Origin of the sequence: Streptomyces sp. NBRC 110028 (genome assembly GCF_001417735.1) — a bacterium.
GTDB lineage: Bacteria > Actinomycetota > Actinomycetes > Streptomycetales > Streptomycetaceae > Streptomyces.
Map to the genome: position 1 here is coordinate 284,001 of NZ_BBUZ01000026.1, position 114,065 is coordinate 398,065.

A 114,065-nucleotide genomic window follows, 5' to 3' on the forward strand; every position below is an offset into this window, starting at 1 on the left:
AGCCGAACAGCCCGTTCTCCCCGGCGTGCGGATTGATGCCGCACACTCCGATCACCGGCTGCGGGGTACCGGCGCGGACCATCGCGTCGTGGCCGCGGCGCACGGTGCGTTCGACCAGACCCGGCTCGATCTTGTTGACGGCGTCGATGAGCCCGATGTGGGTGGTGACGTGGATGACCTTCACCGTCGGGGTGGCCAGCATCATCGACACCTCCTCGACACCGGTGAGATGGGCCAGCAGCTCGGTGTGGCCGGGGAAGACGTGCCCGCCCGCGTGCAGGGCCTCCTTGTTCAGCGGCGCCGTGCAGATGCCCTGCACCTCGCCGTCCATGGCGAGCCGGGCGGCCGCCCGTACGTACTGGTACGCGGCGTCCCCGGCGACCGGGGACAGCTCGCCCCAGGGAAGGTCGGCGGGGAGCAGCCCGAGGTCGATGACGTTGAGCCGGTCCGGGGTGAACTCGGCCTCGGCGGGCGCGCCGACGGTGACGATCTCGCACGCGATGCCGCGCAGCCGGGCCGCCTGCCGCAGCCGCTCCGCGTCCCCGATGACCACCGGGCGGCAGCGCCGCAGGGTCTCCGGGGCGAGCAGGGCGGGGACGATCACCTCGGGCCCGATGCCCGCGCCGTCGCCCATGGTCACCGCGATGAGCGGGAGCGGGCCGGCGGCGTCGAGGTTGGTGGGTGCGTTCATGAGGTGACCTTCCGTTCGGTCGAGTGGGGGCGCAGCGCCCGGACGATGTGACGCAGGGAATCGGGATCGCCGAAGCTGCCCGGGCGGGTCACGACGGATCGCCCGTCGGGAGTGCGGAGGTGTACGGCGCCGTGATGCACCTGCCCGACGGGGTCGAGCCGGGTGACCGCGAGCGCGTCCAGGACCCGGCGTGCGGTCTCCCCGCCGGTCAGGACGAGATCGACGGCGCCGCCGTGGGTGGTGAGAGTGCCGGCGACGGTGCGGGCCAGCCCGCGCACCAGATGCCGGGCGGGTACGGGGGTGGTGTCGATGACCTCCGCCGCGACGGCCGTCGCGGGGTCTACCGCGCCGCGTGGCGGACCGGCGGCCGGGGCGATGGTGACGACCGTGACGGGGGCCGTCAGCGGGGGCAGTGCGGCCGCGGGCGGCACCGACAGCAGGCCGACCAGGTCGAGCGCGACATGTACGGCCCCGTCGGCGACCAGGCGGCGCACCTGCTCGACGGCGCCCGGCTCGGCCGTACCGACGACGACCAGCACGGGCCGGTCGGCGGCCTCCGTGGCTTCGGCCCGCAGCGCGGTTGCCGCGCGCGGCGCCGCGTTCGCCGTCCCGGGGCGCGCCGCGATGTCCGGCCGCGCCGCGGTATCGGCCCGCGCCGGGCGCGCGTCACCGCCCGCCGTGGAGGGCAGGCCCGCCAGGTGGCGGCCGAGGGCCGTCGCCAGCCCGCCGGTGCCGGCCAGGTGCGGCCGCGGGTGCTCGGCGAGGGAGGCCTCGACGATCGCGTCCAGGTCGGCGTCCGTCTCGGCGTCGCAGACCGCGATCCGTCCCGCCGCCACCGCGGCTCGCAGGGCGGTCGCCAGGGTGTGGCGCGAGGCACGTACGGTCGCGAGGGGGACGAGCGCGGTGGGCAGTCCGCCCAGCGCGTCGGCCACCGAGGACGGCGGGGCCGTGGCCTCGGCGCGCCAGGCCGCGCTCTCGTGCAGCGGCACCCCGCCGATGTGCACCACGCCCGCGCGCACCACGCGCCCGGCGACCGGCAGGGCGGGGGCGACGACCACGCCCGCCCCGTCCCCGGCCAGCGCGGCGACCTCGGCGGCGACATTGCCGCGCAGCAGTGAGTCGATCTTCTTCAGGACCAGGGTGCCGCCCGCGGCCGTCCCTTCCAGCGCGCCGCGGACCGCGGCGGCCGCGTCCTCGGCCGGGCAGTGCCGCGAGTCGAGGTCCAGCACGGTCACGGTGTGCGCGTCCGCCGCGGATATCTGCTCGGGACGCGTGCCATCGGGCCCAAGAAGCAGCACCCGACTGCGCGTTGTGCGCGAATTCAGCCCGGCGGCCGTCTCGGCGGCACCGGACAGGTCGTCCGCGACGGCCAGCACGCTCCGGACGGGCGGCAACTCCACCAGTACCTCCTTGAATGGCCATGACAGGGGGAGTGATCAGACGTGATCGGATGTGATCAGGCGACGGACACGCTGTCTCCGTGGTCTCGATGATGACACACGTTGCGCGAACCGCGCGAGAGGTATTGCGTAAAGCGCGCAGTCATGTCACGGTGACCGCCGCGACACCTTGACCCGTCAGGACCTCGGTCCGAGCGGGTCGAGCGAGCCGGTCGCTCGCCTCAGAACCGCCGAGAGGTCACCGATGACCCGTATCCCCCAAGACCCGGCCAGCAGTGGTCCGGACGTCCGCGGTCCGGACATCAGCCGCCGGGCCATGCTCCGCCTCGGAGCGGGCGCCTCCGCAGGTCTCGCCCTCGCCCCGCTCGCCGGGTGCGCGGGCCCCACCGGTGGCCCCGGCCCCGGTGCGATCAGCCTGGGGCTGAACCGTTCCCTGGTCAGCCTCGACAACAAGCTCAACCAATTCGACGCCGCCGTCACGGTGCAGCGCGCGGTCCGCCAGGGCCTGACCCGGATGGGCAAGGGGCTCCTGCCGGAGCTGGTGCTCGCCGACCGGTTCGAGATGACCGAGCCCACCCGCTGGACCGTGCGGCTGCGGGACGGGGTGCGCTACTCCGACGGCAGCCCGGTCACCGTCAAGGACGTGGCGACCGCGCTGAAGATGTACTGGGGCGTCAACGGCTCGTTCATCATCGGGCTCTTCCCCGAGCGGCCCGCCCTCGAACCGGTGGACGAGCGCACCTTCTACCTGCACACCAAGCGCCCGGTCCCCATCCTCGACCAGCTGATGGCCAACATCCTCATCAGCCCGGCCGCCAAGAACCGGCCCGAGGAGCTGTCCGGCGGCGCCGGCTCCGGCCCGTACGTGGTCACCTCGGCGAACTCCGGCACCGGCGAATACGCGCTCGCCGTCAACCACCGCTACTGGGGGCGCCGCCCCGCCACCCCACAGGTGCGGGTCCGCTTCGTCCCCGAGGAGTCCAGCCGCGTGGTGGCCCTGCGCAGCGGCGAGCTGGACGTCATCGACACCATCACCCCCGACTCGGCCGAGCAGCTGCGCGGACTGCCCGGGGTGCGTCTGGACCGCACCACCGGCACCCGCGTCAACCAGCTGTTCTTCAACTTCCGCAAGCCGCGCGGCCATCCGCTCGCCGATCCGCGGGTGCGCGAGGCGCTGAGCTACGCCATCGACGGCACATCCCTGGTCGACGACGTGCTCACCGGCTCCGCCCAGCAGGCCGAGGGCGTGGTCCCGCTCGCGCTCAAGGGCGCGATACGCACCGGCCGCTACGTCCACGATCCCGGCAAGGCGCGCAAACAACTCGCCGCGCTCGGCCACCGCGACCTCAAGGTGAAGATCATCTGGGAGTCCGGGGAGTTCCCCGGCGACACCTCGGTGATGGAAGCCGTCCTGGAGATGCTGCGCTCCGTCGGAGTCCGCGCGACCCTCCAGCAGTTCGAGCCCGGCGGCGACATCCAGCAGTGGCGGCAGGGCCGCCGCGGCGACTGGGACGTCCTCGGCAACGGCTTCTCCGTCCCCACCGGGCACGCCAGCACCAGCCTCCAGGGCATGTACGGCGGCACCCCGGAGAAGGAGAAGACCCGCGACACCTACCAGGGCTACGTCTTCCCGGAGATCGCCGGCCGGCTGGCCGACGCCTCCGCCGAAACCGATGAGAAGACCCGGAACGCCAAGCTCGCCGCCGTCCAGAAGGAGATCTGGAACACCCGCCCCTGCCTGTGGGCCTTCGTCCCCGATGTGGTGCTGGCCCGCCGCTCCCGGGTCCGGGACGTGAGGCTGCTGCAGCTCAACTCCTACGACCTCGCCGCCGTGCGCCTGGAGGGCTGAGCCGTGCCGCGCTATCTGATACGCCGCCTTGGCCAGAGCGTCCTGACCATCTTCCTGACCCTCTCCACCGTCTTCGTCCTGGTGCGCATGGCACCCGGCGACCCGGCCGCCGCCCTGGCCGGGCCCAATCCCAGCAGTGCGGACCTCGCCCGGATCCGTGAACAGTTCGGGCTGGATAAGAGCCTGCTCACCCAGTACGGCGTCTTCCTGCGCGATCTGTTCACCGGCGACCTCGGGACCAGTTACTCCTTCCACGCCCCCGCCTTCGACGTGGTGTTCGACCGGGTCCCGTACACCATCACCCTCGCCCTCTCCGCGATCCTGCTCACCACCGTGGTCGCCGTGCCGCTGGGCGTGTGGATGGCCCGCCGCGCCGACACCAAGCGCGAGATCGGCGCCAATGTGCTGACCATCGCCGGACAGTCCATGCCGGACTTCTGGATCGGGGTCATGCTGCTGACCGTCTTCGCCGTGGTGATGCCGGTGATGCCCGCCTCCGGCTTCACCACCTGGAGCGGCCTGGTGCTGCCCACGGTCACCGTGGCCACCCTGCAGATGGCGCTCATCTCCCGGCTGGTGCGGCGCGAGATGGTCGCGGCCCTCGGCTCGCCGTACGTCACCACCGCCCGCTCCCGCGGTGTCTCCGAGCGCGCCCTGACCTGGCGTTACGCCATGGGCAACTCCGCCATCCCGGTGCTCACCGCGCTCGGCACCCGGTTCGCCGCGATGCTCAACGGCGTCGTGGTGGTCGAGGTGGTCTTCGGCTGGCCCGGCGTCGGCTCGCTGGTCGTCCGCGCCCTGGAGACCCGCGACTACCCGCTGATCCAGGCGACCGTGCTGGTCACCGCCGCGCTGGCGGTCCTCGTCCAACTCCTCATCGACCTGGCCTACCCGCTGCTCGATCCGCGGGTACGCCTGGGAAAGGCGGCCTGAGAGATGAAAGGCGCTCTCGAACCCCCGGCCCCCACCGGCTCCCCGGCCCCCGCCGAGGCCCCGCCCGCGCCCCGCCCCAGCCGGGTCACCGCCCGCGACCTGTCCCGCGCGGCCGCCACCCGGCGCCACCGCGGCGCGAGCCTCAAGCTCTGGGCGGGCGCGGTGTGCACCCTGCTGGTGGTGGTGCCCGTCGCCCTCGCGCAGGTGCTGCCGCTGTCCGGCGCGAACGACCAGGACCTGTCCCGGCGCCGGCTCCCCCCGCTGACCGACGGCCATCTCTTCGGCACCGACCAGCTCGGCCGCGACCTGCTCTCCCGGGTGCTGCACGGCGGCCAGGTGTCCCTGTCGATCGGTGTGCTCGCCGTCCTCGTCTCCGGTCTCATCGGCATCGTCGCGGGCGCGGCCGCCGGATACTTCGGCCGCTGGGTGGACGCCATCGTCTCCCGGCTGCTGGAGGCGCAGATGTCGCTGCCACTGCTGATGATGCTGCTGCTCGTCGTCGCCCTGTTCGGCCCGTCCGTCACCGTCATCACCTGCGTGATCGCCATCGCCCAGTGGCCCGAGGTGGCCCGGCTGACCCGCTCGCTGGTGCTGGTCGAACGCGAGAAACCGTACGTGGCCGCCGCCCGGGTGCTGGGGCTGCGCCAGATCGCCATCCTGGCCCGCCACATCATCCCCAACATCGTGCGCCAGGCGTCCCTCGTCGTCCTGCTGCTGCTCGCCCAGGCCGTCCTGCTGGAGAGCGCGCTCAGCTACCTCGGCGCCGGACCCCAGCGGCCGTTCGCCACCTGGGGACGCATCATCTCCGACGGCCAGGACTACATCACCACCTCCTGGTGGCTGGTGACCCTGCCCGGCCTCGTCATCGCCCTGCTGGTGGTCGGGGTCAACCTGCTGGGCGACGGGCTGCGCGACCGTACCCGCCGACGTACGACGGAGGGCTCCTGATGAGCGACCGACAAGCCCCGCTGCTGGAGGTCGAGGACCTGCAGATCGAGCTGATCACCGACGGCGGCGTGGTCCGCGCGGTCGACGGCGTCGGTTTCACCCTCGCCGCGGGCGAGACCGTGACCCTCATCGGCGAGTCCGGCTCCGGCAAGTCCACCACCGCGATGGGCCTGCTGCGGCTGCTGCCCGAGGGGCTGGCCGTGCTCTCCGGCACCGCCCGCGTCCGGGGCGTCGACGTCATCGCCGACCCCCGGGCGGCCCGCCGGATCCGCGGCCGCGGCGTCTCCCTCATCCCGCAGGACCCGATGACCGCGCTCAGCCCGGTGCACACGATCGGCCGCCAGCTCGGCGAGGCGCTGCGGATCCGCCACCCGGAGCTGTCCCGCGCCGATGCCCGCGCCAAGGGCATCGAACTGCTCGGCCGGGTACGGATCCCCCGCCCCGAGACCCGGTGGGGCGCCTACCCCCACCAGTTCTCCGGCGGCATGCTGCAGCGCGTCCTCATCGCCATCGCGCTCGCTGCCGAACCCGAGCTGCTGGTCGCCGACGAGCCGACCTCGGCGCTCGACGTCACCGTCCAGGCCGGCGTCCTCGACCTCCTGATGGAGCTCCAGGAACGCACCGGCATCGGCATCCTCATGATCACCCACGACCTGGGCGTCGCCCGGCTGGTCTCCGACCGCATCCACGTCATGCGCGGCGGCCGGTTCGTGGAATCCGGCCCCGTCGAACAGATCGTGGAACACCCCGCCGAGCAGTACACCCGCGATCTGCTCGCCGCCGTCCCCACCCTCGGCCCCTGGGACGAGACCCCCGCCCTCCCCGCCGCCGTCCCCGAGGAGGCGCTGTGACCACACCCCTGCTGGCCGTCGAGGACCTGGTGGTCGAATACCCGGTCCCGGGCGGCGTGTTCCGCGCCGTGGACGGCGTCGGCTTCACCGTCGCGCCCGGCGGCGCGCTCGCCATCGTCGGCGAGTCCGGCTGCGGCAAGTCCACCATCGCCCGCTCCCTGGTCCGGCTGCTGCGCCCCACCGAGGGACGCATCCTGCTCGACGGCACCGACATCGCGTCGCTGCCCGAGCGGCGGCTGCGGCCGCTGCGGCGCCGGGTGCAGATGGTCTTCCAGGACCCGTACGGCTCACTGGACCCCCATCTGACCGCCGAGGAGATCGTGGCCGAGCCGCTGCGGCTGGCGGGCACGCGGTCCGCCGCCGAGCGCGGCCGCCGGGCCGCCCAGCTGATCGACCAGGTGGGCCTGCCCTCCAGCGCCCTCCAGCGGCGCCCCGCCGAGTTCTCCGGCGGCCAGCGCCAGCGGATCGGCATCGCCCGCGCCCTGGCCAGCGGGCCCGAGCTGCTGGTCTGCGACGAGGCCACGTCCGCGCTGGACGTCTCCGTACAGGCCCAGGTGCTCCAGCTGCTGCGCGAACTCCAGGCCGAACAGAACCTCGCCTACATCGTCATCTCCCACAACCTCGGAGTGGTCCGCGAGATCAGCTCCGAGGTGGTGGTGATGCGCGGCGGGCGGATCGTCGAATCGGGACCGACCGCGGACGTGCTCGCCGCGCCCGCCCAGCCGTACACCAGGGCGCTGCGGCGCGCCGCGCTCGACCCGGCGACGATGCGGGGGCGCAAACCGCGGGCCCTGGTGTCCGCGATCGCCACCGACCGTGATCATGATCGTGACCAGGACTCCCACCAGGAATCAGGAGCACCGCAGTGAACGCGCACGCGCAGACCGACACCACCTCCCAGGCGTCGCCCCGCGGGGTGACCCTGCCCGGGTCCCCCGTGCCGCTGTCCCGGCTGGTGCTGGGCACCATGACCTTCGGTGACACGGTGGACCGGGAGGGTGCCGCGGCGATGCTGGACGCCGCGCTCGACGCCGGGGTGACGGGCGTGGACACCGCCAACGCCTATGTCGGGGGCGTCACCGAGACCATCCTCGCCGAGCTGCTGCCCGGCCGCCGCGACCGGATCGTCCTCGCCACCAAGGCCGGGATGCCGCACGCCGACGCCGGTGAGCACTCCCCGCTGTCCGCGCGCGGCATGCGCGCGGCCCTCGAGGGCAGCCTCCGCCGCCTCGGCACCGACCACGTCGACCTGTTCTACCTCCACCAGCCCGACCGCGCGGCGCCGCTGGAGGAGACGCTGAGCACCGTCGCCGAGTTCGTCGCCGAGGGCAAGATCCGCGCACTCGGCGTCTCCAACTACGCTGCCTGGCAGATCGCCGAGCTGACCCACACCGCCGACCGGGTCGGCGCCCCGCGCCCGGTGGTGGCGCAGCAGCTGTACAACCTGCTGGCCCGGCGCATCGAGGAGGAGTACCGGGAGTACGCGGCCACCAGCGGTCTGCGCACGATGGTCTACAACCCGCTCGGCGGCGGCCTGCTGACGGGGCGTCACGTCTTTGAGGAGACCCCCGAGTCCGGCCGCTTCGGCGACTCCAAGCTCGCCGCGATGTACCGGCAGCGCTACTGGGACCCCCGGCTCTTCGAGGCCGTCCGTGACCTGGGGCGCATCGCGGATGAGGCGTCCCTCCCGCTGACGGACCTGTCGCTGCGCTGGCTGCTGGGCCGCGACGGGGTGGACGCCCTGCTGCTGGGCGGCTCCCGGATCGAGCACCTGCGGGCCAACCTGGCGGCCGCGGCCGAGGGGCCGTTGCCGGCGGACGTGGTGGCGGCGTGCGACGAGGTGGGCGCCCGGCTGAGGGGCCCGATGCCCCCGTACAACCGCTGACCACCGCCAACCGCTGACCACCGCGTTCGAGCCGAAGACCCGCGTACCCACCGCACACCCCGAGGAGCCCGGCGCCATGACCGCCGACCATGACACCGCGATACCGCTTTACGACGGGAGACTCCGGCCGCGGCCGGGCGACCCGGCGCGCCAGGAGGCGTTCCTGCCCGCACCGGCCGTCCAGAACCACGCCGCCAACCTGACCGTGCTGCCCGGCGGTGACCTCGGCTGCGTATGGTTCGGCGGCACCCAGGAGGGCGTGCCGGACATCTCCGTGTGGTTCTCCCGGCTGGCGCCCGGCTCCGGCACCTGGTCGGAGCCGGTCCGGCTCTCCGACGACCCGGAGCGCTCCGAGCAGAACCCGCTGCTGTTCCCCACCCCGGCCGGTGACCTGTGGCTGCTCTACACCGCCCAGCGGGCGGGCAACCAGGACACCGCGGAGGTCCGGGTGCGGGTGTCGGACGACAACGGGCACACCTGGGGCGCGCCGCGCACCCTCTTTCCGGCCACCGCCGGGGGCGGGGTGTTCATCCGCCAGCCGATCGCGGTCCTGGACGACGGGCGGTGGCTGCTGCCGGTGTTCCACTGCGTGTCCACGCCCGGCGCCAGATGGGTGGGCGACCATGACACCAGCGCGGTGATGATCAGCGACGATCAGGGCCGCACCTGGCGGGAGCGGCCGGTGCCGGGCTCCACGGGGTGTGTGCACATGAACGTCCACCCGCTGTCCGACGGCACCCTGCTGGCGCTGTTCCGCAGCCGCTGGGCCGACGCGGTGTACCGCTCGCACAGCACGGACGGCGGGGAGAGCTGGAGCGAGCCGGAGCCGACCGAGCTGCCCAACAACAACTCCTCCGTCCAGTACGTCCCGCTCGGCGACGGACGGCTGGCGCTGGTGTACAACCACAGCAGCCGCGCGGACGCCACGGCCCGCCGGGTGTCGCTGTACGACGAGATCGACGACGACGGGCAGGCGGGCGGCTCCCCGGCCGCCGCGCCCTCGCCGCCCGCCCAGCAGGAGGACGCCCCCGGCGCCTTCTGGGGTGCGCCCCGGGCGCCGATGACCCTCGCGCTGTCCGCCGACGGCGGACGCACCTGGCCCGTACGGCGCGATCTGGACGTCGGCGACGGACACTGCCTGACCAACAACTCACGCGACCGGCTCAACCGGGAGCTGTCGTACCCCACCATCCGGCAGACCCCGGACGGCACGCTGCACATCGCGTACACCTACCACCGCCAGGCCATCAAGTACGTCCGGGTCAGCCCGGACTGGGCCGCGGATGGCTGAGCCCCGCCACCGCCACGCGGTGGTCACCGGTGTCAGCTCCGGTATCGGCGCCGCCATCGCCGCCCGGCTGCTGGACGAGGGGTGGCGGATCACCGGGATCAGCCGTACGGCGCCGTCCCACGGGCACGAGCGGCTGCGCTGGCTGCCGGCCGACCTGGCCCGGCCGGAGGAGCTGCCGGCGGCGCTCACCCCGATGGCCGAGGACGGCCCGCTGGACGCGCTCGTGCACGCGGCGGGCGTCCAGCGTTCCGCCCGGCTGGGCGAGCTGCGGCCCGAGGACGGGTCCCTCATGTGGCGTATCCACGTCCAGGCGGCCACCGTCCTGGCGGACGCCCTGGTGGACCGGGTCCGGGACGGCGGCCGGCTGGTGCTGGTGGGGAGCCGGACCATGACGGGTGTGCCGGGCAAGAGCCAGTACGCGGCCACCAAGGCGGCGCTGGCGGGTCTGGCCCGGTCGTGGGCGGCCGAACTGGCGCCGCGTGGGGTCACCGTGAACGTGGTGGCGCCGGGGCCGACGGACACCCCGATGCTGCGGGATCCGGGCCGCAGCCGCACCCCGCCCGTCGTTCCGCCGCTCGGCCGGCTCGTCAGGCCCGAGGAGGTGGCCGGGCTGACGTCGTTCCTGCTGGGCCCGGAGGGCGGTTCGGTGACCGGCCAGACGCTGGTGATGTGCGGGGGCGCCTCGCTGTGACGACCGTGGTCAGGGACCTGGCGTGGTCATGGCCCTGACACGGAATCTCTTCGCGATGTTCACCATTGGACGATCCTGTGTCTGACACCCTTTCGGGGATCGAACAACGGTCGTAAATCGGGGAGAGGACACCACACATGACCCGTGTGACCCGTGTGACCCGCTGGAAATCCCTGGTGCTGCTGGCCGGCGTCGTGACGGTCGCCGTCACGGCGCAGACCCCGGCCACCGCGACACCCGCCGCCACCGCGTACGACGACACGTACTACGAGGACGCGATGGGCAAGACGGGGGAGCCGCTGAAGGATGCCCTGCACCAGATCATCAGCAGGGACGTCAGCAAGCTGTCCTACGACGAGGTCTGGGACGCCCTCAAGAAGACCGACGAGGACCCGGACAACTCCGCCGACGTCATCCTGCTCTACACCGGCCGCTCCCAGAGCAAGGACTCGAACGGCGGAAACGCCGACGACTGGAACCGCGAACACGTCTGGGCGAAGTCGCACGGCGACTTCGGCACCGCCACCGGCCCCGGCACGGACATCCACCATCTGCGCCCGGCCGATGTCTCGGTCAACAGCACCCGTGGCAACAAGGACTTCGACGAGGGAGGCTCGGAGGTGGGGGAGGCGCCGGGCAACCGCACCGACGACGACTCCTTCGAGCCCCGTGACCAGGTCAAGGGCGATGTGGCCCGGATGATCCTGTACATGTCGGTCCGCTACGAGGGCGGCGAGGGCTTCCCCGACCTGGAGCCCAACGACAAGGTCGACAACGGCAGCCGGCCCTTCATGGGACGGCTCTCCGTGCTGAAGAAGTGGAACGAGACGGACCCGCCGGACGCCTTCGAGAAGAAGCGCAACCAGGTCATCTACGACGACTTCCAGCACAACCGCAACCCGTTCATCGACCATCCGGAGTGGGTGGCCGAGATCTGGAAGTAGCCCGGTCCGGGCGCTCCGCGCGCCGGTCAGGCGCCCCGGGCCGCCGCCAGCAGTTCGGCGGTGGGGCCGGGGTGTCCGGGGCGGGCCTGCAACGAGGGCAGCAGCAGGGTCCACAATTCGGCCAGATGGTCCTCGACGAGCCGCCGCCCGTCGAGGGCCTCGGAGACCGTGTGCAGGCCGAAGAAGGCACACACGATGGTCCGGGCGGCGGGCAGCGGCTCGACATGGGCGGCCAGCTCGCCCTCGCCGTGGGCCCGTTCCAGCATGGCACCGACGGCGTCGATCCAGCCGATGAACGGGGGCGGGAAGGGCGCCGCGATCAGGGAGCGCTCGGTCCACAGCCGGGCCCCGGCCCGTACCACGATGTCATCGCGGAAGGCGCGGGCCACCGCGAAGCTGAGCCGGACGAGCTGCTCCAGGGCGGGCACTCGCAGCCCGGTGTGCCGCTGGATCAGGGGTGGCCAGGTGGCGAAGTGTTCCTGCACCACGGCGAGCGCGAGTCTTTCCTTGCTGGTGTAGTGGAAGTAGATGGCGCCGCTGGTGTGACCCGACCGGGCGGTGATGTCGCTGATGCTCGTTCCGGCGTATCCGCGTTCGTCGAAAAGGGATGCGGCCGCTTCCAGAAGAGACCGGCGTGTTTGTTCGGCCCGCTCTTGCACGTGTTCGTCATCCTATCGATCAGCCCGGTCCGGTGTGACGGAGTGAACTTAGCGGACTTTCGGCCGCGGATGGTGATGAGGACAGACAGGTCAAACATTATTAGTATTTTATGGTGATCGTTCGTGAGGCTCGCGGCCTTTCGGAGCCGACCGGTCCCACCGGTCGGCCGCTCAGTTGGTCCCGCACCGTGGCGCGTGAGGCCGTGCACCGGGTGTCGGTGGCCGAGGTGCTGCTCACCGACGTCCGTACGCTGGGTGACGGCCGGTTCGAGGCGGCCGCCCAGTGGCCCCGGTCCCATCCGACGTTCCCGCACGGCGGGGACGGCCGCCACCATCCGCTGATGATCGCCGAAACCCTGCGCGAACTGGGGATCTACATCCCGACCCGGTACTACGCCGTGCCCGCGGGCGCGCACTTCCTGATCCGGGACCTGTTCTTCCGGCTCGACCCGGAGGCCGAGCCCCGCGCCCCCTACGGGGCGACCGACATCACCTGCCGGATCGCGGTGACGGACGTCCGCACCGCGGCACCCTCCGGGCGGTTCGTGTCCGGGATGCGGCTCGACGTCGGTCTGTGGGCGGGTGGCCGGATCTTCGCGCGGGCCGGGGGCACCGCCCGCTTCCTCGACGGCACGGCGTACGCGCAGACCCGCGCCGCCCGCTCGGGCCAGACCGCCCGGCGCCGGCTGCGTGCCGCCGTACGGCCCTCACCAGGGCAGTTGGGCGTCACCGCGCCCCGGGACGTGCTGGTGGTACGGGACGGGGGAGTGGTGTACCTGGACCCCGCGGACACCCGCCACCCGTTCTTCTTCGACCACTGGAGCGACCATGTGCCGGGGCTGGTGCTGCTGGAGGGCGCCCGGCAGGCCGCGGCGCTGGCCAGCGGGGGCCTGCTGATCCGCCCCCTCGCCTGCCGGATGAAGGCGATCCGCTTCACCGAGTCCCATCCGCCCGCCGTCGTCGAGTGCGTCTCCCACGGCAGAACGTGTGTCTTCCGGCTGCGCCAGGCGGACATCTGCACGGCGGTCGGTGTGCTCCAGTACGGCTGACCGCACACCAGAACGACGAACACTCTGAACGACGAACACTCCGAGCTGCGAACACGCTGAGCGACGAACAAATCGCCGACGCTGAGTGACCCCTTGCCTACTCCGAGTTATCTCTCTAACGTAGTGATCGTTATGTTTCGGGCAGGCAATTCTCCGCCTGTACGGCGTTCATCAGCGCATTCCGCGTGCGGCGCCGCAAGCGAATTCACCGCGCTGCTCTCGAAGGTCACAGGCACGCCCTGCGCCGATTCCCTCCATCTCTCCTGGAACGGCAGGCAGATGACAGCAGAAACCCTTCTCGCATGGACCCCCGCCGCCATCGTCTTCGACTGTGACGGCACGCTGATGGACTCCGAACGGCACTGGGAAAAGGCCCGCGAAGTGGTACTCGCGGACTACGGGGCCGTCACCGACGAGGAGTTCGCGCGGCGCACCAAGGGACTCCACTACACCGAATGCGGCCGCATGCTGGCCGAATACGCCGGACTTCCCGACCTCGCCGACGAAATGACCCGGCAACTGCTCGGCGCCTTCCGCAGACTGGTGGCGGACGACCCGGTCACCATGCCCGGCGCGGCCGAACTGGTCCACAAGGCGGCGGCGTTCGCGCCGCTGGCCGTGGCGAGCAACTGCCCGCGCGACGTCGTCGAGGACGGGCTGTCCAAGGCCGGGCTGCTGCGCTACTTCGGCCATGTGCTGGTCCCCGGAGGGGAAGTGCGCCCCAAACCGTATCCCGATGTGTATCTGGCGGCCGCCCGCCTGTGCGGTGCGGCCCCCGGCGACGCGCTCGCGGTGGAGGACTCCCACTGCGGCTTCCTGTCCGCCTCCCGGGCCGGGCTGAGGGTGCTCGGCGTGGGACCCCGCAAACCGGTCGACGAGCGTCCGCCGGTGGATCTGTGGGTCTCCACGCTCGCCGATCCCGACCTGCTCAAGTGGGCTGATTCCTGCGCCGCTTGAGGGCCGTGGCGTGGCACCGGTCAGTCCATCTTCATCCCGTCGTGGGACTGCGACTTCTCATGGGCCCCGCCCTGGGACGCCGACCCACCGTGGTGCATCATCGAGCCCTGCTCGATGTCCCCGCCGAGCTTCGCGCGCAGCGGCTCCAGGGATCCCGAGGACTGACCGGTGACCGACCAGCGGGCGCCGACCAGATACATGCCCCCGTAGTCCTTCGAGGTGTTCAGCCAGTCCTTCTGGCCCTTCTCGGTCGCGAAGGTGACCATGGTGTACCGGTCGCCCTTGCCGGACTCGCAGGCGCCCTGGCGCAGCTCGTCCGCCTCGGTGACGATGGTCGCCTTGCAGCCGATGGCGTCGGCGATCCGCGTCAGGGCCGCCGGCTTCCCGGGCTTCCCCAGCTCCTTGGCGGCGGGCGCCTTCTCCTTCTCCGGCTTCTTCACATGGGCCTGGCCGCTCCCGCCGCAGCCGCTCACCACGCCGCTCACGAACAGCAGCGCCGCGCAGAGCGCGGTGGCACGAAGTGCGCGTGACACATCAACCTCCTGTCGACATCCGGCGGGTGGCCCGGAGCGCACGCTCCGGGGCCCCGCCGAGGTGGACCATCCTGCCGTCTTACTGGCCCGCCTTCTTGCCCTTGTCGGTCACCGCGAACCAGGTGCCCTTCACACCCTGGCCGTTGGTGTCCCCGGGCTTCTTGTCACCGACGAAGGTGTACAGCAGCCAGCAGTCGAACGCGGCCTGCTTGGAGCCGTCGGGGCGCTTGAAGGAGGTGACCTTCGAGGCGTCCACACCGGCGACCTTGGTGGTGTCGACGGCCTTGACCGGCTTCCACTTGTCCAGGCACGCGGCGTCGACACAGGCCGTCTTCATCGGCCAGGCGCTGTCCTTGTCGAACCGGTAGACGGTCATGCCCTTGCCGTCCACCATGATCTTGCCGAGGTCGGCGTTGTTGCTGACCATCAGTTGCAGGGCGCCGCCCGCGGCCTTCTTGCCGGCCGGCTTTCCGTCCGGGGCCAGCGCGTTCCAGGTGCCGCCCACGCCCTGGCCCTTGGTGTCGCCCGCCTTGGTGTCGCCCGCGTAGCGGTAGACCGGCCAGCCCTCCAGGGTCAGCTGCTCGGTGCCGTCGGCGCGCTTGACCTTGCCCAGCTTGCTGGAGTCGATGCCCGCGCCGGCGAGGGCATCGTCCGCGGGCACCGGCGGCCACTTGGTGGCGCACGCGTCGTTGCAGTTGGACTTGGCCGGCTTGGGGGTGTCCTCGTCGAACCGGTAGAGGGTCATCCCGGCGCTGTCGGCGACGAACTTGCCCAGCTTGGCGTCGGTCTTGACCGCGAGCTGCTGCGCGGCGCCCGTCTTGCTGCCACCGCTGCCCGCCGCGTCACTGCCCGCCGCGCTGCCGTACCCACCGGTCGCGCCGGCCCCCGCGGCCGCCGCACCCGCACCCGCCGACGCCGAAGCACCCACGCCCGCACTCGCCGTCTGGCTGCTGCCGCCCACGGGCTGGACGTTCGCGCTGCCCGCGGAGGTGTCATTGCTGCCACACGCCGCCGTCAGCATGACCATTGCCACGGACACTCCCGCGAATGCGATCTGACGCCGCTTCTCCATGACCACTCCCTGCGAAAAATCCTTATCGGTGTCCGGCGGTGTAGGCGCCGACACCATGCCCATACGGAGCCCGTGCCGAGCGACGTTCAGCCGGTTGAAAATTTGTCACCAGACGCACAAAACGCTGGATACGCGAGCGCACAGCAAGCGACGGCCGTTGGTTCAACGGCCGTCGTGACAGGAGGACGTGGGGCGGGGCTACTCCTCGATGCGCAGCGCGAGCGCGGGGCAGCGGCGCACCGCGCGCACCGCCTGGCCGCGCAGCTGGCGGGGCACGTCCATCCGGGCGGAGGACGGATAGCCGTCGATGCCCAGCGTCAGCACCTCGGGCGGCAGGATGTCCGCGCACAGCCCGTGGCCCTGGCACAGCGACCAGTCCACCAGGAGCTTCTCCGTCGGGCCCCGCTGCTGGCGCTCCGCGCGCGGTGGCGCGGACGCCGGACCGGGCGGCAGGGCCAGCGGCTGGGTCTCCTCGGGCATCGGCAGGACGCCGATCGTCGGCCGCCCGCAGCCGGCGCCGAGCGCATGGGACTCGAACTCCTCGGGAAACGCGTCCAGCGCGGTGGTCACGAAACCGGCCGTGCCATCGGGATGGCTGCACGCGCCCCGTTTGCGCACCGAATTGATGTACGCGCGCACATTGTCGATGGCCGACTGGCCGCCGCCACGCTCCACCTGGCCGATGGCGTCCGCGAGCGCGGGCAGCCCGATGAAGCAGGGGCCGCACTGACCGGCCGTCTCGGCGGCCAGCCAGCGGGCCACCCGCGCGGTCTCGCCGAGCGGGCAGGTGTCCTCGGGGATGGGCAGCACCGCGCCCGCGCCCAGCCGCGCGCCGTACTTCTTCATGGACTCGCGCGAGATGGTGGTGGCGTTGATGCTCTTCGGGTCCAGCCACTTGCCGTGGTAGCCGCCCACCAGCACACCCTGGCCGGGGCTGAGCCCGCACAGCTCCAGGATGTACGTGAGCGGGACCCCGGTCGGCGTCTCCATCACGTACTTGCCGCCGACCGTCAGCAGCGTCGTGCCCGGTTCGGTGGGCAGCCCCACCGAGCGGTACGGCAGGGCGCCCATCCGCGCCGCGATGGCGAGCTGGGCGTAGGTCTCGGTGTTGGACAGCAGGGTCGGCAGCCCGCCGAGACCGTTCTCGCTGGACCGGATCTTCCGGCCGTTGGGGATGGCCGGGGCGCCGCTGATGCCGTTGATGACGGCGCCGCCCTCACCGGCCACGAACCGGTCGGGCGTCACGCTCACTTCCACCGGGACACCGCTGGGGCCGCGCTCGGCGATGGCGGCGTTCAGCGACTCCTCCACATCCGGCCGGTGGCAGGCGATGACGACCTCCTCGGCGCCGATCGCCTCGGCGGCCAGGGTGGCGCCGTCGATGACCAGATGCGGGGTGTGGAGCAGCAGGGCGGTGTCCTTCAGGCAACTGGGCTCGCCCTCACTGCCGTTGACCACCACGTTGCAGCGGCCACCCGCGCGGCCCGCCGCCTCGACCACCGCGGTCACCTTCTTGGCGAAGGGGAAACCGGCCCCGCCGCGCCCGCGGAGATCGATGTTCTCCGCGAGCGCGACGAGTTCGTCGGCCCGCAGGGCGGGCATCGTGCCGTGCACCGTCAGGTGGCCGACTCGGTCGAGCCGGTACGCCTCGTCCAGCCCGGCGAGCAGCCGGGGCGGATCGACACAGGCCAGCCTGGGTTTTGTCTTGATCACCGGTCCCACCCACGGGAGGCACCGAGCCGTTCACCGTCCCGCCGGCCCGAGTCGGCCGAACGGGGCCTCGGTACGGTGGGCGCGGCGCGCCGCGTGCGGCCTTCCTGCAGGCTGCGGGCAGGCGGATTCCTCACCGAGATGCCGTCCCCTCGATCGTCGTCCTGGCTGCGCCGGGCTGCGAGCCGCATCCACAGCGCGATGGCCACTCCGGCCAGGGCCGCGATGTAGCCGTATGTCGCCCAGATCTTGGCCGCACGACCGGCCTTCAGGCCGTGGATCAGCGCGAGACCCCAGGCGGGGTAGGCGCCCACGTGGAGCGCCCGCCACCACCGGTACCGCCAGCGGGAGTTGCCCGCCGCGGCGAACGAGCTGCGGACCGCTCCGGTCACCGCCGCGATGACGAAGAGGTAACCGGCAATGGTGCCCAGCCCGATCAGTACCGGCTGCTTTGCGTCAGCGAACGGTAGCACGATCGAAGCCGTGTTCGTGTGGCTCTCGGCGACCTTCACCCAGATGTGAATACCGAGGAAGATGAGGCCCGCGACCGCAGCCGCCCGGTGGATGCCCTGGGCGATCAGACGGTGGTTGGAGTGCAGGATGAGCTGGTCGGTCGCGGCGAGCCCCCACATCACCGCTGAGCTGAGGCAGACCAGGGCGAGGACCCCGGCGCCGAAGTCGAGGAACGCGAAAGTCTGGCTGAAAGCGCCGGCGTTGTACGTCACGATGAGGGACAGCACGACGGTCGCGACGATAGCGTAGACGCGGATGTTCCGGGACCACCCGATTCCGGGCTGGTCCCGCCGAGTCCGGCGAGCGGCTCGTCGTCCTCCAGGTGCTTGTCGTCCCCCGTGGCGCCCCTGTGAGGGAGAAGGCGTTTGGGACATGGACATTGGAGCCTCCCGATCGCGCGTGTTCCGCGCGGATGACGAGATACGTCAAAGTCGTCTTGGGGGCAGCAGCTTCTCGGAACTACACGTGATCTCCATAAGATTTGTCGTAACGTGACAACTTCTCGTGTATGAACACTGCCCAGACCGTCTACGGCTGATCCACTGTCATCCCGATGGCAAAGACCCGGCAAAGCGCCGGGATCGGTAGGGGCGAGGGTCCTCTATGAGATGCGGAGGACCCTCGACTCCCTTCCCGGACCGGACGAGCCGGAGACGGAGGCAACCTCCACGGGTCCGACCGACCCCCCAACGGTCGGACCTCCCCCCGGCAAGAACGAGGTAATGATGGGCGAACTGGTGAACCGCATCTGGTCCCGCCCCCGTGGCGAGTGGACCCGCGTGCTGCGCAATGAGCTCCCGACCCTGGCCGACGAGGTGATCGAGAACCTCCGGCACAGAATCCCGGGATTCGCCGACCTTCTGGAGGACACTGAGCGCGACAAGGTCCGCTGGGATGTCGAGCAGGCACTCCTGGCGGCGCTCGGCTACCGGAAGCCGGGCGAGGAGGGCGCCGGGACACCGGCCCTCTCCGAGGCCGCCCACGGCGAGGAGCCGCCCACCGACATTCCGCCCGAGCGGGCCCGGCGCGACCTGTTCGAGGCCCTGATCGGCGAAGTCTCGGTGTCCGAGCGGACCCTGGCCGAGCTGTCCCGGGCGGCCCGCTGGCCGCTGCCGGAGACCGTCCAGGCCATCGCCCTGCCCACCCCGGGCGAGGCGCCGCCACTGGCCGCCGTGCTGGGAGACACCCTCATCGGCGCCGTCGGCGACGAGTTGTGCCTGCTGATCCCCGACCCGGACGCGGACCCCGGCCCCGCCCCCGACCAGGGCGCGGAGCGGCTTCAGGACGGCGAGCGGGACCCGGACCGGGACGCGCCCGCGGACCCCGGCACCCGTGGCGCGCTGGAAACCGCGCTGCGCGGCAGGACCGCCGCGGTCGGCCATGTGGTGCCGCTCAACGACGCGGCCTCCTCGGTGCGTTGGGCCCGGCGCCTGCTGACCATGGCCCCCGGCCGTGGCGGCCCCGACCCCCGGGTGCACTTCGTCGACGACCATCTGTCGATGCTGCTGCTGCTCCAGGACGAGTCCCTGGTCCGGGCGCTGGCCGCGCGCTGGCTCAAGCCGCTGGTCGGGCTGACCCCCCGGCAGAGCGAACGGCTGCAGATGACCCTGCTGGCCTGGCTGGAGGGCGGTGGCGCCCCCGAGGCGGCCAAGGCGCTGAAGGTGCATCCGCAGACCGTGCGGTACCGGCTGCGCCAGATCGAGAAGCTCTTCGGCCCGGGCCTGCGCGACCCGCGAATACGGTTCGAGCTGGAGATGGCGTTGCGCGGCCGCAGGCTGATGGCGCAGATGGACCGCATCCGGCGCCATGCGTCGCGGGTGAGCCGACGACCCCGCACCGGCGCTGCCCCAGGCGTCCGTCCGCTGGGTATCGCGCGGGAGGCGCGCGTCAACGGACTCTGACCACACGGATATCGGCCCACACGGATATCAGCAGGGACTGCCGGCCGCGGTTGCGCGGTCGGCAGTCCGGCGTGTGGTCAGCGCATCGACCGCGCCGCCGGGGGGTTCGCCGTGCGCATCGCGGCGTTGAGACCCAGCAATTCCTTGTACGCGTGGGCACAGAAGGCGCACTCGGCCAGATGGCGCGCGAGCGCGTGGCCCCGCACTCCGCCGCGCCGCACCGAGGCCCCCAGCATGGCGCTGAAGTGGCGGCAGCGGTCGTTCGCCGCGGACTCCAGATGGGACTGCAGATACGACTCGCGCAGCCCCTCCCGGGCGCGGAAGGCCAGCGATGTGACCCCGCTGGGGGAGATGCCCAATAAGGCCGCCACGCGGTGCGGGGGTTCCTCCTCGACCAGGGTGTGCCACAACACCGTCCGCCACCGCTCCGGAAGCCTGCGGAAACTGCGGACGAGCAGCTGACGGTCCTCGCGCGCCACCAGGTGCCACTGGGGGTCGGCCGTGGGCGCGTACTGCCGCCAGGACTCGAAGTCCGCGGTCAGCAGGACCTGGCGCTCGCCCTCGCTCCATTCCAGCGCCGTGTGGCGCACGACGGTCAGCAGATACGGCCGCCACGGGCCCCGTGGACCGCCGCCCGCCCGGACGGCCTGGAACGTGCGGATGAACGCCTCGGAGGCCAGGTCCTCGGCGTCATGCAGCGCCCGGCAGCAGGTGCGGGCGTAACGGAGCGTCGCCTGGTGGTGGCGGCGGTACAGGATGTCGCCCGAGGCCGGGCTGGTGGCGCCCGAGGCGTACTCCTCCCGGAGCCGGCCGGTCAGCTCCTGGTCGGAGGGCGCACCGGCGCCGGTGGCGGCCAGCCCCCGCACACACGGACCGCCCGGCTCCCACGTGGCGGGGAGGACCGGACGGTCGGGGTGGTCGGGGTGGCCGGGGTGGCCGGGATGGTCCCCGGCGGGATCGTCGGCGGCCGCGTCACCTCCGGCACGAGGGTGGGACGCGGCGCGGCGCGCGCCGGCCTTGCGGCCGGCGCGCGCCTGGTGTTCGCCACCCATCAGGTGCACTGCTGGCCGCTGTTGATGCAGTCCACGGCCTTCTTCATGAGGTTGTCCGACATCACGTTGATGAAATCGTCGTGATCGGTGATGGGCTTGTGCAACTGCTCGGGGAAGCCGTCCACGGCGAACGGGGTGTTCCCCGGGTTCTCGTAGCTGATGGTGTTCACCAGCTGCGGGATGGCCTTGAAGCCCTGCGGGCAGGAGCCGTCGTCGTTGGCGTTGGCCACGTGGTCACGGTGGTTGGCGCTGTCGATGTTCTTGCCGTCCCAGCAACTCTGGAAGTCGAAGGTGCGCAGCAGATCACTGCCCTGGGGGCAGATCGGGTACTTGTCCGTCAGCTGACGGTCCTCGAAGCCGCTGCAGCTCCAGGAGGCGTTGGCGTTGGCATCGCCGTTGGTGAAGGCCTTGGCGTCACCGGTGATGATCCGGAGGAACTTCGGCATGGCCGTGACCTTGCTCTGGGCGTTGCCCTTGAACTCGATCTTGGATGCCTTGGGGGTCAGGATGGTGCCGACGTTGCCCTCCTTGCCACCGCCGAGCTCGTTGGCGTCGGCCTCGGCCTTGCCGTCCTGGAGGCGGACCACCGGCCAGTAGTAGGTGGACTTGTCCTCCTTGTTGGCGCAGGAGGTGCTGGCCTGCTCGAAGGTCTGGTTGTTGGCGAAGGCGTCGTTGGCGTCGTTGCCGACGTAGTCGTGCGTGTGGTGGGCTCCGTTGCCCACACCGGGGGCGACGATGACGTTGTCGCTGTTGCGGAGTTTCGGGTCGCCGACGCCGCACTCCGAACTGAAGGTGCCGGTCGAGCCGTTGTCACCCGCCTGCGGCGCCTTCTGGGCGTTCGGCTGCACCTTGGTGATGTCGACGAAGTCGTTCTGCGCGGGGCCGTTGCCCGCCTGGCCGCCGGCGTTGCCGGGCACGTCGTTGGCGCCCTCGCCACCCTGCTGCTGGCCGCCCTGGTCACCGCCCTGCTGCTGGTCGCCACCTTGCTGCTGGCCACCTTGCTGGTCCTGCTGCTGACCACCCTGCTGATCCTGCTGCTGGCCACCTTGCTGGCCCTGCTGCTGGCCGTCCTGCTGACCAGCCTGCGCGACCTGCTGCATCTTGCATTCGCTCATGCCCTGCAGCTGGGCGTTCTGCCCGCCGCCCTGGCCCATCGCCTGGCCCATCTGGCTGAGCGTCTGCCGGCGCTGGTCGTTGAGCTTGCTCAGCACTTCGTCGCCCGAGGCCTGGCCCTTGTTCATCTGCTGGTAGGCGGTGGCCACCTGGTTGTCCAGCTCACCGAGGCCCTTGGCGACCTGGGACCGGGAACCCTTCGGCACATCGCCGCTCAGCTTCTGGCTCACATCGGGGCAGCTGATCGTGCCACCGGCGGATTTCGCCGAAACCGCGCCACCTTGGGCGGAAGCGTTCTTGTCACCGCTTGCGGACGCGTTGGCGGTGATGATCGCGGCCCCGCCGCCGCCGAGTGCCAGTGCGGCGACGATGGCGACCGTTTTGTTCTTGAACCGCCCGCGCTTGTGGGTCTGTTGCCTCATGAGATCACTTCACTTAGTCGTTAGAGGGCGTCGTAGTCGACAAGCCCGGTGTCCTCGAGAGCCGTGATGTGGTCGAGAACGATGGTGTTGGCCCTGGTGGCCAGAGACCTGACCATGGAGTTCTTGCTCTGGGCACGTACCTGCGCCACCAGATTGAACACCTTCCCGTGTGCACTGCGCAGGAATTGAGCGAACAAGCGCTCGAATTCCGCGCTGCTGGGGGCCTGGGTCATCTCGTTCAGCCAGCCCTGCTGCTGGTCGTTGGGCTGCGTGGGCAGGGCGATACCCAGGGCCTGGGCGACTTCGTCCGTACGGCGGTTGAGTTCGGTGTGGCCGTCGATGAGGTGCTGAGCCGCGCTCTTGACCGCCTCCGTGGTGCCGCGCTCCTTGCCCATGCGTCCAGAGGGGAGTTCCCAGAGCCCGGCGAGCTTGACCTTGCGTACGAAGTCCCGATCGGTCGGCGTGAGTGGTCCGTACTGGGTGCTGACCGTCCCCCCGCCGTCGTCCGAGACGCCGTTGGGCAGTACCGCGGCGCTGCTCGAACTGAACAGGCTCACGGGAATGAGGATTGCCGCGAGCGTAACGGCGAGCGCACCAATGATGAGCCCGCTGCCGATCGTGCGGCTGGATGCGATGGATCTGCTCAGGATTGCTGATCGCACAGCGCCCTCCTTGCTTCGGAGTGACACCGGACGCTAGTGCCTGGTGTGGCACGGTCGTGGAGACCTCATCACTAGTGAATAAAGCCGGGACAGCGATCGCCGCTCGTTGCTATCCTCCGCGCCCGCGCGTTGGGGCCGTCAAGTTCGCCCTGATTCGATGAGAGTTGGCCCTTGTGTCCCACCGCTCGGAAATTTTCTTCCTCGGCGTTGAGCACAGCGGCGCGGCCGTACGTACGACAGGGAGAACCCCTCGCCATCACCACGACCGGAAGGGCCCAAGCCGTGCGAGCGACCGCGATGAACCCGACGTCGGTGACCAGCGTTTCGCGGACCGTCCCGGGAAACCGTCCCGCGTGGAAACCGCCGGTTCCGATGGCGGAGCCGGTGCCGATGGCGGAGCCGGTTCCGACGGTGACGCCGGTGCCGTCAGGCGTGCCGTTGCGGGCGCTGCCATCGGTGTGGGATCTGGTTCCCGCGCCCCCCGGGCCCGCGCCCCGTGAGCCCGCCGAGGCGGGGACGGGCGCAGCGGTGGTCCGACTGCTCCCGGGGGGCCGGGGTCTCCCACCGGACGGTGATGTCGCGGCGGTTCCCGCCCCCGGCCGTCCCTCCCCCTCATCTCGTGCGGCCCGCCCCTTCGTTCCTGTCCTCTATATAGGGGAGAGCCGTTATAGGGGACAGGGCCGGAGCGGGCGGCCGCCCGGCGGGCCCGAGGCGGCGTAGCTCCAGGGGCCGCCGACCGGCCGTCATCGTCGGTTTCCCGACGTATGGCGCTATGCCGGAGCGCGGTTTCCGATCACCTCTGACCTTGCCGGTACGGCCCATCCGCGGCGCAGGTAGCGTGTGCCCGGTCAGCCGGTCGGCAGGGTGCAACAAGAGGTGGGACGTGGCCGCGGTACGAGGGACGTTGTCGAAGCGGATGGCCCAGGCGCGCCATGAGTTGCCCGGCCACTATGCCCATCTCTTCGACGGGCGGCCCGAGGTGGACATCTGCACCACCGAACTCCGCCCCGAGCAGGCGGTCCAGCTGGCCACCGCGTACGGCTACCGCCACCTGCGCACCCGGGGTTCGAAGTCGGTCCGCTACCGCGTCTTCGTACCGGACCAGGACGCCGGAGCGCGGCGGGAGGCGGTCCCGCCCGGTACGCCCTTCGAGGTGGCCGCCCGGCATCCGGCCTTCCACGGCCGCAGCGCCCGGGCCGCCCGGAACCACGCCGAGATGATCGAGCGGGAGCGCAGCCTCGTCAAGCTGGTCCCGGCCATGGTGCTGGTGCTGTTCGGCGCCATCGGGCTGGTGGTGGAGCTGATCCGGACCGGCAAGCCGGTGCTGCTGGTGCCGGTGGTCTTCTTCGTCCTCCTGGAGGCGGCCCTGGCGCTGATGCTGCGCGCCGGCCGCCGCAAGCAACGTGTGCTGGAGGTGCAGGCCGAGTGGCTGATGCGCCGCTACCCCCCTGACGGCTTCCCGGACGGCTTTCCGCCCGGTGTGTGACGACGCCCCCGCTGCCGCTGATCGAATGATCGCTACTATGGCGGTGTTCAGCGGATAACGAAAGCCGATCGCGTCGACGCACAGTCCGGCCGCACGCGTCCGGCGAGACGGGCGGTAGGACATGCGGGAGTCGGCGCGGAAGCGGCAGGCGCGGATCGCGGGTTTGGTGGAGTCCCGGGGCCTCGCGCGGATCACCGATCTCGCGGATGAGCTGGGGGTTTCCGTCGTCACCGTACGGCGGGACGTCGAGGAGCTGGCCCGCCGCGGTGAGGTGCGCCGCGGTCACGGGGTGGCCCGTTCGCTGCGGCCGATGGCCGAGGAGTCCGCCGCCACCGGCGACACCGTCGGCATGGTGATCCCCGAGCGCAACACCTATCTGACCCAGGCCGTGCAGGCGGCCCGGGAGGCCGCCGAGAAGGCGGGGCTGCGGCTCGCGCTGCACATCGCGGCCGACGAGGACGACGCCGAGCGCACCGCGGTGCGCTCGGCGCTGGAGGCCGGGGCGCGCGGGCTGCTGCTCTCGCCGCACTGGCGCACGGCCGCCGAGGCGGCGCGGGATCACTCCTGGCTGCGCGCGCTGGACGTGCCCGTGGTGCTGCTGGAGCGCCGCCCGGAGCGCGGCAGCTCCCTGTACGAGCTGGACTGTGTGCGCTCGGACCACGCGTACGGGGTGCATCTGGCGCTGGGGCATCTGATGTCCCTCGGCCATCGGCGCGTCGTGCTGGCCGCGCGCGACGACAGCCCGACCGCCAGGGTGATCCGGTCGGAGTTCGCCGAGCAGACAAAGGCCCGTGGCATCGCCGAGGGCTGTACGGCCATCCTCAGCTCGCGCACCGCGGGCCCCGACCCGCGCGCCGCCGATCCACGGGCGGTCGACCTGGTGGAGACGCTGCGCCGGACCCGGGCGACGGCGGCGCTGATCCACGGCGACATGGACGCGCTGGTGCTGGTCCAGCGGCTGCGGGAGGCCGGTGTCGAGGTGCCGCGGGACTGTTCGGTGGTCGCGTACAACGATGTGGTGGCCGACATGGGCCAGATCGCGCTGACGGCCGTCGCCCCGCCCAAGGCCGAGGTCGGCAGGGCCGCCCTCGGGCTGCTGCTCCGGCAGCTCGACCACGCCCGGGAGGGCCGGTGGCCGGGGGCCGCCCGCCACCTGGAGCTGTTGCCCGGTCTGGTGGTCCGGGATTCGACCGCCCCGCTCGTCTGATCGTTTGACCGGTTTGGTTCCTTCTGTTCGATCTATTGACGGTATTTCCGTCAAGCGATCAGGATTCCCCCTGACTCCACCGCGAACAGGGGAGGGTCCATGCCTGGCCACAGACGCCCAGGACGCGCGGCCACCGGACGCCGGGCGACAGCCGTCACAACGGCACTGCTCACACTGCTCGCCCTCCTGCTGACCGGCTGTTCCGGCGGCGGAGCGAACATCGCCAAGAACGGCCCCGTCCGCCTCACCTTCTGGTCCGCGCTGCGCGGCAGCCAGGAGGTCGTGGACGAGTTCAACCGCACCCACACCGACGTCAAGGTCGACTACGCCCAGGTCCCCTCGGGGGAACAGGGCGGCTGGGCCAAGCTCAGCAACGCCGCACGCGCGGGCAACGCCCCCGATGTGGCCACCATCGAGTACCCCCAGCTGCCCGGCTTCACGATCGACGGCGTGCCCCGGGACATCAGCGAGCTGCTGCCCGGCTCGGTGCGCCGCAAGATCCTTCCGCAGGCGCTGGACCTCACCACCTTCGACGGGCGCACCTACGCCGTACCGGTGGACATCGAGCCGATGGTCTTCCTGTACCGCAAGGACATCTTCACCAAGAACCGCATCCCGGTCCCCAAGACCTGGGCGGAGTTCGAGCGTTCGGCCCGCAAGCTCAAGAAGGCCGAGCCCCGTTCCCGTATCGCCAGCCTCTTCACCACCGGCGGCACGCTCTACCTGGCCGCGTACGCCTGGCAGGCCGGGGGCCAGTGGTACGACACCTCCGCCGACACCTGGCGCGTGTCCATGGACGACGCCCCCACCCGCAAGGTCGCCCGGTACTGGCAGGGCCTGAAGGACGACGACCTGGTGCGCGTGGAGCCCGGGTCCAGCCAGCAGTGGCGGGCCCATCTGCGCAGCGGTGAGACGGCCGGCTATCTGGCGGGCGCCTGGGCCGCGGGCTCGATGATGGCGTCCACCCCCGACGGCAAGGGCAAATGGGCCATCGCCCCGGTGCCGCAGTGGGACGCGGCCAAGCCGAAGGTGAGCACCCAGGGCGGGTCGACCTTCATGGTCACCAAGGACAGCGACCATCCCGAGGAGGCCATGGAGTTCATCTCCTGGATGGTCACCAGCCCCGACGCCCTGCGCGCCAAGCTCTCCAGCGGTGTCAGCAGCGCCTTCCCGTCGGTGCCCGCCCTGGTCCCGGTCGCCCGCAAGGAGATGGACACCAGCTACTTCTCCGGCCAGGACATCTTCGGCCTCTTCGATGAGCAGGCCAAGCTGATCGACCCCTCCTGGAAGTGGGGGCCGCGGATGGTGTCGACGACCACCTCCGGTGACGACGGGCTCGCCAAGGCCGGTGCCGGGAGCGGCAGCGTGCTGGAGGCCCTGCGCGATGCCCAGAGCCGGACGATGCCCGATCTCAAGAGCCTCGGCCTGTCGGTCACCACCCGCTGAACCCCGCCATCCGCGCTGTGTCTCCCCTGAGCCGGTTTCCCTCTTCACCGTGAGCCGAGGTATCCCGTGAGTACCGTCATCTCCTCGAAACCGACGGCGCGGCCACCGGCGGCCGCCGCCGATCCGCCCTCCGGAACCGGGCGGCGCCAGCAGCGGATCGCCGCCGCCGTGCTGCTGACGCCTTTCACGGCGCTGCTCATCGCCGTGTTCCTGGTCCCCGTCGGCTACGCCGTCTACCTGAGCTTCTTCTCCGAGGACCACGAAGGGCTCGGCTTCGGTGGCGGGCGTACCGTCTTCACCGGACTGCGCAGCTACCTCGCGGTGCTGCAGGACCCGAGCTTCCTCACCGGGTTCGGCACCATCGCCCTGTACTGCGTCATCTTCGTCCCCCTGGTGGTCCTCGGCGCCCTGGTCATCGCCCTGATGCTGGACTCGGGCCTGGTCCGGCTGCGGCGGACCGCGCAGCTGCTGCTGTACTTGCCGCACGCCGTGCCGGGCATCATCGCGGCCGTCATCTGGCTGTACCTCTACACCCCCGGGCTCAGCCCGATCATCAAGGTGTTCGCGCAAGGCCACATCACCATCGACTTCCTCGGCCTGCACACCGTGCTGCCGTCGATCGTCAACATCGCCCTGTGGAGCGGACTCGGCTACAACATGATCATCTTCTATGCCGCGCTCCAGGCGCTGCCGCGCGAGGTGATCGAGGCGGCGACCATCGACGGCGCGGGCGGCATCCGCACCGCGCTCCAGGTCAAGGTGCCCATCATCCGGGGCTCCCTGGTGATGGTGTGCATGTTCTCCCTGATCGGCGCGCTGCAGCTGTTCACCGAGCCCATGCTGATGAACCAGGCCACCCCGATGGTCAACTCCCGCTTCACCCCGAACATGTACATCTATGACGCGGCCTTCCGCCGCAACAACTACGGACTCGCCTCCGCGGCCTCGGTCATCCTCCTCGTCGTCACCTGCGCCCTGTCGTACGCCGTGACGCGCTGGTCGGGCCGCCGGGAACGGAGCGCGCGATGACCACGACCACCCCGACCAGCACCCTGCGCACCCCAAGAGCCGGCGGCCGGTCCCGGCTGACCAGCCGCGGCGTGGCCAACGCCGTCGTCCTGCTCGCGGCCCTGTACACCATGCTGCCCGCCCTGTGGCTGCTGCTGGCGTCCACCAAGAACGCCGACGCCCTCTTCGGCAGCGACATCCTCTCCTTCGGCGACTTCTCCTTCGCGAGCAACCTCTCCGACCTGTTCTCCATGGACGGCGGGCTCTACGGCGAGTGGTACGTCAACAGCCTGCTGTACGCGGTTGTCGGCGCCCTGACCGGATCGCTGATCAGCGTCGCCGCGGGCTACGCGTTCGACAAGTACGAGTTCCGGCACAAGGAGAAGCTGTTCGCCCTCGTGCTCACGGGCGTCATGGTGCCGCCCACCGTCCTCGCCCTGCCGCTGTACCTGGTGGCCTCCGGCACCGGGATGGTGAACACCTTCTGGGCGGTCTTCATCCCCGTCCTCTTCAACCCCTTCGGCGTCTACCTCGCCCGCCTGCTCAGCAGCGGCTACGTGCCGAACGAGGTGCTGGAGGCGTCCCGGGTCGACGGCGCGGGCGAACTGCAGACCTATGTGCGGGTCAGCCTGCGCATGCTCGGCCCCGGCTTCGTGACCGTCTTCCTGTTCCAGCTCACGGCCATCTGGAACAACTTCTTCCTTCCCATGGTGATGGTGTCCGACCAGCACCTGTATCCGCTCAGCCTCGGCCTCTACACCTGGAACAGCTCCGCCACCGTCTCGCCCGAGTACTACCCGCTGGTCGTCATCGGCTCGCTGCTCGCCGTCGTACCGCTGATCGTGGCGTTCGTGATGCTGCAGCGCTACTGGAAGTCCGGACTGACCGCAGGGAGTGTCAAGTGACCGCCTCGCAACCGCCGCAACCGCAGCCGCCGTCTCCGCCTCGCCCGCGCGCCGCCCTGGCCATGGCGGCGCGCACCGCCCGCCAGGTGCTGGGCTCCGGCGCGCTGGACCGGCTCACCGCGCTCCTCGACCTCGACCCGGCCCTCGTCCTCGACGACTTCACCACCCCCGCCGCGCGCCACGCCCTCGCCGACACCGAACTGCTGGTCACCGGCTGGGGCTGCCCGCCACTGGACCGCCGTGCGCTGGACGCGGCGCCCCGGCTCCGCGCCGTCGTCCACACCGCCGGGACGGTACGCCACCACATCACCGACGCCTGCTGGGAGCGCGGCATCACGGTCTCCTCGGCGGCCGCGGCCAACGCCGTGCCCGTCGCCGAGTACACCCTCGCGATGATCCTTCTCTCCAACAAGCGCGTGCTGGAGATGGCCCGCGACTACCGCGCCGAACGGCGCGCCGCCGACTGGAGCGCACGCTATCCGGAGGCGGGCAACTACCGCCGGACGGTCGGCATCCTCAGCGCCTCGGAAATCGGCCGCCGGGTGATCGCCCTGCTGGAGCCGTACGACCTCGACATCCAGCTGTACGACCCGTATGTGACGGCCCGGGACGCCCAGGAACTGGGCGTCGGACAGGTGGGGCTGCGGGAGCTGTTCGCCACCAGCGACATCGTCAGCGTGCACACCCCGCTGCTGCCCGCCACCCGTGGCCTGGTCGGCCGGGAGCTGCTGGCCGCCATGCCGGACGGCGCCACCCTCATCAACACCGCGCGGGGGGCGGTGCTGGACCAGGCGGCGCTGACGGACGAGGTGGTGGCCGGGCGCATCCACGCGGTCCTCGACGTCACCGTGCCGGAGGTCCTGTCGGCCGAGTCACCGCTGTACACCTGCGACAACGTACTCCTCACCCCGCACATCGCCGGGTCGAAGAGCGGTGAGCTGCGGCGCCTGGCCGACCTCGCGATCGGCGAGGTCGAGAACTATGTGGCCGGCCGGGGCTTCGCGCATCCCGTACGCCACGAACGGCTGGACCGCTCCGCGTAGAACCGCCCCTCAGGCACGGGCCCCCGCAGGCGCGGCCCCGCACCACGGCCGCGCCGGACAAGGAGACACACCCCCACATGTTCCGACTCGACCTCCCCGAAGACGACCGCTCCCTGAGCCCGCACACCGGATACACCCGCGCCCACTGGGAAGCCGCCGCAGACGGACTGCTGCGGGCCGCGCTCCGCTTCGCCACCCCCCGCCACGCGCTGCTCGACCTGCCGGGGCCGCCGTCCCGGTCCGGTGTGCGCTCCGACGGGCTCGAAGGGTTCGCCCGCACCTTCCTCCTCGCCGCGCTGCGCGGAGCCGGATCGTACGGCAAGGACCCCCACGGCTTCCTGGAGCGCTACACCGAGGGAATCGACCACGGCACCCGCACCCCCGGCCGGGACGACGCCGAGTCCTGGCCGCTCATCGGACACCACGGGGTGCAGGGACAGCCCATGGTGGAGTCCGCATCCGTCGCGCTCGGGCTGCGCCTGACCGCGCCCTGGACCTGGGACGCCCTGACCCCCGGCGCCCGGGACCGCACCGAGGAGTGGCTGCGCGGCGCGCTGCGCCACCAGCCCGCTCCCAACAACTGGTACCTCTTCCAGCTCACCGTCGCCGGTTTCCTCGAATCCGCGGGCCGGGGCGACGCCGAAACGGCCCGCGCCACCGACCGCGCGCTCGGCCTGCTCGACGGCTGGTACCAGGGGCAGGGCTGGTACTCCGACGGCGACGGACGCGCCTTCGACCACTACAACGGCTGGGCGCTGCACATGTATCCGCTGCTCCACGCCCACCTCGCCGGGGACCGGGCCCTGCTGGACCGTCTCGGCCCCCGCCTGGCGGAGTTCCTCGAAGGCTTCGCGCTGCTCTTCGACGCCAGTGGCGCCCCCATCCACCACGGCCGCTCGCTCACCTACCGGTTCGCCGCCGGAGCCGCCGTGGCGCTCGGCGCGCTCACCGGCCACACCCCGCTCGCGCCCGGCACCACCCGCCGCCTCCTCAGCGGCGCGCTCCGCCACTTCCTCGACCGCGGCGCGCTCACCGCCGACGGCATCCTCGGCCTCGGCTGGTACGGGCCGCACGCCCCGACCGTGCAGCGCTACTCCGGACCCGCCTCGCCGTACTGGGCGTCGAAGGGCTTCCTCGGCCTGCTGCTTCCGCCCGACCACCCCGTATGGACCGCCCCCGAGGAGGCCGCCCCGGCCGAGGGGCCCGACCGGGCACTCGCGCTGTCCGCCCCCGGGCTGCTCGTCCAGACCACCGCGAGCGACGGCCTGGTACGACTGCACAACCACGGCAGCTGCAAGGTGCGCCCCTGGGAGGCGGAACGGCCACCCGCCGAACCCCTCTACGGGCGGCTCGCCTACTCCACCCGCACCGGCCCCACCAGCGCCGACAACATCCCCGACAACCACCTCGCCCTCCAGGTGCGCGGGGTGCGCAGCGACCGGCTGCGCATCCAGCCGCTCGCCGCGGGACCCGACTGGCTGGCCTCCTCCCACACCCCGCTCTTCCCGCCCGGCGGACCCGTCCTGCCCGCGGCGCGCCTCGACAGTCTGACCCTGGTGCGCGGCAGGCTCGAACTGCGCGTCCACCGCACCGTGAACATCCCCGCCGGGACGGTGGTCCACCACACCGGCTGGGCCATCGCGCTGCCCCCGGGCACGGCCACCGAGACCGGGGCGACCGACGGGGCCCCGGAGGTGTCCCTCACCGGGGCGGAGGTCACCGGCCAGCTCCTCGGCCTGCACGGCTGGGACACCTCCCGTACGGTACGGGCGCCCCGGGGCACCGCGTACGGAAGCTGGGCCCTGGTGCCCGAGCTGACCGGCGCCGTCGGCGAGGACCCGGCCGGCACCCTCTTCGTGGCGCTCGCCTCGCTCACCGGCGACCCCGGGCCGGACCCGCTCACCGGGCTCGCCGCCGCCGAGGTCGGCGGGTGTACCGTCACCGTGCGCTGGCCGGACGGCGCCCGTACCGTCGTGGACTTCGGCGACGGGAGCGCGCACACCGTCCCCACCGTGAGGGAGGAGACCGCGTGAGCCGGCTGGGCATCTGCTCGGTCACCCTCCGCCACCTCGACCCGGCCCGGGTGATCTCCGCCGTCGCCGGCGCGGGCCTGGAGTGCGTCGAATGGGGCGGTGACGTCCATGTGCCGCCGGGCGAGGAGGCCGTCGCCCGGGCGGTGCGCGAGGCCACGCTGGACGCGGGGCTCGCCGTCGCCTCGTACGGCTCGTACTACCGCGCCGGGCACACCGACCCGGGGGAGTTCGACGCCGTGCTGCGCTCGGCGATGGCCCTCGGGGCGCCCCGGGTGCGGATCTGGGCGGGTGCCACGGGCACCGACGCGACGCCGCCCGAACAGCGCCGGGCGGTGGTCGAGGACACCCGGCGCGCCGCGGCGCTCGCGGCGGACGCGGGCGTGGAACTCGCCTACGAGTTCCATCGCGACACCCTCACCGACGGCGCCGCCCATACCCTCCGCCTGCTCGAGGAGGTGGACCGCGCCGAGGTGCGCACCTACTGGCAGCCGCCGGTCGACCTGCCCGACGCGGAGGCGCTGACCGGTCTGGAGACGCTCGGCGGCCGGGTCGCCGCCGTGCACGCCTTCTCCTGGTGGCCGGGCACCACCCGGCTGCCGCTGACCGCGCGCGCCCCGCTGTGGCGCCGCGCGTTCGAGCGGCTGAGCACCCAGCCGGCCGCACCCCTGGACGTGCTGCTGGAGTTCGTCCCCGGGGACGACGAGCGGCTGCTGCCGCGGGAGGCGGCGACGCTCCGGGCGCTCGCCGCCATATGAGCGGTCCGCGACGACCCGTCCGGCCGGGTGCGGGCGAATCAGCCCGCGCCCGGCGAGGACGCCGCGCCCGGCGAGGAGCCGAACGCGCCGTTCTCCTCGATGGTGCCGCCGAACTCGCCCCGCAGCGTTTCCATGTTCTTCTTCGGTGACGACGACAGCGCCCAGCGGTTGCCGACCAGATAGACCCCGCCGTACATCTGCGCGGTCTCCAGCCAGTCGGATTGCGCCTTCATGCTGATGAAGTCGAGGAAGAGGAACTTCCCCTTGGAGTTGTGGCAGATCGCCTGCCGGTAGTCGTCCACCTTGGTGGTGAACTCCGGTTTGCAGCCGACGTACTTCGCCAGTTGTTCCACCCGCGCGGGTTCGGCGGACGGGCTCGCGTCGCCGCCCGGCCGCGCCGTCTCACCCTTGCCGTCCGTCCTGCCGCCTGTGTTGGCGTCCGCGGAACCACTGCCGCCGCCGCAGCCGGCGGCCAGCAGCACGCTCGCCACCGCCAGCACCGGCGCGATGCGCCGGCCGGGGCGGCGCCGCGTTCTGACCGGGTGGGGTGAAGCTTCCATCAGGCTCCCTCTCGTTCTGGTTCGGCCGGTGCGTGCGCACACCGGTGCGTACCTCACGTCCTGGGATACGGACGAGTGGAATCGGTTGTTCAGCGCTGCCCCCGGCCGCCGCCCGGTCGATTCGACCCGTGCCGAACCCATTGACACCTGGCTCCCAGCAGGTAGGTTCTGGCCATCGAAAAACAAACTCCGCAATACGGAAGATAGCTCCCGGTGTCGCGTGCGCTACGCCGAGGTGATCCCCGCGACCCGGACCCGCAATATCCCCGTAATCGGGTCCCTCCACCCTCGGTGAACCGCCCTACGAAGAACTCCCGCTCGTCCCCCTCGGAGCGCCCGATGACCTCACCGACGCAAGGACCCGCCCAGCCCGATCCCCGCCTCTACAACGCCGACCTCGCGCCCGCGGCAGAGCGTAAATGGGGCACGTACAGCATCTTCGCCCTGTGGATGTCCGACACCCACGCGATCAGCAACTACGCCTTCGCCGCCAGTCTCTTCGTCCTCGGCCTGCCCACCTGGCAGGTCTTCCTCTCCCTGCTGGCCGGCATCACGATCGTCCACTGGTTCATGAACCGCATGGGCCACGCGGGCCACCGCACCGGAGTCCCCTTCCCTGTGCTGGCCCGGGCGAGCTGGGGCGTGTACGGCGCGAACATCCCCGCGCTGATACGGGCGGTCATGGCCGTCGCCTGGTACGGCATCCAGACCTGGCTGGCCTCCGAGGCCGTCGTGCTGCTCGGCATCCAGGTCGCGCCCGGCCTCGCCGCGTACGACCACGATTCCGTGCTCGGTCTCTCCACCCTCGGCTGGATCGCCTTCCTCCTGATGTGGGCGCTTCAAGCGGTGCTGCTCACGCGCGGTATGGAATTCATCCGCAAGGTGCAGGACTTCGCGACCGGCCCGGTCGTATGGCTGGTCATGCTGGTGCTCGCCCTGTGGCTGGTGGTCAAGGCGGGGGGCGACATCTCGCTCACCGCGAGCCTCACCGGCCTCAGCGGGGGCGAGCAGCTGCACCAGAGCCTGATCGCGGTCAGCCTGACCGTGGCCACCTTCCTCACCCTGGTGCTGAACTACGCCGACTTCGCCCGCTTCACCCCGGACCACCGCTCCTACCGGCGCGGCAACCTGCTGGGGCTGCCGGTGAACTTCACCGCCTTCGCCGTCGTCTCGGTCCTCATGACGGCGGGCACCATCTCCGTGTTCGGGGAGGCGATCTCCGACCCGGTCCATGTCATCGCGAAGATCGACAACCCTGTGGTCACGATCGTCGGCGCGATCTCCTTCGTGATCGCCACCGTGGGCATCAACGTCGTCGCCAACTTCGTGTCCCCCGCGTACGACTTCGCCAACCTCGCCCCCAAGCACCTGAACTTCAAGCGCGGAGGCATGCTCACGGCGGTCCTCGCGATCGTCGTCATGCCGTGGAAGCTCTACTCCAACCCCGTCGTCATCCAGTACTTCCTGGGCGCCCTCGGTGCCTTCCTCGGTCCGCTGGTCGCGATCCTGCTCGTCGACTACTACTTCGTGCGGCGCGGACATATCGACATCGACGCGCTCTTCTCCGCCGACGCGTCGGGGGAGTACTACTACCGCAAGGGCTTCAACCCGGAGGCGATCATCGCCTTCGTGCCCGCGGCGGCCATCGCCGCGGTCCTCGCCCTGATGAAGGGGTTCGCGGACGTCGCCCCCTTCTCCTGGGTCTTCGGCCTGGCGGTGGCCGGGACGATCTACTACCTGCGCACCGCGAAGGCCCGCAAGGGCGGTGGCGAGCCGATGGAGGACGGGCCGATCCTGTCCCACTCCCTGAAGAGCGCGGCCTGACCGATCGCACGGCATTCGGCGTGCCTGCACGGAGGGGGGCGAGCGCGTCGGACGTACGGTGTCCGGAGAACGCCGGACACCGTACGTCATCTGTCAGCTGTTATCCGTTACCCGCTATCCGTTACCTGTCGGCTGTTACGTGTCGCCTGCCGGCCGTCATCCGTCAGTCGTGAACCGACAGCCGCGCACCGCACACGGTCGCCTGCGCGCGGGCGGCCAGGGTGCGGCGATCGGCGGTCCCGCGCGCGGGCGGCAGCGGACGGTGCGTACGCACCCGCACCGTGAGCCCGGTGGCACTGGCCACCCGGCGCAGCGAGGTGCCGAAGTCGTCCTCGCCGACGAAGGCGGCCACCGTGGTCGGTGCGCCGTGCTGCACGTAGTCCAGCGACACCGGCCGCACCGGGGCGCCCGCGTCGAGTGCGGCCTGGAAGGTGGCCCGGCGGAAGCTGCCGCCCGTCCCGGCGCACCAGGTGACGCCCTGCGGGAAGACCATCACCGACTGGCCGGAACGCAGCCGCTCCGCCATCTCCCGTACGCTGCCCGGCAGTTGGCGCAGCGAGCCGCGGTCGATGAACATGGTGCCCGCCCGCTTCGCCAGCGGACCGACCACCGGCCAGGCGCCCACCTCCCGCTTGGCCAGCATGACCACCGGCTCGACGGCGAGCAGCGCGACGATGTCGAGCCAGGAGATGTGGTTCGCCACCACCAGGGTGCCGGTGCCGCCCGGTGCGCTGAGCGTGCGGTCGCCCGCCACCTCCAGCCGGATGTCCAGTGCGTCCAGCATCGCCGCGGCGTGCGAGCGCAGCGTCTCCGGGTCGGCGATGCGCTCGCCCCGCATCAGTGCGCTCATGATCGCCCGGCTGAACGCCGCGTACCGGCGGGCGATCCGGGTGGCGGGCAGCCGGGCCGCGGCGTGTGACACACAGCTGGGGGAGCAGGGCGACCAGGCCGCCCACGCGTGCGCCGGAAGGTTCGCGTTGACGCTCACCGGCTCGGTCACCGGGCCTCGCCGAGGAAGTAGCGGCGGTAGCGGTCGTTCATCCGCTCCGTGTCCAGCAGGACGAAGAAGTCGGCGTCGTCGAAGCTCCGGTCGTGCTGGGGGGAGCCGCACATCCAGGCGCCGACCCGCAGATAGCCGCGGAGCAGCGGCGGCAGTTCGGCGTAGCTGGGCCGGGCGTCCGGTGTCTGCGTCGGGACCCACGGGTCGAGCGGGTGGACCCGCAGCTCGGGCGGGGCCGCGTGCTTGGTGGTGCCCAGCAGCCAGGCGTTCGCCGCGGCCTGCTCGCCGCCGCCGAGCGGGACCGAGGCGCAGCCCGCGAGGTAGCGGTGGCCGGACAGCAGGATGTAGCGGGCGAGACCGGCCCACATCAGGTTGATCACGGCGCCGGAGCGGTGGTCGGGGTGCACACAGGCCCGGCCCGCCTCGACCATCGAGGAGCGCACGTCCTCGGGGAGCCCCCGTAGATCGAATTCGGTGTCCGAATACAGTCGCTCGCTGCGGCCCGGGGGCAGCAGCCGGTAGGTGCCGACCACGGTGTCCGTCGCGGTGTCCGTGACGATCAGGTGGTCCATGACCTCGTCGAATTCGTCCACGTCACGGCCTGGGCAGAGCGAGTTCAGCACCCCTCCGCGTTCTTCGCCGAACACCTGGTAGCGCAGTCGCTGCGCGGCGTGGATCTGCTCCTCGGTATGGGCGATGGAGGTGACGTACGAGCTCGTGGAGGCCGCAGCCGGGGACGTCGTGAGCACGGACATTCCTGTTCTCCGTTCAGGGGACCGTCAGGAGCGGTGAGGACACCACTGTTGCTCCGGCTCCGAACGGCACAGTGTCCGCGTGGTGATTCGACGACTGCCAGCCGATGACGAAAACATGCCACAGGCCGGACGGTGAGGTGTTAGGGGGCGTCGTGGCGGTCCTGGCCGCCCTGAGGTCCGTGTTCTCCCGGGAGCGGGAAGCCGAGCGCCCGGGCCGCGGCGGCCGGGGTGGGCTGTGACCAGTGGTCGGCGACGGCCTGCGCGGACGAGAGGGATCGGGTTTCGGCCAGATCCAGATAGAGCACGCCATCCAGATGATCCGTCTCATGCTGGACGATGCGGGCGGGCCAGCCCGTGAACTCCTCGTCCAGCTCGCGCCCCGTCTCGTCCTGCCCGCGCAGCCGGATCCGCTCGGGCCGGTGGACCACGGCCTGCCAGCCGGGAACGCTCAGGCACCCCTCGAAGAACGCGGCCCGGGCGTCGCCGAGCGGTTCGTACGACGGATTCACCAGCACCCGGTACGGCTGCGGCACCCGGCCGCGCGCCTCGCGCACCTCGGCCGCCACCTCGGCCGGGTCCTCGATCACCGCGAGCCGCAGCGGAACGCCGATCTGCGGGGCGGCCAGCCCCACGCCGGGCGCGTTGTGCATCGTCTCGCGCATCGCCCGCAGCAGCCGCTCCAGCCGGCCGCCGGACAGCTGGCCTTCGTAGGGGAGGGCCGGTTGCCGTAGCACGGCGGCTCCGGCGGAGACGATGGGGAGCGGACGGCAGCGATCGAGCAGTTCATCGACCAGCTCGGGCAGGGGCGCGGTGGGCATGGGGACAGCCTGGCAAGGAGGCCGGGCGGGGGCAATCCGTCGGCGGTCGGTGGTCCGGTGGAATGGGGCGCCCCGGCCCGATGCTCACGATCGGACAAACGGTGAACCCGGTACGGACGCGCTCCGTACCCGTCCATGAGCCGCCGGGGAATCCCACGTCCGCGCGGCTCATCCGGGTCCTCCCGAGACCCGGTTGACCGCCGCTCCGCGGTGTCTGTCCCCGTTTGTGCACGGCGGAGCGGCGGCCCCCGGCCGGCTCCCGGCCGGAGGCGGACCACCGGCGGCCGCGGAGGCCCTGACGCCCCGCGGCCGCCGGTGTGTCGCCCCCGTGCTCAGCCGCCCGCACCGCCGCCCTCCGCGCGCCCGGCTCCCGCGCTCCCCGCGTCTCCGGCCCTCGCCTCTCCCGCGTCTCCCGCGGCCCCGGCCCGGACGGCCCGGGCCTCGGGCAGCTGCGCCGCCAGATGGCCGGCCCGCCCGGGATCCGCTCGGCATGATCAAGCACTCCCCGGGGATCGGGCGCCCGCCCACCCGCTTGGCGCGGCAACCCGCGCGTTCCGGCGCACACTGGCACTGTGACGGGAAAGCGCAGCGCCGGGATCCTGCTCCACCGGGGGACGGGTCCGGCCACCGAGGTTCTGCTCGGCCATATGGGCGGGCCGTTCTGGGCCGCCAAGGACGAGCGCGCGTGGTCCGTGCCCAAGGGCGAGTACGCGGGCGACGAGCTTCCCGAGGCCGCCGCGCGGCGCGAGTTCCAGGAAGAGCTGGGGCTGCCGCCGCCCGCGGGTGAGCTCCGCCCCCTGGGCACCGTACGGCAGACCGGCGGCAAGCTGGTCACGGTCTGGGCCCTGGCGGGCGACCTCGACCCGGAGCGGATCACGCCCGGCACGTTCGCCATGGAATGGCCGCGCGGGTCGGGCCGCACGCGGGAGTTCCCTGAGATCGACCGGGTCGCCTGGCTGGACCTCGACCGGGCCCGCACGAGAATCGTCGCCAAGCAGCAGATCTTCCTCGACCGGCTCGGCGAACTGCTGGCCGGGGCGGCCGGGACGGCCTGACGGGAAACACGGTGGTGGGCATGGAGAACGCGAGGAGTTCCGAATACCTGCCCCGGCTGCGCCTGGACGAGCTGCTGGAAGAGCTGCAGCTGCGCATCGACGCCCTGCGCGGCACCCAGGACCGGCTGCACAACCTGCTGGAAGCGGTCCTCTCGGTTGGCCGCGAGCTGGATCTGCGCCAGGTGCTGCGGCGGATCGTCGAGGCCGCGGTGGTGCTGGTGGACGCCGAGTACGGGGCCCTGGGCGTGATCGGCGACGGGCAGCGGCTGGCCGAGTTCCTGCCGGTGGGCGTCAGCCAGGAGCAGAGCGAGGTGATCGGTGCGCTGCCGGCCGGGCACGGCATCCTCGGTGAGCTGATCCGCCACCCCGAGCCGCTGCGGCTGGCCGAACTGTCCGAGCACCCCGCCTCGTACGGCTTCCCGCCCGGCCATCCGCCGATGCGCTCCTTCCTGGGCGTGCCCATCCGGGTGCGGGACGAGGTGTTCGGGAACCTCTATCTCACCCAGAAGCGCGGCGGGAAGGAGTTCGACGGCGAGGACGAGACGGTGCTGTCCACCCTCGCCGTGGCCGCCGGGGTCGCCATCGAGAACGCCCGGCTGTACGAGGAGGCCCGGCACCGCCAGCACTGGCTGGAGGCGAACGCCGAGGTCACCAACCACCTGCTGTCCGGCGTGGACGAGACCGGAGTGCTGGAGCTGATCGTCGACCACGCCCGCCGGATCCTCTCCGCCGACCTGGGTGTGCTGATGCTGCCCGTCCCCGGCTCCGACTCCCTCCAGGTCGCGCTGGCGTCGGGCACCGACGCCGAGGCGCACCGGGGTCTGGTGCTGTCCCGCGAGGGCACCTTCGCGGGCGCCGCTTTCACCGCGTCCGAGCCGGTCACCAGCACCGATGTCGCGCACGACCCCCGGATCACGACCGGCCCGCAGCGCTGGGACGGCCTCGGCCCGGCCGTCGCGGTCCCGATGCGCACCAGCGACGGGGTCGGCGGCGTCCTCTCCCTCGCCCGTACGGAACGCAGCCCCGCCTTCACCCAGATCGAGACGGACACCCTGCTCGGCTTCGCGGGCCAGGCGGCCATCGCCATGAAGCTGGCCGAGCGGCGGCGCGACGCCGAGCAGCTCGCCCTGCTGGAGGACCGCGACCGGATCGCCCGCGACCTGCACGACCTGGCGATTCAGCGGCTGTTCGCGGCCGGCATGACGCTCCAGAGCACCCTGCGCTTCGTCCAGCACCCGGAGGGCTCCGAACGGCTGCTGCGGGTGGTGGACGACCTCGACGACACCATCAAGATCATCCGTTCCACGATCTTCGGACTGCGCTCCCACGAGTCGGGCCCCGCGGTGCAGGGGCTGCGGGTCCGTACCGCCAAGACCATCGAGGAGGCCGTGCCCGCGCTCGGCTTCACCCCCGCGCTGCGCACCGAGGGGCTGGTCGACACCGATGTGCCGCGGCCGGTCGCGGACGACATGATCGCGGTGCTCGCCGAGGCGCTGTCCAACGTGGCCCGGCACGCCCGGGCGCACGCCGCCGAGGTTTCGCTGATCGTGCGCGGCGGACGGCTGACGCTGACTGTCACGGACGACGGCATCGGCCTGCCGGACGGCGGCCGCCGCAGCGGGCTGCGCAACCTCGCGGAGCGCGCCGAGAAGCTGGGCGGCGCACTGGACCTCACCAGGCCGCCGGACGGTGGCACCCGGCTGGTGTGGGCCGTCCCCCTCCCGGATCGCTGACGCCCGGCCCCAGCCGGATCAGCATCTGGACATGGCCCGGCGCGCGCCGCCCGTCGCTCAGCGCCCAGCGCAGATCGGGCCACTCCAGCGCCTGGTGCAGCAGTGTCGCCCGGACGCCGTGCGCCGTCGCCAGCAGCAGGACGTGTTCCAGCGCCTGACCGGCCCGCAGCCAGTCGGCGCGCCGGTCGTGGGTGGTGGTGAGCACGGCGATCGTCGCCCGGCTCTCCGAGACCGCGGCCGGCGGGCGGCCGTCCACCGGGGCGTCGCGCCGCTCGGCCTCCGCGGTCAGCCGCAGCAGCCGCGCGGTCTCCTCCGGGCCCGCCGGATACAGCGCCGCCCCGTCCCCGCGCGCCGCCTCGGCGAACACGCCCAGCTCCCGGGGCGGCAGCCCGTGCCCCGGGAACGGGTACCGTCTGCCGGGCCGCCGCCAGATCATGTCGTACAGACCGTCGCGGCTCGCGGCGGCGGCGCCTCGCGGTGACACGGTCAGCCGTACGGTGGCCAGCAGGTCCGGCTGGGAGCGGTGCGGCAGCAGCCGCACCACCGGCTCCCAGCCGAAGTGGGCCACGGCCACGCGCAGATTGCACACCGCGGCCCCGGCGGAGACGCACAGCGCCCGGCCCATGGGGTCGGCCTGCCGCGGCCCGCGCTCCGGGGCGGCCCGGACCTCCAGGGTGACGGTGTCCGGGTTCAGCCGGTACCGCCACGGCTGGGCGTGGAGCATCGACGGAGCGGCGACGGCGGCGGAGATCAGCTTCTCCAGCGTCGCCGCGTCCAGCGCTGCGGGCTCCATGGTCTTCTCCTCGCCGGGCAGGCCGGTCACATGATCACGGTCGGTGGCATCGGTGGCATCGGGGGCCACCGGTCAGCGGGGCGGCGCAGGACGGGCGTCGGGGGCCCGCTCCGGGGACGGGTGGCTGGCCAGGACGGCGGCCTGGACGCGACGTTCGACGCCCAGCTTGGCCAGCAGCCGTGAGATGTGGTTCTTGACCGTCTTCTCGGACAGGAAGAGCCGCTTGCCGATCTGCCGGTTGGTCAGCCCCTCGCCGATCAGCGCCAGGATCTCCCGCTCCCGCGGCGACAGCCCGGCCAGCGCCTCGTCCCGGGGCTCCTGCGGGGTGGTGTCGCCGCGCAGGGTGCTCATCAGCCGGGCGGTGGTGGCCGGGTCCAGCATCGACTGCCCGGACGCGACGGTCCGTACGGCGGACACCAGATCGGAGCCCTTGATCTGCTTGAGCACATAGCCCGCGGCCCCGGCCATGATCGCGTCCAGCAGCGCGTCGTCGTCGTCGAACGACGTCAGCATCAGACAGGCCAGCCCGGGCATGCGGGAGCGCAGTTCACGGCAGACCGTGATGCCGTCCCCGTCCGGCAGCCGGACGTCCAGGATCGCCACGTCGGGCCGCAGCGCCGGGCCACGGGCCAGCGCGTGGTCCACCGTTCCCGCGTCGCCGACCACCTCGATGTCCGGTTCGGCGTCCAGCAGATCGTGCAGCCCGCGCCGTACCACCTCGTGGTCGTCGAGCAGGAACACCCTGATGGGCGCCGGTGGTATCACCCCGGCCCAGGTCTCGGTCATGGCGCCCTCGCACCGCTCGTCCGCTCGTCCGCTGGTCGTCCCCCGGCCTCCGATAGACGAGCGTGGCGCATCCGCCGGGCGCCGCACCAGGGCCGAACGGGCCCCCGCGCGGCCGCGACGGGACCGAAAGACCCCCGGCGGAGAGGGCTGCACGGCCCTCGTATCCTCTCCGCGCGCGTGGGACGGTCTGAATCATGGGCACGAACGTGCGGGGGCGGTGGTTGTGGCGATGGCGGGGCAATCCCCTCAAACGCCGCTCGGACGTGGTGGAAGCCTGGGTGGTCCTGGTGACCGGCCTGGTGATGGTGGTCGGCGGCCCGGTGGCGGGCGTCGCGACCGGCGACGCGGTGGCGGCCGGTCTGCGGCAGGAGCGCGCGGAGCGGCACCAGGTGCCCGCGCGGCTGGTCGAGAACGCGCCCGCCGCGCTGCCCGCCGCCGACGGTACGGACACCGCGCGGGTGCGTGCCCTGGTGCGGTGGACGGCGCCCGACGGCACCGTGCACACCGGTACGGCGCGGGTGGACGAGGGCAGGCGCGCCGGTACCGCCACCACCATCTGGACCGACGACCGCGGCCGTCTCGTCCCCGATCCGCCCTCCGAGCGGCAGGCGGCGACCCGGGCCACGCTGGCCGGCGCGTCGGCGTCGGCGGGGGTGTGCCTGGTGTCGCTGGCGGGTCGCGGGGTGGTGCGGTGGCGGCTGGACCGCGGCCGGCAGCGTGAGTGGGAGCGTGACTGGGCCGAGGTCGGCCCCCGCTGGACACGCCGTCACACATGACGCCACGCCTCTCGGGGCCGCCTGGCGCTCGGGCCGTGTGCCGGTCAGGCCGGTGGCCCCGTCAGATGCGCGGTGGTCAGCTGGTTGTCGAAGTCCACGACGCCCTCGACCGCCCGGATCAGCCGGGCCGCGGCCGGGATCAGCACGGCGTCCCGGACATGTCCGGAGAGGGTGACCACGCCCTCGCTCACCCGCACCTCGACCGCCTGCCCGGGCGCCGGGAAGAGGTGGGCCACCACCTCGCGGCGCACCTCCTCCTCGATCTCCTCATCCGGCCGCAGGAACACCTTCAGCAGGTCGGCGCGGCTGACGATGCCCTCCAGGCGGCCCTCGTCGTCGACCACCGGAAGCCGCTTGACCCGCTTGTGGGTCATGATCCGGGCCGCCTCGGCGAGCGTCGCGTTCGCGTGCACCGTGATGGCCGGGGTCGTCATCAGCTCATCCGCGCTCACCGCCCCCGCCTTGGCGATACCGGGCAGATCGCGCAGCTGGGCCAGCCGCGCCGGATCGCTGTCCCGGAACTCCTCCTTGGGCAGCAGATCCGCCTCGGACACCACCCCGATGACCCGGCCCTCACCCGCCAGCACCGGCAGGGCGCTCACCTTCCACTGCTCCAGCGTCCTGACGATCTCCTTGAACGGCGCCTCGAGGCCGACGGCGACGACGGTGTGGGTCATCACATCGCTCACGATGCGCGCGGTCCGGGACACGGGATCCTCCTGTCAGCTCGTCAGCTCGTCAGCTCGTCAGCTCGTCAGCTCGTCAGCTCGTCGGCGCGCGGCACCCCGCACCCGTCCGTTCACGTGCCCCGGTCCCGGGTGACCAGCGGCGGATGGTGCCCGCCGATCGCGACCTTGAGCGCGCCGGTGTCGGCGGACCGGGCGAACACGTCGTACGCCTCCTCCATCTGGTCGAACTCGAACAGATGGGTGATGAGCGAGGACGTGGGGAGCCTGCCCGCGGCCAGCATGGACAGCAGCGTGGGCGTGGAGTACGTGTCGACCAGCCCGGTGGTGATCGTGATGTTCTTCTTCCACAGCTCCTCCAGGTGCAGCGTCGCGGGCCGGGCGTGCACGCCGACGTTGGCGATCCGTCCGCCCGGGCGCACCATGCGGGTGCAGATCTCGAAGCTCCGCGGCGTCCCCACGGCCTCGATCACCACATCGGCGCCCAGCCCCCCGGTGAGGTCGGCGATCAGCCGCTCGGGCTCCTCGGTGGCGTCGGCCACCGCGTCGGCGCCGACCTGCTTGGCCGCGTCGAGCCGGGAGGTGGCGAGGTCGACGGCGATGATCCGGCCGGGGGAGAAGAACTCGGCGGTCGCGATCGCGGCGAGCCCGATCGGGCCCACACCGACCACCGCCACCGTGTCGCCCGGCGCGACCCGCCCGTTGAGCACCCCCACCTCGTAGGCGGTGGGGAAGACATCCGCCAGCAGCACCGCGTACTGCGCCTCGGCCGCGGCGGGCAGCGGATGCGTGGACAGATCGGCGAACGGCACCCGGACGTACTCGGCCTGGGTGCCGTGGATCGAACGCCCCAGGATCCAGCCTCCGCCGCCACGGCACTGCCCGTACGCCCGCTCCCGGCAGAACCGGCAGTGGCCGCAGGCGGAGATGCACGACACCAGCACCCGGTCCCCGGGGCGTACGCCGCGCACCTCGTCGGCGGTCTCGACCACCTCGCCGACGGCCTCGTGGCCGAGAACCGTACCGGGCCGCACATCGGGCACCTCGCCCTTGAGGATGTGCAGATCGGTGCCGCAGATGGTGACCGTGTCGACGCGGACGATGGCGTCGGTGGCGTCCTCGATGCCGGGGTCGGGCGCGTCCTGCCAGGAGAACAGCCCGGGCCCCTGGAAGACGAGTGCTTTCATGACCGCTTCCTCTCGTGCGGGGCATGGCGGGTTGTGCGATGCGTACGATGCGCGCGCCGCGTCACGGGGCACGCGGCGCCGGGGGCCGCCCGCTTCTCGTGGGCCCGGATTGCGCGGTGCGCGGTACCCGGCACGTGACGCTTGACCGGTCCGCTTCTCCGCGTCGCATCAAATGCCCCCGGTGCCGCTTCCAGACGACCACGCCGGGGGTACCCGCCGCCTAGGGCCGACCGGCCCCGGCCCAGGTCATCCGGCCCAACCGGCCGCCGGACACTTCCTAGTGCCGCGTCAGTCAGGGTTTGCCCGGTAGCGAGGCGTCCTGGTGCGGTCAGATGCAAGGCGCCGGATCGGCCTCGTAGTGGGCCTACTCGGTCGATTCGGCAACGCCGCAGATGGCCGTGCCAGGGCGGCGAGCGGGGTGAACCTTGGCTGACGCGGCACTAGCCCACCGGCACCAGCACCACCGGGCAATGCGCGTGGTGCAGGACCGCGTGGGTGACCGGGCCCAGTTGCATGCCCAGCCGCGCGGTGCGCCGCTGCACCGCCAGCACCAGGACGTCCGCCGCCCGCGACGCCTCCACCAGGGCCTGGGCCGGTGCGCTGTGCGCCGTGTGTTCCTGCACCCGCACCTGCCCGAACTCCTCGCGCAGCGCGGCCACCACGCGGTACGTCACCTCCTGCTCCCGCTCCGCCCGCAGGGCCACCGCCTCCCGCGAGGGCAGCGTGTGGTCGCCCGCGAAGAGCCGGGGGTGGGCCCAGGCGTACAGCACGCGCAGCCGCGCACCGCGCCGTATCGCGTCCTCGAACCCGTACCGGGCCGCCACCTCGTCCGCGCCGCTCTCCACCCCGACCAGCACCTTGCCGTGGCCCTCGGGCCCGTACGCGGGCGCCGGCGCGTCGCCGCGCACCACCAGCAGCGGACGGTGGGTGTGGGCGGCCAGCCGCAGCCCGACCGAGCCCAGCAGCAGCCCGGTGAAGCCGCCGAGCCCGCGGGTGCCGACGACGATGAGCGAGGCGCGCTCGCCGATCCGCAGCAGCTCGGGTACCGCGTCCTGAGGGGTGAGGGTGGGGACCACCCGCAGCTCCGGTTCCTGCTCGGCGACCCGTGCCATGGCCAGCCGCAGCACGGTCCGGGCGACCTCGACCGGGGGCCGCTGCGGTTCGGCGTCCGCGTCGAAGGCGAGCGGATCGGTGCGCGCCCAGGGCCAGGCGTGCACGATCTCCAGCGTGGCGCCGCGCCGCGCCGCCTCGCCGACCGCCCGGTCCAGGGCCTGCCAGGCGCTGTCGGAGCCGTCCAGACCGACCACGACCCGGCCGCCGTCACGCCTCGGCCGTACGGGTTCGGCCATCACGCCCCACCTCCGGGCGCACCACCCGAGGGGGCCGCCGGGCGGAAGTCGTCGACGCGGTAGGTGAGCCGGTCCACGACCGCCACCACCCCGTCCACCTGCCCGGCCATCCGCACCGCGATCGGGATCTCGCTGTGCCGGTCCAGCTCGCCCTCCAGCCGTACGACGCCTTCGGTGACGGTCACCGCGACGGTCTGCGGACGGATCCACAGCGACCGCACCAGCACCTCGTCGATGACTTCCGCGCGGATCTCGTGGTCGGGGCGGAGGAAGACGCGGAGCAGATCGCGGCGGGTGACGATGCCGATCAGCCGGTCCTCCTCGTCGACGACGGGCAGCCGCTCCACGCGGTGGCGCGCCATGGAGCGCGCGGCGTCGACGACGGTGTCCTGCGGGCGCACGGTGACGGCGGGCCGCGACATCAGCTGCCCGGCCGCCACGGCACCGTCCGCCCCATCGGCCCGATCGGCCCACCCGGCCAGATCGGTTCCGGTGATCACGCCGACGACCTTGTCGTCCTCGTCCACCACGGGCAGCCCGCCGATCCGGTGCCGCCTCAGCAGCACACCGACCTCCTCGGACGAGGCCGCGTGGCCGACCCGCACGACATCGTCACTCATCACGTTGCCGATCTTGCGATGCTTCATCCCCGCCTCCTCGCGGACCAGCCTCCACCGGCCGCCCGCGCACCCACGTGGGCTGCCCGGGGTCGAGTCCGGGTCGAACGGCCCGGGTCCGGCGGTGCCCCGACCGGCAAAACGGGTACGTATCACGCATACAGGACGAGTGGAGAGAGAGGCCCATGCCCGACGCAGCGAGGACGGCGCCGAACGGTCCCACCGCCCCCACTGATCACACCGACCAGGCCGACCCGGCCGAGCACGACGGGCCGTGTCCGTACGGCAGCGGATGCAGGACGCCCGCACCCGCCACCACCAGTGGATCCGCGACCACGGCACCGACATGGCCGAGGTCGCCGAGTGGTCCTGGACGGGGTAGGCGTCAGCCCGCCGGGAAGTAGCCGTCCAGGAAGGCGTTGCGGAACTTCCCGGCGGGGTCGTGGTCGGCCAGCAGCCGCCCGAAGTCGGCGGCCCGCTCGTAGGAGGCGACGATCCGCTCGGGAGCCGCCGCGGTGAGCTTGCCCCAGTGCGGCCGTGCCCCCAGCGGCAGCAGCAGTTCCTCCATCGCGGCCACCACCTCGATGACCGCGGCGTGGTCCGGCACCCAGGTGAAGTGCAGGGCCACGCAGTCCCTGCCGTACGCGGGGCTCAGCCACAGGTCGTCCGCCGCGACCGTGCGGACCTCGGAGACCTGGACCACGGGCGCGATGCGGTCCCCGAGGCCGCGCAGCGCCGCGAAGGCCTCGGTGGCCGCGGTGCGCGGCAGGATCAGCTCCGACTGCAGCTCGTCGCCGTTGCTGGGGGTGAAGTCCGGCCGGAAGTGCGGCAGCCGCTCGTGCCACGGCCCGGGCGAGCCCAGCTGCTCGGTGCAGTGCAGCGGTGGCATCGAGGGCACCGGATGGTGGTGGCGGTCGGCCGGACGGGCGCCCAGCCACGGCTGGCCGGGCTCCGGCGGGCCCGGCAGGTCCGTGCGGCACTTCAGCCACACCACGCTCTCGTCCGCGTGCCAGTCGGTGAAGACGCTGACGCTGTACGCGGCGGCGAAGATCTCGTCGAAGCTGTCGGCCAGCCGGTCCAGCGGCAGCCCGGTCCACACCCACTGCGCCACTTCGTACGCGGGCTCGATGTCCAGGGTCATCGCGGTGACGACGCCCAGCCCGCCGAGCCCGACCACCGCGCCGGACAGCCGGTCGGCCTCGCGGTCCCGGCGCAGCCGCGTCACATCGCCCTCCGGGCCCACGATCTCCAGACCCGCCACCGACGCGGCCAGACAGCGCTGCACATTGCCGGAGCCGTGGGTGGCGGTGGCGCAGGCCCCGGCGACCGTGATGTGCGGCAGGGAGGCGAGGTTGGCCAGGGCGTAGCCCGCCGCGTGCAGTTCCTCGGCCACCTGGGCGTAGCGCATGCCCGCCGCGATGGTGGCCGTCGTGCCGTCGGGGGCGATGTCGACCCGGTGCGGCAGCCGCTCCAGGGACACCAGATCGCCGTCGGTGTCGGCGATGCGGTTGAAGGAGTGGCCGGTGCCCAGCACCCGGACCCGGTCGGCCGAGCCGACGACGCGCCGCAGTTCGCCGGGCGAGGCCGGGCGGTGCAGCCGGGCCGCGCCGAAGGTGATGTTCCCTGCCCAGTTGGTGGTGGCTCCGCTGGTCAGCATCCACGCTCCTGTTTCGTGCCGGGGGCTGGGCCCGCGCCGGGCCTGGGGTGATGTGGCAAGGACCTTGGTACCGGCCCGCCCCCTGAACCGTACAGACCTCCCGTGCCGCCACCCGGTGTGACCCGGACGGAGCAGCAGGACAGGTCACCGGGCCGGGGCCGCGCGCACGATGGTGCGAACGCGATCGGTACCGCCGCTCGCACACCGCTGGAGAGGGGCGGCCATGGCGGAGGAGAAGGACACCGGCACCCGGGGTGGCGTGTTCGGCGAACTGTGCGCCGAGTTCGCCGGAACCATGATCCTCATTCTCTTCGGCTGCGGTGTGGTGGCCCAGGTGGTGGCGGCCGGGGCGCTCACCAAGCCACCGGGCGCGCTCGGCGACCACGACTCCATCGCCTGGGGCTGGGGGCTCGGCGTGACCCTCGGCGTGTACGTGGCGGCGCGGCTCAGCGGCGCGCACATCAATCCGGCGGTCACCCTCTCGCTGGCGGTCTTCAAAGGCTTCCCCTGGCGCAAGGTGCTGCCGTACACCGTGGCCCAGACGCTCGGCGCGTTCGTCGCGGCCCTGCTGGTGCGCTGGAACTACACCGAGGTGCTGGCGGCGGCCGACCCCCGGCACACCTTCAAGACCCAGTTCGTGTTCTCCACCCTCCCCGGCAACGGGGTGCTGCCGGTCAGCGAGTGGGGCGCGCTGCGCGACCAGATCATCGGTACGGCGATCCTGGTCCTGCTGATCTTCGCCCTCACCGATCTCCTGAACGACCCGCCGAAGGCCAACATGGCGCCGTTCGTCATCGGCCTGGTCGTGGTGGCGATCGGCATGGCGTGGGGCGCCGACGCCGGGTACGCCATCAACCCGGCCCGTGACTTCGGGCCCCGGCTCGCCAGCTTCATCACCGGCTATCACACCGCCTGGCGGGACCAGTACGGAAACTTCTACTTCTGGGTGCCGATCGTCGGCCCGCTGGTCGGCGGACTCGTCGGCGCCGCCCTCTACAAGGTCCTGGTCAGCCGGTTCCTCCCGCTGGCCGGACCGCAGGAGGTGGGACGCATCCCGGCCCCCGAGGGCCCCGAGAGCTGAGCCGGGCGGCACGCGCTCACGAAGAGGGGCGGCCACCAGCGGCCACCAGCGGCCACCAGCGGCCACCAGAGGAGGGCAGGATGCCGGACTTCGTCGGTGCCGTGGATCAGGGGACCACCAGCACCCGCTTCATGATCTTCGACCACGACGGCGGCGAGGTGGCGCGGTACCAGCTCGAACACCATCAGCTGCTGCCCCGCGCGGGCTGGGTCGAGCACGATCCGGTGGAGATCTGGGAGCGCACCAACTCGGTCATGCAGAACGCCCTGCGCAGCGGTGGGCTCTCGCCCGCCGACCTGGTCGCGATCGGCATCACCAACCAGCGCGAGACCACCGTCATCTGGGACCCGCGCGACGGGCGGCCGTACTACAACGCCATCGTGTGGCAGGACACCCGCACCGACACCATCGCCTCCGCCCTCGAACGCGACGGCCACGGCGAGACCATCCGCCGCAAGGCCGGGCTGCCGCCCGCCACCTACTTCTCCGGCGGCAAGATCAAGTGGATTCTGGAGAATGTCGACGGGGTGCGCGAGGCCGCCGAGGCGGGCCACGCCCTCTTCGGGAACACCGACGCCTGGGTGCTGTGGAACCTCACCGGCGGGCCCTCCGGCGGCATCCACGCCACCGACGTCACCAACGCCAGCCGCACCATGCTGATGAACCTGGAGACCCTGGACTGGGACGACGAACTCCTCGGCATCTTCGGCATCCCGCGCGCCATGCTCCCCGTCATCAACCCCTCCTCCCACCCCGAGGCGTTCGGGCGGGCCCGCACCTCCCGCCCGCTGCGTAACCCCACCCCCATCACCGGTGTCCTCGGCGACCAGCAGGCGGCCACCGTCGGACAGGTGTGCTTCGCGCCCGGCGAGGCCAAGAACACCTACGGCACCGGCAACTTCCTGGTGTTGAACACCGGATCGGAGCTGGTCCGCTCGAGCAGCGGGCTGCTGACCACCGTGGCGTACCAGTTCGGCGACGACCCCGTCGTCTACGCCCTGGAGGGCTCCATGGCCGTCACCGGCTCGGCCGTTCAGTGGCTGCGGGACCAGATGAAGATCATCGACGACGCCCCGGGCAGCGAACGGCTCGCCCGCACCGTCGAGGACAACGGCGGGGTGTATTTCGTCCCCGCCTTCTCCGGCCTCTTCGCCCCGTACTGGCGCTCCGACGCCCGGGGCGCCATCGTCGGCCTCACCCGCTACAACACGGGCGGCCATCTGGCCCGGGCCACCCTGGAGGCCATCTGCTACCAGAGCCGGGACGTGGTGGAGGCGATGGAACGCGACGCCGGTATCCACCTCGACGTGCTCCGCGTGGACGGCGGTGTCACCGACAACGAGCTGTGCATGCAGATCCAGGCCGATGTCCTGGGCGTCCCGGTCAGCCGTCCCGTCATCGCCGAGACCACCGCCCTCGGCGCCGCCTACGCCGCGGGGCTGGCCACCGGCTTCTGGCGGGACACCGATGAGCTGCGCTCGCACTGGAGCGAATCCCGCCGCTGGGAGCCCCAGTGGAGCGAGGAGCAGCGTGCGGAGGGCTACGCGGGCTGGAAGAAGGCCGTGGAGCGCACCCTGAACTGGGTCCCGGTCGACTGACCCGGCCCGGCCCTGACCTCCACTTCGCTTCTGCTCCGCAGCCCCTGATGCCGAATGGGTGAAATGCACCATAATTGGAAAATGAGCCCATATGGGTTATCTCGCTTCGGCAGTGGGAGGAGGAGTGATCATGAAGAGTGAGGCAGCACTGGCCTTCACCGGCGGCTACCTCTTCGGACGTGGCCACAAGGTGGGCTTGGCGCTCACCCTCGCCGGGATGGCGGCGGGCCGGCGTCTCGCGTCCGGACATCTCCCGGGCGGCATGCAGGAGCTGGCGTCCTCCGAGATCGGGCGGCTGCGCGGCCAGCTGGTGTCCGCGGGGCGGTCGGCGGCGCTGTCGGCGGCCAGCCACCGCATGGACGCGCTGAGCGACCGGCTGGAGGAGCGTGCTGCGTCGCTGCGTCCGAACGGCCACGGTCCGGATGAGCACAAGGCGGACGACGAGGAGCACGAGCGGCGCGGGGGCGGTGGCCGGTCCCGCGATGAGTCGTCGCGCGGTGGGTCCTCCCGCGGCGACCGCGGCGAACGGACGCGGCCGTCGGGCGACCGTACGGATCGGCCCCGGAAGCGGACCGCCTCCGAGGGCGGCCGGAGCGGCAGAGGCGACAAGGGCGACAAGGGTGATCGGTGATGGCTGAGCAACCGGAACAGCAGAAGGGCGGGCTCGGCACGCTCGCCAAGGAGCTGCCCACCGAGCGGCTGATGAAGGAAGCGCAGAACCTGGTCACCGCACTCGGCGAGAAGGCCCTGACCTCGGTGACCAACCTCGCCGACGGCGGCGGCGACGGGTTCAGCCTCCCGGTGAAGCCGCTGATCAAGGCCGGGCTGAGTCAGCTCAAGGAGAAGGCCGTGGACAAGGCCAAGGAAGCCATACCGGGCCTCGGCGGAGGCGGTGGCAAGGACGGTGACAAGGACAAGAAGCTCAAGGTCACCAACATCGTCGAGGAGATCGACGTCGGCGCCCCCATCGATCTCACCTACGACCTGTGGACCCAGTTCGAGGACTTCCCCACGTTCATGAAGAAGGTGGAGGACGTCCAGCAGGAGTCCGACACCGAGATGGAGTGGAAGGCCCAGGTCTTCTGGTCGCACCGCAAGTGGCGCGCCGAGATCATCGAGCAGATTCCCGAGAAGCGGATCGTGTGGAAGTCGCGGGCCGAGAAGGGCCATGTCAATGGCGCGATCACCTTCCATGAGCTGGCCCCCGAGCTGACCCGGATCATGATCGTCCTCCAGTACTACCCCCAGGGCTTCTTCGAACGGACCGGGAACATCTGGCGCGCCCAGGGCCGCCGGGTGCGATTGGAGCTGAAGCACTTCCGCCGCCATCTGATGGCCGAGGTGCTGCTGAACCCGGACGAGATCGAGGGCTGGCACGGGGAGATACGTGACGGCGAGGTCGTGGAGGAGGAGGACCGCGAGGCGGAGTCCGAACACGACGAGGAAGAGCCCGAAGAGGGTGAGCAGCCCGAGGAGGGTGAGCAGCCTGAGGACGAGTACGAGGAGGAGTACGAGGAGGACGAGGAGCCCGCGCGCTCTTCGCGGCGCTGACGGGTCCCGCCTTCGGAACAGGTGAGCGTGGTGACCGTAGCAAGCCAGCAGAGTCAGTATCTGGACCGGGCCAGTTCGAGTGCCCTGGTCGACGTGGTCGACCTCATCCTGGACAAGGGACTGGTCATCGATGTGTACGTCAGGGTCTCCCTGGTGGGGATCGAGATCCTGACGATCGACGCCCGCATCGTCGTCGCCAGCGTCGACACGTATCTACGGTTCGCCGAGGCGACGAACCGCCTCGACCTCGCCCGCAGCGGCACCGAGACCAAGGGGCTCCCCGGCCTCATGGACGAGATGCAGGAGAGCGGCGGCCGCAAGAAGACCAAGGGTGCCCTGGAAGGCGTCAAGGACACCGTCTCCGACCTGCTCCAGGGCGACGACGAGAGCGACGAGCGCGAGGAGGCCGAGGCGGGGGAGAGGGCGGAATCCGGTGACCGGCCCCGGCGCCGGCGGAGTTCGAGCAGGGAGCGCGAGCGGTGATGGCCGAGGACGGACGTGCCTGCTACGTATACGGGGTCGTTCTGGAGGACCGGAGCGACAACGCGGTGAGGGATCTGGGCGCCGTCGGCGACCCGGAGGCGACGGTGACCCTGGTCCGCCATGGCGGGCAGGCGGCCGTGGTCAGCGAGGTGTCCCTGGACAAACCGCTGGGCACCCCCGAGGACCTGCGCGCCCACGCCCGGGTGCTGGACACCCTGGCGGCCAGGTCCTCCCCGGTGCTGCCGTTCCGGTTCGGCACGGTGGTGCGGGACACCACCGCGGTGACCGACGAACTGCTCGAGGAGGGGCACGACGACTTCGCGCTCGCCCTCGACCGGCTGCGCGGCCGCTCCCAGTTCACCCTGCGCGCCCGCTACGTCCAGGACGCGGTGCTGCGCGAGGTGCTGACCGAACAGCCCGAGGCCGTACGGCTCCGCGAGGAGCTCCAGGGGCTGCCGGAGGAGGCCGGATACGACCAGCGCATCCAGCTGGGACAGCTGGTCATGGACGCCATCGCCGCCAAGCGGGCCGTGGACGCGCTGGAAGTGGACCGCAGGCTGAGCCCGTGCGCGCTCGCCTCGGTGAGTACCGAACCGTCCTCCGCCGAGGGGCTGGTGAACGCCTCCTTCCTGGTCGAGGACGACCGGCGGGCGGCCTTCGAGCAGGCCGCCGAGGAGCTGGCCAAGCACTGGAGCGGCCGGGTCCGGATCCGCCTGCTCGGGCCGCTGGCCCCCTACGACTTCGTGGCCGACGCGATGAGCCCGGCCAAGGAGGGCGAATAGTCATGGGACTGATCTCCGGACTGGTCACCTGGCCGCTGGCCCCGGTGCGCGGCCTCGGCTGGATCGCCGGGCAGCTGCACGACGAGGCCCATCGGCAGCTGTACGACCCCGGGGTGATCCAGCAGCGCCTGGAAGAAGTCGCGGAGCAGCGGGAATCCGGAGAGCTGACCGAGGAGGACGCGGCCCGGCAGGAGGACGAACTGGTCCGCCGGCTGATGGCCGGGGGGCCGCCCGGCGGAGGTCTGGAGGTGTGAGCCGTGGTCCGCGAGGATCGGGACGGACGCGACCACGGCGAGGAGCGGGAGCGGCCCCGGCGCGCCCGGCGCCCCGAGGCCGACGAGCGGCGCCGCTCCGCCGACGACCGCCACCGCCACCCCACCGATGACCGCCACCCCACCGATGACCGCCGCTCCGCCGATGACCGGCGTCCCACGGCCGACGCCCGGCGTCCCGCGGCCAGCGCCCGGTCCGCCGCCAGGGGCGCCGCTCACCAGCTGCGGGAGCTGACCGGGCATGACCCGGAGAGCGTCACCTCGGTCGAACGCCACGAGGACGGCTGGCTCGTCGGCGTCGAAGTGCTGGAGACCCATCGCATCCCCGACTCCACCGACATCCTCGCCGAGTACCGGGTCGAGGTCGACGACGAGGGCGAACTCGTCTCGTACCGCCGCGCCCGGCGCTACTACCGCGGCAGGTCGGAGGACCGGACATGAGCCAGGGCGCCGAGTGGAACGTGCCGAGCAGGCGCATGGGCGGCCCGCCCGAACCGGCCCGCCGCGAATCGGCGAGCCTGGCCGACATCCTGGAGCGGGTGCTCGACAAGGGCATCGTCATCGCCGGGGACATCCAGATCAACCTGCTGGACATCGAGCTGCTGACCATCAAGATCCGGCTGCTGATCGCCTCCGTGGACCGGGCCAAGGAGATGGGCATCGACTGGTGGGAACACGACCCCACGCTCTCCTCCGGCGCCCGCGACGTCCTCGACGAGAACGAGCGGCTGCGGCGGCGCGTCGGCGAGCTGGAGTCCGGCCGTGATCAGGAGCGGGAAGAGGACCGGGACCGGGGACGGGAGGACGGACCGTGACCGAGGAGGCCCTCGCCACCTGGCTGTACGCGGTGACCGCGGCCCGCGACGAGAGCGCCGCCCCGCCCGGGCTCACCGGCGTGGCGGACGAGCCGGTGCGCCTGGTGACAAGCGCCGGGCTGGCCGCCGTGGTGGGCTCCGTACCGCTGGCCGACTTCGGCGAGGAGCGGCTGCGCGCCCACCTGGAGGACCTGCCCTGGCTGGAGCGGGCGGCCAGGGCCCACCACCGGGTCATCGGCCGGGCGGCCGGATACGGCCAGGTCATCCCGCTGCGCTTCGCCACGCTCTACCACGACGACGGCCGCGTCCGCACGATGCTCCAGGAGCGGCGGGACGACTTCACGGCCTCGCTGGCACGGGTGGCCGGGCGGACCGAGTGGGGCGTCAAGGCGTACGTCGATCCGCGCGCCTTCCTGCCCGACCCGGACGACGAGGGGCCGTCCGGCGGCGACAGCCCCGGCACCGCCTATCTGCTGCGCCGCCGCGCCCAGCGGGACGACAAGGAGACCGCCCATCTGCGGGCCACCGAGCGGGCGGAGGAGATCCACAGCGCGCTCGCCGCGCTGGCCGCCGAGACCGCGGCCCATCCGCCGCAGGACGCCCGGCTGGCCGCGTACGAGGGCTGGATGGTGCTCAACAACTCCTATCTGGTGCCGGACGACCGGACGGAGGAGTTCACCGCCGCGGTGACCGGGCTGGGGGAGCGGTACCCGGGCGTCGACCTGGAGCTGAGCGGGCCGTGGCCGCCGTACTCGTTCACCGCGCCGCCCGAGCGCGAGGAGGCGTCGTGACCCACGCGATCGAGCGGCGCGAGGTGGCTCTGGTCGATCTGCTCGACCGGGTGCTGGCCGGGGGCGTCGTGATCGCCGGGGAGATCACCCTGAGCATCGCCGACATCGATCTGGTGCGCATTTCCCTTCGCGCGCTGATCGCCTCCGTACGGATGGAAGACGAGGATGAGCATCGAGCGCCGCCCTGACGACCGTTCCCCCAACGACCGTTCCCCCGACGACCGTCCCCCCGCCGGCCGTTCCCCCGAGCACCGGCGCCCCGGCTATCCCCGACGGGTGGAGGTGGACGAGGAGTCGGTGCGCAAGAGCCTGGCCGGTCTGGTGCTGACCATCGTGGAGCTGCTGCGCCAGCTGATGGAACGGCAGGCGCTGCGCCGCGTCGAGCAGGGAGGCGTCAGCGACGAGCAGATCGAGAAGCTCGGGCTCACGCTGATGGCGCTGGAGAAGAACATGGAGGAGCTGCGGGAACACTTCGGGCTCACCGAGGACGACCTGAACCTGGACCTCGGCCCGCTGGGCCCCCTCCTGCCCCGCGACTGATCGTCGCCCCTGGCCACCCGGCTGGCTGTACGCTGCGCGGGTGGGGATCACGCTCAACCTCCGGTCAGCGCGAGCGGCCGACGTCCACGTCGGGCGCTCGCCGCTCGCGGAGCTCATGTCGGTGCTGCACATCCTGGCCGAGCCGGACCACCACCCCGAGGCACAGCGCTGGACGCGCCGCCTCGGCACGACCTTCGACGCGTCGCTCACCCAGGAGATGAGCGCCCTGTCGCCCCTGTGGGCGCGGCTGCGCTGCCGCCTGCTGTTCCCGCTGGCGCTGCCGCTGGACCAGTCCTTCGAGGACGAGCTGCGGCTGCTGGGGAAGCTGCCGCTGGAGGAGTTCACGGAGCTGTGCGCGCAGGGGGTGCTGGGCTTCCGGGAGCGGGTGCCCGACGCCTACAGCCTGCTGAACGCCCCGGGCGCCGCCTGCCGCTTCATCACCCAGTGCGAGCGGCGTTCCTTCCGGCGCGGTGAGCTGGCGCATGAGCTGATGGCCTCCCCCGAGGGGATGCGCACCCGGCTGGTCGACTTCCTGGAGCGCTGCGGCACCGCGTTCTTCGCCGCCGAATGGCGCGCGGTGTACGACGGGCTGGAGGCGGCCGTGGTGCGGCTGCGCACCGATGTCCGCAGAAGCGGCCTGGCCGAGGTGCTGGCCGGGCTCAGCCCCACCGCGGTCGTCCCCCAGGGCGGTACGCGGGTGCGCTACGACAAGCTGGCCGTCGCCGAGATCGACATCGGGCCGCGCCCGCTCTTCCTGGTCCCCTCCGTCCATGTCTGGCCGCATCTGACCGTCAAGGACGAGGAGTCCCATCCCGTCGTGCTGCAGTTCGCCGCGCTGGAGGGGCAGGCCGACGGGCAGCTCACCCAAGCGGAGCTGCGGGCCCGGATGTCGGCGCTGGCCTCGCTCGGCCGGATGGAGCTGTGCCGCCATCTGCTGGGCGAGCCGATCACCACCTCCGAACTGGCCCAGCGGCTCGGCCTGGACGACACCCAGGTCTCGCGCACCCTGCGGCAGCTGCGGGACGCAGGGCTCGTCGAGTCCGAGCGCGAGGGCAAGTACGTGTACCACCGGCTGGCCACCGGCACCCTGCTCCGGCTGGGGCAGGACCTGCTGGCCACCATCATGCGCTGACGACGGTCAGACGTCGTCGGGCCGCGTCCACAGCAGCACCGCCGAGGGGCGCGCCGCGTCCATGTACACCCGGTTGGTGGCGACCGTCTTGCGCCGGGTGACGGCCTCGGGCTCACCGGTGTTGGAGTTCACGTCGAAGCGCGGGAAGTCGCTCGAGGAGATGTCCACCCGCAGCCGGTGCCCGGCCCCGAAGCGGTTGGCGGTGTCCGGCGCCGGGATCTCGATCTCGTACACCTCGCCCGCCACCAGCGGCTCCGGCCGCTCGAACGACGCGTGGAAGCGGCACCGGAAGATGCCCTCGGTGAGGTTCATGGCGAACCCGTGCGGATAGTCCTCGTTCGGCGGGTGCACATCGACCAGCTTCACCGTGAAGTCGGTGTCCGGCGCGGTCGAGGAGATGAACAGCCGGGCGGTGACGGGGCCCGCCACCACCAGCGGCTCCTCAAGGGGCGGGGTGACCAGCGAGATCACATCGGGCCGTGAGTTCAGCGGCAGATACGGCGCGCGCGCCCCGTAGAAGCGCTCGTCCGGCACCTGGTCGAAGGCGCCCCCGACCATCACCGGCTCGCCCGAGGTCACCTGCCCGCCCAGGGTCGGCACCGGGTCGCCCGGATCGAAGTCGTACTCGACCCACGCGTCCGCCTCCGCCGGTCTCTCCCGGCCCAGCTCACCCGAGGTGTGGCAGTAGAACGCGGTCTCCCGGGTCCCGGCCGGCGGCCACCGGGTGTCGGTGAGCCACCGGCCGCCGTGCCGCATCCGCCCGGCCGCGTCGCGGCGGCCGTCGCCCCCGCCCATCAGGAAGTACCGCACCCGCGGGATCGCCTCGGGGCCGCCGCCGCGCAGCACCGCGTCGAACCAGCGCCGCCGGAAGGCCAGATACGAGGTGTCCACGTTGTCGCTGAACGTGGCGGCGGGCCCGAAGTCCACGTCACCGGCGAAGGTGACGCAGCGCGCGCCGTGCGTCCACGGCCCCATCACCAGATACGCCGGGGACGACTTGAGCCGCCCCATGGCCGTGAAGTTCTCGATGGTGGAGCGCACGTACGGGTCGTACCAGCTCCCCATGTGCAGCGTCGGCACGTCCGGGAAGCGGTCGTAGTGTCCCCGCCCGTAGATCGCGGGCTGCCGCCAGTACGCGCCGAACACGTCGTGCCGCCACTGCTCCAGCAGATACCGCTCGTAACTGCCGACCTGCGCCAGCGGGGAGACGCCGGCGCGCCACGGCAGCACGGTGAACCAGTCCCGCAGATCGGTCCCGTCGAACGCCTTGCGCACCAGCGGGTCCCGCTCCGCCTCCGGGCTCTCCTCGCCGTGCCGGAACGCCCAGGTGATCTGCTTGAGTTCGAAGGCGCCGCCCATCCGCATGCCCGCCTCGTACGCGCTGGCGAAGCCGCCGGAGTCCATGAACATCGCGGCCAGCGGGGCGGGGGACTCGGCGGCGGCCGCCGTCTGGGCGTGTGCCGAATAGGACACGCCCATCATCGCGACCCGCCCGTCGCACCAGGGCTGTGCGGCGATCCACTCGAGGCTGTCCGCGCCGTCCGGCCCTTCGCCCAGGTACTTCACGAAGGTGCCTTCGGAGTCGCCCCGGCCCCGGCAGTCCTGCCGCACCACGTGGTATCCGGCCCGGACGAAGAAGGCGGAGGTCTCCTCGGGGTCCGGCACCGGCTCGTCATGGCGGCAGCGGTCCGACTCGCGGGTGGCGCGGCGGCCGTACGGGGTGCGCTCCAGGATCACCGGCCGCGGACCGGGCCGCTCCTCGGGCGCGTACAGGTCGGCGGCGAGGACCACCCCGCCCCGTACGGGTACGCGCAGCAGGTGCCGCCACAGTCCTTCGCCGAGGTGTTCCGCGGTCTCGGTCCGCTCGGTCGGTGCCATGGGGGAGACGCTCACTTGCTCTGGGACTGCTTCGAGCCGTTGAAGAGCATCTGCGACCGGGTGATCGTGGACAGCGGCATCTCCCAGCCGCCGAAAAGCTTCGCGTAGGTGCCCGACTCCTGCATCTCCCGCAACCCCTTGACGATCACAGGCGCGAGACCGGTGCCCTTCTTGGCCTGGATGCCGTAGATCGCCGTCGCCGCGGGAAGTGTCAGCATGTCCTTCAGCTCCAGCGTCTCGAACGTGTCGCCCGCGTTCTCGCTGACGGTTGTGTTGGAGGCGCTGGGCGCGACCACCGCGTCGATCCGCTTGCTCCGCAGGGCCAGGCTCGCGGCCGCCAGTTCCGCGTACGCCTGCGGGCTCACGGCCTTCTTGCCCTTCGCGGCACACCGCTTGGTGAGCCCTTCGAGGACGTTCTCGGTGCCCGCGCCCTTCTCGATACCGACCTTGTGGCCGCAGAGGCCGATGCCGGACTCCGGGCGGAACCCGCTCTCCTTGTTGACCATCACGGTCACCTGGCTCTGGGCGAAGTCGGCGAAGTCGACCTGCTTCTGGCGCTCGATGAAGTCACCGGAGGGCGCGCTCAAGTCGATCCGCCCGGACTTCAGCCCCGGGATCACCGCGTCGAACGGCGTCCGCACCAGCTTGATCTTGATGTCGAGCTGGGAGGCGAGCTGCCTGGCCAGATCCGGGACCAGACCGGTGATCTTCCCGTCGGAGCCGATGGTCACATACGGGGCATACTCGCTGACGCCCATGACCAGGGTCTTCTTCTTGAACTCCGCGGGCACCTGCGCCGCCAGCGCATCGTCCTTCGGCTCCAGTGCGAGGGTCGGCGTGGGCGCGGCCTCCTTGGACTTGCCCTTGTCGTTCGGGGTGTCGTCGACCGAACAGGCGGTGAGGGTGAGCGCGAGGGAGGCGAACAGGGCGCACGCGGCGGCGCTGGATCGGTGGCGCATGGCTGTGCTCCGTTTCGGGAGATCCGGGCGGTCCCGGTGTTCCGGGTGTGGGAGAGGGAAGGCGCGAAGGGTGGAAGATCCGGGGCGGTCAGCGGCCCCAGACGGTCTCGGCGACGCGCCGCACATTGCCCCCGGCGAGCTTCGCCACGTCCTCCTCGGAGTAGCCGTGGTCGAACAGCCAGCGGATCATGTTGCCGACGGCCTCCCCCGGGTTCTCACAGCCGTGGACGAAAGTGACCGGCTCGTGCGGCGGCGGCTGCGAACTCTGGCCGTCGACCGCGTCGTCCTTGCCGAACAGCGGGGCGAAGGTGCGGTGCCAGGCGGTGTGATCGCCGAAGTTGGTGTCGGGGCCGAAGGCCACATGGTCGATGCCGACCAGGTCCAGACAGCGCTCCACGTGTTCCATCACCGACTCCAGGCTGTGCCGGGGGTGCCGGGTGGTGATGGTGGTGTGCGGCGCCGCCTCGACGCCGATGAATCCGCCGGAGCCCGCGCAGGCCCGGATCACATCGTCGGGCTTCATCCGCGGGGTCGGCCACAGCGCCCGCGAGCCGGCGTGGGTGATCACCACGGGATCGGTGGAGCGGCGCACCGCGTCCAGCGCCGTCGCGTCACCGGTGTGCGAGACGTCGACGATGATGCCGAGGTCGTTCATCCGCCGCAGGGCGCGGCGGCCGAGCACCGTAAGACCGGTGTCGCCGGTGTCCGCCAGGCCCGAGCCGAGCTGGTTGCTCTCGCTGTACACCAGCCCGAGCAGCCGCACCCCCAGCCCGTAGAGCAGATCGAGCCGGTCGACGTCGTTGCCGATGGGGGACGCGGACTCCAGGGTCAGCACCACGCCCACCTGGTTCCCCGCCCGGGCCCGCTCCGCGTCCTCCAGGGTGCGCACCGGGGCCACCAGGCGCTGATGGGCGAAGTCGGCCTGCCGCATGGCCAGATCGCTCACCGCGTCGTCCCAGTCCCAGGGGGTGTGCGAGCGGATCATGCTGACGGCGGCCGGGCCGCCGTCGAAGAACAGGTCCACGCCCGAGTGGGCGATGCCCTCGTACGGGATCGCCTCCCGGCCCTGGCGACGGAACGCGGCGAAGTCCCCCGGGTCCGCGGGCCGCAGCGACAGATGGTCGTGCGCGGAGATCACCAGATGGCGTTCCTCGAAGTCCCGCGCCCGGGCCTCGACGTCCTCGCTCCACACCGGCGCCGAGCCGGGCACCCGGCCCACCGCCGGCACCAGCTCGAAGTCCCGGAAGTCCGCGCCGGGCTCCAGATAGTGGTACGAGCGGTAGCCGTCCCACAGGTCCAGCCGGGCGCGGGTCTTGGCGGGCAGTGGACGTTCGGTGCTCATGCGCTGACCTTCGACAGGAACGTGCGGGTGCGGTCGTGGGAGGGGGCGCCGAACAGCCGCTCCGGCGGGCCCTCCTCGACGATCCGGCCCTCGTCCATGAACACCACCCGGTCGGCGACCTCGGCGGCGAAGCGCATCTCATGGGTCACGACCATCATCGTCATGCCCTCTTCGGCCAGGTCCCGGATGACGCCCAGCACCTCCTGCACCATCTCGGGGTCCAGGGCGGAGGTCGGCTCGTCGAACAGCATCACCTTCGGCCGCATCGCCAGCGCGCGGGCGATGGCCACGCGCTGCTGCTGGCCGCCGGACAGCTGCTCGGGGTAGCTGTCCAGCTTGTGGGCGAGTCCGACCCGGCGCATCAGCTCCTCGGCCCGGGCGTCGGCCTTCGCCTTGGACAGCCCCAGCACCCGGCGCGGCGCCTCCACGATGTTCTCGCGGGCGGTCAGGTGCGGGAACAGGTTGAAGCTCTGGAAGACCATGCCCATGACCGAGCGCTGCGCGGCCAGCTCGCGGGGGCCCAGCTCCAGCAGGGAGGTGCCGCGCAGCCGGTAGCCGATGACGCTGCCGTCGACCACGACCAGGCCGTCGTCCGGGATCTCCAGGTGGTTGACGCAGCGCAGCAGCGTGCTCTTGCCCGATCCGGACGGGCCGATGACACAGACCGTCTCACCCCGGTGGATATCCAGGGAAATGCCGTGCAAGACCTCCGTGGAGCGGAACGACTTGACGATCCCGCGCAGGGAGACGATGGGCTGCGCTCCTCTTTCCGATGCCACGGTCATACCGAGTGCCCGATCCTCTTCACTTTGGTGACCTTTTCGGCCGGTATCAGCGTGCGTCGCCCCAGACGTCGCTCCAGGCGCTGCTGCGCGAGGGTGATGACGCCGGTGATGATCATGTACCAGATCGCGGCCACGATCAATAGGGGTACGGTCTGGAAGTTCTTCGAGTAAATGAGCTGCACCGAGTAGAGCAGATCGGCCAGGGAGATCACGCTGACCAGAGATGTGGCCTTGAGGAGAGATATCAGCTCATTTCCCATCGGCGGCACGATCACGCGCAGCGCCTGGGGGAGGGTGATACGGAAGAAGATCTGAGCCGGTGTCAAACCGAGCGCGGCCGCCGCCTGGCGCTGCCCCTCCGGTACGGACAGCAGACCGGAACGGATCAACTCCGCCACATACGCCGTCTCATGCAACGTCAGACCGATGACCGCGGCGGTAAGCGGACCCAGCAGCGAATTCGCGTCGAAGGTGATGAACTGGGGGCCCCAGGGAATTCCGAGGGACAGGGTGGGAAACAGTGCCGCCAGGTTGTACCAGAAAAGCAGCTGCACCAGCATGGGAATCGAGCGGAATGCCCAGATGAACGCGCCCGCGGCGGCCGACATCAGCCGTGAGGAACCCATCCGCATGAGCGCCACCCCGGTGCCCAGCACAAGGGCGAAGGCCATGGTCGTGGCGGTCATCCCGAGACTGACGCCGATCCCCTTGAGGATGCGGATCTCGAAGAAGTATTTCCCGACGGTGTCCCACTCGAAGCGCGGATTGGTGAATATCGTGGTCACTGCCATCGCGGCGAACAGCAGCACCACGGCATTGGCCGCGAGCAGTCCTGGACGTCGTCGCTTCACGTGTGTGAGCCGGGATGGCTCGGACAGGGCAGGATTCGGGACGTTGCGCATGGAGGGCCCTCGGGCGATTCGTCGTCACGTCAGGGGAATACCGCATCCTAAAACCGGGGTCCGGGGCCGTCCCGAACAGTTGACACAGAACGGTCAACCGTCGGCGCCGAGGTGTCCGTAGGTGTCGCGCAATTCCCGTTTGAGGATCTTCCCGCTGGGATTCTTCGGCAGGGACGCGGCCACCACCACGTACTTGGGCACCTTGTACCCGGCCAGCCGCTCCCCGCAGTGCGCCATGATCTCCTCGGCCGACACCCGCTCTCCCGCCCCGGCCACCACGACCGCCGTCACGGCCTCGATCCAGTACGGATGCGGCACCCCGAACACCGCGGCCTCCACCACCGCGGGGTGGGCGTGCAGGGCCTCCTCCACCTCGCGCCCGGACACGTTCTCGCCGCCGCTGTTCACCATGTCCTTCTTGCGGTCGACGACCGTCAGATAGCCCTCCTCGTCCATGACGCCGAGATCGCCGCTGTGGAACCAGCCGCCGCGGAACGCCTCCGCGGTGCGTTCGGGATCCCGCCAGTAGCCGAGCATGGTGTGCGGGCCGCGGTGCACGATCTCCCCGACCGTGCCCGGCGGTACGGGACGGTCGTCCTCGTCCACCACCAGCGTCTCGACGTTGAGCGCGGCCCGCCCCGCCGACCCGGCCTTGCGCTCCTGATCGGCCGGGCCGAGGACGGTCGCTATCGGCGACATCTCGGTCTGCCCGTAGAGGTTGTACAGCGCGAGCCCCGGCAGCCGCCGGCGCAGCTCGGCCAGCACGGCGACCGGCATGGCCGCGGCACCGTAATACCCCTTCCGCAGCGACGACAGATCGCGGCTGTCGAAATCCGGATGCCGCAGCAGCGCGATCCACACGGTGGGCGGCGCGAACAGCTTGGTCACCCGTTCCGCCTCGACCGTCGCCAGCAGCGCCGCCGGATCGGGCCCTGGCAGGATGATCGAGGTCGCGCCCAGATACACGTCCGGGGTGAGGAAGACGTGCAACTGGCCGCAGTGGTACAGCGGCAGCGCGTGGACCTCGACATCGTCGGCCGCCATCCCGCCGTCCACGATCGTCGTCAGATACTGCGAGATCAGACAGCGGCTCGTCATGATCGCGCCTTTGGGGCGCGACTCCGTCCCCGAGGTGTACATGAGCTGGACCGGATCGTCGTCGTCCAGCGCGGGGTCGGGCACGGGATGGCCGTACTCCTCGCCCAGCGCGGCGAAGTCCTCCCAGCCCTCCCGCCCCTCCCCGCCGATGACCGCGCGCAGGACGAGGCGGGCCGGTGCGGCCTCGGCCAGCGCCGCGTCGGCCGCCTCCAACAGCCCCTCGCCCGCGATGATCCCGACCGCGCCCGAGTGGGCGAGGAGGTACGCGACCTCCGGGGGCCTCAAGCTGAAGTTGACCGGCACCGACACCGCGCCCAGCCGGGCCAGCGCGAAGTACGCCACCACATAGCCGTGCGAGTTGCGCGCGTACAGCACCACCCGGTCGCCCCGGGCGACACCGCGCGCCGCCAGCGCGCCCGCCGTGCGGCTCACCAGCGCGTCCAGCTCCGCGTACGTCTGGCGCAGCGCGCCGTACACCACGGCCGTCTTGCCGGGCAGCCGGGCGGCGCTGCGCGCCAGCAGATCGGCGATGCCGTGGCGCCGGGCGCGCACGATGTCCACGGGCAGCGAGGAGGATGCGGTCACCAGGAGTCTCCCGAGGCGCTCGGAGGGACAGGACGCGTCGTCACGCTGACACGGCGTGAGGCGGCGATCAAGACCGGCGGCGCCCTGGGCGCCGCCGGTCCTGACGCGTACGGGCTAGCCGGCGCACTCCATCGACGCCGGGTCCTGCGCCGCGCGGATCAGTGACCGGTGCGCTTCGCGCAGCCGCTCCACATCGGGCTTGACCTTCCTGCGGTCATAGGTGATCAGCCCGTTCAGCTCGCCCTCCACATCCGTGATCTGGGTGTACACCGCGCCGCTGTTCCCATGGCAGGCCACCTGCTGCCGCACCTTGTCCAGCAGCTTCAGGTATTCGGCCGTGTACTGCTCCTGGTCCACGCCCACATAGGTGAACTGCACCGGCCAGGCGTGCCCCGGTACGGCCAGCCCGAGACCGCCGTACTCGCCGATGACGCCCGCCCGCCGGGCGTCGGGGCGGGGTTCGCCGGGGCCGGGATAGGCGTGGATGTCGGCGAGGTCGCCGTTGCCGGTGTCGTTCCAGCCGCTCGCGCCGTCGATGAGCCGGGTCGGGTCCCAGCCCTTGGCGAGCGCGGGCACCTTCGCCCCGCCGTACTGGCCCCACCCCTCGTTGAAGGTGACCCAGACGCCGATCGACGGGCTGCTGATGTGCTGGTCGATCATGGCCTTCATCTCGCGCTCGTACTGGGCCTGCGCCTGCTCCGAAGGCGCGATCGTATTCATGGCGGGCATGTCCTGCCACACCATCAGGCCGAGCCGGTCGGCCCAGTAGTACCAGCGGTCGGGTTCGACCTTGATGTGCTTGCGCACGGAGTTGAACCCCATCCGCTTGTGCATCCTCAGGTCGTACGCCAGGGCCTGGTCCGTCGGTGCGGTGTGCAGACCGTCCGGCCAGAAGCCCTGGTCGAGGGTGGCCATCGATAGAAACGGTTTCCCGTTGAGCACGATGCGCTTCTTGCCGTCGACCTCCTTCACCGCGATATCGCGCATGCCGAAGTAGCTCGTCACCCGGTCGGCGTTCGCGCCCCGCCCGACGGTCACCTCCAGCCGGTACAGATACGGATCGTCCGGCGACCACAGCCGTGGCGAGGGCACCGGCACGGTCAGGGCCGAGCCGGTGCGCCCGGTCGCCCGGCCGACCGCGCGCTTCCCCTCGTAGGCGGTCGCGGTGACCGGCACGCCGTCCCGCACCCCCCGGACCTCCGCGGTGAGCGCCTCGCCCGGCACGTCCGGGGTCAGCTTCAGGCTGTCGGCGTGGTCGGCGGCCACCGGCTCCATCCACACGGTCTGCCAGATACCGGAGGAGGGGGTGTAGAAGATGCCGCTGGGGTCCAGCCGCTGCTTGCCCATCGGCGGGTTCTCGCCGTCCTTGGCGTCCGTCGGGTCGTACACGCCGACCAGCAGCTCCTGGGTGCGGCCCGGGCGCAGGGCGTGGGTGACGTCGGCGCTGAACCGGTCGTAGCCGCCGCGGTGCTCGGCGACGCGGGTGCCGTTGACGTAGACCCGCGCCTGCCAGTCCACGGCGTCGAAGTTCAGCTTCAGCCGCTGCCCGTCGCCGACGTTCCAGCCCGCGGGGACGGTGAAGGTGCGCCGGTACCACATGCGGTCCTCGTGGCGCTCCAGGCCGGACAGCCTGGACTCCACCGGATACGGCACCAGGACGCGTTCGCGCAGCCGCTGCCCGAACGGGGGCGCCTGACCCTCCTCGGCGGCGGAGAACTGCCAGCTGCCGTTGAGGTTCTTCCACCGGTCGCGGGTCAGCTGCGGGCGCGGGTATTCGGGGTGGGCGTTGTCCGGGCCCACGTCCTTGGCCCACGGGGTGCTCAGCTGGTACGTCGAGCTGTTGCCGCCGAAGGCGAGGAACCGGCCGATGGCGCCCTTGTCGTTCGCCAGGCCGCCCTCGCCGTCGTAGCGCACGATGGCCTCGCCGCCGCGGCCCACCACCGGCTCCTTCAGCGCGAGCAGCAGCCGTGAGGGGTCGGCCGGGTCCAGCCGGGCCTTGCCCAGCGGCCAGGCCGCGCCGCCGATGACGGCGGTGAGGTGGCCGGTCAGCCCGGCCGGGGGAGCGGCGAGGGGGCGGGCGAAGTCCACCAGCAGCGTCCGGCCGTCCCGCTGGACGGCGCTGCTCACCGGGCCCTCGTAGCCGAAGTCCGGGGGCAGCCGGAAGGCCGACGCCGGCACCGGCTCCTTGGCCTGGCCGGGCGGGGTCCAGGCGAGGTGGAGGTTGGAGCCGCCGTAGTGCTCGAAGTATTCGACCTTGATGTCGTAGGCGCGGCCCGCGGTCAGCTCGACCGGCTCGGAGGTCTGTTCCTTGTCCCAGTCGTCGACCCAGTGGTCGATGACGGGCCGGCCGTCGATCCACAGCCGGAAGCCGTTGTCGCCGGTGATCGAGAAGGTGTGCGCCCCGGAGCGCCCGGGGACGAGCCGGCCGGTCCACCGGACACTGACGTCGTCGGACCGCCCGGTGGCGGTCTGCAGCCGCGGCTCCAGGTTGTCGAAGTCGAGGGACGAATCGAGGGTGGTCGCCTTCAGCTCGTGGAAGTCGAAGGCTCCCGGGGCGGACTGGAGGTAGTAGTCACCGCGCAGGCCGTTGATGACGGGGTCGGGGTCGTCGGACGCGCCGACCGCGGCGGAGCCGGGGATCGTCAGCAGACCGAGGACGCCGAGCGCCAGGACGAGCACGGCGATGATGGGTCTGCCGGGTCTGGCGAGGGCCGAACGTAAACGCACATGTACTCCTTACCGGAACAGCTGCCGGAAGAACCGCCGGAACAGCCGTGGGAACACGGGGGCGTCGATCATTCGGCCAGTGGCGACAGAACCTGTCAATAGTGAACGCCAGCCAACACCTTGACGGGAAAGCGCTTTCTGTCTAGCGTCAATTCACGCTTGTGATCTAGATTCAACGATTTGCACGATGGAGGCCGTAATGGGGCGACGGATCGTGGTGTCGGGCGGCGGTACGGGCATCGGGCTGGCGACCGCGGAGTCCTTCGCCGCGGACGGCGACCGGGTCGTCATCGTCGGACGCCGCACCGAAGTGCTGCGCGCCGCGGCCGGCAAGCTGAACGCCGCCCACGGGGACGGCCTGGTCACCTGGACCGGCGCCGACCTCAGCGACCCCGCGCAGGCCCGCCGCGCCGCCGAGGAGATCGCCGCCGACGGGCCCGTCGACGTGATCGTCACCAACGCGGGCGGCAATGTCGCCCCCGGCAACGACGGCACCCTGGAGGGCATCGCCGACCAGTACCGGAGCAACTTCGCGGCCAATGTGCTCACCGCCGTCCTGCTGACCGAAGCCCTCATTCCGCATATCGCCCGCCCCGGTGGCCGGATCGTGCACCTTTCCTCGGTGGCGGCGCTGCGCGGCCCCGGTTCGTACGGCGGCACCAAGGCCGCCCTGCACACCTACACCTTCGAACTGGCCAAGCGGCTGGGCCCGGAGGGCGTCACCGCCAACGCGGTGGCCCCCGGCTATGTCGAGGACACCGAGTTCTTCGGCGAGCGCGGCACTCCGGAGTTCATCGCGCAGCAGATCGGGCAGACGCTCACCGGACAGCCGGGCGTGCCCGCCGAGATAGCCGCCGCCATCCGCTATCTGGCCTCCCCGGAGGCCGCGTATGTCACCGGGCAGGTCCTGCACATCAACGGCGGTGCGCAGTACGGCCGTTGACGCGCCCGCTGCCCCAACTTTCGGCGTTCTGGCGTCAAGGGCGTGCCGCAAGGGCCGGACGGCCCTTGATCAGGGGCCGCGCAGCCCTGCCGCGAGGGATCTCCACGGTCCATTCTGGTTGCCCACACAGGTGGGGGAAGACGGACGGACGGCCGCACCGGGGGAGTCATCTCGTGACTCCCAAACCATCTCGGGCGCGGCCGTCCGTCCGTCTGTGTGAGCACCACCGCGACACGACGCAAGGGGAGAGACGTCATGTTCCATAACGCCGCCAGGGCCGGCGCGGTCATCGCCGCGGGCTGTGCCATCGCGCTGCTGTATCCCGCGGCGCCCGCCGGGGCCGCGGGCTCCGTGCACCTTCACAAGATCTATTACGACTCTCCCGGTACGGACAACCGGAGCAACTCCAGCCTCAACGCGGAGTACGTGCAGATCAAGAACTCCACCTCGCGCGGGGTGAGCCTCAAGGGCTGGGTGGTCGTCGACGCGAGCCGCCACGCGTACACCTTCCCCTCCTACACCCTCGGCGCGGGCAAGACGGTGACCGTGCGGACCGGCGTCGGCTCGGACACCTCCGCCACCAAGTACCAGGACCGCCGCGCCTACGTCTGGAACAACACCAGCGACAAGGCCACGCTCCGCAGGAGCGGCGGCACCACGGTCGACACCTGCTCGTACAACAGCAGCCGGGCCGACTACACGATGTGCTGAGCCTTCGGTCCCGGGCCGGGCCGTTCAGCCCAGGCACGGGACCACCATCGTCAGCCAGACGGTGGCGGGGACGACGACCACCATGATGCCGCCGTAGATCATCAGCTGGCGGAAGAACCGGTCCCGGTCGACATCGGGCGCGGCCGCCAGCACCAGCGCCCCGTTCGTCGAGAAGGGGCTGACGTCCACGACCGTCGCCGAGACGGAGAGCGCCGCGATCATGCCCACCGCGCCGATGTGCCCCTGGGAGAGAAAGGGGACGGCGAGCGGGATGAGGGCGCCCATGATGCCCACCGACGAGGCGAAGGCCGAGATGATCGCCCCGATGTAGCACAGCAGCAGCGCCGCGAGCAGCGGAATGCCGATGTCGGTGACCGCGTTGCCCGCGTAAGTGATGGTGCCCATCTCGTCCAGCACCCCGACATAGGTGAGCACACCGCAGATCAGCAGCACGGTGGGCCAGGTGATCTCGTTGACGGCCCGCTTGCCGTGGTCCGGCCAGAAGACGCTGAGCGCGACCGCGAGGGTGATCGCGGTGAGCCCGGCGTCCAGGTCGAAGGCGAGCACCGCGACCACCAGCGCCACCAGCGTGACCAGGGTCGCGATCCGGGCCGGGGTGAGCCGGGCGTCCGCGTCCGGCGCCGCTTCCTCGGAGGCGTCGGCGGTGTCGGTGCGGGGCAGCTTCAGCCCGCCGCACACGACGAACACGACGGCCGCGATGAGCAGATTGACGACGAGGCTGGCCAGGAACAGGGCAACCTCGTTGCCCGGCAGCTTCTCCCGCTCCACGATGCCGTTGACGATCGACCCGTAGACGCTGATGGGGGAGAAGCCGCCGCCCTGGGCGCCGTGCACCACCATGGCCCCCATCAGCAGCGGGCTGATCCGGTAGCGCGCCGCGAAGCTCAGCGCGAGGGGCGCCACGATCGCGACCGCCGCCGGGCTCACCGCGCCGATCGCGGTCAGCACACCACTGATCGCGAACATCACCCACGGGATCAGCGCCACCCGCCCGCGCACCAGCCGGATCGCCGCGTGCACCAGCCAGTCGGTGGTCCCGTTGGCCCGGGCCAGCGCGAACAGATACGTCACGCCCACCAGCACCACGAACAGATCGCCCGGGAACCCGGCGAAGATGTGGTCCGCGTCGAAGCCGGCGACCAACTCCCCCACGCCGAAGGCGGCGGCGAAGGAGAGCGCGCCCATGTTGATCGATCTGGTGGTGGCGATCACGAAGACCACCACCAGCACGAGTATCGAGATGAGTTCGTCGGACATCGAGCGCGCTCCCGTCACAAGTGGCCCAGCCGCGACACACGTTGCGGGCGGGGCGGCGCAACAGTCAATACATGCGTGGCACATTGGCTGGGCCAATGGACCATTGGTGCTCGCCGGGTGCTACGCTGCGGATCGGAGCCGTCACCAACCGCAGCAGCCAGCCGCAGCAGGGGGAAGCTCGTATGGCCGACGACGCACTGCGCCCGATGAACCGTCAGCGCCTGTACGAGCAGGTGCTGGAGCGGCTGCGCGCCTACGTCGAGGAGGGCGGGCTCCGCGCGGGCGACCGGCTGCCCACCGAACGGGAACTCGCCGAGCGGCTCGGCATCAGCCGCGCCTCCGTCAAGCAGGCCATCGTCGTGCTGGAGGTGCAGGGCCTGGTCGAGGTGCGCCAGGGCGGCGGTATGCGGCTGCTCCGCGACAGCCTCGACACCGAGCCCGTGGAGCGCCTGATGGGGCGCAGGCGGCGGCTGCCCGATGTGCTCGACGCCCGCGAGGCGCTGGAGACCAAGCTCGCCGAACTCGCCGCCGAGCGCCGCACCGACGACGACCTCGCCGCCCTGGAGCAGGCGCTCCACTGGATGGAGGACGAGATCGCGACGGGCCGCCACGGCGTCGAGGGCGACCGCCGCTTCCACGCCGCCGTCACCGCGGCCGCCCACAGCCCGCTGCTGGCGGAGTTCATGCGCTCCATCGCCGAGCAGATCGGCGAGAGCCGGGAGGAGTCACTGCGTCAGCCGGGCCGCCCCAAGCGGTCGTTCGCTCAGCACCGGAAGATCCTGGACGCCATCGCCGAGGGCCGCACCAAGGCCGCGGCCGCGGCCATGCGCCGCCACGTGCGCACCGTCGCCCAGGTGCGCCTGCTCCACTGGGACCCCGACGGCTCCTCCTGAGCGGACCTCCCGTGGCTTACGTCCGGTCGGCCGTCAGGTGGTGCGGGTCGTAGCCCGGGATCGTGCCGTCGGGCTTGGCGACCAGGAAGAGCCCCGCCATCCCCATGTCGGAATGGCTCTGGACATGGCAGTGGTACATCCACGCGCCCGCGCCGGTGTTCTCCCCGGCGATCACCTGGAAGCCGAACGAGTCGGCCGGGCCGGTGATCTTGTTGTCGATGACCCGGCTCGGGTCGTCCGGCCCCTCCAGGATGCCCGTGCGGTTGTCCGCCCAGCGATGACCGTGCATATGGAAGGTGTGATAGTACTCGCCGTGGGTGATCATGATGATCTCGACGCGTTCGCCCACCGTCGCCCTGAACTCGGGCGCGTCATGGCCGGACTTGTTGTTGATCGTCATGTCGTTGAAGACGATGGTGAACTGCTTCTGCGGCAGGATGTCGCCCGCCCGGCGCACCACCACCGGACCGTACAGCCCCTTGCGGATGCCCCCGGTGCCGTGCGGGGTGCCGACCGCGTGGTCGTGGTAGTGCCAGTAGCCCGCGCTGCCCGGCCGCCAGGTGCCGTCCGCGCGGGTGCCCGGGGCGTGGGTGCGCCAGGTGTACGTACGCGTCTCGCCCGGTTCCACGGCGCTCCGGTTGAGCTGGGTGCCGTCGCTGGCGGTGTCGTAGTCCAGGCCGTGCACATGGAGGCTGGCGGTGACGTCCATGGTGTTCTCGAACTCGATGTGGAGGGTGTCGCCCTCGGTCAGCTCGATGAGCGGGCCGGGGATGGACGCCTTGCCCTTCTCCAGGCCGTAGCCCATCTGCCCGTCGGGCAGCTTCTCCGCGTACAGCTTCATGCGGCGCACCACGCCACCGGCCGCCGCCGTGGCCACGCGCCGCTTCGGGCCTTCCGCGGACGCGGCGGAGGCCTGGGTGGCGAGGGGCAGCGGGCCGCCGATCGCCGCGGCGGCCGCGCCGCCGGCGAGCAGGCGGCGGCTGAAACCGCGTCTGGGCATGGTGCCGGGTGCGTCGCTCATCGCTCTCCCAATTCGGTGCGGGTGTTGCTGCGTTGCCGATGCGCACGTGCCCCGGGGATGGCATCACGGTAGCGGCGGGACGCTCGTTCATCCACACTCAGGACAAAGTTCGTCGAGTTGCGGTCATAGCTATTGGCGGACCGCGAAAAGACGTCTAGCTTCCTTCAGCGGTGTATCCGGTACCGGAGAGGGATGGGTTACTCATGCGGGATGAACCGTGCCAAAGGCCCTCGGAAAGGCATCGGCTGACGAAGCGTCGGCCGCGGAGGAGACGCGCGGCGTTGGCGGCACTGCTGTTCGGGGCCGTCACCGCGACCATGCTCGGCGGCACCCCTGCCGCCGCCCGCCCCGAGGAGCGGCTGGCGCTGCCGTCCCCGCCGGGGGGTGACGACGTCAAGGTGCTGGTCTTCCACGGCTCGGCCGGGGACGAGGCGCCGACCGTGGACGCCGGTATCGAGGCCATCGAGCGCATCGGCAACCAGGGCCCGGCGGCGACCCGCTTCACGGTCGACGCCACCGCCGACGCCTCCGTCTTCACGCGCTCGACGCTCGGCACGTACAACGCGGTCGTCTTCCTGACCGGCGCGGGCGATGTGCTCGACCCCGAACAGGAAGCCGGACTCGAAACGTACATGGAGGCGGGGGGCGGCTTCCTCGGCATCCACGACGCGGCCCGCAACGAGCCGTATTCGGACTGGTTCACCGGTCTGATCGGCGCCCGCCCCGCCGCCACCAGCCCCGCCACCGTCCAGCGGGCCGTCGTCGAGGTCGGCGACCGGACCCATCCGGCCACCAGGGACCTGCCGCTGGAGTGGAAGCGCCCCGACATCTGGCTCAACTGGAAGACGAACCCCTCGGGCCAGGTGCACACCGTCGCCCGGGTCCGGGAGAGCAGCTACCAGCCGGGCGCGGGTGCAGGCGGTTGGGACCACCCCATCTCCTGGTGCCGCGACTACGACGGCGGCCGGTCCTTCTACACCGGCATGGGCGGCACCGCGGCCGGGTTCCGGGAGACGGACTTCCGCGCCCATCTGCGCGGCGCGCTGTTGTGGACCACCCGCCTCGCCCGCGCCGACTGCCAGGCCACCATCACCGCCAACTACAAGGCCGAGCGGGTCACCAAGCCCAATCAGCCGGGCCAGGCGGATCAGATCGGCGAGCCGCACGGCCTGGTCACCGCCCCGGACGGCCGGGTGCTGTACATCGGCCGCGGCGGGAGCGACAACAGCGCGCCCGTCGTCACCGACTGGAACGACCCCGACATCGGCAAGGGTCAGGGCCAGATCCATGTCTACGACCCCAAGACCGGCAAGGTGACGCTCGCCGGCGCGCTGACCGTCTTCGGCAACAAGGGCGGCGGCGATGAGCTGATCAAGAACGAGGAGGGGCTGCTCGGCATCGAGCTGGACCCGGACTTCCTCACCAACGGCTGGGTGTATCTGCACTACACCCCGCACTCCCGGATCAACCGCGACACCCGGATGGCCGAGCGCCGGGTCTCCCGCTTCACGCTGAACCTCCAGACGAACAGGCTCGACCTCGGCTCGGAGAAGGTGCTGCTGTCCTGGCCGGTGCAGATCCACAGCTGCTGCCACGCGGGCGGCGGCATGGCCTGGGATTCCAGGCGCAATCTCTACATCGCCACCGGCGACAACAACTCCTCCCAGTTCAGCGGCGGTTACTCGGGAAACAACCCGCAGCCGAACTACAAGGGCGTGTCCTTCGCCGACGCCCGCCGCACCGCCGGGAACACCAACAACCTCAACGGCAAGATCCTGCGGATCCACCCCGAGGCCGACGGCACCTACACCCTCCCCGAGGGCAATCTGTTCACCGGCAAGGAGCCCGACGAGGGCGGGGGCAAGACCCGCGGCGAGATCTATGTGATGGGGGTGCGCAACCCCGCCCGGATCTTCGTCGACAAGAAGACCGACATCCTCTACGCGGGCTGGGTCGGCCCCGACGCGGGCGAGCCCAGCACCACCTGGGGCCCCGCCAAGTACGACACCTTCGCCGCCATCACCAAGGCGGGCAACCACGGCTGGCCGTTCTGCATGGGCAACAAGCAGCCCTACCGCGACCGCGACCTGCTCGATCCGAGCAAGCCGCTGGGCTGGTACGACTGCGATCACCCCAAGAACGAGTCGCCCAACAACAACGGCCTGGTGAACCTGCCGCCGGTCACCGGGAACACCATCTGGTACTCACCCCAGGGCGGTGCCCCCGACTATCCGCGGGACGCGGCCGGCATCCCCAGCTACAAGGCGTCCGAGGCGAAGTTCCTGCTGCCCTGGCTCAAGGGCGGCGGCCAGGCCACCATGAACGGTCCGGTCTACCGATACGACGAGACCAGCAACAGCACCACCAAGTGGCCCGCGTACTGGGACGGCAAGTGGTTCGTCGGTGACTTCTACGACGGCGACCAGCCGCGCCACGCGGTGGTGACCGACCCCAAGACCGTCGGCAAGGGCGGGCTGCCCGTGCACGCCGAATCCCTCAAGAAGATCATCCCGGTGGGCGCCGACGGCATCCGCAACCTCATGGACTGGAAGTTCGCCCCGGACGGCTCGCTCTACGTCCTCGACTACGGGCGCGGCTTCTTCACCTCCGACGCCAAGTCGGCGCTGTGGCACATCACCTACAAGGGCGGCGAGCCCACCCCGCTCGCCAAGGACGTGGCCAGGAAGGCGGACCAGCGGTGAGACGACGGCGGCAGAAGCCCCGTAAGACTCCGAGATCGTGGATGGCGCTGCTCGCCGCGCTGCTCATGGTCCTCGGCCTGACCACGGGTGTGTCCACGGCCACCGCGGCTTCGGGTAAGGCCGCGGCACAGCAGACGCTGACCTGGACCGCGGGCGACGACATCACCACGTACGTCTCGGCGCCCACCACGGCGGTCGCCGGGAAGACCACCATCGTCTTCGAGAACAGCGCCGCCACCGGCAACACCATGGGGATGCCGCACACGCTCACCTTCGACGTGTCGGATCCCGAGTACAACAACGACGTCCCGCTGAACATCCTCGCCAACCCTGCGGACGACACCGGCGGCAAGCACTCCGTCGAGGTCACCCTCACCCCGGGCCGCTACCGCTACCACTGCACCATCCCCGGCCACGGCCAGATGCAGGGCATCCTCGTGGTCACCGAGGACGGCGGGGGCGAGGACACCACGGCGCCCGAGACCTCCGCGAAGGTCGAGGGCGAGCAGAACGCGGACGGCGCGTACCTCGGCATGGCCACGGTCTCGGTGTCCGCCACCGACGCGGGCTCGGGTGTGGACCGGATCGAGTACGCGGTCGGGGACGGGGCGTTCCAGCCGTACACCGCCCCGGTGATGGTGCACGAGGTGGGTACGCACACCATCCGCTACCGGGCCACCGACAAGGCGGGCAACACCTCCGCGGTGAAGTCGGCGGACTTCCGCGTCGTGGCCCCGCCGACGGACGACAGGACACCGCCCGAGACCTCGGCGACGGTGTCCGGGAAGCAGGGCCCGGGCGGTGAGTACTACGACACGGCCACCGTCACCGTCACCGCCTCCGACACCGGGTCCGGCGTCAACACCATCGAATACGCCCTGGACGGCGGCGACTTCACGAAGTACACCGCGCCGGTGACGGTGAACACCCACGGCTCCCACACGGTGCGCTACCGCGCGACCGACCGGGCCGGGAACACCTCCGAGGCGAAATCGGTGGGCTTCTCCGTGGTCGCGCCGCCGAGCACGGACACCACCCCGCCCGAAACCGCCGCGAAGGTGGAGGGCACCAAGAACTCGGACGGCAACTACCTCGGCAGCGCCAAGGTGACCCTCACCGCCACCGACGTCGGGTCGGGTGTGGCGAAGACCGAGTACTCCCTCGACGGCGGCCCGTACCTCGCGTACAGCACCCCCGTCGTCGTCGACCGGTTCGGCCGCCACACCCTGGCCCACCGCGCCACCGACAAGGCCGGGAACACCTCGTCGCCCAGGTCGCTGGCGTTCACCGTGGACGAGGGCGGCGGGGTGCCCGCCCCCGCGTGCCCGGAGTGGGACGAGCGGCTGACCGTGATCGTCGGTACGGTCGACACCGGCGTCCCCAACCGCATGACCCGCGCCCGCTGCACCATCAACGAGCTGATCGAGGACGAGAAGGACTGGTCCTCCCACGCCCTGTTCCTCAAGCACGTCACCTCGGTCACCGGCAAGCTGCTCTCCGACGGCGTGATCGATCAGCGCGAGAACGACGCCATCAACGAGGCCGCCGACGAGTCCGGGATCGGCAAGCCCGGCCAGAGCGAGGGCTACCGCGACCTCTTCGACGGTACGAAGAAGTCGTTCGACCAGTGGCAGCACGTGGGCGGCGGTGCCTTCGGGCTGAACGACGACGGCACCATCACCAGCAGCTCCACGGTCGACGGCATGGGCATGCTGTGGTTCCCGCGGCGCACCTACGACGACTTCTCGCTGAAGCTGCAGTTCCGTGACGACGCACCCGGCACGGGCAACGCCAACAGCGGTGTCCTCGTCCGCTTCCCGGACGTGAACGATCACCCCGAGGAGTCCCGCCCGGAGTGGGTCGCCATCAAGTACGGGCACGAGGTGCAGATCAACGACCGCCCGGACGGCGACATGTACAAGACGGGCTCGATCTACGGCTTCGACCGGGTCGGACTGGGTGGCGCGGGTGTGACGCCCAAGGGCAGCTGGAACGACTACGAGATCCGGGTGGCCGGCCAGCACTACACGATCTACCGCAACGGTGTGCTGATCAATGAGTTCGAGAACGCCGGGGGTCAGGACTTCTCCCCGCCGCGCTCGGACGACCCGGGCACCGACGGCCGCCGGTTCGCCTCCGGATACATCGGTCTCCAGACCCACAGCACCGGCGATGTGGTCTCGTTCCGCAACATCCGGATCCAGGAGCTGTAGCGGAACCGAGGCGAGGGAGGTGAGTGGCCGCCGGAGTACCCCAGTCCCCGGCGGCCACCATCACCTTGAGGTTACCGGAGGTACTACTCGGCGGTAACCCTTGTGCTCACGACATGCCAAAGCCCTGCCCCGACCAGCGGGGCAGGGCTTCGGCCGGTACCCTCAGGGCGCCAGCGTGTCCAGGATCTGCTGTCCGTACTTGAGCAGCTTGTTCTCGCCGACCCCGTTCACCGCGCCCAGCTCCTCCAGCGTCGAGGGGACGACCGTCGCGATCTCGCGCAGCGTCGCGTCGTGGAAGATCACATACGCGGGCACGCCCTGCTCCTTCGCGGTCGCCGCCCGCCAGGCCCGCAGCCCCTCGAAGACCGGCACCGCCTCCTCCGGCAGATCGGCCGCGGCCTTGCGGGACTTCGGCGACGACCCGGACGCGCCCGACTTCGCCGGCTTGCCCGTACGTGTCTTCTCCGGCTCGCGCCGCAGCCGCACCTCGCGCTGCCGCCCCAGCACCTCGGCGCTCGCGTCGGTCAGCACCAGCGTGCCGTAGTCGCCCTCGACGCCGAGCAGCCCCTGGGCCAGCAACTGCCGTACCACGCCGCGCCATTCGGCCTCGCGCAGCTCGGTGCCGATGCCGAACACCGACAGCGCGTCATGGTCGAACTGGATGACCTTGGCCGTCTTCTTGCCGAGCAGGATGTCGATCACCTGTCCGGCGCCGAACTTCTGGTTCCGCTCCCGCTTGAGCCGCACCACCGTCGACAGCAGCTTCTGCGCGGGGATGGTGCCGTCCCAGGACTCCGGGGGCGTCAGACACGTATCGCAGTTGCCGCACGCGGTGCTCCGCTGGCCGAAGTACGCCAGCAGCTGGACCCGGCGGCATTCCACCGTCTCGCACAGGGCCAGCATCGCCTCCAGATGCGCCCCCAGCTTGCGCCGGTGGGCGTCGTCGCCCTCGGAGGTGTCGATCATCTTCCGCTGCTGGATGACGTCCTGCAGACCGTACGCCAGCCAGGCGGTGGACGGCAGCCCGTCCCGTCCGGCGCGGCCCGTCTCCTGGTAGTAGCCCTCGACGGACTTCGGCAGATCCAGATGGGCCACGAACCGCACGTCCGGCTTGTCGATTCCCATGCCGAACGCGATCGTCGCCACCACGACCAGGCCGTCCTCCCGCAGGAAGCGCGCCTGGTTCTCGGCGCGGACCCGGGCGTCGAGACCCGCGTGGTACGGCACCGCCTCGATCCCGTTGCTCACCAGGAACTCGGCCGTCTTCTCCACCGAGGAGCGGGACAGGCAGTAGACGATTCCGGCGTCGCCCGGGTGCTCGGTGCGCAACAGCTCCAGCAGCTGCTTCTTCGGCTCGTTCTTCGAGGCGATCCGGTACTGGATGTTGGGGCGGTCGAAGCTCGCCACGAAGTGGTGGGCGTCCTGGAGCTTCAGCCGGGACGCGATCTCGCCGTGGGTGGCCTCGGTGGCGGTCGCGGTCAGCGCGATCCGGGGCACCGTGGGCCAGCGCTCGTGCAGCTCGGACAGGGCCAGATAGTCGGGCCGGAAGTCGTGCCCCCACTGGGCCACGCAGTGCGCCTCGTCGATGGCGAACAGCGAGACCGTGCCCCGGTCCAGCAGGCGCAGCGTGGACTCCACGCGCAGCCGCTCGGGCGCGAGGTAGAGCAGGTCCAGCTCGCCCGCGAGGAATTCGGCCTCCACCAGCCGCCGCTCGTCCAGGTCCTGGGTGGAGTTGAGGAACCCGGCCCGCACGCCGAGGTTCCTCAGGGCGTCGACCTGGTCCTGCATGAGCGCGATCAGCGGCGAGATGACCACCCCGACCCCCTTCCGCACGAGCGCGGGGATCTGGTAGCACAGCGACTTGCCGCCGCCGGTCGGCATCAGGACCAGTGCGTCACCACCGGCTATCACATGCTCGATGATCTCCTGCTGGCCTCCCCGGAACGCGTCATAGCCGAAGACGCGGTGCAGTACGCGCAGGGCCTCGCTGCCATCGGGGCCGCCCGCGACACCAGGTCCGGTTGCGACATCGGGTCCGGTTGCGACATCGGGTCCGTTTTCGGGAAGAGCCATCCGGCGATTCTAGGGGTCGTGCGGGGTGCCCTGGTCAACGGCGGGTGAAGCGCGCGGTGACGGTCATCGCGGCGGCGCCCGGCATCATCCCCAGCCGGTTCCAGGTCATGCCGAAGCGGGTGCGGTCGACGTCGGCCTCGGCGGTGAGCGTGACGGCGTCGGCGGTGGCCTCGGTCAGCCGCGCCGTGAAGGACAGCGGGCGGGGGGTGTCGAGGATGGTCAGCTCACCGTCGACCGCGACGGCGGCACTCTCGCCGGGCACCGCGCTCGAGGCCACGAAGACGATCTCGGGGTGGTGGTCCACATCGAGGAAGTCCTTGCCGCGCAGATGCTCGTCGCGCTTGGCGTTCCGGGTGTCCAGCGACGCGGCGTCGATGGTCAGGGTGCCGCGAGCGGAACCGTCCGCCGCCACCTCGCCCTCCCCGCTGACGCCCGTGAAGACACCGGTCACGGTGCCCAGTCCCCAGAACGTCCTGTGCCGGAAGCGGACCGTGGACCCGGCCGGGTCCAGGACCCAGCGGCCCGCCTCGACGGCGGACGGCGAGACGGGGGCAGGGGCGGAGTCGGCGGTGTCCGCCATGGCGATCACTCCTCGGTGGGCGTAAGGCAGGTCGCACAGCAGCTTAGGGAGAACACCCGGCGCGGGGGGAGGTTTCGGACGCGGGGATCTGTCAACTGGCGCCGCCCCCGGCCCCGGTGTGACGTGGCGGCGGGGGAGCGGGTTGGATGGGTGCGGGCGTGGGCACAGTGGCCGTTGAGACATGACGGTTCGTCATGTGCACGTCCAGAATGGATCCTTTCCCCCACGAGGAGGCCGATGTGACATCCAGCAGACTCGTCCGCGCGTTGCCTGCCGCGATCGCGGCAGTGCTCGCCCTGGCGGGCGGCCAGGCGGTGGCCGCCCCGGCGCCCGACGCCGCCGCGCGTGTGGTCACGTACGACGCCGCAGGGGCCGCCGAGTTCAAGGACGCGGTGACCAAGGGCGCGGCGGTCTGGAACCAGAGCGTGAAGAACGTACAGCTCAAGCCGGTCGCCTCCGGCCAGCGGGCCAACCTGCGCGTCGTGGCGGACAACGGCTGGCCCCGCGCCCAGGTCACCGCCCTCGGCAGCGGCACGATCTACTTCGGACGGCAGGCCGTGGACGAGGGCCACAACACCGTACGGATCGCCGCGCACGAGATGGGCCACATCCTGGGCCTGCCCGATGTGAAGCCGGGGCCCTGCTCCAGCCTGATGTCCGGCGCCAGCGCCGGTACGTCCTGCACCAACGCCAACCCCAACGCGGCCGAGAAGGCCGAGGTCGAGGACGCCTTCGCGCTGCTGGAGAAGTCCAGCGCGCCGACGGCCGCGTACAAGGACTGACCGGGGCTCGAACGGTGAAGACGGGTGGGCGGGCCGGGAGGGGATTCCCGGTCCGCCCACCCGTTCTCATACGGTGATCACTTCCGTCTCGGGGAGGGCACGGAATGGGGCGAGCTGGTCATCGGTGGCGCCGTCGTCGGTGACCAGCGTCCAGGGCCCGTCCAGCGGGGCCCACGCGGTGAACGGGGACTGGCCGAGCTTGCTGCTGTCGGCGAGCACGAACACCTCCCGGCCGCGGTCGGCCATCATCTCCTTCAGCGAGGTCTGGTGCAGACTGGCCTCGCATATGCCGCGCCGCGCGTCGAGCCCGTCGGCGCCCAGGAAGACCTTGTCGGCGGTGAGCCGGGACAGGGTGAGTTCGGCGAGCGGGCCGACGAAGCCCTGGCTGACGTGGCGCAGCGTCCCCGCGAGCGTGATCAGCTCGATGCCGTCCACCTCGGCCAGCGCGCGCAGCGCGGTCAATCCGCTGGTGATGACGGTGAGTTCGGTGCGGGCGCGCAGATGGTGGGCGAGCCGGCCGGTGGTGGTGCCCGCGTCCAGAATGACGGTGTCGCCCTGCCCGATCCGGGTGGCCGCCCACCGTCCGATGCGGTCCTTCTCGGCCACCGCGAGCCCGCTGCGCTGCCCGAGCGTCGGCTCGGCGGTGTGTCCCGCGCTCATCGCGCCGCCGTAGGTGCGGGCGATGGCGCCCTGCTCGGTGAGCAGGGCGAGGTCCCGGCGGATGGTGGAGGGGGTCACCTCCAATGAGCGCGCCAGCTCCTCGACGACCACCGTGCCATCGGTCCGGATCGTGCGGGCGATCAGTTCCCGGCGGTCGGCGGCGCGCAGTCGCCGCTGACCCTCCCCGTTGGATGTCATTTTCGCCTGCCATCCTCTCCGCGACTCCCCGCGACTCTGCGTGATTGGGGGAGCACCCTATCAGTCTGCGCATTTCGCGCTGTCTCATCGTGGATATGGGCTGGACTCTTGCGTGTTACGTGCAAGCATGCGAGCGTTTCGCTCACAACACGCATGTAGCGGGAGGGTCCATGAAGGCGGAGAGTGTGCCGGCCGACGTCGGGGCGGGCAGCGAACCCGCGTCCGACGATCCGTACGCACTGCGGGCGGGCGACGTCCTGGAGCCGCCGAACGACCTCAAGGGCACCGTCAAGCGCCTCGGGCCCGGCATGATCCTCTCCGCGGCGGTGGTCGGCTCCGGTGAACTGATCACCACCACCTCGCTCGGCGCCAAGGCCGGATTCGTCCTGCTGTGGCTGGTGATCGCGAGCGCGCTGGTCAAGGTGTGGGTGCAGATGGAGCTGGCCCGCTGGACCATCCTCACCGGCAAGACCGCGCTGGCCGGGTACAGCCAGGTCGCGCCCAGAGTCGGCCGGGTCGGCTGGATCAACGTGCTGTGGATCCTGATGGACTTCGCCAAGATGCTCCAGCGCGGCGGCATGATCGGCGGAGCGGCGGCGGCGTTCAGCATCCTCGCCCCGATCGGCGGCGACCCGCTGGGCCGCGCCTCGCTCACGGCGTGGACCGTCATCGTGATCGTCTCCGTCGTCGCGCTGATGTACACCAACCGCTACGGACTGGTGGAGAAGGCCGGATTCATCACCGTCGTGGTCTTCACGCTCTCCACGGTCGCCCTCGCCGTCGGACTGCCCTGGACCGAATTCCCCTACAGCGGCGCGGACCTGGGCTCCGGGCTGGCCCTCTCCATCCCGGCCGGCACCCTCGGCTTCGCCGTCGCCATGTTCGGCATCACCGGGGTCGGCGCCGACGAGATGACCACGTACACCTACTGGTGTCTGGAGAAGGGCTACGCGCGCTGGACCGGCCCGGACGACGGCACCGAGGCGCGGGCCAAGCGCGCCGAGGGCTGGATCCGGGTCATGCGGACCGACGCCCTCGTCTCCTGGCTCATCTGCACCCTGTGCACGCTGTCCTTCTACGTCATCGGCGCGGCCATCCTGCACCGGCAGGGCCTGGTGCCCGAGGGCAACGAGATGATCAGCACCCTGTCCCGGATGTACACCGACACCCTCGGCCCCTGGGGCAAGTACCTCTTCCTGGCCGGGGCCATCGCCGTCCTCTACTCGACGATCATCGCCTCCACCGCGAGCGTGCCCCGGCTGTGGACCAACACTCTCGGCCTGCTCGGCCTGCTCGACTGGAAGAACGTCACGACCCGCAAGCGTGCCGTCCGCGTGCTCACCGTCGTCCTGCCGCCGCTGTGGGCCGTCAGCTACCTCTTCATCCAGGAACCGGTGCTGATGGTGCAGGTCGGTGGCATCGCGGGCGGCATCTTCCTGGTCGCGGTCGTCATCGCCGTATGGCATCTGCGCGCCACCGAGGTGGCCCCGCGCTTCCGCCGCAATCCCGCGCTGAACTGCGCGCTCGTGCTGAGCAGCGCCGCCATCGGCGCCCTCGGAATCTATTCGGTCCTCGATGTCCTCGGCCTCGGGGTGGGGAGTTGAACCAGACCATGGGACACGACGTCCTGGTGACCACGCCGAGCTTCGGCCAGCATTCCCGCGCCCCCTGGGAGGTGTTCGAACAGGCCGGTGTCCCGGTGCGCACCGCGCGCGCCGCGCATCCGCTGGCGCAGGCGCAGCTGATCGACGAGGCGGCGGGCGCGGACGCCCTCGTCGTCGGGCTCGATCCCGTGACGGCGGCCGTCCTCGACGCGGCACCCGGGCTGAAGGTCATCGCCAAGCACGGGGTCGGCGTCGACAACATCGACCTCACCGCGGCCGCCGCGCGCGGCGTACGGGTGGTCAACGCGCCCGGCACCAACACCACCGCCGTCGCCGACATGGCCATGGCCCTGCTGCTGGCCGCCGTACGCCGGATCGTGCCCGCCCACGCCTCGGTCACCGGAGGCCGCTGGGACCGCTTCTTCGGCCCCGAACTGGCCGGTCGCACGCTCGGCATCGTCGGCTTCGGCCGGATCGGGCAGGCCGTCGCCCGGCGCGCCCGGGGCTTCGACATGGAGATCGTCGCCTACGACCCGCACCTGCCGGAGGCCGTCTTCGCCGAGCAGGGCGTACGCTCCGTACCCCTGGACGACCTGCTCGCCCTGAGCGACGCCGTCACCCTGCATCTGCCCATGCCCTCCGGCGGGCCGCTGCTCGGCCGCGCCCGGCTGGAAGCCATGAAACCCGGCTCCTGCCTGATCAACACGGCGCGGGGCGGGCTCGTCGACGAGGGCGCTCTCGCCGAACTGCTCCACAGCGGACACATCGCGGCGGCCGGAATCGATGTGTTCGCCACCGAGCCCCCAGCCGGGAACCCGCTGCTCACCGCACCGAACACGGTGCTCACCCCGCACTGCTCGGCCTTCACCCACCAGGCGAACGCCGCGATGGGCAGCGCCGTGGCCGCGGACGTGGTGCGGGTGCTGCGCGGCGAGGACCCGGTGAACCCCGTGGTGTGACGTTCCTTCCCTACTCCCCCTATCGACCGACCAGAGAAATCGAGAGAAGCTCCAGACCATGAACACTTCCCCCGCCGACTTCGCATCCCGGCTCCGCGCACGTCAGCGGATCCTCGGCTACTGGGTCGTCCTCGACAACCCCGTCGGCACCGAGCGGCTGGCCGGTCTCGGCTACGACTACATCTGCGTCGACGCCCAGCACGGTCTGCTCGACTACAAGGGCACGCTCGGCGCGATGACCGCCATCGACGCCCGCGCCACCGCCGCCGGAATGGTGCGCGTCCCCGCCAATGACGGCTTCTGGATCGGCCAGGCCCTGGACGCGGGCGCCCGCGGCGTCATCGTCCCCCTGGTCAACACCGCCCAGCAGGCCGCCGCCGCGGTGAGCGCCTGCCGCTACCCCCCGCTCGGGGTCCGCAGCTATGGCCCGATGCGCTCCGGCCTGCGTGTCGGCCCCGTCCCGGCCGAGGCGAACGAGCAGGTCGCCTGCGTCGTGATGATCGAAACGGCGGAGGCGCTGGGCAACACGGAGGAGATCTGCGCGACGGAGGGGCTGGACGGCGTCTACATCGGCCCCTCCGACCTCACGATCGCCCTCGGCGGACGCACCTCCACCGACCCCTCGGTGGCGGAATCGTTCGACGCGGCCCTGGCGAAGGTCGCGCGGGCCGCGGAGGCGGCCGGGATCGCGGCCGGAATCCACTGCCCGGACGGCGCCACGGCCGCCAAGCGGCTGGCCCAGGGCTTCACCTTCGCCACGGTCAGCTGCGACCTGGTCCACCTGGAGCAGGCCGCGGCGGCCCACCTCCGCGACGCCACCGCCTGACCCGGACCGGCGCCCTCGCCGGGACCCTCCCCGGAGGACACCCCCTACGGCTCGACCCGCAAGGGCGGGGACGCCAGGCCCCGGGCCCGGGGGAGCAGCATCGTCCGCAGGGCGACGGCGGGGGAGAGCAGACGGGACGGCGGCGCGGCCAGGTGGGTGATGTCGCGGAACGCGGCGCCGACCACGGGATCGATGGCCGCCCGGTCCGCCAGCCGTCCGAAGTACCAGGTCTGCGCCCGCTCGGCGGCGCCCGGCGGCGTGGTGTCCGAGCCCGCCGCGTACGGGCGGTCCGCGCCGACGGCGGTCAGCCAGGCGGTGTCGCCCGCCCGGGCGACGGCGCGCTGGGCGGCGGCCGCGAGGCCGGGGCGCAGCCCGCCGCCGGCCAGGGCGCCACGCAGCGCCAGCCCGCTCAGCGCGGCGACGGACATCCCCTGCCCGTAGATCGGGTTGAACGTACAGGCGGCGTCCGCGACCACGACGAACCCCTCCGGCACCCCGCCCGGCGCGTCGTAGTGGCGGCGGCGGTTGGAAGTGTCCCGGTAGCCGTAGGGCGGGGACACCGGCTCGCAGGTGCGCAGGTGCTCGTACAACTCGGGGGCGCCGAGGGCCTGTACGAAATCGAGCACGGCCCGCCCCTCGGTCGGCGGATGATGTCCGCGCACACCGGCGAGGGTCAGCAGCCAGTTGCCGCCCTCGACCGGGGACCAGGCCGCGCCACGGGGACAGCCGGGGCGCGGCTGGATGACCACGGACATCTCCAGCGGCTCGGCAGGCCGGAACATCCGCGTGGAGTAGCCGATTCCGGCGTCGACGACCTCCTCGCGCGGTGCTCGGCGGCCCAGCTCGGCCAGCCACCCCGGGGCGCGCGAGCCACGCCCCGAGGCGTCGACGACCAGATCGGCGCACAGGTCCCGCTCGGCGCGCCCGGTGCCGCGCGAGCGCACCCGCACGCCGGTCACCCGGTCCGCGCCGCCGAGCAGCCCGATGGCCTCGGTGGCCTGCAGCACCTCCACCCGGGTCCCGGAACCGGCGGCCCGGGCCAGCACGCTCGCCCGAACGGTGGTGTCGAAGAGCGGACGTGTGCAGCTGATCATGGTGTGCCGGCCCTCGTGGAACCGGCGGTGCCAGCCGTTGGAGGCCCGGGTGATCACATCGCGCGGCGCCTCCAGCAGCCGGGCGCCCGCCGCCCGCAGCTCCGACGTCGCTCCGGGGAGCAGCTTCTCCAGGGCCCGGCAGCCGCCGCTGAGGAAGACGTGCAGATGGCGCCCCTGGGGGACGCCCTTGCGGAAGACGGGCTGCTCGAGAGCGATCGCGCTCCACGATGGTGACCGTGTCCGCGTGGCCGATGAGCGCGGCGGCGGCCAGGGATCCCGCCAGGCCGCCACCCACCACTAACGCGTCGCCCCTGCCCATCCGCCGCCTCCCGTCCACCGTGATCGTCGCGGCCCAAGCCTGGTGGTACCGGGCCTGGGCCGTCAACCACACACGGTTACGGCTCGACCACGATCTTGCGGCCCTGGCCGGAGCGGAACTGCTCCAGCGCCTCGGGGTACTCGGCGAGCGGCATCCGGTGGCTGATGAAGATCTTCGGGTCGAGGACACCGGAGGCGAAGAGCCCGGCGGCGCGTTCGTAGCTGTGCAGCACCGCCATGGAGCCGGTGATGGTGATCTCCTGGTTGTAGATCTTGTACGGCTCGATGGTGGCCCGGGTCGCGTAGTCGGAGACCCCGAACTGCAGGAAGGTGCCCGCCTTGGCGACCCGGCCGAGACCGTCCTGGATGGCGGCCTGGTTGCCGGTGGCGTCGATGACCACGTCCCAGCCGCGCGCCTGGTCGAGTTCGTCGGCCGAGGCCGCGGCCCGGGAGCAGCCGAGGGTCTTGGCGGTGGACAGCCGCTCGGGGTTGACGTCGAGGACGTCGACGCTGGTGGCGCCGGTCCGCTTGGCCAGCTCCAGCATCATCAGCCCCATGGTGCCGGAGCCGTAGATGAGCACTTCGGCGCCCAGATTGCCGCTCAGCACGTCGTAGCCGCGCACCGCGCAGGACAGCGGCTCGATCAGGGCCGCGTCGCCGACGTCCACGTGCTCGGGGAGCCGTACGCAGTTGGCCACCGGTGCGACGGCGAACTCGGCGGCGCCGCCGGGGACGCTGACCCCGATGGCGTTCCAGTTGTCGCACAGGTTGCCCCGGCCGATGCGGCAGTAGTGGCATTCGTGGCAGTACAGGGAGGGGTCGACGGCGACGCGGTCGCCGACCGCCACCTCGGTGACGTCCCTGCCGATGCCTACGACCTCCCCGGCGAACTCATGGCCGGGCACGATCGGCAGGGTGGGCGCGAACTCCCCCTGCAGGATGTGCAGATCGGTTCCGCACAGCCCGCAGGCCGCCACGTCGATGACGACCTCGCGGGGTCCCGGGGCCGGATCGACGACGGTGGCGATGCTGACCTTGCCGGGTGCTTCGATGACGGCGGCCCTCATTTGACTGCTCCTAGCGACAGGCCCTGGACGAGTTTGTCCTGGGCGGCGAACCCTGCGGCCAGCACCGGCAGGGAGACGACGATCGACGCGGCGCACACCTGGGCCAGGAACAGCCCCTGGCTGGTGACGAAGCCGGTCAGGAAGGCCGGTGCGGTCTGGGCGACCACGCCGGTGAGCACCTGGGCGAACAGCATCTCGTTCCAGCTGAAGATGAAGCAGATCAGCGAGGTGGCGGCGATGCCCGGGCCAGCGATCGGGGCCACCACCCGGGCCAGGATGGTCGGCAGCCGGGCCCCGTCCATCTGCGCGGCCTCGATGATGGACACGGGGATGTCGGCGAGGAAGGACTGCATCATCCACACGGCGATCGGCAGATTCATCGACGTGTAGAGGATGACGAGCAGCCACACATTGTCCAGGAAGCCGATGTTCTTCGCGAACAGGTACACCGGCAGCAGCCCGGCCACCACCGGCAGCATCTTGGTGGACAGGAAGAAGAACATCACGTCGGTCCACTTGCGGACCCGCCGGATCGACAGCGCGTACGCGGCCGGAAGCGCCAGCACCAGCACGAAGAGGGTGGAGAAGAGGGAGGTGCCCAGCGAGTTGAGCAGCGCGGGCCAGGGGCTGGCCCCGCCGTCCACGCCGAAGAACGCCTTGTAGCCGTCGAGGGTCAACGGGGCGGCCAGCGAAGGCGGGTTGGTGGCGGCGTCGCTCTCGGAGTGGAACGAGGTGAGCAGCATCCACAGGAACGGCAGGACGAACAGGATGCCGATGAACCAGGCCAGCACGGCGAGCGCGGTACCGCGGCGCTTGGCCCGCCGGGCGGCCGGCGGAACCGCGGTGATGGCCGCGGGGGCGGTCAGGGTGGTCATGCGCGGGAGGCCTCCTCACGGAAGAGGGACGACACCACGCGCAGCGCGAAGGTGGCGATGATGATCGTGCCGATCACGACCAGCACACCCGCCGCCGATGCCAGCCCGTACTCGTGGGCGTTGTAGAAGGTTTCGTAGATGGTGTACGGCAGGTTGGCGGTGTCGAGACCGCCACGGGTGAGGGTGAACACGGCGTCGAAGTTCTGCACGATGTAGATCGACCCGAGCAGGGTGCCCAGCTCCAGATAGCGCCGCAGATGGGGCAGGGTGAGGAAGCGGAAGATCTGCCAGTTGCCCGCGCCGTCCAGCCGGGCCGCCTCGATCATGTCCAGCGGCCGGCCCTGCAGCCCGGCCAGCAGGATGAGCATCATGAACGGTGTCCACTGCCAGATCAGCGACGCCTCCACGGCCATCAGCGGCATATCGCTGAGCCATTCCGGCTGGGGCCCGCCCAGCCAGTTCAGAACGCCGTTGAACAGCCCGTACTCGGGGTTGTACAGCGCATGCTTCCACAGCAGCGCCGAGGCCACCGGCACCAGCAGGAACGGCGCGATGAGCATCGTGCGGACGAGGCCCCGGCCGCGGAACTTGCGGTCCAGCAGCAGCGCCAGCGCCAGCCCCAGCACCACGCTGATGATGACCACGGTGGCGGTCAGCAGCACGGTGGTGAGGATCGACTCGCGCAGCGCCGCGTCGCTCGCCACCGTCTTGTAGTTCTCCAGCCCCGCGAACTCACGCTTGTCGGGGCGGAAGGAGTTCCAGTCGAAGAGGGAGATCACCAGCGTCGCCACGAAGGGCAGCTGGGTGACCACGATCAGGAAGATCAGCGCGGGCATCAGGGGTGCCCGGGTGGCCCACTCCCGGGCCCGGTTCCTCGGCGGCCGGCCGGGGCCGGGGGACGCGGGGGCCACGGTCGGTGGGCGCTCGCCGCGAACGGGGACCGCCGTTGTCGAATTACTCATCTCGGTACTCCTCGCCCACCTTCTCGGCCAGCTTCTGCGACGTCTTCAATGCCTCGTCGACCGACTGCTTCCCGGCGATGGCGGCGCTGATCTCCTGGGCGACCTTGGTGCCGAGATCGGCGAATTCGGGGATGTCGACGAACTGGATGCCCATGGTCGGCCGCTCCTGCACCCCGGGGTCGCGCGGCTTGGCGCTGGTGATGGCCTTCCGGGTGACATCGGAGAAGGCGCCCGCGGAATCGCGGTAGTCCTGATTGGCGTACGTCGAGGCCCGCTTGCCCGCGGGCACGTTGGACCAGCCGAACGTCTTGCCGACCAGGTTCTCGTACTTCTTGCTGGAGGCCCAGGAGATGAACTTCCACGCCTTGTCGGAGTTGCGCGAGGCCTTCTGGATGCCCCACGCCCAGGTGTAGAGCCAGCCCGAGCTCTCGGTCTTCTCCACCGGCGCCTGCACATAGCCGATCTTGCCCTTGACGGGGGACTTGGCGCCCTCCAGCGACCCGGCGGCCGAGGTGGCGTCGTACCACATGGCGCTCTTGCCCTGGGTGAGGTTGTTCAGGCACTCGGCGAAGCCGGACTGGGAGGCGCCGGCCTCACCGTGCTTGCGCACCAGGTCGACATAGAACTTGGTCGCCTTGACGAACTCCGGCGAGGTCAGCTGTGCCTTCCAGTCCTTGGTGAACCAGGTGCCGCCGAAGGTGTTGACGACCGTGGTGAGCGGGGCCATCAGCTCGCCCCAGCCGGGCAGCCCGCGCAGACAGATGCCGTTCATGCCCTTGCGGGCGCCGTCGGCCTTGGCCGCGAGATCCGCCACCTGCTTCCAGGTGGGCCGCTCGGGCATCTTCAGATGCTTCTCGGCGAAAATGTCCTTGCGGTACATCAGGAACGACGACTCACCGTAGAAGGGCTCCCCGTACAACTGGCCGTCACCGGCGGTCAGGGACTCCCGCATCGGCGGGAGGATGTCCTTCTGGTCGAACGCCTTGTCCTTGGCGACATGGTCGTCCAGCGGCATCAGCCAGCTGTTCTCGGCGTAGAACGGAACCTCGAAATTACTGATGGTGGCGACGTCGTACTGCCCGGCCTGATTGGAGAAGTCCTGACTGATCTTGTCGCGGACATCGTTCTCCGGCAGCACCGTGAACTTGACCTTGATGCCCGTTTCCTTGGTGAAATGCTTTGCGGTCAGCTTCTGCAAATCCATCATCTGCGGGTTGTTCACCATCAGCACATTGATGGTGTTGCCGCCGGAGCTGCCGCCGCCCATACCGGCGCACCCCGCGAGGAGCGCGCCCGCGGCCAGGGCCACGACCGGTATCCGGGCAGCACGAAGTGTCAGGACTGGCATAACGGGTTCCAATCGGAGGGACGTGGGGGAGGGAGACTGGGGGACGGGAAAGGGGACGGTGGGGTCAGACCCGGAGGATCTGCGGGCCCAGCAGCGAATACCGATGGGCTTCGGTCACGGGCAGCCCGGCGTCGGTCACGATCGTCTCGAAGTCGGACACGTCGGCGAACCGGCAGAAGCTGACCGCCCCGAACTTGGTGTGCACCCCGGAGAACACCTTGCGCCGGGACACCCGGACCACCTGCGCCTTGACCTGGCTGACCGCCGGATCGGGGGTGGTGAGCCCGTACTGCCGGGAGATGCCGTTGGCGCCGATGAACGCCAGATCGATGACGAAGCCGGACAGCATGTGCGTGGCCCAGTGGTCGACGGTGGCCATCGTGCTGCCGCGGACCCGGCCGCCCAGGAGCAGCACCGTGGTGTTCTCGCGGCCGGAGAGCCCGCTCGCCGTCGTGAGGGACGCGGTGATCACGGTGAGCGGCCGGTCCCGGGGCAGGGCCTCGGCGATCAGCTGCGGGGTGAAGCCCTCGTCGATGTAGACCGTCTCGGCGTCGCCCAGCAGCTCGGAGGCCGCGGTAGCGATCCGCGACTTCTCCGGGACGTGCATGGTGGTGCGGAAGGCGAGGGTGGTCTCGAAACCGGCGCTCTCCACCGGGTACGCGCCGCCATGGGTGCGCCGGACCAGACCGTGCTGCTCCAGCACCCGCAGATCGCGGCGCACCGTCTCCTTGGACACTCCGAGGTCCGCCGCGAGCTTGCCGACGTCGACGACCCCGGCACGCCGCGCCATGTCGAGGATCCCCCGACGGCGTTCCTCCGCGTCCACACCGCATCACCTGCTTCTTCTTCGGGCTTGGCGAGAAGTTTTACAAGCATGTAACCGGGGTGGCCAGCCTTGGCGTGGGACAGATCATGACCGGATGTGCCCGTTTCGCAAACGTTATCTCAGCAGGTCGGATCCAGTAGGCGGACGCGCGGTGAGGATCGCGGACGCCTGAATCGGCGCGGAACGGGCCCGTTTCGCGCCCGCTTTCAAAAAGTTGACCGAAACGGAGCCCGTTCGGGCGTGATCAAGGTCTAGGGAAAGCCCATTCGGACATGTGCTATGCCGTCGCGGGCAGCCCCGCGGCGTCGAGAATCCGGCTCGCCACACGGACCGAGTCGACCAGCGGATGCAGCGCGAGGGCGCGCAGAGCCGCGCTCCGGGCGGCGGCGGTGCCACCGGTCCCGGCCGCCTCAGCCGCCTCAGCCGCCTCGATCGTCGAGCGCTCGACCGCCTTCAGCGACAGCATCAGCCCCAGCTGGTCCGGAGCCACCGCACCGGTGGCCAGGGGGCGCGCCCCGCACGCGTCCACCAGACAGGGCACCTCCACCACCGCGTCCGCGTCCAGCCCGGGGACGGCCGTGCGGTTGGCGACGTTGAGGATCAGCGTGGTGCGCTCGTCGCGGGCGATGGCCCGCATGATGGCCAGCGCGATCCGCTCGTAACCCCCGCCGTCCAGATCGCAGGAGTCGCGCTCCCAGCCGCCGGTGGCCTCCCGGCTCTCGGCCATGTACGTCACCTCGCGCTCCAGCCGGGTCCGCTCCCAGGCCGCGAGCGCCCCGCCGCCGGCGGTGCGGGCCGTCTCGTAGAACCGGGCCTGCTGCTCGCGCAGGAACTCCCCCCGGGTGGCCGGGGCCTGCCGGATGGAGGCCACCGCCTCGCGGTTGAAGTAGTAGTAGTGCAGGTACTCGTTGGGCAGCGCGCCCAGGGCCCGCAGCCACTCCGCCCCGAACAGCTTGCCCTCCTCGAAGGACTCCAGTGCCCCGGCGTCGGCCAGCAGCTCGGGCATCCGGTCCCGGCCGTCCACCACCACGCCCCGCAGCCAGCCGAGGTGGTTCAGGCCCACGTAGTCGTAGACGGCCCGGTCCGGATCCGCGCCCAGGGCCCGCGCCGCCCGGCGGCACAGCCCGACCGGCGAGTCGCAGATGCCGATGACGCGGTCGCCCAGCACCCGCCGCATCGCCTCGGTGACCATGCCCGCGGGGTTGGTGAAGTTGATGACCCAGGCGTCCGGGGCCACGGCGGCGATCCGCTGGGCGATGCGCGTCGCCACCGGCAGGGTGCGCAGCCCGTACAGCACCCCGCCCGCGCCGACGGTCTCCTGCCCGAGGACGCCCTCGCCGAGCGGGATCCGCTCATCGCGGGCGCGGCCCTCCAGACCGCCGACCCGGATCGCGGAGAACACGAAGTCGCTGCCGCGCAGCGCGTCGTCGAGGTCGGTGGTGGCCCGCACCACGGGGGCGGCGGGGCGGTCCTTCGCCTGCTCGGCCAGGACCGCGCCGATGGCGTCCAGCCGGCGGGGGTCGGTGTCGTACAGCACCAGCTCGGTGCGGCGCCCGGCAGCGTCCCCGGTGTCCTCCAGCAGGGCCCGGTACACCAGCGGTATCCGGAAACCGCCGCCACCCAGCACGGTCAGCCTCATACGGTCACTACCTCCACATCGCCCTCGCGGAACACATCGAGCGTCGCCGGATCGGCGGTCTTGTTGGTGATCAGGGTGTCGATCTCCCGCGGGCCGCAGATCCGGGCCAGCCCGGTGTCGCCCGGGAACTTGCCCGCCGTGACCAGCAGCACCACCTCCCGGGCCGAGGCGAGCATGGCCCGCTTGACGGGCACCTCCACATGCGTGCTGTCCAGCACGCTGCCGTCGGACAGCACCCCGCTGGCGCCCAGGAAGAGCCGGCCCACCCGCAGCTGCCGGATGTTGGACTCGGTGAGGAAGCCGACCACCGAGCGGTAGTTGGCGCGCACCTGCCCGCCGAGCAGGATCAGCGTCACCTCGGGGTCGTCGCGCAGCTCGTCGTAGATCGCCAGATTGCTGGTCACGATGGTGACCGGACGGCCGCGCAGCAGCCTGGCCAGGTGCAGGGTCGTGGTGCCGATGTCGAGCAGCAGCACATCGCCGTCCACGACCAACTCCGCCGCGCGCCGGGCCACGGCCGCCTTCTCCTCCGGTTCGTCGACCGCCACCTCGCCGAACGGGCGCTCCTCGCCCGGGGTGGGCGCGGCCACCGCGCCACCGTAGACCCGCGTCAGCCGGCCGGCCCGGCCCAGTTCGGCGAGGTCCCGGCGGGCCGTGGCCTCGCTGATCTCCAGACGGTCGGCGATCTCCCCGATCGGCAGCACGCCCTGCTCGCCGAGGATGCTCAGCAGCTTCTCGTGGCGGGTTTCTCGCAGCATGGGGGCAACGTACTCCAGGTGAGCGAGTCTGCGCGACTATGACCGACCTCTTGCACAAAATCTCTCCGAGGTGCATGGTGTCGCTCATCCCACGTCATGACGAACAAGGAAAGGCGCGCCGGTGAGCCCCATGTCCGCAGCCCCCGGTCCGATACAGCCGATCGACCCGCTCGCCGCGCTGCGCACCCCGGGCGACCCCGAACACGACGTCTACCTCACCGGCACCGTCTTCCTGGACATCATCTTCACCGGCCTCGACCACGCCCCGGTGCGCGGCACCGAGTCCTGGGCCCGCGGCATGGGCTCCAGCCCCGGCGGCATCGCCAACATGGCCTCCGCGCTGGCCCGGCTCGGTCTGCACACCACCCTCGCCGCGCCCTTCGGCGCCGATGTCTACGGGGACTACTGCTGGGAGAGCCTGGCGCACGCCGAGGGCGTCGACCTCACCCACTCCCGGCGCGTCCCCGGCTGGCACTCACCGGTCACCGTGTCCATGGCCTACGAGGGCGAGCGCACCATGGTCACCCATGAGCACCCCGCGCCGCCGCCCGCCACCAGCGCCGTGCCGCCCCGCTCCCGGGCCTGTGTGACCGCCTACGAGCCGGGCCGCCAGGAGGACTGGGTGCGCCAGGCGCACGCCCAGGGAGCCAAGGTCTTCGGCGATGTCGGCTGGGACGAGTCCGGCCGCTGGGACCTCGCCGCCCTCCCCGACCTGCCGTACACCCACGCCTTCCTGCCCAACGCCACCGAGGCACAGCGCTACACCCGCACCGACACGCCCGAGCGGGCGGCGCGGGACCTGGCGGAGCTGGTGCCGATCGTCGTGGTCACCCGGGGCGCCGGGGGCGCGGTCGGCATCGACTCCCTCACCGGGGAGAGCGCCGAGGTGCCGGGACTCGCGGTGGAAGCGCTCGACCCCACCGGAGCGGGCGACGTGTTCATCGCCGGTTTCATGACCGGAACGCTCGCCGGCTGGCCGCTCGCCGACCGGCTCGCCTTCGCCAACCTCACCGCGGCCCTCTCCGTCCAGCACTTCGGCGGCTCGCTCGCCGCGCCCGGCTGGGCCGAGGTGGCCGCGTGGTGGGACCGTACGGCCCGCTCGGCGGACCGCGAGCTGATGGCGCGCTACCGCTTCCTGGACGGCCTGATCCCGGCCGGGGTGCGCGACTGGCCCCGGCTGCGGGCCCTGCCCACCATCGGCTTCCGGGCGGCCGACGCCCGCGGGGCCTGACGCCCGTACGAGGACGCCCGTACCGCGCGTTATCTGCCGCACGACGCCGGCAGCACGACGCCCGCCCGAAGGAGAACCGCATGGGATGTCCCCGCAGCGGGGCGCGCCACCGGCCCCCACCTCGCGCCTTACCCGTCGCCCTCGCCCTCGGCGCCACCCTGCTCGCCGCGGGCTGCGTGCCCGGCACCGACGGCTCGGGGGCCGCCGGATCCGGGACCGGCGTGGCCACCGCCGTACCCGACCCGGGATCGGCCGGAAAGACCACGCTGACCGTGTGGGACCAGGAGATCCGGGGCGGCACGAACGGCGAAATCACCCAGCTGAACCGGGAGTTCGAGAAGAAGTACCCCAACGTGCGGATCAAGCGGGTGGCGCGGAGCTTCACCGATCTGAAGACCACGCTCAAGCTCGCCGTCTCCGGCAACAACCCGCCCGACGTCATCCAGGCCAACCAGGGCTACCCGGACATGGTGTCCTTCGTCCGGGCCGGGCTGCTCGCCCCGCTCGACAACTACGCAGGGATCTACGACTGGAACACCCGCTACCCGAACACCCTCCTCAACCTCAACCGGGTCTCCGTCGACGGCACCGACTTCGGCCGCGGACGGCTCTACGGCATCTCCCAGACCGGCGAGTTCGTCGGCCTCTACTACAACAAGGACCTGCTGCGGAAAGCGGGCCTGAAACCGCCGAGGACGTGGAGCGAGTTCACCGCGGGGCTCGCCCGCCTCAAGGAGCGGGGCGAGACGCCCGTCCAGTTCGGCAACCTCGACAAGTACCCCGCGATCCACACCTTCGGGGTGCTCCAGGACCAGTACGCCGCCGCCGCGACCCGGGACACCGTCCTCGGCCGCGGTACCGGCTTCGGCACCGCGGCCACCAAGGACGCCGCCGCGACCCTCACCGACTGGATGAGGCGCGGCTATCTGCCGAAGGGCGCGAACGGCCTCGGATACGACGACGCGGCCAAGAAGTTCGCCTCCGGCGACGGCGCGTACCTGATGACCGGCACCTGGCTGCTGGCCGACCTCAAGAAGACGATGGGCGACAAGCTCGGCCTCATGCCCCCGCCGCCCGCGAAGCCCGGCGGCGCCCCCGTCACCACCGGCGGGCAGGGCCTCGCCTGGTCCCTCACCTCCCGCTCCCGTCACCCCGAAGTGGCCGCCGCCTACCTGGACTTCCTCACCAGCGCCCACGCCTCGGACGTCATGACCCGGCACGGAGTGCTGCCCGCCGTGCCCGGCCCGGCCGCGGCCGAGGTCGCCCCGGACACCGTCGACGGCCAGATGATCGACGGCTGGAAGCGGCTCAGCGCCGCCGACGGCCTCGTCCCGTACCTCGACTACGCCACCCCCACCTTCTACGACACCCTCTCGGCCGCCCTCCAGGGCGTCGTCAGCGGCAAGACCTCCCCGGACGAGCTGGCCGCCACCCTGCAGCGGGACTACGGCGCCTTCCTGCGCACCCAGCGGCAACGCCACGCGGCGGCGACACGATGAAGACCACCGCCCTGACCGGGCGATACCGCCGCCGGGCGCCCGGTGAGCCACGCGCCGTCGGCTACCTCTACATCCTGCCCGCGCTGCTCGTGTACGCCGTCTTCCTGCTCTACCCCTTCGGGCAGTCGGTGTGGCTGTCGTTCCTCCACTGGGACGGGCTGACCGCCGCCACCCCGGCCGGGTTCGGCAACTACCGCGACCTGTTCGGCGACCCCGCGCTGCGCGCCCCGTTCGCGCACGCCCTGGTGCTGCTCGTGTTCTACTCGGCCCTGCCGGTGGCCATCGGGCTGCTGCTGGCGGCCGCGATGTCCCGGGTGCGGATCCACGGCATGACCTTCTTCCGCACCGTCCTGTTCCTGCCGCAGGTCCTGGCGCTCATCGTGGTCGCGGTGGCCTGGCGGTCCATCCTCGCCCCCGACGGGCTGCTCAACGACACCCTGCGCGCGGTCGGTCTCGGCTCGCTCGCCCGCCCCTGGCTCGGCGACTACACCTGGGCGCTGCCCGCCGTCGGCGTCATCGGGACCTGGGTGGGCACCGGGCTGTGCATGGTGCTCTTCCTCGCCGGGGTCCAGCGCGTCCCGCGCGAGCTGTACGAGGCGGCGCGGATGGACGGCGCCGGGGCGGTCCGGGAGTTCTTCGCCGTCACCCTCCCGGCGTTGCGGCCGCACCTCGCGGTGGCGCTGACCTTGACCATCATCGCGGGCCTGCGCAACTTCGACCTCATCTACGTCACGACCAGCGGCGGCCCCGGGAACGCCACCTCCGTACCCGCCTACGAGGTGTACCACCGGGCCTTCGAGACCAACCAGGTCGGCTCGGCCGCCGCCGTGGGCGTGGCCCTCACGGTCCTGATCTTCGCCCTGACCGTCACGGTCTCCCGGCTCGTGGAAGGGCGGCGGGCATGACCACACGCCTGGAACGCGGCGTCACCTACGCGCTCCTCACCCTGTTCGCCGTCCTCTCGCTCGTCCCCGTCGTCTCCATCCTCACCACCGCCTTCGCCTCGCAGGGCTCCCTGGACACCGGGTTCTCGGCTCCGTGGGACGGGCTCCACTGGGGCAACTTCGCCGACGCCTGGAGCCGCGGCCACTTCGGCACCTACCTCGGCAACTCGGTCCTGGTCACCACGGTCGTGGTCGCGGCCACCACCGTGCTGGCCGTCCTCGCCGCGTACGCCTTCGGGGTGATGCGCTTCCCCGGCTCCACCCCGCTGTTCTACCTCTTCGTGATCGGGCTGACCCTGCCCCAGGAGGCCCTGGTCGTCCCGCTCTACTTCGATCTGCGGTACGCCGGACTCACCGACACCTACTGGGCGTTGATCCTGCCGCAGACCGCCCAGTCGCTGGCGTTCGGCGTGTTCTGGATGCGGACGTACTTCCGGGGCAGCGCCCGGGCGGTGATCGAGGCGGCCCGGCTCGACGGGGCGAACAGCTGGACCACGCTGTGGCGGGTGCTCGTCCCGATGGGCCGCCCGGCGATCTCCACCATGGTCGTCATCACCTTCATGTGGACGTGGAACGAGTTCCTGATGGCGCTGGTGATGGTCAGCGACGAGGCCCATCGCACCGTCCCCCTCGGCCTCGCCTTCTTCCAGGGGCAGCACAGCTCGGACGCGGCGCTGCTCGCGGCGGCGTCGGTGCTGATCGCGCTGCCGGTGGTGGTCGTCTACGTGGCGCTCCAGCGCCGGTTCATCGAGGGCATGCTGGGCGGCGCGGTCAAGGAGTAGCCGCCGTCGCGGGCGTACGGCTGACCGGGAGGCCCAGCCGGGCGACGGCGCGGGCGAAGACGACGGCGTCGTGGATCGCCGCCCCGCCCGTGTCGTTGTTGAAGTACGCGTGGACGTCGGCCTCGCCGGGCCAGGTATCACCCACCCGGCGCGCCCACGTGGCGAGCGCCCGGCGGCCGTAGCGCGGCGCGGGCTCGGCCCGGCCGCCGTGGAACCGTACGTACCCCCACCCCGCGGTCCGCCACAGCGGGGCGGCCGGGCGCGAGCCCACGTCCGCCCAGCACAGCGCGGCGCCGTGGCGCTCCAGCAGCGCCCGGATCTCCTCGGTCCACCAGGAGTCATGGCGCGGCTCGACCGCCACCCGGGTACCGGCGGGGAAGCAGGCCAGACAGCTGCCCAGCAGACCGGGGTCGGCCCGCAGGGTCGGCGGGAGCTGGAGCAGGACCGGGCCCAGCCGGTCGCCGAGACCTTCCGCGTGCGACATCAGCCGCGCGACCGGTTCCTTCGGGTCGCGCAGCCGCTTGATGTGGGTCAGATAGCGGCTGGCCTTGAGCGCCATCACGAACCCGCCGGGCGTGCGGTCCCGCCAGGCGGCGAACTGATCGTGCTCGGGAAGCCGATAGAACGCGTTATTGCTCTCGACCGTGGTGAAGCCCCTGGCGTACTCCTCCAGCCACAGCCGCTGCGGACAGCCTGCGGGGTAGAGGACACCGCGCCAGTCCTTGTACTGCCATCCCGAGGTGCCGATCAGGACGCCCATGCGCGCTCAGGCCTCGCCCGGATGCCACGTCGGCCACTGCCCGGGCCGGTCGGCCCAGTGGACCTGATCCGGATCGTCGAGGTCGATGCCGGGGAAGATCTGCCGGACGCGCGGCGCGAACTCTTCCTTCTCCAGGGGTTCGCACCCCACCCCCCGAAGCCGCACCCGCCGGTAGCGGCTGTCGGAGTCGAATGATTCAACGAAGACGGGGTAACCGGAATCGTCCCGGTTTGTGGCGTGCTCCATGCCTCCAGGGTGCCGGAGCGGCCGCCGGTTTGCGGCCCGGGGCATTGTCCGCTTGATTCGAAGGAGAGGAACCCGTGCCGGGGGTGAGCGATGATCTTCACTGACCGGGTGGACGCCGGACGGCGCCTCGCCGAGCGGCTGAGACCGCTGGCCGAAGAGAAGCCCGTGGTGCTGGGGCTGCCGAGAGGCGGGGTGCCGGTGGCCTTCGAGGTGGCCCGGGCGCTGAACGCCCCGCTGGACGTGATCATCGTCCGCAAGCTCGGCGTCCCCTTCCACCGGGAGCTGGGCTTCGGCGCCATCGGCGAGGGCGGGGTACGGGTCGTCCACGAGGCGATCATCCGGATGAGCCGGGCGGACGAGGAAGAGATCGCCGACGTCGAGCGGACCGAGCAGGCCGAGCTGATCCGGCAGGCCAGGCGGTTCCGCGGCGACCGGCCGCGGATCCCGGTGGAGGGCCGTACGGCGATCATCGTGGACGACGGGATCGCGACCGGCGCCACCGCGCGCGCCGCCTGCCGGGTCGCGCGCGCCCAGGGCGCGGCCCGGGCCGTCCTGGCCGTTCCGGTGGCGCCGCCGGACGCGGTCGCGTCGCTGCGCGAGGACGCGGACGACGTGGTGTGCCTGTCCACGCCCCCGGACTTCTCCGCGGTCGGCGAGTGGTACGAGGACTTCTCCCAGACCGGCGACGCCGAGGTGGTGGACCTGCTGACCAGGTCGACTGGACAGCGGGGGGAGGCGCATCCTGGAAGGTGACGCAGGAGGTGATCGTGATGGAGACGATCGTGGGATGCGACATCCAGATGGAATTCCGTGAGATCGGTCCGCTGACCGAAGCCGTCATCCGGCTGCGGATGCACGACGGCACCGAGATGCTCGCCCAGGGCCGCGCGAACCGCAACCCCGACGACCCGGCACAGCCGCGGGTCGGCGAGGAGATCGCGGCGGCCAGGGCGCTGAGCAACCTGGCCCACCGGCTGATCGGCAAGGCGGGCGGCGACATCGAGGAAGTCACCCACAGCAAGGCACACCTGGTGATGTGACCGATGGTCCCCCGGTGGCTTCCCGGTCACCGGGGCCGGGTGGAGCGAGGGTGAGGAATTGCCGGGGAATGCGATCAATGTCCCGGAGACATAAGGACGTCCAAGCGGGGAAGGGGGAGCCCGAAGAGAGCGGATACGACCCCGGGAGGTCGCTCATGGCGCAACGGAACGACACGACGACGCCCAGGCGCCCAAGGTCCCGGCCGTGGTGCTTATGCGCCCTGGCTGTCGGCGCGCTGGCCGTGGTGACGGCTTGCGGCGCCGACACCCAGCGGTCCGGGCCGCCCGGCTCCTCCGGCGCACCGGGCGGCGGTGAGCCGTCCGCCTCGTCCGTCACCCGGTCGGCGGCGCACACCGGGCGCGCGGCGCCGGCGACGTCCGCCTCCCGGCCCGACTCGTCGCGCCCCGTGACGCGCCCCGCGTCCTCGGCGGCGGTCGCGCACACCACCGCGTCGCGCCCGGGCGCCCAGCGGGTATGCCCCACCGAGCGCCTGGGGCTTTCCCTGGGGCGCGAGGACGTGGGCGCGGGCAATATCTACATGCCGCTGGTGCTCACCAACAAGTCCACCGCCACCTGCACGCTCACCGGCTTCCCCGGGGTCTCGCTGCTGGACTCCGTGGGCTCCGCGATCGGCGACCCCGCCTCCCGGCGCGGCGCGTCGCGCTCCGCGGTCTCCCTGCCGCCCGGCGGCAGCGCCTCCGCGATGCTGCACACCCTCAACGAGGGCACGGCCGACAAGCCCTGCTGGCGCACCCCCGCCCGGATCCGGGCCTACCCGCCGGACTCCTCCACCTCCATGACCGTGCCGGCGCGCTCCTTCCGCGTCTGCGGCGGCGTGTTCGAGGTCGAGTCGATCCACTCCGGAAAGGGCGCCTGACGGCCCCGAAAGCGCACCTGACAGCGGCATACCGAGCCCCCCGGCGGGCGCGCCGGATGTGTCCGAAAATCTTGACAAGCCGGGCGTCCGCTGGCCGTGTTCACCCTTTCGCAATCAATAGGGGTAGGTCACCATAGGGATGCCTCACGTGAGCCGGTGTGGAACGTCCTTAAGGAGGGCGGTGTCATGGAGCGAGTCGCGATCGAGGTCGAGACGGAGCTGCTGGACCTTTCGGGAGCGACACTGGAAGACCTCGACCGGGATGAAGGGATCGCCGCGGTCGCGCTGCGGCTGATCGGCGCCGTCCGGAACCCGGCGACGGCCTCCAGTTCCTCCAACGCGGGGCAGAATTGCGGTTGACCGACTCCCGCCACCATTTATCGGCGGAGTGCTTCACCGGGCTGGCCGTGGGTTCGGGAAGCGCGGCATCGGTCGCCGAGCTGAGATCCGGTCAGCGCAGCCGCGCGATGCTGCTGGTGCGGGCGCTGGTCGACCTGACCGCCGCACATCCCGCCCTTCCCGGTCCGCTGCCGCCCGCCGAGGAGGCGTGGCGGCTGCTGATACGCGCCGAGCGCCGTTCCCCGGCCGCCGTGGAGCGGCTGTTGCTGCATCCGCAGACGGGGGTGTGGCTCAGCCGGTGCCTGCGGCGGCTGCGCGGACAGGAACCGGCGGACGCGCCGCTGTGGAGCGAGACCGGCTATCTGTACGCGGTGGCGGCCTCGGCCGCCCTCCTCGCGGGCATCGACTTCCGCATCGCGGCCGTGGTGCGCGACGGCGGGGTGATGCTGCCCGCGCTGGGATTCGCTCTCCTGCCGGACCCTGCCACGGACCTCGCCGAGGTCGTGGGCACGGGGGAGGGGGCGACGGTGGTGGCCGGGCCGCACACGGTGCCGTTGCCCGCCCCCGGCTTCGCGGAGGACGCCCCGGGGTGGTACGGCCTCCGGCGGCTGCGCGGTGAGCACCGGGGGCACATCTGCTCGCCGTTCCTCGACGATGTCGACCCCTATCGCGACTTCTTCCGCCGCAGACCGCCGGACCGGCTCTCCGAGGACGCGTGGGAACGCTGGCAGGAACGTTTCGCGGGCGCCTGGCGGCTGCTCGCCGAGCAGCGCAACGTGGACCCGTCGGGGGTCGCCGCCTGCGTCGCCTCCGTGGTCCCCGTACCGTACGCGGCCCATCCCGAGCCGTTCAGCGCCTCCTCCCCGGAGGCCTACGGCTGCGTCCTGATCAACGCCCCCGTGGCCGAGCCGGACCTGGCCGCCGCGCTGGTGCACGAGGCCCAGCACATCAAGCTCAGCGCCCTGATGGATCTGGTGCCCCTGATCGAGGGCGGCCGGGAGGAGGTCCACCACGCGCCGTGGCGGCTGGACCCGAGGCCGCTGCGCGGACTGCTCCAGGGGGTGTACGCGTTCCTGGGCGTGACCGGCTTCTGGCAGGACCGCCGGCACCGGGCCGAGGACGGGCCCGCCAAGGACACCGCCGCGTTCGAGTTCGCCCTCCGCCGGGTGCAGACCTCCCACGGGCTGGAGACGCTGCGCACTCACGCCGAACTGACGCCCCTGGGCAGGAGCTTCCTCGATCAGGCGGCGGAGCGGCTGGCCGGCTGGCTCGCGGAGCCGGTCCCGCCCGTGCCACGGCGGCTGGCGGAGGACCTGGTCGTCGACCACCGGCTCGTGTACCGCATGCGCCATCTGCGGCCCGAACCCGCCCGGCTCGCCCGGTGGGCGCGGGCCTGGCGGACGCGCGGTGCGCCGCCCCGGGAGCTGCCCCCCACCTCGGTCGAGCCCGCCCTCGCGGAGACGGCGGCGCGGACGGCGCTCGCCAGGCTCCGGTTCGCCGACCCGGAACGGCTCCGGGACCGGAACGGTGGCGACGACGCCCCGGACGGGGCCGACCTCGCCTGGGTCATGGGCGACCGGGCGGCCGCGCTGCGCGGCTACCGTGGCCGGCTGGCCCGGGCCCCGGACGACGTCGCGGCCTGGGCGGGGCTGGCGCTCACCCTGCCGGACGGCGCGGCCAGGGCGGCGCTGCTCCGCGCTCCCGAAGTGGCCCTCGCCGTCCACCGCGCGCTACGGGAGACCGGCGGCGCGGTGCCCGATCCGGTCGCTCTCGCCACCTGGATCGGGACAGCGGCCTGTCTTTGAGCCTGGACGGTCAGAAGGGGATCGCCTCCACATCGCAGTCCGCGCGGATGCCCCGGGCCGCCGCGACCGTGGCCGGGTGACCGGGGGACAGGACGGTGCGCATCCGGGCCAGGGAGCCGTTGTGCAGCTCCTCGGCCGACCGCCCCTCGCCCAGCGCCCGCAGATCCCCGGACAGGTTGACGGCGCAGGCCAGCGTGGTGGGGTGGTCCTCGCCCAGCCGTGACCGGCAGGCCGCGAGCGTCTTTGTGTCCAGCTCCCGGGCCTCCTGGTAGTCCGCCAGCGTGTAGTGATCGCTGGCCAGGTTGATCGCGCACGCCAGGGTGATCGGGTGTTCCGTCCCCAGCGCCTCGACCAGCACGGGCATCGTCTCCTTGTTGAGCGCGAGCGCGGCCTCGGTCTCGCCCAGCAGCCGCAGGGTGACGGCCAGGTCGATGGCCGCGCTCAGCGTCACCGGGTGCCGCGGCCCCAGCGCGGACCGCATGTCGGCCACGCACTTGGCGCCCAGCTCGCGGGCGCCGTCGAGGTCGGCGGTCTGGCGCAGGTCCATGGACAGGTTGAGCGAGGTCGCCGCGATGTGGAGGTTGGGCTCGCTGTAGCGCAGCCGGTAACGCTCCAGGACCTCCCGGGTGATCTCCAGCGCGCCCTCGTGGTCGCCTGCCTTGCGGCGGGCCACGGCGAGGTTGCGCAGGGCGTACACGCCGATCGGCGTGTTCTGCGGAAGCAGTTGGCGGACCCGGTCGCAGGTCAGCTCCAGCATGGTGCGGGCGGCGATGTAGTCGCCGCTCTCCCGGACGTCGATCGAGAGATTGGCCTCCAGCAGGATCGTCAGCAGCGAGTCCTCGCCGAGGACGACCTCGGCGAGGTCGCGGGCATTCTGGTCCACCTCCCGGGCGCGCGCGAAGTCACCGGCCGAGCGCAGCGCCAGGGCGTAGTCGTTGGCGGCGGCGATGGTGTACGGATCCTCGTCGCCGAACAGCCGCAGGGTCCGCCGCCAGCGGTCCTCCTCCAGCTCCAGCGAGTGGGTGTAGTCGCCCTGGTAGCGGGCGTCGCTGGCAACGGCTCCGAGGGTGACCAGCGTGTTCTCGTGGTCGTCGCCCTCGTTCGCGCGCTGCAGTTCGAGCGTCCGGCTGTTCAGCTCCCGGGCCTGTCCGAAGTGGCCGAGCAGGGTGAGGACATGGCCGAGCGTGCGGGAGATGGCGAGCGTCTCCGGGTTGTCCTCGCCGAGCGAGGTCCGCCACTTCTCCCGCACCCGGCTGCCGAGTTCGAGCGCGCCCTCGTGGTCGCCCCAGACATGGAGGAACCGGACCAGGTTCCGCACCATCTGGCGCACCCATTTGTCGTCGCAGTCCATCGCGCGGGACGCCCGGACGTGCGACAACAGGTCCGTGTAGCGGCCCCAGTTGGCGGGCGAGACGTCATTGGGGTCGCCGTAGGCCAGCAGCACATGGGCGCTGTGCCGCATGTCGGCCTGCTGCTGCGGGGACATCTGGCCGATCAGCACCGCCTGCACCAGCCGGTGCAGTTCGATGGTGTTGCTGCGGTGATTGATCTTGATCAGGGCGTAGCGGTTGATCTCCCGGATCGCATGGCCGAGTTTGATCGGGTCCTGGAGCACTTCGGACAGCTCGGGGGAGAGGGAGACGCCCCGGATGCCCGAGAAGAGCCGCCGGGAAATGGGCTCGGGGGCGAAGAACGAGCACATCTGCAGCAGTTGGAGGGCGCCCGGGTGGTGCTCGGCGAGCCGGCGCAGCGACATGTTCCAGGCGGCGGCGACCGGTTCGGGATAGTCGACCGGGACCCCGGCGGCCAGCAGCTCGTTGCGCCGGGTGCTGACATCCGCCCGCTCGTCCTCGAAGACCTGGAGATACTCGTCGACCGGCATCCCCGTCTCGGAGAGCCACGCCGCCGCCTGCTCGATCGCCAGCGGCAGATCCCCCAGGGTCTCGGCGATCCGGTCGGCCTGCTCGTGCGGCAGCTCCGGCCCCCGCCGCAGCAGCAGTTGGATGCTCTCCTCGCGCTCGAAGACATCCACCTCCACGGTACGGGCGGCCCGCGACCACTGGGCGTTCCGCGACGTCACCAGGATCCGGCCGGGCCCGCCCGCGGGGAAGAACGGCCGGACGGTCTCCAGCTCCTCCGCGTTGTCGAAGACCAGGAGCCAGTTGCGGCAGGGGCGCCCGGTGCGCAGCGCGTCCAGCACGCTGGGCACCGCCGTGTTCGCCTCCATGCCCGCCTGCAGGCCGAGCCGGTCGGCGAGCTGCACCAGCGCCTGGCGGATCTGCTCCGGGCGCTCCGCCGGGATCCACCACACCGCGTCGTAGGCCGCGGCGTGCTGATGCACGTACTCCAGGGCGATCTGGGACTTTCCGACCCCGCCGAGACCGTGCAGCGCTTCGGGCAGCACGGCGGCCGTTCCCTCGCTGCGCAGCCGCTCGTGCAGCGTGTCGAGCAGCGTTCGCCGTCCGGTGAAGTTGTTGTTCCGGGGCGGCACATTGCCCCAGATGGCCGGGGGGTCCCCGGCGCGGCGCTCCTCCACGGCGGGCAGGGACCGGGCAGCGGTCACGGACACGAAGGTTCCTCTCGAATGCTCCCCCGCCGTACCCGGCGTGCCGTGCGCCGGCGGGGATGGTGAATCGTCGGCTTGGGACGACGGACGGGATCGGGGAGTCATGGAGTCGGTCACGGCAACCTCGGGTACCACATTTCCCCAGTGGGGTACGTCTTCAAAGGGCTCCGGGCGGCTTTCGCCCGTGCGGGGGAGCGCTTGGCGCGCGAGGACAAGGGCGCGAAAGGAGCGCGCGCCTTCGAGATAGGGCCCGGAAAGGGCCTGGTAGACCTGTTCCTGAAGGCGTATGTACGGCATCAGGCGCTCGGTGTCGGGCAGGTCCCGCACCGGCCCCGAGGGGTGGTTGAGCAGATCGCGCAGCAGATGCAGCGGCTTCCAGCGGCGGCCCAGCCGGTCCAGCACGCTGCGCAGGGTGTACAGCGACTCGTCCCGTAACCCGGCGGACAGCAGCAGTTCCCGCACCCCGTCGTGGAACTCGTAGCCGATTCCGGTCTCGTCCAGCGGATCGGCGGTGCCGACCTTGCGTAACAGCCCGCCCAGCAGGATCTCGGCCAGATCGCCGGGACTGCCCTCCGGCTGGTGGATCCCCTGCACGAACTCCATCACGGGAATGTTCAGCGGGGCCGCCGCCAGCCGCGCCGCCAGCCGGAAGGCGCTCGGCGAGGCGGTGGAGCGGAAGCGGAAGACCCGGTCCCAGGCGCTGGGTTCGGGCTCCGGATCCCAGGGCTCGGCCGGCGCCCCGGGCAGCAGCGCCAGCGTGTCATGGCCCCGCTCCGACGGACGCCCCACCAGCCGCGCCCAGTTGCCCAGCCAGCGCGCGTCCAGTTCCAGCACCGGCACCGGGGGTTCACCGCCCGGCCAGGAACCGCCACCGTCCCGCCGCCAGGTGCCGTTGGGAGCGCCGGGCTCGGGGACCCGCACCCGGACCCGCTCCGGCGCGATGCCCGTGTGGTGCCAGCGGCCCTGACGCAGCACATGGAGTACCGCGACCGACGCGCGCCGGGCCCAGCGCCCCAGGGCGCGCTGCGCGCTCTCATCCCCCCAGGCCGCGCCGATGCCGTCGGTGAGCACCAGCACCGCCCGCTTCCCGCGCGGGGACATGCCGTCCACCGGGGAGTCGTGGTGGTCCGCGGTCAACGGGTGATCGGTGTTCATCCGGTGCACCCGGACGCCCCGGAAGGCACCCGTCCGCTCCAGCACGGTGACCAGCCGCGCCGCGGTGCGCCGCCACACCACCATCGAGCTGCCGCAGTCCAGCACCAGGACCGCGTCCATCCAGCGCTCCTGGACGGGCGCGCACTCCGGCAGCCACAGCCCGTCGCGGGCGGCCCGCTCGGCCGTGGCCTCCTCGTCGACCTCCAGCTCGACCGGCGAGGGCGCGGTGCGCTTGAGGGGGCGCAGCGCCCGGGAGACGGCGCGCTCGGCGACCAGCGGCCCGGCGGCGGTCAGCCGGGGCGCGGGCACCATGACGTCGGTGACCAGCGCCGGTTCCGTCCCGTCCGGGTCCTCCGGCGCGTCGGGCACGTCGACGAGCTCCACGGCCTGCGGCGTCGAGACGGCCGGTTCGGGCGCGGGCTCGGGCCCCCGCCCGCCGTCGTCCTGCGGCGGCTCGGGGGGCGGGGCGTCGGCGGGCGGCAGGCTGTCGCCTCGCGGGGGCGCGGGGAGCGGGCCGGGCGCCGGCCGGCCGGGTCCGCGGTCCGTCTCGGCCTTGCAGACGGCCAGCCAGAAGGCATCGGCGATCTGCTGCCAGTCGAGATCCCGTGGGCCGTGCTCACCGGACCCGCCGCCTGGGTCCTGTGTCATGTCGAGCCTGCGGCGTCCAGCCGGTGCCAGACGGCGCGCAGTAGCTCCTCCCACTCGGGCCCCGGGGTCTCGGAACGGGCCGTCACCAGATACACCGCGTTGAGCAACTGGTCGGCGGCGAGCCCGCCTTCGTGCCGGCTGCGCTCCAGGAACATGTCGATGAGTTCCCGCGCGCGCGGGTCGTCCGCTCTGCCCAGGTGCGCGGCCACGATCGCGGCGAGCCGGTCGGCGTCCGGGTCGGGCAGCCGCAGCTGGAGACAGCGGCGCAGGAAGGCGGGCGGGAACTCCCGCTCCCCGTTGCTGGTGATGACGACGATGGGGAAGGCGCGGCAGCGCACCCGGCCCGAGGCGATGACGGTGCTGCGGTCGGGGTCGTCGGTGAGGACCGATACGGCCGGGCGCCGCCTGCGGATGCGCACCAGCTCGGGGATGGAGTACTCACCGGCCTCGAAGATGTCGAGGAGGTCATTGGGCAGATCGATGTCGCTCTTGTCGAATTCGTCGATGAGCAGGACGCGGGGGAGGCGGTGCGGCAGCATCGCCGTGCCCAGCGGGCCGAGTTGGAGGAAGTCGCCGATGTCCTCCGGTCCGGGTTCGTGTCCGTCCTCCTCAGCCGCCTGTCCGGCCGCCGCGGCGTGCACACGGCCGACGGCATCGTAGCCGTAGAGACCCGACCGCAGGGTGGAACGTGTGGTGATCGGCCAGCGCAGCACCCGGCCCAGGCCCAGCTCCCGGCTGATGCGGTACGCCAGCGTCGATTTGCCCGTGCCCGGGCGGCCGGTCACCAGCAGCGGACGCCGCAGGATGAGCGCGGCGTTCACCACGTCCGCCTCCTCTGCCTCCGACCGCAGGCCGAGCGGAGTCGCGCCGAGCCGCCGGGCGGTGTCCTGCGCGTCCTCCGGCGGCGCCGGGGGCTCGGTCGGCGGCTCGTTCGGGTCGGATAACACGCCGTCCACGCCGTCCGCGTCCACCGGGCCGGCCGAGACGCCGCCGAAGGTGCGCCAGGGCGGCGGGGGCGGAAGGATGTCCTCCAGGCTGACGTCGTGCAGCGGGCGCCCGGTGCCCTGGTAGATCCACCAGGGGCGCGGTATGCCGGCCGGCAGGGGCCCGGAGGCGGAGCCCTCGCCGCCCGGGATCCGCCCGTTGTGCCGCCGTGCAGGCTCTGCGTCGCTCATCGACTGCCCAACCCCTCGTCCGGCCCCGTCATGCGTCCCTGCGTCTCCACGGGCCGGGTCGGGTCGTCCCAGACGAGCACCACATGCTGCCCCGGGTGATGCTCCCGCTCCGCGGAGTCGATCGTATGGGCGTCCAGACGTAACTTTGTCACGGCTTCGCGGAGCCGTGCCAGGTCCCCGCTGGCCTCGTCCGGTTTTTGTCTCAAGTACTGGACGAACGCCGGATCCCGGGTGGGCCGGCGATCCCACGCCACCAGCGGGATTCCCGCCCGCCAGGCCGCCAGCGCCTCGTACGAACCCTCACCGGCGCCGCCCGGCGGCGAGCCCAGGATCAGCGCGACGACATGCGGATCCGCCTGGAGCCGGGCCAGCAGCGCGGCCGGATCGCCCGAGCGCGGACTGTCCGGATCCTCGCCCTCGACGACGAGCTGTCTGGCGAGTTCGGGCCGCCCGGAGAAGAGCTGCCAGCGCTGGTTCCACGGGCGGTGCCAGCGTCTGGTCTGACTCCGCTCCAGGCTCCGCACCACCACCGGATAATCCATGCACAGCGGGGTGGCCATCGTGCTGTCCAGCTCCTTGCGCCACAGGTGCACCGGCAGATTCAGGTCGTCGGGGCCCAGCAGGAACTCCAGATGGATGCACCGGGCGTCCTCCCACTCCTCCTCCGCCGCGTACACCAGCTCCTGCACGGCCCGTTCGGCGGTGGCGGCGGTGACCTGGGTGACCGGGCCGCGGACCGGATGCCAGCCGCTGGGGTCGTAGCTGTGCCAGGACGACAGCTCGTAACGGCCCGGCTCCTCCTGCGGCAGCAGCCGGATCACCAGGTACGCGTCGTCCGGCTCGGCCGGGGCGGCATGCCCCACCTGCTGGCGCAGCGATCTCAAGTGCGAGGTCAGGTCCAGCTCCCGCGCCTGCTCATCGGCCCACGCCCGCAGCGCGTCGGCCCTCCGCAGCGGCTGGGCCGACGCCGCCAGATACTCCACCAGGGCGAGCCCCGGCGGCAGCCCGTCCGGCCGCGCGTTCATCCGGCTCAGCTCCTCGAAGGCGTGCCAGGGGCCGGTGACCGCCGGGACGTCCTGCAGCGGACCCGCCGCGGCCCGGCACAGCTGGCCCAGGTGCCCGATCTCCAGGTCCTCCAGCAGCGACCGCAAGCCCCCGGCGGCCGGGGCCGGCAGCACCGGACGGGCCGTCATCTGCTCCACGACCGAATCGAGGCGGTCCATGGCGTCCGTGCCCGGCGCCATCACCGCGAGCGAGGCGCGCAGCGCGCGCATCATCCGCACGTTCTCCAGGCACTCCCGGGCCAGCTCCACCAGGAAGTAGTCGGTGACGCGATGGCCGCGCACCGGGACGGACGTGGTCTCCATTTCCATCGCGACCAGGTCCAGACACAGTGCGCGCGAATCCGGATCCGTCAGACAGCGGAACTCCTTCAGAGCCGACACCAAATGATGGACTGATCTGAGGCCGCCTTCCCGCGTGGCCGCCATGCCGTGCCTCCCCCGTACCCGCATCACCGGTCCCCGCCGCCGATGATCCCGCCGAAAGACCCTGCCACAGGCAAGCGTCACCCGCGCGGACTCCGGACAACTTGTATGCCCCGCACGCCCCCCGCGACACCCCTCCCGCCCCCAGGGAGCCCTCAGGCCAGGCCCAATTCCTCGACGCGGCGGCCGAGTTCGGCCGTCGCCGGGGCGCCGGGGGCCAGGACGTCCACCACGGACACCAGCTCGCCCAGGGCCCGGTGCGCCTCGCAGGTACGCAGCAGGGCCAGGGCCTCCGCGCGGCTCGCCGACTGCCGGGCGACCGCGGTGCCGACGGTGGGCAGCTCGTCGAGCAGCTGCTGCCAGCCGGTGGGGGAGGACAGGCCGGGCACCTCCAGCAGCAGGTCCGCCAGACCGCCGAGTTCCTGGATGGTGAGCTTGGCCCGGCGCCGGGCGGGCGCGCCGGGCGCCGCCTCCGCACCGGGGAGCCGCCCGATCAGTTCGAAGGCGAAGGCGGCCGCGTGCCGGGAGGCGACCGGCTGCCAGTGCTCGTCGTGCGCCACGCCCTTGTCGCCCAGCAGATCGGATACGCCCCGGATGACCAGCGCGTCGAGGTGCTGGTTGACGTACGCGCCGGCGAGGAAGCCGAAGCCCTCCATGTCGACGGCGATCGCGTCCCCGGCGACGGCCGCGAGCCGGAGGCCGACGTCGGAGCGCTCGTGCCCCACCACCCGGCCGCCCGCCGCGATCGGCTTGACGTGGGCGCGCGGGCGCGGCGCGCCGCCGCCGGGCAGGATCCGCCGCTGCCAGTCGTCGGCCGCGGCGACACCGCGGGCCAGCTGCACCAGTCCGTAGGCGGGCTGATGGGTCTTCTGCCGGGGCAGGAACCCGGACTCGGTGTCCTTGCCGGTCTCGTAGTCGTACACCGCGTCGGCGGCCACCACATCGCCGAGCGCGACATCCTTGACGCCGCCCGCCACGCCGACGAACAGCACGGCCCTCGGCGCGAAGAGCGCCGCCGCCCGCTCGACCAGCGCCGCCGCGCCCGGGTTCCCCGGACCCGTCATGTGGATCGCCACCCGCCGCCCGCCGGGCCGGGCCGCGGAGCGGTGGACGCCCGTCTCGAACAGGGAGCCGCGCTCCGCCCGGACCGGACGCGGATCGTCCAGATGCGCCCGTACGGCCCGGTACTCGATCTCCAGCGCGGTCAGGACGACGACGTCCGCCCGCCCCGCGCCCCCGGTGTCGCCAGCCCCCACGGTTCCCCCTCGAACGACATGAACACGACCGTGCTGAAAACCCTACTGGCCGTCAGAGCGGCGGCTGGAGCTGATCCACGCCCAGGGCGCGCAGTTTGCGGTACAGGGTGGCCCGGCCGATGCCCAGGGCCCCGGCCGCGCGTGCCTTGTTGCCGCCGTGGCGGCGCAGCGCCTCCAGGATCGCGGTGCGCTCGGCCCGTTCCATCCCGCTGAGCCGCCGCGCGGCGGGCGGCACCCGCAGGTCCGGCGGCAGCTCCCCGCGCCGCACCGGCCCGGTGGCGCGGCGGTGCTCGGCCACCTCCCGTACCACCTGGGAGAGTTCGGCGACGTTGCCCGGCCAGTCGTGCTGTTCCAGGGCCCGGCGCGCGTCCAGGCTCCACGACAGCGGCGGGCGGCCGGGGGAGGGGGGCCCGGCGAGCCCCGGCAGCAGTACGGGGATGTCCTCGACGCGCTCGCGCAGCGGCGGCAGGGCGACGGAACGGGCCGCGAGCAGGTCCAGCAGCCGCCGCAGACACGGGCCGACCCCGGTGCACGGGGTGTGCGTCGCCGTGAGCGGCACCTCGGGCCGGCGCGCCAGCAGCGAGAGCAGCGCGGCCACATCGGGCTGGTCCAGCCGCTCGGCGTGCAGCACGAGCAGCGGGGGCGCGCCGTCCCCCTCCGCCAGGGCGTGACACCAGCGCGGTACGGCACCGGGCGCGCCCTCGGCGGCGTCCACCACCAGGGGCGCGGCGGAGCCGCGCCAGGCGAACAGGGCGCGGGCGAGCGAGGACTTGCCGACGCCCGCCTCCCCGGTCAGCAGCAGCGGCTCCGCGCTCGCGGCCAGCCCGGTCGCCCGCGCGACGGCCACCCGCCACGGCCCCGACGTGCCGGCCAGCCCCGGCAGCCGCTCCCGGCCGGAGCCCGCCCGCCCCGCCGTACGCTCCGTCCGCGCCGGACCGGCCGCCGGACCCGGGCGGGCCACCGCCACCGCGCCGATGACCTCGCCGTCGCCCTCGCGCACGACCGGCGTCATACGGACGACGAGCCCGGCCCCGTCCGGCACCGGGAACTCCCGCGTCCGCCGCCCGTCCGCCGCCCCCGCTTCCCGCAGCAGCGCCGTGGCCCGGCGCTCCAGCCGGGCCAGCGTCTCGTCCGACAGCAGCCGCGCCGCCCCGGGGCTGACGATGCGGCTGCCGCCGTCGAGCGCCACCACCGCGCGCCCCTCCGGCGCCTCCCGCAGATACGCGTCCAGCAGCAGCCGCTCCGGGGGCCGGGCCCGGTCCAGCAACTCCGACGCGACCGCGAACGCGATGGCCTCGGCGAGCGCCGCCCCCGGATGGGGCGCGCGGTCCTCGCGCGAGGGGGCCAGCGCCGTGACGGTCCCGGCCGGGCGGTCCGCCCCCGGCTCGTACACCGGGACGCTGACCGCCGACAGCCCCTGCCACAGGTCCAGGACGTGCTCGGGGCCGTGCACCTCCGCGCGGCGCCCGAGGCGCAGCGCGAGCACCGCGCTGTTGTGCCCCACCGCCCGCTCGGACAGATCGCGACCTGCCGCCGGTGCGGGACCGCCACCCGACCACAGCACCCGGCAGCGCGAGTCGGCGAGCACCAGCGCCGTGTCGCCGCCGGCCAGGGCGGGCAGGACGCGCCTCAGCACCGGACGCGCGGCGGCCAGCAGCGGGGAGTGCGCGGGTACGGGGGCGGGTGGCGGCGTCACATCCCGCCGTACGCCCAGGAACCGGGCCCGCCGCCACGCCTCGGCCAGCTCGTCGGGGATGTCCCCGCCCGGCGGCCGCCCGGCGAGGAACCGCTCCCGGGCCCGTCGTACCGGGGCGAGAGCCGGGGCGGCCGGGGTGTCGTCGATGCTCGTCACAGGGACCTCACCGTATACGGCCCGGGTGTCTCGTATTGAGACACCTCCGCCGTCCCCTCCTGGACCAAGATCATCAAAACGGGCCGGGATCGGCGAAGGACCGGCCACCAGGAGAGGAGCCTCGCCCAGTGGACACCGTCGAGACC

Annotated in this window: 103 protein-coding genes and 2 pseudogenes (2 of these 105 cut by a window edge); 57 read left to right on the top strand and 48 right to left on the bottom strand. The window is 71.8% G+C overall.

The window, feature by feature from the left end; translation table 11 throughout:
• Together pdxA and ASC60_RS16550 are read right to left on the bottom strand one after the other, a co-directional pair.
• Positions 1–691: the 5' portion of a 4-hydroxythreonine-4-phosphate dehydrogenase PdxA gene (pdxA, locus tag ASC60_RS16545; RefSeq protein ID WP_055551555.1), read on the bottom strand. 338 nt of this gene lie to the left of the window's left edge; 691 of the gene's 1,029 nt are visible here — the first part of the coding sequence; it begins with the start codon at positions 689–691; the stop codon falls past the left edge of the window.
• Positions 688–2,091, bottom strand: coding sequence for a four-carbon acid sugar kinase family protein (locus ASC60_RS16550; protein ID WP_234356970.1), 1,404 nt, complete (start codon positions 2,089–2,091; stop codon positions 688–690). The genes pdxA and ASC60_RS16550 overlap by 4 nt, the downstream gene beginning before the upstream one ends.
• Positions 2,092–2,335: 244 nt before the next feature.
• On the opposite strand from ASC60_RS16550, the gene ASC60_RS16555 reads away from it, so the two are divergent.
• From ASC60_RS16555 to ASC60_RS16595, 9 genes are all read left to right on the top strand, one after another.
• On the top strand, positions 2,336–3,940 hold the full coding sequence (locus ASC60_RS16555; protein WP_055551557.1) for an ABC transporter substrate-binding protein: 1,605 nt from the start codon (positions 2,336–2,338) through the stop codon (positions 3,938–3,940).
• Positions 3,941–3,943: 3 nt separating this feature from the next.
• Entirely contained in the window at positions 3,944–4,873 is a 930-nt protein-coding gene (locus ASC60_RS16560; RefSeq protein ID WP_055551558.1) for an ABC transporter permease, read from the top strand.
• A 3-nt stretch (positions 4,874–4,876) separates the two neighbouring features.
• Positions 4,877–5,821, top strand: coding sequence for an ABC transporter permease (locus ASC60_RS16565; protein WP_055551560.1), 945 nt, complete (start codon positions 4,877–4,879; stop codon positions 5,819–5,821).
• On the top strand, positions 5,821–6,672 hold the full coding sequence (locus ASC60_RS16570) for an ABC transporter ATP-binding protein (RefSeq protein WP_055551562.1): 852 nt from the start codon (positions 5,821–5,823) through the stop codon (positions 6,670–6,672). The genes ASC60_RS16565 and ASC60_RS16570 overlap by 1 nt, the downstream gene beginning before the upstream one ends.
• Positions 6,669–7,541 (top strand): ABC transporter ATP-binding protein, encoded by an 873-nt coding sequence (locus ASC60_RS16575; protein ID WP_055551564.1) that lies wholly within the window; start codon positions 6,669–6,671, stop codon positions 7,539–7,541. The genes ASC60_RS16570 and ASC60_RS16575 overlap by 4 nt, the downstream gene beginning before the upstream one ends.
• A complete protein-coding gene (locus tag ASC60_RS16580; RefSeq protein ID WP_055551566.1) occupies positions 7,538–8,557 on the top strand; it encodes an aldo/keto reductase in 1,020 nt (339 codons plus the stop codon). Before ASC60_RS16575 ends, ASC60_RS16580 begins: the two co-directional genes overlap by 4 nt.
• A gap of 76 nt (positions 8,558–8,633) precedes the next feature.
• Positions 8,634–9,848, top strand: coding sequence for an exo-alpha-sialidase (locus ASC60_RS16585; RefSeq protein ID WP_055551568.1), 1,215 nt, complete (start codon positions 8,634–8,636; stop codon positions 9,846–9,848).
• Positions 9,841–10,539, top strand: a complete 699-nt coding sequence (locus ASC60_RS16590) for an SDR family NAD(P)-dependent oxidoreductase (protein ID WP_055551570.1) — start codon at positions 9,841–9,843, stop codon at positions 10,537–10,539. The genes ASC60_RS16585 and ASC60_RS16590 overlap by 8 nt, the downstream gene beginning before the upstream one ends.
• Positions 10,540–10,676: 137 nt before the next feature.
• Complete coding sequence (locus ASC60_RS16595; protein WP_055551572.1) at positions 10,677–11,483, top strand: endonuclease I family protein; 807 nt, start codon at positions 10,677–10,679, stop codon at positions 11,481–11,483.
• 26 nt (positions 11,484–11,509) lie between these two features.
• On the opposite strand, the gene ASC60_RS16600 is transcribed toward ASC60_RS16595, so the two are convergent.
• Positions 11,510–12,142 carry a ScbR family autoregulator-binding transcription factor gene (locus ASC60_RS16600; protein WP_055551574.1) on the bottom strand — a complete coding sequence of 211 codons (633 nt, stop codon included), beginning with the start codon at positions 12,140–12,142 and terminating at the stop codon, positions 11,510–11,512.
• Positions 12,143–12,330: 188 nt separating this feature from the next.
• Here ASC60_RS16600 and ASC60_RS16605 point away from each other — a divergent pair, with 188 nt between their 5' ends.
• Together ASC60_RS16605 and ASC60_RS16610 are read left to right on the top strand one after the other, a co-directional pair.
• On the top strand, positions 12,331–13,191 hold the full coding sequence (locus ASC60_RS16605) for a ScbA/BarX family gamma-butyrolactone biosynthesis protein (RefSeq protein WP_234356971.1): 861 nt from the start codon (positions 12,331–12,333) through the stop codon (positions 13,189–13,191).
• 279 nt (positions 13,192–13,470) lie between these two features.
• Positions 13,471–14,148 (top strand): HAD family phosphatase, encoded by a 678-nt coding sequence (locus ASC60_RS16610; protein WP_055551578.1) that lies wholly within the window; start codon positions 13,471–13,473, stop codon positions 14,146–14,148.
• Positions 14,149–14,168: 20 nt separating this feature from the next.
• Here ASC60_RS16610 and ASC60_RS16615 read toward each other — a convergent pair whose 3' ends face one another.
• From ASC60_RS16615 to ASC60_RS16630, 4 genes are all read right to left on the bottom strand, one after another.
• Positions 14,169–14,681 (bottom strand): hypothetical protein, encoded by a 513-nt coding sequence (locus ASC60_RS16615; protein WP_055551580.1) that lies wholly within the window; start codon positions 14,679–14,681, stop codon positions 14,169–14,171.
• Between the two features lie 79 nt (positions 14,682–14,760).
• Complete coding sequence (locus ASC60_RS16620; RefSeq protein ID WP_055551837.1) at positions 14,761–15,753, bottom strand: SCO0930 family lipoprotein; 993 nt, start codon at positions 15,751–15,753, stop codon at positions 14,761–14,763.
• A 198-nt stretch (positions 15,754–15,951) separates the two neighbouring features.
• On the bottom strand, positions 15,952–17,466 hold the full coding sequence (locus tag ASC60_RS16625) for an NADH-quinone oxidoreductase subunit NuoF family protein (RefSeq protein WP_199830971.1): 1,515 nt from the start codon (positions 17,464–17,466) through the stop codon (positions 15,952–15,954).
• The gene (locus ASC60_RS16630) at positions 17,463–18,203 is read right to left on the bottom strand and encodes a hypothetical protein (protein ID WP_234356972.1); all 741 of its coding nucleotides are present in this window, start codon (positions 18,201–18,203) and stop codon (positions 17,463–17,465) included. The genes ASC60_RS16625 and ASC60_RS16630 overlap by 4 nt, the downstream gene beginning before the upstream one ends.
• A 495-nt stretch (positions 18,204–18,698) precedes the next feature.
• Here ASC60_RS16630 and ASC60_RS16635 point away from each other — a divergent pair, with 495 nt between their 5' ends.
• Positions 18,699–19,877, top strand: a complete 1,179-nt coding sequence (locus tag ASC60_RS16635) for a CdaR family transcriptional regulator (protein WP_079038439.1) — start codon at positions 18,699–18,701, stop codon at positions 19,875–19,877.
• Between the two features lie 77 nt (positions 19,878–19,954).
• Here the strand turns inward: ASC60_RS16635 and ASC60_RS16640 are convergent, their stop codons facing one another.
• Genes ASC60_RS16640 through ASC60_RS16650 form a run of 3 tightly spaced genes read right to left on the bottom strand, consistent with a single transcriptional unit; the run spans position 19,955 to position 23,126 of the window.
• Positions 19,955–20,929: an RNA polymerase sigma factor gene (locus ASC60_RS16640; RefSeq protein WP_055551841.1), complete on the bottom strand. Its 975-nt coding sequence runs from the start codon at positions 20,927–20,929 to the stop codon at positions 19,955–19,957.
• Positions 20,929–22,464 carry a DUF1996 domain-containing protein gene (locus ASC60_RS16645; RefSeq protein WP_055551585.1) on the bottom strand — a complete coding sequence of 512 codons (1,536 nt, stop codon included), beginning with the start codon at positions 22,462–22,464 and terminating at the stop codon, positions 20,929–20,931. The genes ASC60_RS16640 and ASC60_RS16645 overlap by 1 nt, the downstream gene beginning before the upstream one ends.
• 20 nt (positions 22,465–22,484) lie before the next feature.
• The gene (locus ASC60_RS16650; protein ID WP_234356973.1) at positions 22,485–23,126 is read right to left on the bottom strand and encodes a DUF4142 domain-containing protein; all 642 of its coding nucleotides are present in this window, start codon (positions 23,124–23,126) and stop codon (positions 22,485–22,487) included.
• Positions 23,127–24,009: 883 nt separating this feature from the next.
• Between ASC60_RS16650 and ASC60_RS16655 the strand changes: the two genes are divergently transcribed.
• The 8 genes from ASC60_RS16655 to ASC60_RS16690 all read left to right on the top strand — a co-directional run bounded on the left by ASC60_RS16655 (position 24,010) and on the right by ASC60_RS16690 (position 33,009).
• Positions 24,010–24,612, top strand: coding sequence for a hypothetical protein (locus tag ASC60_RS16655; RefSeq protein WP_055551589.1), 603 nt, complete (start codon positions 24,010–24,012; stop codon positions 24,610–24,612).
• A gap of 121 nt (positions 24,613–24,733) precedes the next feature.
• Entirely contained in the window at positions 24,734–25,819 is a 1,086-nt protein-coding gene (locus ASC60_RS16660) for a LacI family DNA-binding transcriptional regulator (protein ID WP_055551591.1), read from the top strand.
• Positions 25,820–25,918: 99 nt separating this feature from the next.
• A complete protein-coding gene (locus ASC60_RS16665) occupies positions 25,919–27,265 on the top strand; it encodes an ABC transporter substrate-binding protein (RefSeq protein WP_055551592.1) in 1,347 nt (448 codons plus the stop codon).
• Between the two features lie 66 nt (positions 27,266–27,331).
• On the top strand, positions 27,332–28,294 hold the full coding sequence (locus ASC60_RS16670; RefSeq protein WP_055551594.1) for a carbohydrate ABC transporter permease: 963 nt from the start codon (positions 27,332–27,334) through the stop codon (positions 28,292–28,294).
• On the top strand, positions 28,291–29,178 hold the full coding sequence (locus ASC60_RS16675) for a carbohydrate ABC transporter permease (RefSeq protein WP_055551596.1): 888 nt from the start codon (positions 28,291–28,293) through the stop codon (positions 29,176–29,178). Before ASC60_RS16670 ends, ASC60_RS16675 begins: the two co-directional genes overlap by 4 nt.
• Positions 29,179–29,240: 62 nt before the next feature.
• Positions 29,241–30,221, top strand: a complete 981-nt coding sequence (locus tag ASC60_RS16680; RefSeq protein ID WP_055551842.1) for a hydroxyacid dehydrogenase — start codon at positions 29,241–29,243, stop codon at positions 30,219–30,221.
• Between the two features lie 77 nt (positions 30,222–30,298).
• Positions 30,299–32,254, top strand: coding sequence for a DUF2264 domain-containing protein (locus ASC60_RS16685; protein ID WP_055551597.1), 1,956 nt, complete (start codon positions 30,299–30,301; stop codon positions 32,252–32,254).
• Positions 32,251–33,009, top strand: coding sequence for a sugar phosphate isomerase/epimerase (locus ASC60_RS16690; protein WP_055551599.1), 759 nt, complete (start codon positions 32,251–32,253; stop codon positions 33,007–33,009). The genes ASC60_RS16685 and ASC60_RS16690 overlap by 4 nt, the downstream gene beginning before the upstream one ends.
• 38 nt (positions 33,010–33,047) lie before the next feature.
• Here ASC60_RS16690 and ASC60_RS16695 read toward each other — a convergent pair whose 3' ends face one another.
• Positions 33,048–33,569, bottom strand: coding sequence for a hypothetical protein (locus tag ASC60_RS16695; RefSeq protein ID WP_055551601.1), 522 nt, complete (start codon positions 33,567–33,569; stop codon positions 33,048–33,050).
• A gap of 339 nt (positions 33,570–33,908) precedes the next feature.
• Here ASC60_RS16695 and ASC60_RS16700 point away from each other — a divergent pair, with 339 nt between their 5' ends.
• Positions 33,909–35,393, top strand: coding sequence for an NCS1 family nucleobase:cation symporter-1 (locus tag ASC60_RS16700; protein ID WP_055551602.1), 1,485 nt, complete (start codon positions 33,909–33,911; stop codon positions 35,391–35,393).
• A gap of 163 nt (positions 35,394–35,556) precedes the next feature.
• Here ASC60_RS16700 and ASC60_RS16705 read toward each other — a convergent pair whose 3' ends face one another.
• From ASC60_RS16705 to ASC60_RS16715, 3 genes are all read right to left on the bottom strand, one after another.
• The gene (locus ASC60_RS16705; protein ID WP_234356974.1) at positions 35,557–36,393 is read right to left on the bottom strand and encodes a 1-acyl-sn-glycerol-3-phosphate acyltransferase; all 837 of its coding nucleotides are present in this window, start codon (positions 36,391–36,393) and stop codon (positions 35,557–35,559) included.
• Positions 36,390–37,148, bottom strand: coding sequence for a GNAT family N-acetyltransferase (locus tag ASC60_RS16710; protein ID WP_055551604.1), 759 nt, complete (start codon positions 37,146–37,148; stop codon positions 36,390–36,392). Before ASC60_RS16710 ends, ASC60_RS16705 begins: the two co-directional genes overlap by 4 nt.
• 140 nt (positions 37,149–37,288) lie before the next feature.
• Positions 37,289–37,966: a peptide deformylase gene (locus ASC60_RS16715; protein ID WP_055551606.1), complete on the bottom strand. Its 678-nt coding sequence runs from the start codon at positions 37,964–37,966 to the stop codon at positions 37,289–37,291.
• Positions 37,967–38,538: 572 nt separating this feature from the next.
• On the opposite strand from ASC60_RS16715, the gene ASC60_RS16720 reads away from it, so the two are divergent.
• Positions 38,539–39,021 carry an NUDIX domain-containing protein gene (locus ASC60_RS16720; protein WP_055551607.1) on the top strand — a complete coding sequence of 161 codons (483 nt, stop codon included), beginning with the start codon at positions 38,539–38,541 and terminating at the stop codon, positions 39,019–39,021.
• A gap of 20 nt (positions 39,022–39,041) precedes the next feature.
• Positions 39,042–40,754, top strand: a complete 1,713-nt coding sequence (locus ASC60_RS16725; RefSeq protein ID WP_055551847.1) for a GAF domain-containing protein — start codon at positions 39,042–39,044, stop codon at positions 40,752–40,754.
• Here ASC60_RS16725 and ASC60_RS16730 read toward each other — a convergent pair.
• A complete protein-coding gene (locus tag ASC60_RS16730) occupies positions 40,693–41,547 on the bottom strand; it encodes a hypothetical protein (RefSeq protein ID WP_234356988.1) in 855 nt (284 codons plus the stop codon). The two genes, ASC60_RS16725 and ASC60_RS16730, sit on opposite strands and share 62 nt — an antisense overlap.
• Before the next feature lie 72 nt (positions 41,548–41,619).
• Positions 41,620–42,333, bottom strand: a complete 714-nt coding sequence (locus tag ASC60_RS16735) for a response regulator transcription factor (RefSeq protein ID WP_055551611.1) — start codon at positions 42,331–42,333, stop codon at positions 41,620–41,622.
• A 194-nt stretch (positions 42,334–42,527) separates the two neighbouring features.
• Between ASC60_RS16735 and ASC60_RS16740 the strand changes: the two genes are divergently transcribed.
• The gene (locus ASC60_RS16740; protein WP_055551613.1) at positions 42,528–43,109 is read left to right on the top strand and encodes a hypothetical protein; all 582 of its coding nucleotides are present in this window, start codon (positions 42,528–42,530) and stop codon (positions 43,107–43,109) included.
• Positions 43,110–43,153: 44 nt separating this feature from the next.
• On the opposite strand, the gene ASC60_RS16745 is transcribed toward ASC60_RS16740, so the two are convergent.
• From ASC60_RS16745 to ASC60_RS16760, 4 genes are all read right to left on the bottom strand, one after another.
• The gene (locus tag ASC60_RS16745) at positions 43,154–43,819 is read right to left on the bottom strand and encodes a CBS domain-containing protein (protein ID WP_055551615.1); all 666 of its coding nucleotides are present in this window, start codon (positions 43,817–43,819) and stop codon (positions 43,154–43,156) included.
• Between the two features lie 89 nt (positions 43,820–43,908).
• Positions 43,909–44,982 (bottom strand): alcohol dehydrogenase catalytic domain-containing protein, encoded by a 1,074-nt coding sequence (locus tag ASC60_RS16750; protein ID WP_055551617.1) that lies wholly within the window; start codon positions 44,980–44,982, stop codon positions 43,909–43,911.
• Between the two features lie 440 nt (positions 44,983–45,422).
• A complete protein-coding gene (locus ASC60_RS16755; protein WP_055551619.1) occupies positions 45,423–46,331 on the bottom strand; it encodes a universal stress protein in 909 nt (302 codons plus the stop codon).
• A complete protein-coding gene (locus tag ASC60_RS16760; RefSeq protein ID WP_055551621.1) occupies positions 46,331–46,978 on the bottom strand; it encodes a CBS domain-containing protein in 648 nt (215 codons plus the stop codon). The genes ASC60_RS16755 and ASC60_RS16760 overlap by 1 nt, the downstream gene beginning before the upstream one ends.
• Positions 46,979–47,201: 223 nt before the next feature.
• Here ASC60_RS16760 and ASC60_RS40830 point away from each other — a divergent pair.
• Positions 47,202–47,330: pseudogene (locus ASC60_RS40830) on the top strand (hypothetical protein); the annotation flags it as partial.
• Between the two features lie 3 nt (positions 47,331–47,333).
• Here ASC60_RS40830 and ASC60_RS16765 read toward each other — a convergent pair.
• Positions 47,334–48,605, bottom strand: coding sequence for an FAD-binding protein (locus tag ASC60_RS16765; protein WP_055551623.1), 1,272 nt, complete (start codon positions 48,603–48,605; stop codon positions 47,334–47,336).
• A 223-nt stretch (positions 48,606–48,828) separates the two neighbouring features.
• Between ASC60_RS16765 and ASC60_RS16770 the strand changes: the two genes are divergently transcribed.
• From ASC60_RS16770 to ASC60_RS16830, 13 genes are all read left to right on the top strand, one after another.
• On the top strand, positions 48,829–49,686 hold the full coding sequence (locus ASC60_RS16770) for an MIP/aquaporin family protein (RefSeq protein WP_055551625.1): 858 nt from the start codon (positions 48,829–48,831) through the stop codon (positions 49,684–49,686).
• Positions 49,687–49,766: 80 nt separating this feature from the next.
• Positions 49,767–51,284 (top strand): glycerol kinase GlpK, encoded by a 1,518-nt coding sequence (glpK, locus tag ASC60_RS16775; protein WP_055551627.1) that lies wholly within the window; start codon positions 49,767–49,769, stop codon positions 51,282–51,284.
• Between the two features lie 130 nt (positions 51,285–51,414).
• Positions 51,415–51,915 carry a hypothetical protein gene (locus tag ASC60_RS16780; RefSeq protein WP_159043277.1) on the top strand — a complete coding sequence of 167 codons (501 nt, stop codon included), beginning with the start codon at positions 51,415–51,417 and terminating at the stop codon, positions 51,913–51,915.
• The gene (locus ASC60_RS16785) at positions 51,915–52,835 is read left to right on the top strand and encodes an SRPBCC family protein (protein ID WP_055551631.1); all 921 of its coding nucleotides are present in this window, start codon (positions 51,915–51,917) and stop codon (positions 52,833–52,835) included. The genes ASC60_RS16780 and ASC60_RS16785 overlap by 1 nt, the downstream gene beginning before the upstream one ends.
• A gap of 27 nt (positions 52,836–52,862) precedes the next feature.
• Positions 52,863–53,318, top strand: a complete 456-nt coding sequence (gvpJ, locus tag ASC60_RS16790; RefSeq protein ID WP_370592921.1) for a gas vesicle protein GvpJ — start codon at positions 52,863–52,865, stop codon at positions 53,316–53,318.
• Entirely contained in the window at positions 53,318–54,100 is a 783-nt protein-coding gene (locus ASC60_RS16795; protein ID WP_055551633.1) for a GvpL/GvpF family gas vesicle protein, read from the top strand. The genes gvpJ and ASC60_RS16795 overlap by 1 nt, the downstream gene beginning before the upstream one ends.
• A 2-nt stretch (positions 54,101–54,102) precedes the next feature.
• Positions 54,103–54,354: a gas vesicle protein GvpG gene (locus ASC60_RS16800; protein ID WP_055551634.1), complete on the top strand. Its 252-nt coding sequence runs from the start codon at positions 54,103–54,105 to the stop codon at positions 54,352–54,354.
• 3 nt (positions 54,355–54,357) lie between these two features.
• Positions 54,358–54,813 carry a gas vesicle protein GvpO gene (gvpO, locus tag ASC60_RS16805; RefSeq protein ID WP_055551636.1) on the top strand — a complete coding sequence of 152 codons (456 nt, stop codon included), beginning with the start codon at positions 54,358–54,360 and terminating at the stop codon, positions 54,811–54,813.
• A complete protein-coding gene (locus ASC60_RS16810; protein WP_055551638.1) occupies positions 54,810–55,187 on the top strand; it encodes a gas vesicle protein in 378 nt (125 codons plus the stop codon). The genes gvpO and ASC60_RS16810 overlap by 4 nt, the downstream gene beginning before the upstream one ends.
• On the top strand, positions 55,184–55,978 hold the full coding sequence (locus ASC60_RS16815) for a GvpL/GvpF family gas vesicle protein (RefSeq protein WP_055551640.1): 795 nt from the start codon (positions 55,184–55,186) through the stop codon (positions 55,976–55,978). The genes ASC60_RS16810 and ASC60_RS16815 overlap by 4 nt, the downstream gene beginning before the upstream one ends.
• Positions 55,975–56,166, top strand: coding sequence for a gas vesicle protein (locus tag ASC60_RS16820; protein WP_055551642.1), 192 nt, complete (start codon positions 55,975–55,977; stop codon positions 56,164–56,166). The genes ASC60_RS16815 and ASC60_RS16820 overlap by 4 nt, the downstream gene beginning before the upstream one ends.
• Complete coding sequence (locus ASC60_RS16825) at positions 56,144–56,518, top strand: gas vesicle protein K (protein ID WP_199830972.1); 375 nt, start codon at positions 56,144–56,146, stop codon at positions 56,516–56,518. Before ASC60_RS16820 ends, ASC60_RS16825 begins: the two co-directional genes overlap by 23 nt.
• Positions 56,519–56,558: 40 nt before the next feature.
• Positions 56,559–57,650, top strand: coding sequence for a helix-turn-helix domain-containing protein (locus ASC60_RS16830; protein ID WP_055551644.1), 1,092 nt, complete (start codon positions 56,559–56,561; stop codon positions 57,648–57,650).
• A 6-nt stretch (positions 57,651–57,656) separates the two neighbouring features.
• Here the strand turns inward: ASC60_RS16830 and ASC60_RS16835 are convergent, their stop codons facing one another.
• From ASC60_RS16835 to ASC60_RS16865, 7 genes are all read right to left on the bottom strand, one after another.
• Positions 57,657–59,528: a CocE/NonD family hydrolase gene (locus tag ASC60_RS16835; RefSeq protein ID WP_055551645.1), complete on the bottom strand. Its 1,872-nt coding sequence runs from the start codon at positions 59,526–59,528 to the stop codon at positions 57,657–57,659.
• An 11-nt stretch (positions 59,529–59,539) separates the two neighbouring features.
• Positions 59,540–60,487: a transporter substrate-binding domain-containing protein gene (locus tag ASC60_RS16840; RefSeq protein ID WP_055551647.1), complete on the bottom strand. Its 948-nt coding sequence runs from the start codon at positions 60,485–60,487 to the stop codon at positions 59,540–59,542.
• An 88-nt stretch (positions 60,488–60,575) separates the two neighbouring features.
• Positions 60,576–61,829 carry a dipeptidase gene (locus ASC60_RS16845; protein WP_055551649.1) on the bottom strand — a complete coding sequence of 418 codons (1,254 nt, stop codon included), beginning with the start codon at positions 61,827–61,829 and terminating at the stop codon, positions 60,576–60,578.
• Positions 61,826–62,614: an amino acid ABC transporter ATP-binding protein gene (locus tag ASC60_RS16850; RefSeq protein ID WP_055551651.1), complete on the bottom strand. Its 789-nt coding sequence runs from the start codon at positions 62,612–62,614 to the stop codon at positions 61,826–61,828. Before ASC60_RS16850 ends, ASC60_RS16845 begins: the two co-directional genes overlap by 4 nt.
• Positions 62,611–63,516 carry an amino acid ABC transporter permease gene (locus tag ASC60_RS16855; protein WP_055551653.1) on the bottom strand — a complete coding sequence of 302 codons (906 nt, stop codon included), beginning with the start codon at positions 63,514–63,516 and terminating at the stop codon, positions 62,611–62,613. Before ASC60_RS16855 ends, ASC60_RS16850 begins: the two co-directional genes overlap by 4 nt.
• A 93-nt stretch (positions 63,517–63,609) precedes the next feature.
• Positions 63,610–65,199 (bottom strand): fatty acyl-CoA synthetase, encoded by a 1,590-nt coding sequence (locus ASC60_RS16860; protein WP_055551654.1) that lies wholly within the window; start codon positions 65,197–65,199, stop codon positions 63,610–63,612.
• 114 nt (positions 65,200–65,313) lie between these two features.
• Complete coding sequence (locus ASC60_RS16865) at positions 65,314–67,926, bottom strand: glycoside hydrolase family 2 (RefSeq protein ID WP_055551656.1); 2,613 nt, start codon at positions 67,924–67,926, stop codon at positions 65,314–65,316.
• A 187-nt stretch (positions 67,927–68,113) separates the two neighbouring features.
• Between ASC60_RS16865 and ASC60_RS16870 the strand changes: the two genes are divergently transcribed.
• Entirely contained in the window at positions 68,114–68,869 is a 756-nt protein-coding gene (locus ASC60_RS16870; protein WP_234356975.1) for an SDR family NAD(P)-dependent oxidoreductase, read from the top strand.
• A gap of 255 nt (positions 68,870–69,124) precedes the next feature.
• A complete protein-coding gene (locus tag ASC60_RS16875) occupies positions 69,125–69,580 on the top strand; it encodes a lamin tail domain-containing protein (protein WP_055551660.1) in 456 nt (151 codons plus the stop codon).
• 24 nt (positions 69,581–69,604) lie between these two features.
• Here ASC60_RS16875 and ASC60_RS16880 read toward each other — a convergent pair whose 3' ends face one another.
• Positions 69,605–70,858: an SLC13 family permease gene (locus tag ASC60_RS16880; RefSeq protein WP_055551662.1), complete on the bottom strand. Its 1,254-nt coding sequence runs from the start codon at positions 70,856–70,858 to the stop codon at positions 69,605–69,607.
• A 182-nt stretch (positions 70,859–71,040) separates the two neighbouring features.
• On the opposite strand from ASC60_RS16880, the gene ASC60_RS16885 reads away from it, so the two are divergent.
• A complete protein-coding gene (locus tag ASC60_RS16885; RefSeq protein WP_055551664.1) occupies positions 71,041–71,751 on the top strand; it encodes a FadR/GntR family transcriptional regulator in 711 nt (236 codons plus the stop codon).
• A 16-nt stretch (positions 71,752–71,767) separates the two neighbouring features.
• Here ASC60_RS16885 and ASC60_RS16890 read toward each other — a convergent pair whose 3' ends face one another.
• On the bottom strand, positions 71,768–72,751 hold the full coding sequence (locus ASC60_RS16890) for a multicopper oxidase domain-containing protein (protein ID WP_055551853.1): 984 nt from the start codon (positions 72,749–72,751) through the stop codon (positions 71,768–71,770).
• Positions 72,752–73,089: 338 nt separating this feature from the next.
• On the opposite strand from ASC60_RS16890, the gene ASC60_RS16895 reads away from it, so the two are divergent.
• Complete coding sequence (locus tag ASC60_RS16895) at positions 73,090–75,474, top strand: ThuA domain-containing protein (RefSeq protein WP_234356990.1); 2,385 nt, start codon at positions 73,090–73,092, stop codon at positions 75,472–75,474.
• A gap of 41 nt (positions 75,475–75,515) precedes the next feature.
• Positions 75,516–77,687: a family 16 glycoside hydrolase gene (locus ASC60_RS16900; protein WP_107097089.1), complete on the top strand. Its 2,172-nt coding sequence runs from the start codon at positions 75,516–75,518 to the stop codon at positions 77,685–77,687.
• A 162-nt stretch (positions 77,688–77,849) separates the two neighbouring features.
• On the opposite strand, the gene recQ is transcribed toward ASC60_RS16900, so the two are convergent.
• On the bottom strand, positions 77,850–79,760 hold the full coding sequence (recQ, locus tag ASC60_RS16905; RefSeq protein WP_055551668.1) for a DNA helicase RecQ: 1,911 nt from the start codon (positions 79,758–79,760) through the stop codon (positions 77,850–77,852).
• A gap of 34 nt (positions 79,761–79,794) precedes the next feature.
• Positions 79,795–80,340 carry a YceI family protein gene (locus ASC60_RS16910; protein WP_055551670.1) on the bottom strand — a complete coding sequence of 182 codons (546 nt, stop codon included), beginning with the start codon at positions 80,338–80,340 and terminating at the stop codon, positions 79,795–79,797.
• Positions 80,341–80,579: 239 nt separating this feature from the next.
• On the opposite strand from ASC60_RS16910, the gene ASC60_RS16915 reads away from it, so the two are divergent.
• A complete protein-coding gene (locus ASC60_RS16915; RefSeq protein ID WP_107097090.1) occupies positions 80,580–81,122 on the top strand; it encodes a snapalysin family zinc-dependent metalloprotease in 543 nt (180 codons plus the stop codon).
• Positions 81,123–81,188: 66 nt separating this feature from the next.
• Here the strand turns inward: ASC60_RS16915 and ASC60_RS16920 are convergent, their stop codons facing one another.
• Positions 81,189–81,980, bottom strand: coding sequence for a DeoR/GlpR family DNA-binding transcription regulator (locus tag ASC60_RS16920; protein ID WP_055551673.1), 792 nt, complete (start codon positions 81,978–81,980; stop codon positions 81,189–81,191).
• A 170-nt stretch (positions 81,981–82,150) separates the two neighbouring features.
• On the opposite strand from ASC60_RS16920, the gene ASC60_RS16925 reads away from it, so the two are divergent.
• The 3 genes from ASC60_RS16925 to ASC60_RS16935 are packed head-to-tail and all read left to right on the top strand — an operon-like array spanning position 82,151 to position 85,369.
• Positions 82,151–83,584 (top strand): Nramp family divalent metal transporter, encoded by a 1,434-nt coding sequence (locus tag ASC60_RS16925; protein ID WP_055551675.1) that lies wholly within the window; start codon positions 82,151–82,153, stop codon positions 83,582–83,584.
• An 8-nt stretch (positions 83,585–83,592) separates the two neighbouring features.
• Positions 83,593–84,543 (top strand): phosphoglycerate dehydrogenase, encoded by a 951-nt coding sequence (locus ASC60_RS16930; RefSeq protein ID WP_055551676.1) that lies wholly within the window; start codon positions 83,593–83,595, stop codon positions 84,541–84,543.
• Positions 84,544–84,601: 58 nt separating this feature from the next.
• Entirely contained in the window at positions 84,602–85,369 is a 768-nt protein-coding gene (locus ASC60_RS16935; RefSeq protein ID WP_055551679.1) for an HpcH/HpaI aldolase/citrate lyase family protein, read from the top strand.
• 44 nt (positions 85,370–85,413) lie between these two features.
• On the opposite strand, the gene ASC60_RS16940 is transcribed toward ASC60_RS16935, so the two are convergent.
• The 8 genes from ASC60_RS16940 to ASC60_RS16975 all read right to left on the bottom strand — a co-directional run bounded on the left by ASC60_RS16940 (position 85,414) and on the right by ASC60_RS16975 (position 94,256).
• Positions 85,414–86,754 carry an NAD(P)/FAD-dependent oxidoreductase gene (locus ASC60_RS16940; protein ID WP_370592922.1) on the bottom strand — a complete coding sequence of 447 codons (1,341 nt, stop codon included), beginning with the start codon at positions 86,752–86,754 and terminating at the stop codon, positions 85,414–85,416.
• A 104-nt stretch (positions 86,755–86,858) separates the two neighbouring features.
• A complete protein-coding gene (locus ASC60_RS16945) occupies positions 86,859–87,848 on the bottom strand; it encodes a zinc-dependent alcohol dehydrogenase family protein (protein WP_055551681.1) in 990 nt (329 codons plus the stop codon).
• The gene (locus ASC60_RS16950) at positions 87,845–88,723 is read right to left on the bottom strand and encodes a carbohydrate ABC transporter permease (RefSeq protein WP_055551683.1); all 879 of its coding nucleotides are present in this window, start codon (positions 88,721–88,723) and stop codon (positions 87,845–87,847) included. The genes ASC60_RS16945 and ASC60_RS16950 overlap by 4 nt, the downstream gene beginning before the upstream one ends.
• Positions 88,720–89,685 carry a carbohydrate ABC transporter permease gene (locus tag ASC60_RS16955; protein WP_055551685.1) on the bottom strand — a complete coding sequence of 322 codons (966 nt, stop codon included), beginning with the start codon at positions 89,683–89,685 and terminating at the stop codon, positions 88,720–88,722. Before ASC60_RS16955 ends, ASC60_RS16950 begins: the two co-directional genes overlap by 4 nt.
• Positions 89,678–91,033, bottom strand: a complete 1,356-nt coding sequence (locus tag ASC60_RS16960) for a sugar ABC transporter substrate-binding protein (protein WP_055551687.1) — start codon at positions 91,031–91,033, stop codon at positions 89,678–89,680. The genes ASC60_RS16955 and ASC60_RS16960 overlap by 8 nt, the downstream gene beginning before the upstream one ends.
• Before the next feature lie 64 nt (positions 91,034–91,097).
• Positions 91,098–91,859 carry a DeoR/GlpR family DNA-binding transcription regulator gene (locus ASC60_RS16965; RefSeq protein WP_055551689.1) on the bottom strand — a complete coding sequence of 254 codons (762 nt, stop codon included), beginning with the start codon at positions 91,857–91,859 and terminating at the stop codon, positions 91,098–91,100.
• Positions 91,860–92,136: 277 nt separating this feature from the next.
• Positions 92,137–93,498, bottom strand: a complete 1,362-nt coding sequence (locus ASC60_RS16970; RefSeq protein WP_055551691.1) for a 6-phospho-beta-glucosidase — start codon at positions 93,496–93,498, stop codon at positions 92,137–92,139.
• Entirely contained in the window at positions 93,495–94,256 is a 762-nt protein-coding gene (locus ASC60_RS16975; protein ID WP_055551693.1) for a DeoR/GlpR family DNA-binding transcription regulator, read from the bottom strand. Before ASC60_RS16975 ends, ASC60_RS16970 begins: the two co-directional genes overlap by 4 nt.
• Positions 94,257–94,386: 130 nt before the next feature.
• On the opposite strand from ASC60_RS16975, the gene ASC60_RS16980 reads away from it, so the two are divergent.
• The 4 genes from ASC60_RS16980 to ASC60_RS16995 all read left to right on the top strand — a co-directional run bounded on the left by ASC60_RS16980 (position 94,387) and on the right by ASC60_RS16995 (position 98,712).
• Positions 94,387–95,487: a carbohydrate kinase family protein gene (locus tag ASC60_RS16980; protein ID WP_055551695.1), complete on the top strand. Its 1,101-nt coding sequence runs from the start codon at positions 94,387–94,389 to the stop codon at positions 95,485–95,487.
• An 80-nt stretch (positions 95,488–95,567) separates the two neighbouring features.
• A complete protein-coding gene (locus tag ASC60_RS16985) occupies positions 95,568–96,986 on the top strand; it encodes an extracellular solute-binding protein (RefSeq protein ID WP_055551697.1) in 1,419 nt (472 codons plus the stop codon).
• On the top strand, positions 96,983–97,891 hold the full coding sequence (locus tag ASC60_RS16990; protein WP_055551699.1) for a carbohydrate ABC transporter permease: 909 nt from the start codon (positions 96,983–96,985) through the stop codon (positions 97,889–97,891). Before ASC60_RS16985 ends, ASC60_RS16990 begins: the two co-directional genes overlap by 4 nt.
• Positions 97,888–98,712: a carbohydrate ABC transporter permease gene (locus tag ASC60_RS16995; protein ID WP_055551701.1), complete on the top strand. Its 825-nt coding sequence runs from the start codon at positions 97,888–97,890 to the stop codon at positions 98,710–98,712. Before ASC60_RS16990 ends, ASC60_RS16995 begins: the two co-directional genes overlap by 4 nt.
• On the opposite strand, the gene ASC60_RS17000 is transcribed toward ASC60_RS16995, so the two are convergent.
• Together ASC60_RS17000 and ASC60_RS17005 are read right to left on the bottom strand one after the other, a co-directional pair.
• Positions 98,702–99,472, bottom strand: coding sequence for a DUF72 domain-containing protein (locus ASC60_RS17000; protein WP_055551703.1), 771 nt, complete (start codon positions 99,470–99,472; stop codon positions 98,702–98,704). The two genes, ASC60_RS16995 and ASC60_RS17000, sit on opposite strands and share 11 nt — an antisense overlap.
• Before the next feature lie 6 nt (positions 99,473–99,478).
• Positions 99,479–99,718: a hypothetical protein gene (locus ASC60_RS17005; RefSeq protein ID WP_055551705.1), complete on the bottom strand. Its 240-nt coding sequence runs from the start codon at positions 99,716–99,718 to the stop codon at positions 99,479–99,481.
• A 90-nt stretch (positions 99,719–99,808) separates the two neighbouring features.
• Here ASC60_RS17005 and ASC60_RS17010 point away from each other — a divergent pair.
• The 5 genes and pseudogenes from ASC60_RS17010 to ASC60_RS17025 all read left to right on the top strand — a co-directional run.
• Positions 99,809–100,450: pseudogene (locus tag ASC60_RS17010) on the top strand (phosphoribosyltransferase); the annotation flags it as partial.
• A 38-nt stretch (positions 100,451–100,488) separates the two neighbouring features.
• A complete protein-coding gene (locus ASC60_RS17015; RefSeq protein ID WP_055551856.1) occupies positions 100,489–100,758 on the top strand; it encodes a DUF1876 domain-containing protein in 270 nt (89 codons plus the stop codon).
• A 155-nt stretch (positions 100,759–100,913) separates the two neighbouring features.
• Complete coding sequence (locus tag ASC60_RS17020) at positions 100,914–101,636, top strand: DUF4232 domain-containing protein (protein ID WP_055551709.1); 723 nt, start codon at positions 100,914–100,916, stop codon at positions 101,634–101,636.
• Between the two features lie 186 nt (positions 101,637–101,822).
• The gene (locus tag ASC60_RS42240; RefSeq protein ID WP_199830973.1) at positions 101,823–101,996 is read left to right on the top strand and encodes a hypothetical protein; all 174 of its coding nucleotides are present in this window, start codon (positions 101,823–101,825) and stop codon (positions 101,994–101,996) included.
• On the top strand, positions 101,993–103,780 hold the full coding sequence (locus tag ASC60_RS17025; protein ID WP_234356976.1) for an HEXXH motif domain-containing protein: 1,788 nt from the start codon (positions 101,993–101,995) through the stop codon (positions 103,778–103,780). Before ASC60_RS42240 ends, ASC60_RS17025 begins: the two co-directional genes overlap by 4 nt.
• A 10-nt stretch (positions 103,781–103,790) precedes the next feature.
• Here ASC60_RS17025 and fxsT read toward each other — a convergent pair whose 3' ends face one another.
• The 5 genes from fxsT to ASC60_RS17050 all read right to left on the bottom strand — a co-directional run bounded on the left by fxsT (position 103,791) and on the right by ASC60_RS17050 (position 113,919).
• The gene (gene fxsT, locus ASC60_RS17030; RefSeq protein WP_055551712.1) at positions 103,791–108,149 is read right to left on the bottom strand and encodes an FxSxx-COOH system tetratricopeptide repeat protein; all 4,359 of its coding nucleotides are present in this window, start codon (positions 108,147–108,149) and stop codon (positions 103,791–103,793) included.
• On the bottom strand, positions 108,146–109,324 hold the full coding sequence (locus ASC60_RS17035) for a MoxR family ATPase (RefSeq protein ID WP_107097091.1): 1,179 nt from the start codon (positions 109,322–109,324) through the stop codon (positions 108,146–108,148). Before ASC60_RS17035 ends, fxsT begins: the two co-directional genes overlap by 4 nt.
• Positions 109,321–110,769, bottom strand: a complete 1,449-nt coding sequence (locus ASC60_RS17040; protein WP_234356977.1) for a hypothetical protein — start codon at positions 110,767–110,769, stop codon at positions 109,321–109,323. The genes ASC60_RS17035 and ASC60_RS17040 overlap by 4 nt, the downstream gene beginning before the upstream one ends.
• Before the next feature lie 197 nt (positions 110,770–110,966).
• Complete coding sequence (locus ASC60_RS17045) at positions 110,967–112,067, bottom strand: hypothetical protein (protein ID WP_055551715.1); 1,101 nt, start codon at positions 112,065–112,067, stop codon at positions 110,967–110,969.
• Between the two features lie 52 nt (positions 112,068–112,119).
• Positions 112,120–113,919, bottom strand: a complete 1,800-nt coding sequence (locus tag ASC60_RS17050; RefSeq protein WP_055551717.1) for a helix-turn-helix domain-containing protein — start codon at positions 113,917–113,919, stop codon at positions 112,120–112,122.
• A gap of 128 nt (positions 113,920–114,047) precedes the next feature.
• On the opposite strand from ASC60_RS17050, the gene ASC60_RS17055 reads away from it, so the two are divergent.
• Positions 114,048–114,065 carry the 5' portion of an FAD-dependent monooxygenase gene (locus ASC60_RS17055; protein ID WP_055551719.1) on the top strand. It continues 1,755 nt past the right edge of the window, so 18 of the gene's 1,773 nt are visible here — the first part of the coding sequence; its start codon is at positions 114,048–114,050; its stop codon lies off the right edge, out of view.

Excerpts from the sequence above, each read along its gene's own strand:
- ASC60_RS16555 (WP_055551557.1), top strand. The coding sequence starts at position 2,336 with ATGACCCGTATCCCCCAAGACCCGGCCAGCAGTGGTCCGGACGTCCGC.
- ASC60_RS16565 (WP_055551560.1), top strand. The coding sequence starts at position 4,877 with ATGAAAGGCGCTCTCGAACCCCCGGCCCCCACCGGCTCCCCGGCCCCC.
- ASC60_RS16570 (WP_055551562.1), top strand. The coding sequence starts at position 5,821 with ATGAGCGACCGACAAGCCCCGCTGCTGGAGGTCGAGGACCTGCAGATC.
- ASC60_RS16585 (WP_055551568.1), top strand. The coding sequence starts at position 8,634 with ATGACCGCCGACCATGACACCGCGATACCGCTTTACGACGGGAGACTC.
- ASC60_RS16590 (WP_055551570.1), top strand. The coding sequence starts at position 9,841 with ATGGCTGAGCCCCGCCACCGCCACGCGGTGGTCACCGGTGTCAGCTCC.
- ASC60_RS16595 (WP_055551572.1), top strand. The coding sequence starts at position 10,677 with ATGACCCGTGTGACCCGTGTGACCCGCTGGAAATCCCTGGTGCTGCTG.
- ASC60_RS16610 (WP_055551578.1), top strand. The coding sequence starts at position 13,471 with ATGACAGCAGAAACCCTTCTCGCATGGACCCCCGCCGCCATCGTCTTC.
- ASC60_RS16620 (WP_055551837.1), bottom strand. The coding sequence starts at position 15,753 with ATGGAGAAGCGGCGTCAGATCGCATTCGCGGGAGTGTCCGTGGCAATG.
- ASC60_RS16635 (WP_079038439.1), top strand. The coding sequence starts at position 18,699 with ATGATGGGCGAACTGGTGAACCGCATCTGGTCCCGCCCCCGTGGCGAG.
- ASC60_RS16640 (WP_055551841.1), bottom strand. The coding sequence starts at position 20,929 with ATGGGTGGCGAACACCAGGCGCGCGCCGGCCGCAAGGCCGGCGCGCGC.
- ASC60_RS16645 (WP_055551585.1), bottom strand. The coding sequence starts at position 22,464 with ATGAGGCAACAGACCCACAAGCGCGGGCGGTTCAAGAACAAAACGGTC.
- ASC60_RS16660 (WP_055551591.1), top strand. The coding sequence starts at position 24,734 with ATGCGGGAGTCGGCGCGGAAGCGGCAGGCGCGGATCGCGGGTTTGGTG.
- ASC60_RS16665 (WP_055551592.1), top strand. The coding sequence starts at position 25,919 with ATGCCTGGCCACAGACGCCCAGGACGCGCGGCCACCGGACGCCGGGCG.
- ASC60_RS16675 (WP_055551596.1), top strand. The coding sequence starts at position 28,291 with ATGACCACGACCACCCCGACCAGCACCCTGCGCACCCCAAGAGCCGGC.
- ASC60_RS16680 (WP_055551842.1), top strand. The coding sequence starts at position 29,241 with ATGGCGGCGCGCACCGCCCGCCAGGTGCTGGGCTCCGGCGCGCTGGAC.
- ASC60_RS16685 (WP_055551597.1), top strand. The coding sequence starts at position 30,299 with ATGTTCCGACTCGACCTCCCCGAAGACGACCGCTCCCTGAGCCCGCAC.
- ASC60_RS16695 (WP_055551601.1), bottom strand. The coding sequence starts at position 33,569 with ATGGAAGCTTCACCCCACCCGGTCAGAACGCGGCGCCGCCCCGGCCGG.
- ASC60_RS16700 (WP_055551602.1), top strand. The coding sequence starts at position 33,909 with ATGACCTCACCGACGCAAGGACCCGCCCAGCCCGATCCCCGCCTCTAC.
- ASC60_RS16710 (WP_055551604.1), bottom strand. The coding sequence starts at position 37,148 with ATGTCCGTGCTCACGACGTCCCCGGCTGCGGCCTCCACGAGCTCGTAC.
- ASC60_RS16715 (WP_055551606.1), bottom strand. The coding sequence starts at position 37,966 with ATGCCCACCGCGCCCCTGCCCGAGCTGGTCGATGAACTGCTCGATCGC.
- ASC60_RS16725 (WP_055551847.1), top strand. The coding sequence starts at position 39,042 with ATGGAGAACGCGAGGAGTTCCGAATACCTGCCCCGGCTGCGCCTGGAC.
- ASC60_RS16730 (WP_234356988.1), bottom strand. The coding sequence starts at position 41,547 with ATGGAGCCCGCAGCGCTGGACGCGGCGACGCTGGAGAAGCTGATCTCC.
- ASC60_RS16735 (WP_055551611.1), bottom strand. The coding sequence starts at position 42,333 with ATGACCGAGACCTGGGCCGGGGTGATACCACCGGCGCCCATCAGGGTG.
- ASC60_RS16740 (WP_055551613.1), top strand. The coding sequence starts at position 42,528 with ATGGGCACGAACGTGCGGGGGCGGTGGTTGTGGCGATGGCGGGGCAAT.
- ASC60_RS16750 (WP_055551617.1), bottom strand. The coding sequence starts at position 44,982 with ATGAAAGCACTCGTCTTCCAGGGGCCCGGGCTGTTCTCCTGGCAGGAC.
- ASC60_RS16755 (WP_055551619.1), bottom strand. The coding sequence starts at position 46,331 with ATGGCCGAACCCGTACGGCCGAGGCGTGACGGCGGCCGGGTCGTGGTC.
- ASC60_RS16760 (WP_055551621.1), bottom strand. The coding sequence starts at position 46,978 with ATGAAGCATCGCAAGATCGGCAACGTGATGAGTGACGATGTCGTGCGG.
- ASC60_RS16765 (WP_055551623.1), bottom strand. The coding sequence starts at position 48,605 with ATGCTGACCAGCGGAGCCACCACCAACTGGGCAGGGAACATCACCTTC.
- ASC60_RS16770 (WP_055551625.1), top strand. The coding sequence starts at position 48,829 with ATGGCGGAGGAGAAGGACACCGGCACCCGGGGTGGCGTGTTCGGCGAA.
- glpK (WP_055551627.1), top strand. The coding sequence starts at position 49,767 with ATGCCGGACTTCGTCGGTGCCGTGGATCAGGGGACCACCAGCACCCGC.
- ASC60_RS16780 (WP_159043277.1), top strand. The coding sequence starts at position 51,415 with ATGAAGAGTGAGGCAGCACTGGCCTTCACCGGCGGCTACCTCTTCGGA.
- ASC60_RS16785 (WP_055551631.1), top strand. The coding sequence starts at position 51,915 with ATGGCTGAGCAACCGGAACAGCAGAAGGGCGGGCTCGGCACGCTCGCC.
- ASC60_RS16795 (WP_055551633.1), top strand. The coding sequence starts at position 53,318 with ATGGCCGAGGACGGACGTGCCTGCTACGTATACGGGGTCGTTCTGGAG.
- ASC60_RS16800 (WP_055551634.1), top strand. The coding sequence starts at position 54,103 with ATGGGACTGATCTCCGGACTGGTCACCTGGCCGCTGGCCCCGGTGCGC.
- ASC60_RS16810 (WP_055551638.1), top strand. The coding sequence starts at position 54,810 with ATGAGCCAGGGCGCCGAGTGGAACGTGCCGAGCAGGCGCATGGGCGGC.
- ASC60_RS16825 (WP_199830972.1), top strand. The coding sequence starts at position 56,144 with ATGAGCATCGAGCGCCGCCCTGACGACCGTTCCCCCAACGACCGTTCC.
- ASC60_RS16835 (WP_055551645.1), bottom strand. The coding sequence starts at position 59,528 with ATGGCACCGACCGAGCGGACCGAGACCGCGGAACACCTCGGCGAAGGA.
- ASC60_RS16840 (WP_055551647.1), bottom strand. The coding sequence starts at position 60,487 with ATGCGCCACCGATCCAGCGCCGCCGCGTGCGCCCTGTTCGCCTCCCTC.
- ASC60_RS16845 (WP_055551649.1), bottom strand. The coding sequence starts at position 61,829 with ATGAGCACCGAACGTCCACTGCCCGCCAAGACCCGCGCCCGGCTGGAC.
- ASC60_RS16850 (WP_055551651.1), bottom strand. The coding sequence starts at position 62,614 with ATGACCGTGGCATCGGAAAGAGGAGCGCAGCCCATCGTCTCCCTGCGC.
- ASC60_RS16855 (WP_055551653.1), bottom strand. The coding sequence starts at position 63,516 with ATGCGCAACGTCCCGAATCCTGCCCTGTCCGAGCCATCCCGGCTCACA.
- ASC60_RS16870 (WP_234356975.1), top strand. The coding sequence starts at position 68,114 with ATGGAGGCCGTAATGGGGCGACGGATCGTGGTGTCGGGCGGCGGTACG.
- ASC60_RS16875 (WP_055551660.1), top strand. The coding sequence starts at position 69,125 with ATGTTCCATAACGCCGCCAGGGCCGGCGCGGTCATCGCCGCGGGCTGT.
- ASC60_RS16880 (WP_055551662.1), bottom strand. The coding sequence starts at position 70,858 with ATGTCCGACGAACTCATCTCGATACTCGTGCTGGTGGTGGTCTTCGTG.
- ASC60_RS16885 (WP_055551664.1), top strand. The coding sequence starts at position 71,041 with ATGGCCGACGACGCACTGCGCCCGATGAACCGTCAGCGCCTGTACGAG.
- ASC60_RS16890 (WP_055551853.1), bottom strand. The coding sequence starts at position 72,751 with ATGCCCAGACGCGGTTTCAGCCGCCGCCTGCTCGCCGGCGGCGCGGCC.
- ASC60_RS16895 (WP_234356990.1), top strand. The coding sequence starts at position 73,090 with ATGCTCGGCGGCACCCCTGCCGCCGCCCGCCCCGAGGAGCGGCTGGCG.
- ASC60_RS16900 (WP_107097089.1), top strand. The coding sequence starts at position 75,516 with ATGGCGCTGCTCGCCGCGCTGCTCATGGTCCTCGGCCTGACCACGGGT.
- recQ (WP_055551668.1), bottom strand. The coding sequence starts at position 79,760 with ATGGCTCTTCCCGAAAACGGACCCGATGTCGCAACCGGACCCGATGTC.
- ASC60_RS16910 (WP_055551670.1), bottom strand. The coding sequence starts at position 80,340 with ATGGCGGACACCGCCGACTCCGCCCCTGCCCCCGTCTCGCCGTCCGCC.
- ASC60_RS16920 (WP_055551673.1), bottom strand. The coding sequence starts at position 81,980 with ATGACATCCAACGGGGAGGGTCAGCGGCGACTGCGCGCCGCCGACCGC.
- ASC60_RS16925 (WP_055551675.1), top strand. The coding sequence starts at position 82,151 with ATGAAGGCGGAGAGTGTGCCGGCCGACGTCGGGGCGGGCAGCGAACCC.
- ASC60_RS16930 (WP_055551676.1), top strand. The coding sequence starts at position 83,593 with ATGGGACACGACGTCCTGGTGACCACGCCGAGCTTCGGCCAGCATTCC.
- ASC60_RS16935 (WP_055551679.1), top strand. The coding sequence starts at position 84,602 with ATGAACACTTCCCCCGCCGACTTCGCATCCCGGCTCCGCGCACGTCAG.
- ASC60_RS16945 (WP_055551681.1), bottom strand. The coding sequence starts at position 87,848 with ATGAGGGCCGCCGTCATCGAAGCACCCGGCAAGGTCAGCATCGCCACC.
- ASC60_RS16950 (WP_055551683.1), bottom strand. The coding sequence starts at position 88,723 with ATGACCACCCTGACCGCCCCCGCGGCCATCACCGCGGTTCCGCCGGCC.
- ASC60_RS16955 (WP_055551685.1), bottom strand. The coding sequence starts at position 89,685 with ATGAGTAATTCGACAACGGCGGTCCCCGTTCGCGGCGAGCGCCCACCG.
- ASC60_RS16960 (WP_055551687.1), bottom strand. The coding sequence starts at position 91,033 with ATGCCAGTCCTGACACTTCGTGCTGCCCGGATACCGGTCGTGGCCCTG.
- ASC60_RS16970 (WP_055551691.1), bottom strand. The coding sequence starts at position 93,498 with ATGAGGCTGACCGTGCTGGGTGGCGGCGGTTTCCGGATACCGCTGGTG.
- ASC60_RS16975 (WP_055551693.1), bottom strand. The coding sequence starts at position 94,256 with ATGCTGCGAGAAACCCGCCACGAGAAGCTGCTGAGCATCCTCGGCGAG.
- ASC60_RS16980 (WP_055551695.1), top strand. The coding sequence starts at position 94,387 with ATGTCCGCAGCCCCCGGTCCGATACAGCCGATCGACCCGCTCGCCGCG.
- ASC60_RS16985 (WP_055551697.1), top strand. The coding sequence starts at position 95,568 with ATGGGATGTCCCCGCAGCGGGGCGCGCCACCGGCCCCCACCTCGCGCC.
- ASC60_RS16990 (WP_055551699.1), top strand. The coding sequence starts at position 96,983 with ATGAAGACCACCGCCCTGACCGGGCGATACCGCCGCCGGGCGCCCGGT.
- ASC60_RS16995 (WP_055551701.1), top strand. The coding sequence starts at position 97,888 with ATGACCACACGCCTGGAACGCGGCGTCACCTACGCGCTCCTCACCCTG.
- ASC60_RS17000 (WP_055551703.1), bottom strand. The coding sequence starts at position 99,472 with ATGGGCGTCCTGATCGGCACCTCGGGATGGCAGTACAAGGACTGGCGC.
- ASC60_RS17005 (WP_055551705.1), bottom strand. The coding sequence starts at position 99,718 with ATGGAGCACGCCACAAACCGGGACGATTCCGGTTACCCCGTCTTCGTT.
- ASC60_RS17015 (WP_055551856.1), top strand. The coding sequence starts at position 100,489 with ATGGAGACGATCGTGGGATGCGACATCCAGATGGAATTCCGTGAGATC.
- ASC60_RS17020 (WP_055551709.1), top strand. The coding sequence starts at position 100,914 with ATGGCGCAACGGAACGACACGACGACGCCCAGGCGCCCAAGGTCCCGG.
- ASC60_RS42240 (WP_199830973.1), top strand. The coding sequence starts at position 101,823 with ATGGAGCGAGTCGCGATCGAGGTCGAGACGGAGCTGCTGGACCTTTCG.
- fxsT (WP_055551712.1), bottom strand. The coding sequence starts at position 108,149 with ATGACACAGGACCCAGGCGGCGGGTCCGGTGAGCACGGCCCACGGGAT.
- ASC60_RS17035 (WP_107097091.1), bottom strand. The coding sequence starts at position 109,324 with ATGAGCGACGCAGAGCCTGCACGGCGGCACAACGGGCGGATCCCGGGC.